The organism is Niallia yueguangensis, from assembly GCF_052663115.1.
Genome location: NZ_JBQTCX010000009.1, coordinates 1 through 115343 on the forward strand (window position 1 = coordinate 1; position 115343 = coordinate 115343).

Genomic DNA, 115343 nt, shown 5'->3' on the forward strand with positions numbered 1-115343 from the left:
ATTTTCTTTACCAAATGCCTGCAGCCCTTCCCATGCAGATTGGTTAAAAGATTTATCATCTATACCACCAAGATCTGTAACCATTGCAGCTTTAAATGCATCTTTATTAGATGAACCTTCATTATTATCTTTTTTACCACAAGCCCCTAAAACAGTCCCAGCAGCAAGTACTAGAGACAGCGCTAAACCTAATTTACGCTTTTTCAAGGTTTGTACCCCCTAATATTGTTTTTGTTTGTCCTAGTGAGAATGACATTACGATAGTTTTCCCGAATTTTCAGAATAAACGCGTTTTCTTAATACTTGAAAACTAAACTTATCTGCCCTAAAGTAATTAACCGAATAAAGAATTGGTTCATCATTTTCGTCATAATGCATTTGCTTTAATACGAGCAATGCCGTCTCTGGTTCACATTGTAGAATAGGAGAAATTTTTTCATGGTAACCAAGTGGTTCGATTTCAGCAACAGCGTATGTAATATGTATTTGCATGTCAGATTCTAGTAGCTGAAAAATCGACTCATTATCATAAGATATATGTTCAGGCAAAATCTTATACGGCAGTTTGTCCAAACAATAAACTACCGGTTCGCCATTTGATGTACGAACCCTTTCAATTACTAGAAGTTCTTCCTCTCCAGAACAAGAAAAACGACGAATATCCTCTTCAGTAGAACATTGAGTATTTGAGCTTAAAAAAATGGTACCTGGATTCATGCCAGCATGTCGTATCATATTCGTTACACTACTTAATTGTTCAATGCCCGATTTAAACATTGGCTTACTATTTACAAATGTGCCAACACCGTGTCTTCGGATAATGACATTTTCTTCTTCTAATGTTCGTAAAGCCTCTCGTAACGTGGCTCTGCTTACACCTAAAGTTTTTGCAAGTTCGAATTCAGACGGGAATTTTTCTTTTTCTTTGTAGATCCCCTGTTCAATATCAGTTTTTAATCGATCAACTACTTGCAAATATAAGTGTCGTGTATCGGACTTGATAACCATACGAGCTCCTCCAAACATTTTCTAAGACATCAGACCTCTGATGTTCAATCATTCCTACTAATCGAAAATACTATAACACTTTTTATACAATAAATAAATAGAGTTTGCCGAATTTAGTCTAAAAAACAGAAACAAACAGGAATTTTGTAAAAATGACAAAACTACTTGTTTATTTCTGTTCTTTTTCCAGATGTCGCACTTCTATATTTTCCCTCTATTTAGTGAGGAATTATATCTTTTTATTAGTATAACCTATTTCGGTAGTCGTAATAACTGTTTTATAAATTCATTTCTTCTGATGCTTTTGGTACAAGCACGGTTCTTGGTTTACTCCCTTCATACGGACCAACAACCCCTCTTGCTTCCATTTCATCAATTAACCTTGCTGCCCTTGTATATCCAATACGGAATCGTCTTTGCAGCATGCTGACAGAGGCGGTTTGCATTTCTACAATTAAATCAACTGCTTCTGCGTATAATTCATCTTCCACTTCCCCGGTTTTTTCTGCAACTTCATCGGGAATCATTTCTTCCTGATATTGAGCCTTTTGTTGAGCGATAACAAAATCTACTACTTCTTCCACTTCTTCATCTGATAAAAAGGCTCCTTGCACCCTAACTGGTTTGCTTGCACCATATGGGAAAAACAGCATGTCCCCTCTACCAAGAAGCTTTTCTGCCCCTCCCATATCTAAAATCGTTCTAGAATCTGTTTGGGAGCTCACAGCAAAGGCTATCCTTGAAGGAATATTTGCTTTAATTACACCGGTAATGACATCAACAGACGGTCTTTGTGTCGCAATAATCAAATGAATACCGGCAGCACGCGCCATCTGTGCAAGTCTAGTAATAGCATCTTCCACTTCTGAAGAAGCAACCATCATTAAATCAGCAAGCTCATCCACAATAACAACAATGTATGGTAGGAGCGGCTGTTTTTCCTGTTCCTCTGCATTATATCGATTAATATAATCATTATATCCTTCAATATTTCTTGTTCCAGTATGAGAAAATAACTCATATCGCCGTTCCATTTCACTAACTACCTTTTTAAGCGCTTGTGACGCTTTTTTAGGATTGGTTACGACTGGCGCTAATAAATGGGGGATGCCGTTATATACGTTCAATTCTACCATTTTCGGATCAATCATCATCATTTTTACTTCATGAGGCTTCGCCCTCATTAAAATGCTTGTAATAATGCCATTAATACAAACACTTTTCCCGCTTCCAGTAGCACCTGCGACGAGCAAATGAGGCATTTTATTTAATTCTGCTGAGACGGCATTTCCAGTAATATCCCGGCCAAATGCAATCATCAGCTTCGAATCTGCTTTTTCATTTTTGCTCCCTTCTAGTACTTCTCTTAACGAAACAACTGCTACCTCTGAGTTTGGAACTTCTATCCCAATTGCTGATTTTCCAGGTATTGGCGCTTCGATTCTAATATCTTTTGCTGCCAATGCCAACGCTAAATCATCACTTAAATTTACAATTTTACTTACTTTCACGCCAACATCCGGATGCACTTCGTATTTGGTAACAGCTGGTCCGAGATGAACTTCTGTTACTCTTGCTTTCACACCAAAGCTTTGAAAAGTGCGTTCTAACTTTGCTGCATTGGCATGTATTAGCTCATATTCCCCACTTTGATCAGTTTTTCGAGGCAGCTTTAAAAGTTTAAGTGGAGGCAATTCATAATCTACATTTTCTATTTCTGTAAAAGTGATTGGCTCGACCGTTTCTTCTTCTTCCACCTTGTCCGTTTGCTCGTCTTCTGTTCTAACCTGATCTGGATATGCATTTTCAGCAAATGTTGAAATAATTGGTTCTGGTATGTATGTTTCCTCTTGCTGATCTCTAGGAGGATTAACAATTAATGTAGTTTCCTGCTGCTGTTGTTCTCGACTTTCTCTTTCTTGTTCTTTTTTTGCTTGTTTTTCCTCTTTTTTCGCTTGTCTTTTTTCTTTAGATGCTTCTTTCCATTCTTTTATATCGTCCAAAAAAGCATTCCATTGATCTACCATAAATGTCCAAATCGCAAGCATCATTTTTCTAAATGCACCGCTTATTGTTTTCCCCGTTAACAGCATGACACCAATCATAATGACAATAAAACTGATAATCTTTGTACCCGCTGTATCAAATAGATAATGAAACAAGGCAAAAAGTACTGCCCCTATCATGCCGCCGCCAAGATCTGTTGTACTGGATTCTCCATTCACTTCCATCCAAAAAAGCTCCCATGTATTATAAATAACACTAGGATTTTTAAACCTTCCTTGACTAGACAGCAATTGAAAAAGAGTAACATGGCTTAATAAAAGAATAGAACTTATAATTAAATAAATTCCATTTAATTTCGTAGCAAAAAGAAATGGCTTTTCCCTCTTCCACATTAAATAACCACCATATACAATGAGGCCAAGTAAACATAACATATACCATTCACCTGTAAAAAAACGGAAAAATAAAACCATCGTCTTTCCAACAGCTCCAAGCTGTAAAATGGATATACATGCAAGCGTGATGATGATTAATGCCCCTAGTTCATACTTTAAGGTTGTTTTTAGTTGTTTTTTTTGTCGTGTTCTTCGTCTTTTCCTTTTAACCATTTTATCACCTAACGCTTTATAATTTTCGCTTTCCAATCAAAAGCTTTTCATCCAACCTATTTAAAAATAATTTCGAAATATTTTTAAACAAGGAGAGCAGCCTGATAAATGGGCTGCTCTTTTGAAGTTACTATATTATATCATAGATTGGAAAAATACAGATTATATTATGGTTATTTTTGCTCCTGGCTGAACAGGACCATGTAAATAATGATTTGGATCTGTACTTAATATCCGCAGTACTTCGTATTCATTTAATTCGTTTTTTTCTACTAATAAAGAAATTCCGTTATAATCAATGATACGCTGTTTTTTGTAACTATCTTGGCTGATTGGAAACAACAGTTCTTGTGGGGTCATTGTATACATAATCATTGTACCATTCCTTCATTCTCTTCTTTATTCAAATCAATCAATTCGTTTAATTTCGTCATTGCTTCCCCAACTCCACCAACACTATCAATCAATCCTGACGTAACAGCATCCATGCCAATTACATTTGTCCCAATATCTCTAGTTAAGTTGCCTTTTGCAAACATTAAATCTTTAAACTCTTCTTCGCCAATTTTACTATGTTTCGTTACAAATTTTACGACTCTTTCTTGCATCTTGTCCAAATATTCAAATGTTTGCGGTACGCCAATAACAAGTCCTGTTAACCGAATAGGATGAATAGTCATCGTGGCTGTTTCCGCAATAAAGGAATAATCGCAGGATACGGCAATCGGAACACCGATGGAATGTCCTCCTCCTAAAACTAATGACACAGTTGGTTTTGATAACGATGCCAGCATTTCCGAAATAGCAAGTCCTGCCTCGACATCTCCTCCCACGGTATTGAGAATGACAAGCACCCCTTCAATTTTCGGATTTTGTTCAATCGCCACTATTTGCGGAATGAGATGTTCATATTTTGTTGTTTTATTTTGTGGAGGCAGTTGAAGATGTCCTTCAATTTGTCCTACAATCGTTAAACAATGGATTTTTGAATCTTGTGATAATTGCGGAACATTCGTTTGCCCCAACGCTTGAATTTTTTCTATTAAACCAGATGGCTTATCTTCTTTCGGTTGTTGTTCTTCTGTATTATGTGGATCATTATATTCTGTCATCAGTCAAATCCCCCTTAAATAACATCCTAATACAGGTAGTATGAATCTAGAGAAGGAATTTCATGCGGAACATTTAAGAAAAGCGCAAGCGACTTGATCAGCTCTGAAGAAAAATGTTCACATGACTCAAAAAGTGCTTTTTACTTTTGGATATTTTCTCAACGTTTGTTGCTTTTTACGTAAATAAATGGGAGAAGAAGTACTCAGCAGACTGAATACACGTAGACTCCTGTGGGAATGCGAGAAAGACGAGACCCCACAGGAGCGTATGCGACGAGGAGGCTCGACGCTCGCCCACGGAAAGCGAAGTGTATTCAGGCTGCGAGTTTAAAAGCAACAATCTATACGAAAACAGCCTTACTTTTAGAGGCAAAGGGTTATTTTTCACAAGAACTGGCTGCTTGTGCTAGACAATAAAAAGATTACATGCTAAAAAACCAACCGATACTTTATTGATCAGTTGGTTTATGCTTTTTTATCAGCTTTTTTCTACTTTTTTCATTGTCTTTACTTCCATAATAATCGGAAGAATCATTGGTCGGCGCTTTGTTTTTTCATATAAAAATTGATTGAGCATATCACGAATATCTTGTTTAATGCCCGTCCAATCAAAACTATCTTTATTGATGCTTTTTTCCACGATATCTTTTACACGGTCAGAAGCTTCTTCTAATAATTTTTCTGACTCCCTTACGTAAACAAAACCTCGTGTAATAATTTCTGGACCTGCAGATATTTTTCTTTCCGCCTTATTTAACGTAACAACAACAGTTAAAATACCGTCTTGAGAAAGTAATTTGCGATCCCTTAACACAATATTTCCAACATCGCCAATGCCGCTGCCATCGATTAATACATTGCCAGTAGGAATCTTGCCGCCTACACGCAGTTTTCCATCTTTCATTTCAATAAATTCGCCGTGCTCTGGTATGTGTATATTTTCTGAAGAAATACCACACTCTTCAGCAAGTTTTGCATGTGCTTTTAAAACACGATATTCACCGTGAATCGGCAAAAAGAATTTTGGTTTCATCATATTAATCATAAACTTTAATTCTTCTTGACTTGCATGATTGGAACTGTTGAATGTTTTATTGCCTGATAACACAGTTGCTCCAGCACGATATAACGTATCAATTGTTTTATAAACAAATACTTCGCTTCCAAGCAATGTGCTAGTAGAAAATAATACGGTATCTCCTTTGCCAATTAATACTTGTTTATGATTTTTCTTTGCCATTTTTTGCAGCGCTTCTACTGGCTCGCCTTTTGTTCCAGTTGTTAAAATAACTAATTCATTTGCAGGATACTCTTGCATTTCATTAATAGAAATAATGCTGTTTTCTTCTACTAATAAATAATTATATTTTAACGCTATGTTTAAAATACGCTGCAAATTTTTCCCCATTACGGCAACTTTGCGATTTGATCTTGCTGCAGCATCAAAAATATGTTGAATTCTATTTAAATCAGTAGCAAAACAAGCGGCAATAATTCGTCCTTTTGTACGCAAAAAAGAATGAATAAGCTCTTGTGTTACCGTTGCATCTGACGTAGAATACCCTGGTTTATCTGCATCTGTACTGTCAGATAATAAACATAACACACCTTTATCGCCAATTTGAGCCATTTTACCATACTCTGCTTTGTATAACTCTCCTGCAGTTTGATCAAATTTAAAATCTCCCGTATGGACGATTGCTCCTTCAGAAGTTTGAATAACAATCGCAATGCTATCAGGAATACTATGATTGGTTTTAAAGAAAGAAACTGTTGCAGAAGAGAAATCAAGAATGGATTCTGACGTGATAATTTCAAATCGTGCTTGACCTTTGAAGTCTTGTTCCTTCATTTTTTCTTTTGCAAGCTCTGCTGTTAAACGAGTCGTATAAACTGGTACATCAAGGTCTCTTAAAATATACGACAATCCGCCAATATGGTCTTCATGTCCATGTGTTAAGAAAATCCCTTTTACTCTTTCCTCATTTTGTTTTAAATAAGTAATATCTGGTACAACGATGTCGATTCCAAGCATTTCATTTTGTGGATACATTAAGCCAGCGTCAATTACAAATATGTCTTCATCCACTTCGACTACAAACATATTTTTCCCGTTCTCCCCTACTCCTCCGAGGGCGACCAGCTTTATCTTTTCATTTTTCTTCACTTTTTGTTTCCTCCTATGTTGAGTTAGGCCGACCATTGATCAGTTATGACTATTATACTTTAAGTTAGAAAAAGTTTACAACAATTTAATATATTCCTTTATACTAAAACAGAATATATCCAATATAAGGAAAAAATTTCTTTGTTTTTTTCATTTTGATTCATCAAAATAAATGGTTATTCAACACAAAAAAGGTGCCTACTTAGTTTGAAACTCCTTTTGCTTGTGAAGAAACATAACTAGCAGGGCACCTTTTTTATTATTTTGGCTGTTTTCGTATAGATTGTTGCTTTTAAACCCGCAGACTGAATACACTTCGTCCGTTTAGCGAGCGACGAGCCTCCTCGTCGCATACGCTGAGGCCACTGAAAAAGTGAATACTATAAAATATAGGTAGTGACAATCCAAGCAACGAAGAGGTTTTCGTTTGGTTTTCCGAGGCTTACCAAAATGATAGTCGTTTTCAAACTCTCTATACCATTTTTACCCTAATAAATTTAAGTGTTTCACCTATAATTATATCTAATAAAACACTTTTTCAGTGCCGTCGCATACGCTCCTGTGGGGTCTCGTCTTTCTCGCATTCCCACAGGAGTCTACGTGTATTCATTCTGCTGTGTACTTCTTCTCCCATTTTTTATGTAAAAAACAACAAACTTTGAGAAAACTGCCTTTATTTTTTAAATTTAAAAATAGAAATAAAAATTAATATGGCTAAAACAATTAAACATGCAATAATGCTAATCCGGTTTGCATCATTTAGTACAAATGTAATACAAATAACACTTAATGCTACAGCAGTCAACGCTGTTATATAAGGAAATCCCCAAATTTGAAAACTTGGCTTAACTGGATAAGAATTTCTCAGCTTTATTTGTGCTATACAGATGCTGATCCAAACTAATGATACAATAAATCCTGGAAACGCCATTAATAAGGTAAATACTTGATTTTGTGCAATTAATGCAATAATTGAACCTAGCAGCAAGACAATGGATGTCACGATTAAACTATAGATCGGCACACCATTTTTCGAAACTTTGGCAAAAGCTTTAGGAGCTTCTCCTTCAGCTGCTAATGAATACATCATTCTTGTACATCCGTATATGCCAGAGTTTGCCGCTGAAAGCACCGCAATAATCAAGATAAAATTTATGACATGATCTGCTCCTTGAATTCCTGTCATCGATAATACTTGAACAAAGGGACTGGATTGGTCGCTTAATTCATTCCAAGGAATCAGACCGCAAATAACCAAAATGGGTACCGTATAAAATAAAACGATTCGGAAAATAAAGCTTTTAATCACCTTTGGAAGAACACGCTCTGCGTCTTTGGTTTCTGTTACAGTAACACCGATTAATTCAGAACCACCATATGAAAACATCACAATAAGCAAGGCAGCAAAAATAGATGTCCATCCATTTGGAAAAAAGCCGCCGTGGTTGATAAAGTTGTCTACATAGTTGGTTTGTCCGCTTGGAATAATGCCAAAAAGAATACAAGCACCTAATATAATAAAAAGAATAATCATACCAATTTTAATACCAGCAAACCAAAATTCAAATTCTCCATAATTCTTTACATTCAACATATTTACGCCGATCAATAGCACTGTACAGCCTAAACTTAGCAGCCATAAAGGGATAGACGGAAGCCAGTACTGCAAGAAACTTCCAGCAACAACAACCTCAATGATGCAAACAACAAGCCACATAATACAATACAGCCACCCGATAATAAACGACATTCTTTTTCCAAAAGCCTTTTGAATAAAGCCCTTCATATTTGTATTTGGATAAACCATTGCCATCTCTGCAATCGCTGCCATTACAACAAGCAGCAATAACCCTGCAAACACATATGCAGCCACAACACCGGGTCCTGCAAGTGAAACGGTTTCTGCACTTCCTTTAAATATCCCTGTACCAATTGCACCGCCCATAGCCATTAAACTAATATGTCTTGGCAGTAATTTCTTTTGTAACGTATGAGTAGTTGCCATTTTTTCCTCCATGATATGAAATTCTGTATTCATTTTTTTTACACATAGAAAAGAACGATTAATATGTCGTAAAATATATATAATACGTTTTTTATGATAAAGGAATACTCTTGGATAAACAAGATTTTTTTGTCAGGAAAACTAACAGCACACCATTAAGAAAAGCGCAGGCGCCTTGCTCAGCCCCGAAGAAAAATGTTCTCTTGACTCAAAAAGTATTTTTTACTTTTAGAGGCAAGAGGTTATCTTTCACAGGGGCTAGGCGCCGAAGCTAGACACTAAACTACGTTCGAAATTTTATACTTTCTTATCTTTCAAAAAAAACCTAAATAACGGCTATCCGTTATTTAGGTTTTTCGTTATAGAACTATTTATTGTGCTTTTGCAGATGGTTGATAATCGCTTGAATTTTCTTCACGTTCAATGCTGATTGTTCCATCCAGTACACCTTTTGCACGTTCTTTATCAAGCAGTTTTTCCCAGTTTGCGATAAAGAATGTAGCTACTGCATAACCGATGATATTTACTGTTGTACGATAATTCCCCATAAAACGGTCAGGAGCTAACATTAATGCCACCGCAGCAATTGGAATGTTACCTGTCGCTGCAGCTGTTGCCGATAACGCAACAAAAGCGGAACCTGGAATACCGGCCATCCCTTTAGAAGTTAGCAATAGTACACCAAGCATTAATAACTGATCTCCGTAAGTTAAATCAACTCCAGTTGCCTGCGCTAAAAACACAAGCGCAATCGATAAATAAATGGAAGCGCCGTCCAGATTAAAAGAATACCCAGTAGGAACCACTAGTCCAACAACGGCTTTGTTACAGCCTGCTTGTTCAAATTTATTCATTAACTGCGGCATAACCGCTTCAGTAGATCCAGTTGCAAAAGAAAGCATAATTTCTTCACTAATATATTTAATTAATTTCCATAAACTTAAACCTAAGAATATTCTAAAAATAATTGCTAATACAACAACAAATGCTAAACATGCTACCGTCATAGCGACGAAAAGTTTTCCGAAAGATGCTAAAGTGTTCAGTCCATATTGACTTACTGCAAAAGCCATCGCACTGAATGTTGCAAGAACCGTCAGCTGCATAATATAGCCCATAATTTTGAAAAGAACTTTATTGACATTTTCCAACACATTAATGAGCAATTCAGAAGTACGTCCGCCAATATGCACTACTGCAAATCCAAATAAACAAGAGATTAACAAAACTTGAAGCATAGAATTATTCGCAAACGCGCCAACAGCACTATCAGGGATCATATTAAGGAAAAAATCACCTTCGCTCGGCAATTGTGAACCACCTGTTTTTGCTTCTACATCACTTGTGCTTAGTGTAGATGGATCAATGTTTAACCCTGCACCAGGATTCATTAAATTCGCAACAACCATTCCGATAATTAAAGCAAAAGTGGTGACAATCTCAAAATATAAAATCGTTTTCCCACCAATTTTACCAACCGTTTTTATATTGCCTACATTTGCAATCCCAACAACAACAACACCAAAAATAAGCGGTGCGATGATCATTTTGATCAGCTTAATAAAGCCATCTCCAATCGGTTTTACAGCAGTCCCAAAAGCAGGCCATAAATAACCAACTAAAATCCCAGCTACAATCGCCACCATAATTTGAAGCAACATGCCTTTGTAAAATGGTTTCTTTGCTTTTAACATACCTTCATTTTTCATCACCATTCTCCCCTTTTTCTCTTTAATACTAGAAAAAATTAATACGTTATCTTTTTTAACATCATAACGTAAAATATAAGAACATGTCATTGTTAACTTTTACTAAAATAACGAAAAGAAGCTAGTCAAATTAACTAAAAAATAAGGAGATTTTCTGAATATTAAAATGACTTTTTTTAGGAAATGTTCGTTTTCAACAATTTTCCCACACAAAAAAACCAACTATTATGTAAAATAGTTGGTTTTTTGTGTGTATTCTTATAAGTACATGTTCTAAAAGGTAACAAATTAGAAGCTAACGAAGAGAACTCCCAGCTTTAGTTTGGTGCCTTTTTGAACATCCTCTATAAGAAGGAAGCTAGTTTTGTACGCTCATCCTCTGTTAACGGCACTAATGGCAATCTTACCGATCCTACATCCATACCTTTTAATTGAAGAGCTGTTTTTACTGGCACAGGGTTTGGTGCCATAAACAACTCATTCATAAGTGGAAGTAATTGTTGATGAAGTTTTGCCGCTTTTTCTATACTTCCATCAAGATATGCTGCGATCATTTCTTGCATTTCATTTCCTATTACATGGGAAGCAACCGAAATAATTCCATTTCCTCCAATAGACAATAGTGGCAATGTTAAGCTGTCATCACCGCTGTATACGAAGAAGTCATCCGCTGTTTCTGCAATAATTTTCGTCATAGCATTTAAATCGCCGCTAGCCTCTTTTACTGCAACAATATTGTCGACCTTTGATAAACGAATAATAGTTTCTGGTTCAATATTGACGACAGAACGTCCTGGAATATTATACATTAAAACTGGAAGTGTTGTACTTTCAGCGACAGCTTTAATATGCTGGTATATTCCTTCTTGATTTGGCTTGTTATAGTATGGGCCTACTACCATAACAGCGTCTACGCCAATTTGTTCTGCTTGTTTCGTTAACTCGATGGAATCATAGGTGTTATTACTACCTGTTCCTGCAATTACTGGCACTCTCTTTTCCACTACTGCTACCACATGTTTAAACAACGCAATCTTTTCTTGTTTAGACAATGTTGGAGATTCACCTGTTGTACCTGCTACTACAATTGAATCTGTTCCATTCTCTAACAAATGATTAATTAACTGTGTAGTTTTCGGAAAATCAATATGTCCCTTTGCATCAAATGGTGTGATCATGGCCGTTGATACCCTACCAAATAAACCCATCGTTCCACTCCTATTCTCATTTTCAATCTAGTTGTTGTGTTTTATTGTAACGTTTCTTTTTCTAATTCAAATGCAGCGTGTAAAACATTTACTGCTTTTTTTAAATCCTCCTGCTTTACAAGTACCCAAATGGTCGTATGACTATCAGCAGATTGTAGAATGCGAATTCCTTGTTTCGACAATGCCGTGACAATTTTAAAGGTTATCCCTGGGACTCCAGCCATACCAGCACCAACAACGGAAACCTTTGCACATTCTTTTTCTACAACTGGTTCATAGCCCATTTGATCTAGTACAGAAATTGCTTTTGTGGTCATTTCATCTGTTACTGTATACACAACACTGTTAGGAGATATATTGATAAAATCAACGCTAATTTCTTCATTAGCCATCGCTTTAAATACATGTTCTTGCAAATCATACTGTTCCTTTTTTGCAAATACCTTTAATTGTGTTACAGGTGCCACATGAGCTATCCCTGTCACCGGTCTTTCTTTAATATCACTTCCCATTTTATCTGAAGCGATTGATGTAACAAGTGTTCCAAGCCCCTTAGAATAAGTTGATCGTATTCGGATAGGAACTTTCGCTTGCATAGCAATTTCAACAGCTCTAGGATGAATGACTTTCGCCCCTTGATATGCCATATTGCAAACTTCTGTATAGGTTACAACAGTTAACGGCCTTGCATTTTCAGCAATACGAGGATCTGCAGTCATAATACCTTCGACATCTGTAAAAATATCTATTACTTTCGCATGTAAGGCAGCTCCTAATGCGGCAGCGGATGTATCGCTTCCGCCTCTACCTAAAGTAGTCGTATCTCCATTAGGAGCAGCTCCTTGAAATCCTGCAACTACAACAACATCATTTGTTTCCAATTCTTTTTGAACACGAGAACAATCCATTTCGATAATTCTTGCTTGATTATAATCGCCATTCGTTAAAAAACCAGCTTGTGCCCCTGTTAATGCAGTAGCCTTGATGTTGTTTTCTATTAATAATTGAGTAAAAACTACACTGGAGATAATTTCCCCACAAGATAAAAGTAAATCGTTTTCCCTTTTGCTTAGTTTGTTATCTGCTCCTCCAACAAGAGATAACAACGTATCGGTTGCATAAGGTTCGCCTTTACGCCCCATTGCTGAAACGACCACTACCACTTTATACCCTTGTGACAATGCATCTTGAATATGTTCTTTTGCCTGTTCTCTGGACTTTAAATCTCGCACCGATGTTCCGCCGAACTTTTGAACCATTATTTTCATCTCAAACACCTCTATACACTTTATCAAGTGCTTTCTATGAGGGTTCTTCTAATCTAGACAGAATCCCAAATAAACGAATACGCTATTCAATATTCATTTAGTAAGAACCTGCCCTTGGCTGTATAGACCCTCTTCTTCTTTTCATATAAATAGTTTAGACTGTTTCTTCTTAAGGAAGTAAAACATTCTTATAGAAAAAACAATCCATCTATTTATATTTTAAGCAGAGAGTACCAATTTGTTGCTACTTTCCTTGGTGCTTTTTTTAAAAGATAAGAAAGCATAAGTTTTCTGAAGTCTGATGGGTGTCTAGCTCCAGCTCCCTATCGACTTCAACGCTTCCCTCACCTCGTCTACGATAAGTCAACATCGAATCGCTACGCTCTTCGTGTTTCCTTTATCTCACTGTAAGGTACACAATCTAAAACCGCCACGTCCTGTGGCAACGATTGTGTGATCCACATCCTGTGGAACTCACCTTTTTCTGTCGATGAGCAAGGGCGCTTGCGCTTTTCTTATTTTACAATTCCTAATTTCACTAAACTTTCAGCGATTTGAACAGAATTCCACGCAGCACCCTTTAATAAGTTATCAGAAACGATCCACATATGGAAACCATTCTCAGCATCTAAGTCTTTTCGGATGCGACCTACAAAAACATCATTTAAGCCAACACAATCTGCAGGCATTGGATAAATTTGATTTTCAGGTTCATCTTGTAAAACAACTCCTGGTGCTGCTGATAATAAATCTTTAATTTCTGAAACCGTAACATTTTCATCTTTTAATTCCACATATACAGATTCAGAGTGACCAGTTGCTACAGGTATACGTACACATGTTGCAGCTACTTTTAGCTCACCGTCATGCATAATTTTTTTTGTTTCATTAATCATTTTCATTTCTTCATAAGTAAAGCCATTGTCAGTAAAAACATCAATTTGTGGAACCGCATTAAAAGCAATTTGATAATGCTTTTTATCACTTTTTACTGGTAAAATTTTCGGCTCAAAGCTTTCCTTATTAATGATTGCCTGTGTTTGAGTGTTCAGCTCTTCAACTGCAGCAGCACCCGAACCAGAAACTGCTTGATAAGTAGAAACTAATACTTTTGAAAGGCCATATTTTTCTTTAAGCGGCTGTAGTGCCACAACCATTTGAATGGTAGAACAGTTTGGATTGGCAATAATTCCATTATGTTTAAATAAGTCTTCTTCATTTACTTCAGGAACTACTAATGGTACATTTTCATCCATACGGAAAGCGCTTGTGTTATCTACTACAATTGCTCCATGTTCCACTGCATGTGGTGCCAACTCTTTCGAAACGCTTCCACCTGCACTAAATAATGCGATATCTATTCCTTTAAAACTTTCTGGCTTCGCTTCTTGTACTGTGACTTCCTTACCTTTATAAGTAACCTTTGTCCCAGCTGAACGCTTAGAAGACAAAAGAGTTAATGTCGAAATTGGAAAATCTCTGCTTTCTAATGTTTTGATCATTTGTTGACCTACTGCTCCAGTTGCTCCTACTACTGCTACGTTAAATCCTTTTTTTTGCTCCATTTTAATAAGGCTCCCCTTCCAGGTGAAAAATTCTCTATATGATATAATATGACGGCGACATACTCGCCGCCATCATGAATATTATATATTTTAACATATTCAAGCCATAAGAACAGAACCTTTTTTTCTGAAACATCCAAAAAAGTGAGAAAAACCAGAAATCAAATGTTACAATTTTTTCGTTAATGTAGCTTCAGAGCTGTGCGATTCCGCTTTTCTTTGATCCAGCTCCAACGCCTAGCCCCTGTGAAAAATAACCTCATGCCTCTAAAAGTAAAAAAACACTTTTTGAGTCATGTGAACATTTTTCTTTGGGGCTGATCAAGGCGATTCCGCTTTTCTTATTAATCTTGAAATTTTTCAATAATAACAGGTTGGATTTGTTTGCTATCTAATGCATATTCAATTGTTTCTGAGAGCATCGACATTCTTGCTACCATCGAATTAGGTTTTTTAATTGGATCATCTTGGCCAAACGGAATAAAATAAATATTTTTTGTAGCCATTAACCGCATTAAGTTTACACCATTTAATCCAAGTGCATCATTAGTTGAAATCCCCAACACAACAGGTTTTTGATTGCGTAACGTTGCTTTTGCTGCCATCAACACTGCATTGTCTGTCATCGCATTTGCAAATTTACTCATGCTGTTTCCAGTTAAAGGTGCAATCACCATACAATCTAATGGGATTTTTGGTCCAAGCGGCTCTGCTTTTACGATTGTATCAATTGTCGCATTTCCTGTTATTTCTTCCACTTTGCTAATCCACTCTAACCCTTTTCCAAAACGAGTATCTGTGTTTTGCACATTTCCCGTTACAACTGGGACGACATCTGCTCCCAAGCCGACTAATTCCTCAATTTGTGGAAATACTTCTGCATACGTACAATGTGATGCAGAAATGCCAAACCCAATTCTTTTCTCTTTTAAGCTCATTCTGCCTACTCCTTTCCCTTTTGTAGCTCCTCTTGTATTAATTGCGAAAGTACTTCTGCAAGGATGTTTCCAGCTGTTTTAGGGGCAACTATACCAGGTAAACTAGGTGCTAAAAGAGCCTTCACGCCTCTTTTTTCTGCATAGTGAAAATCCGTTCCCCCTGGCTTTGAGGCAAGGTCGATAATCAACGTATTTAATGGCATTTTTTCAATAACAGAGGAGGTCACCACTAAATGTGGAATAGTGTTGATACACATATCAATATTTCCAACAGCTTCTTCTAAGTTCTCTAATAGCACAGGAGTTAATCCCATTTCAAAGATTCTTGCCAAATGATCACTTTGGTTCGCAGCTACAGCTACCTTCACTTTAGCACCTAGTGCATGAAACGTTCTGGCAACACTCATTCCTACACGTCCAAGTCCTAAAACGATCAGATTGGAACCATGAATGGTTGTATCTGTATGCTGTATTGCCATCATGATCGTACCCTCGACTGTTGGAATAGAATTAAGAATAGCTACATCGTCTCGATTAAATAACTGTACTAATGAGCGGTTTGCATTTGCTGTGATGCTATTTAAATATTGATTGGTAATGCCGGAATAAACGATGCAATGGGCTGGAGTTTTTTGTAACATTTTCTCTGTTAAAAAAACCTCTTCATTCGAAAAAATCGTATCTACCTGTCCGTCAAGGTCTGTTCCTTTTACAGGCAGAATAATAGCATCCACATTTGAAAAATCTACGCTTTCGATCTTTTCTTTCGTAGCACCAGTAAAGGCATGATCTAGTTGTTCAAAACCAATTAAAGAAAGTAATGCATGTTGCTCTGTTAATTTCCTTACAATTTCAAGCTGTCTCGCATCACCGCCGATAACAGCGACATTCACCCCTGTCAGCATCAATCATTTCACCTTCTTTTTATAAAAATCCACTAAAAATATGTGTTCAAAAAGGGAACAAATGAGAAGCTGGCCAACGAAGAGATTCGCCGCTTATCATTTAGTGACTTTTTGAATATTCTCTAATAACTAATTATTCATTACTTCAACATCTTATGTGATAACAGCCCTTTCGGTGAGTTGCTTTCGTTAATTTGCGGAAAAAACATAAAGGAATTTACTTTAAGGAAGGTAAAAGAGAGGATCTACTAAAACTAATCACTTTGAAAATCACCAAAGGAGGATAAAATTAGCGGGTAGAAAAATTCCCTTCTAATGGTCATTTTTTCTACATATTACATACGATTTTAACTATTATTTCGCATAATCATTTGGAGCGGAATTTCATTATGGATATGGGAAGAGTATCCAAAGGGGGATTAAAATGAAGATTAAACAAAAAAAGAGAGCTTCATAAGAATAGAAAAGCAATAAGCCAACTGTTATCATACCTTTAATTGCTTTTTCTCTTATGAAAAACTCTCATTCGTTTTTTTCAGGAATATCGATGATGATCATATCGTTTCCAATTTTTTTTATATGAGACCAGGGCACTCTTAATTCGCTGCCACTTCTTTTCAGACCAAACCATTTTAATGAAGGAATTAACAACGTTTTTATTTGTCCATCTTTTTCATTAATTTCTAAATCTGTTTGTCCTAAAACACCTAATCTAGCTGCATTTTTAACATCAACAATTTCTTTTCCACTAAGTTCACTTAATCTCATTGTTTTGTCTCCTTCTATAACATTCTTCATTTATCCTATTATTCGGAGCAGTTTTTTAGACTAGCTAGCAGTAGAATTTTTGTTGTTTTTAATTACTTGCTACTGTATAGATTTTGGCAGAATACCGTCTGGACTGATAAGAGAGACAGAAAACGTATCATTAAAAATTTGCTGCGCCATTTTATTAACAGCTTCTATTGAAACTTGATCAATCTGATTAACCATTTCGTCTAATGAACGATGTTTTCCTAACATCAATTCATTTTTCCCATTACGGCTCATTCGACTGTTCGTACTTTCAAGACTTAACATTAAACTTCCTTTTAATTGCTCTTTACTATTGATTAATTCTTTTGTTGTAATTCCATCTCTCTTTAAGTTTTCTAATGTTGTTTGTATAGTTTCATATAAATCATCTAATTGCTTTGCACCAGTACCGCCATAAATAGTAACAATTCCACTATCCTGAAATCCAGAATGATAAGAGAAAATGGAATAAGCAAGCCCTTTTTGTTCCCTTACGTCTTGAAACAGTCTGCTGCTCATACTTCCGCCTAAAATATTATTTAAAGTAATTAGGCTGTACATATCTTCATGACCAACTTTTAACCCTTCATATCCTAAACAAAGATGTGCTTGTTCTGTCTCTTTTTTTCTTGAAAGCTTGCTTACATGGAACTTCGGTTTATTGATTAAAAGTTCACTTTTTCCAGCTTCATAATGACCAAAATACTTTTCTACTTCCATTATAAAGGATTCAGATATATTGCCAGCAATAGAGATAACTACATTTTCAGGCGTATAATGCTCATGCATATACTGTCTTAATGTATCTCCATTAAAGGTTGCCAATGTTTTTTCAGTTCCTAAGATCGGATAACCTAATGGATGTCTTTCAAACACTGCTTGACTTAACAGATCATGAACGATATCGTCAGGTGTATCATCATACATTTTTATTTCTTCATACACAACATTTTTTTCTTTATTTAACTCTCCTTCTTCAAATATTGAGTTAAAAAACATATCTGCAAGCACTTCTAACGCAATATTACAGTGAGTGTCCAACACTTTCGCATAATAACAAGTATATTCTTTTGAAGTAAACGCATTTACTTGACCACCGATACTGTCAAAAGATTCTGCGATTTCTCTAGCATTTTTTGTTTTTGTTCCTTTAAATAACATATGCTCTAAAAAATGAGAAACACCATTATTTTTTTCATCCTCATTACGAGACCCTGTTCCAATCCATACACCAATTGCAACTGAACGAACGGTCGGTATATTTTCTAATACAATTCGAACTCCATTTTGGCAAGTATATCTCTTTATCATGAAGGTTCCTCCTGTTCTATTTGCCAATTATATAAGCTTATGCGATTGCTAGTATATCTTATTCCTATTATTTTTACCAATGTTTGGTTCGAAATGCCAATGTACACTAGTTGCTGCTGGCTGATTAAGAGCGCTACTAGTGTTTCCTGTACGCTGTAGATGGACAGTATCTAATTCGAGAAAACCACATTCTGCTAGGATGAAAAATAACTGCTATCACTGTATCTTATTTGGCAACTACTACATTTCTTTCTTCACTTAACATTTCAGATACGGTGTTAATTTCTAAACCTTTTGCTTGTATTTGTACGATTAAACTTTCTAATGCACTTGCTGTTGATGCGGTTGGATGCATTAAAATCATGGCCCCATTATGCACTTTTCCGACCACTCGATGGATCAACACATTTGGTGCTGGTTTTTGCCAATCGATCGTATCAATCGACCACATAAGCGTTCCTAATTTGTAATTATTCGCTATTTTGACTGTTTCCATATTATAACTTCCACTTGGTGGAGCAAACCAGGTTACTGCCTTACCAGTTGTTGCCTCTATCACTTCATTTGTTTTCGTAATTTCCTCTTTTATTTGCTCAGAACTGATTTTGCTCATATCAGGATGGGTATAAGAATGATTTCCGACTTCATTTCCTGCTTCCACGATCATTTTTGCTAAGTCAGGATTTTTCTGCGTCCATCTTCCTTCTAAAAAAAAGCTCGCTTTCACATGATGTTTTTTTAATATTGCTAACATATCCGGCAAATATTCATTTCCCCATGCAACATTAATAATAAAGCATACCATTTGTTTATTTGGATTTCCTTTGTAAATTGGGGATGGGGGCAAATCCTTTAAATGAACGGATGGTCTTATTTGTTTAAATACAAGGTTTTTTTTATTAAATTTTCCGGAATCTTTCATTTTATGATAAGATGCATCTACATTTACCTCTAATCCGTTTATACCTGGGATTGCTTTCCACACTGGGTCTAGTTTTGCATCCTCTGGTTCGATGCGAAAATCATCCGCTTTCTTGCTAATTTCTTCATATAGTTCATTTTTATTCGCACCAACTAGTACACTGTTACTTTTTAAACTAGCTACATATGTATTTGACAAAGGATTATTTACAATGATCCAAGAAACTAGTAATAAACCTATTAAAGGAATCGCTTTTTTCATACGTTCTCCCCCCTTTTTACATAATTATGTGCAAAAAGGACAAGGTAGAACGAAATTGAGGATTTACTGCCCGTCTCAGTATAGAAACTAGCTTGATTTCCCCTCAAAACATTGTATGTATGGAAAGAAGGATAAGTAATGGCAGACTCTAAAATAAATAAAGGCCGGGGCTCTGTCCCCATTTTCACAAAAAAGGGTGACTCTTATAGAAAGAATTTGTTCTACAGCAAGTTGCTGTAGTAATACAAGCTTCTTTAGAGTCATCCCTTTATTTCTTCATTTTTACATTATTTTTTTGCATCTTCCGCTTGTTCTTTTTGTTCACGTAAAACCGCTTTACGGGAAAGATTCACTCTGCCTTGTTTATCTATTTCTGTTACTTTTACCAGTATTTCATCACCAAGTGCAAGAACATCTTCAACTTTTCCTACTCTCTCTTCTGCTAGCTCAGAAATGTGTACAAGTCCGTCTTTGCCATTAAAGATTTCAACAAATGCACCGAATTTCTCAATTCTTTTTACTTTCCCAAGATACATTTGTCCTACAACTACTTCACGTACAATATCTTCAATGATTTGTTTCGCTTTTTTATTCATTTCATCATCTACAGATGAAATAAATACTGTTCCATCTTGTTCAATGTCAATTTTTACACCAGTTTCTTCAATAATTTTATTGATTTGTTTTCCGCTTGGTCCAATAACATCACGGATTTTATCAGGGTTAATTGACATCATTAATATTTTTGGTGCATAAGAAGACAATTCTTCTCTTGGTGTATTAATTGTTTTTAACATGGAATCTAAAATTTGCATGCGACCTATTTTAGCTTGTTGTAACGCTTCTTCGAGAATTTGTCTCGATAATCCTTCAATTTTAATATCCATTTGAAGAGCTGTTACACCTTTTTCTGTTCCTGCAACTTTAAAGTCCATATCGCCAAGGTGATCTTCCATTCCTTGAATATCTGTTAAAATACTATAGTATTCTCCAGATTTAATTAATCCCATTGCAATACCAGCAACAGGTGCTTTAATTGGAACCCCAGCATCCATCATCGCAAGTGTACTAGCACAAATACTAGCTTGTGAAGTAGATCCATTTGATTCTAACACTTCTGATACAAGACGAATCGTATATGGAAAATCTTTTTCAGAAGGAATAATTGGTTCTAACGCTCTTTCCCCAAGTGCGCCATGCCCTATTTCACGACGTCCTGGTCCACGCATTGGTCCTGTTTCTCCAACACTAAAGTTTGGAAAATTATAATGATGCATAAAACGTTTTTCTTCTTCTACACCAAGACCATCTAATATTTGAACATCACCTAATGCACCTAATGTACATATGCTCAACGCTTGCGTTTGACCACGAGTAAACAGACCTGATCCGTGTGTACGAGGCAATAAGTCTACTTCAGAGGAAAGTGGACGAATTTCTTCTAAACCACGTCCATCTGGTCTTACTTTATCTTCGGTAATAAGACGACGCACTTCATTTTTCACTAATTTATCCAATATTTGTTTTACTTGTTTTAACTCTTCCTCGTTTACTTCTTCTGCTTCATATTTTTCGATAACAGCATTTTTCACTTCTTTAATAGCAGCTTCTCTTGCGTGTTTTTCTTGCACTCTGATTGCATCTAGCATATCTTTTTCACATAACGCACGCACATCTGCTTCAATATCTGCATTCAGTTCATATAATTGAACTTCCATTTTCTCTTTGCCGATTTCTTCAACCACTTTTTCTTGGAAGGCAATTAATCGTTTAATTTCATCATGACCAAACATAATTGCTTCAAGCATTACTTCTTCAGGAACTTCGTCCGCTCCTGCTTCTACCATGTTAATCGCATCTTTTGTTCCAGCAACAGCTAAGTTGATATCACTTTTTTCCGCTTGCTCTACAGTTGGGTTAATGACAAATTCGCCACCAATTCGGCCTACAAAAACACCTGCAATTGGTCCGCCAAAAGGAATGTCTGATACGGATAGTGCTAAGGAAGATCCAAACATTGCCGCCATTTCTGTTGAACAATCTTGATCCACACTCATTACTAAGCTTACTACTTGTACTTCATTACGGAAACCGTCTGCGAATAGTGGGCGAATTGGTCTGTCAATTAAACGGCTTGCTAGAATAGCTCTTTCACTTGGTCTTCCTTCCCGTTTAATAAAGCCTCCTGGTATTTTCCCTACTGCATACAAACGCTCTTCGTAGTTAACTGTCAACGGGAAAAAATCTAAATTTTTCGGTTCTTTTGACGCAGTCGCAGTACTTAAAACAGCTGTATCACCGTACCTAACTAAAACTGCACCGTTTGCTTGTTTTGCTAATTGTCCTATCTCGACTGTAAGCTTCCTTCCAGCCCAGTCAATGGAATACACATGTTTCTCTTGTCCCATTCATAAACCCCTCTCTACTTTTTTCACTTGTTAGAGGTTTTGGTCTTATATAAAGTACTACCTAAACCTACTTAATTATGTTTCTAATTGTGACTTGCGCTTTTCTTTGTCTAGCTCCACCGCCTAGCCCTGAAGAAAAATAACCCTTCGCCTCTAAAAGTAAAAAGCACTTTTTGAGGCAAATGAACATTTTTCTTCAGGGCTAAACAAGGCGCTTGCGCTTTTCTTATAGTATACACATTTTGTGTTACTTAAAAACTAATTGCTATGTAATCTTTAAGTTATTTATCCTATATAAGGTTATTGTTATAGATTTATTGATAATTTTCCAGCACAATAAAAAAGCGGGAACAAGTATCCCGCTTTTTTAAACTATCTACGTAAACCAAGTTTGTTAATTAAAACACGGTAACGTTGAACGTCTTTATTACGTAGGTAAGTTAAAAGATTACGACGTTTACCTACCATTTTTAAAAGACCACGACGTGAGTGATGATCTTTTTTATGTGTACGTAAATGATCATTCAAATTGTTAATTGACTCCGTAAGGACAGCGATTTGAACTTCTGGAGATCCAGTATCGTTCTCATGCGTTTTGTACTCATTGATAAGTTCGTTTTTACGTTCTTGAGTGATTGCCATCCTGTTTCACCTCCTATATCCTATTACACTAATCCCCGTTTACCGAGCAAAACGTTGGTGATTCGATTTGCCAAGCAAAGGTTGTTTTTAGTACGTTTATAAGAATAACCTTTTTTTTAAAAAAAAGCAAGAAAATCCATTATACTTTTTTCGTAAATTAATAAATCTTCCTTTTTTTATAAAAGTGCCTATTTTATATTTTGCAAATCATATTCCTGTTAGTTTTTTTCGAAATATTCGATTGCTGTTTGTTTATCTTTTTCTATTTGGCTAACTAATTCTGCGATGCCATTGAATTTCTTTTCGCTTCTTATACGGAAGTGCCACTCCAGCTCGACTTTTTCACCATATATATCTTGATTAAACTGAAAGATATGTACTTCTACAGATTGAGTTGTTTTGTCTGGATGAAAGGTTGGTTTTGTCCCAACATTACACACTCCATTATACCAGCATTCATCCACCTTTATTCTCACCGCATATACTCCTTGTGGAGGCAGCAATAATACATTTTCACTGTCTATATTAGCAGTTGGAAACCCAATTGTCCTGCCCCGTTTATCTCCGTGAATAACGTATCCTTCGACCGTATAGTATCTTCCAAGCAAAGAAGGAATATATTCCATGTCGCCTTTTAATATATAGGAACGAATCAATGTAGAACTTACTTTTTCCCCATGGAAAGTTTCTTTATTTATAATAGTCGTTTGAAAACGCCCTCTTCCATGCTTTCTTAACGTTTCAGCTGTCCCTTCTGCCAATTTACCATATGTATAATCAAATCCAGCCACAACATGAACCACATTTAACCGTATTAAAAACTGATCGACAAAATCTTGAGGAAGAAGATTAGCAAACTCTTTTGTAAATGTAATAATAAATAAGTAGTCCATTCCGAGTTTTTTAATCTGTGCAACCTTTGTTTCATAGGATGAAATATGATCAACACGCCTAGAGTCATTCCCTAATACTACTGATGGATGTGGGTCAAATGTTAATACGCCACTTTTACATCCTTTTTTATCTGCGATTGCTTTCGCTTCTCCAATTACTTTCTGATGTCCTAAATGAACTCCATCAAAATAACCTAATGCCATAACTAATGGAGGAAAATTCTTATCGTTTAAATATTCAGCGTAATTCATTCTCACAACTTCCACTACATGACTCACCTTTTTCTAGCTATAAATAATTTTTATTTAGGATAATATTTTTTGTCCTTATTCTAGTACTTTTAATATTTTATTTGGTTTTATTTTTCCTGGTTTTGTCGGATGGTGGACATAAATTGCCAACGCTTCCCCTGATGTTGATTCCATTACAATTGGTTCCTCTATTGCAAGTAAAGAGGACGGGGTATCCAGTACACTTCCATTACGAACCTTCATTGCTAATGTATCATTTATTTGATATTTCGGCAAATAAGATACTGCGCCTTCTATCGGCAGCAAACTTCCTTGCAATGATCCGTCTGCCATTTTTTCTTCTATTTCAGCAAAGGTTAAACAATCTGTTTTTGTCATCGTCGCTGATCTTGTCCTAATTAGATCAGACATATGTGCTGGAAGTCCAAGTTTTTCGCCAATCATAACCGCAAGTGTTCGTATATACGTTCCTTTACTGCAATCAACCGTAAAACGGAAAGAAACTTGATCTCCTTTCAAGTTATCCCAATCTTCTAATAAGCGCAAGGAATAAATCGTCACTTCTCTTGTCGGCCTGTCCACTTCAATCCCTTTTCTTGCATATTCATATAAACGTTTTCCATTTACTTTTACGGCTGAGTACATTGGAGGCGTTTGTTTAATAACACCAGTAAGCGATTGAAAAACTCCTTCGACCATTTCTCTTGTAATCGTTTCTGTCACCTTTTGTTGCTGAACGATTTCACCAGAACTGTCTTCTGTTGTTGTGGAGTATCCTAATGTTACTTCTCCTTCATACGTTTTTCCTGCATCCGTTATATATTCTGCAACTTTTGTAGCTCTTCCTAAACAAATAGGAAGTACACCTGTTACATCCGGATCAAGCGTGCCAGTATGTCCAATTCGTTTCATACGAAGTATTTTCCGCAGCTTAAAAACACAATCATGTGATGTCATTCCTTTTGGTTTCCATAAAGGTAAAATCCCTTCCATTTTTATCACTCCTTTTTTATGTAAATAGGTTCTTTTATATTTTTTATCATACTTTTCACTTACAAACTCACATGGAGACAGATTCTAACTTAATCAAGGCAAAGTGAGCGAAGCGGATCTTTACTAATAGGAGTAAACCGCAACATACGGAGCACCATCTTTAGTGTTTTCCATAGGCTGTTTTCTCAAAGTTTGTTGTTTTTTACATAAAAAAACATTTGAAAAAGTGTTTCTTAGCAGCCTGAATACACGTAGACTCCTGTGGGAATGCGAGAAAGACGAGACCCCACAGGAGCGTATGCGACGAGGAGGCTCGACGCTCGCTAAACGGACGAAGTGTATTCAGGGTGCGAGTTTAAAAGCAACCATCTATACGAAAACAGCCTTTCCATATAAAAAGGGTGGCACCTCATATGTCATTCCCTTTTTCAATACGAAAAGAAGAGATATCCCTTCCTTTATTACTGATTTTTGGGAGTTTGACATAAAATGGAGCCACCCTCTTCTATCATCACATTACTTTTCTTCTGAATGATCGTCTTTTGCAATTTGATGAAGCAATGTGTCGATTCGATTTCCGTAATCAATCGATTCATCAAACTCAAAAGAAATTTCAGGAGTTTTGCGCAAGCGAATTCTCTGACCTATTTCAGAACGAATAAATCCTTTTGCTTTTGCAAGGCCTTTTAACGTATTTTCACGCTGTTCTTTATCTCCTAAAATGGAGATATAAACCGTTGCCTGTTGAAGATCTCCTGTAACATGTACATCTGTCACCGTTACGAACCCAATGCGAGGATCTTTAATCTTACGACTAATAATCTCACCAAGTTCTTTTTTCATTTGTTCTCCAACACGATTTGGTCTAAGGCTCATCTTATTTCACCTCATTTTATTAAAGCCATTCTACATCAGTGATTGTTCTCTCTATTTCTGGAAACGAGTCAATAAATGTCAATGCATGCTGTAATTCAACTTCCACCGATTTTTGTGCAGAAGCAACTGCTGCAATTGCTATTTTCGTTCGCTGCCATGTATTTTGAAAGTCAACTTCTGATACAGAAATATTATATTTTTGTTTTAAGCGGGTTGTCACTCTTTGAAGGACAGCCCGCTTCTCTTTTAATGAATGTGCATCATAAATGATACATTCAAAGGTCATTAGACCAACAATCATTTACGCTCAATTTCTTCCATGATATATGCTTCGATGATGTCGCCTTCTTTCACATCATTAAAGTTCTTAATCGTTATTCCACATTCGTATCCTTGACTTACTTCTTTAGCATCGTCTTTAAAACGTTTTAGTGCATCAATTTCGCCTTCGAAAATAACAACACCATCACGGATTAAGCGTATACCACTGTCTCTTGTAATTTTACCGTCAGTTACATAAGATCCAGCAATTGTACCAATTTTTGATACTTTAAATGTTTGACGAATTTCTGCTTGACCGATAATTTTTTCTTGGAATTCTGGATCAAGCATTCCTTTCATCGCTGATTCAATTTCTTCAATTACTTTATAAATAATGCGGTGTAAGCGTACATCTACTTCTTCTGCATCCGCAGCTCTTTTTGCATTTACATCAGGGCGGACGTTAAAGCCGATAACAATGGCGTTAGATGCAGCTGCTAGGGTAATATCTGATTCATTAATAGCACCAACTGCTGTATGAATAATTTTAACATTTACCCCTTCCACTTCAATTTTATAAAGTGCTGCAGCAAGAGCTTCCGCAGAACCTTGAACATCTGCTTTCAACACAATATTAAGGTCTTTCATTTCGCCTTGTTTCATGTGTTCAAATAAATTATCTAAACTGATTCTTGTTTTTTCAGATCTTTGCGCTTGAATTGCCTGTGAAGAACGTGCTTCCCCAATTTGTCTTGCTGTTTTTTCATCTTTAAATACAACAAAACGATCTCCTGCTTGTGGCACATCATTTAATCCAGTAATTTCAACAGGTGTTGATGGACCAACACTTTTTACTCGACGGCCTAAATCATTCACCATCGCACGAACACGACCAAATGTGTTTCCAACTACAATCGGATCCCCAATATTTAATGTTCCGTTTTGTACTAGAAGTGTTGCTACAGAACCTTTACCTTTATCAAGCTCTGCTTCAATAACTGTACCAACAGCATTTCGGTTCGGATTTGCTTTATATTCTTCTACTTCACTAACAAGTAAAATCATTTCAAGCAATGTATCAATTCCTTCACCTGAAAGTGCGGAAAGTGGAACGAAAATCGTATCTCCGCCCCATGCTTCTGGAACTAAACCATGCTCCGTTAATTCTTGCATTACACGATCTGGATTAGCAGTCGGTTTATCCATTTTATTTACTGCAACAATAATTGGAACTTCGGCAGCTTTTGCATGGTTAATTGCTTCAACAGTTTGCGGCATTACTCCATCATCTGCTGCTACAACTAAAATCGTGATATCCGTTATTTTCGCACCGCGCGCACGCATCGTAGTAAATGCAGCATGTCCTGGTGTATCTAAAAACGTGATCTTTTTCCCGTTTTCTTCAATTTGGTATGCACCAATATGCTGTGTAATCCCTCCTGCTTCACCAGCAGTTACTTTTGTATTACGAATGCTGTCAAGCAATGTTGTTTTCCCATGGTCAACATGTCCCATAATGGTAACAACAGAAGGACGCTCTACTAACTCTGCCTCTTCATCATCTTCAAAGTAAACTTCCAAGTCAGTTGTGTCAATTTTAATTTCTTCTTCTACTTCTACTCCGTAATCACTTGCAATTAACTCAATAGAATCTTTATCTAAATCTTGATTAATCGTTGCCATTACACCTAGTAAAAATAATTTTTTAATGATTTCAGACGGTTCACGATGTAATTTTTTTGCTAGCTCACCAACCGTTAAAGATTCACTAAAAGTAATTTTTTCTGGAAGCTCTTTTTCTTTTTTAGGAGCTGGTGGTGCTGCAGGAGTTTGATTTTGTTTCCCCTTGCGGTTGTTATTGCTGTTTTTATTATTATTGCGATTATTATTTTTTGTTTTATTAAATGGTTTATTTTCTTTAGTATTCTTCACAGAGTTGTTTAATTTCCCCTTTTCTACCATTACATCACTTTCTTCTTCATATCTATCTGCAATATTTTTAGAAGAAATATTTTGCGCTGGCTTATTTTGAGCATTATTTGTATTTTTATTATATTTATTATCCAATTTTTTTATTGCATCCTCTTCCAGTGTTGTCATATGATTAGAAACTTCAACGTTCATATCTTTTAATGTAGTAATTACATCTTTACTTGATAGGTTAAACTTTTTAGCGTATTCATAAACGCGCATTTTACTCATCATTTCACCCCCGCTAGAATTAATCGAGCAGCGTTAAAAGTTTTTTTGCAAATCCATTATCCAAAACAGCGACAACTACACGTGCCTCTTTGCCAATTGCTTGACCTAAAAGCTCCCTGTTTGGAACCGTTTTGACCGGCACGTGATAGAAATTACTCTTATCTATAATTTTTTTTGCCGTGTTTTCTGACGCATCTTCTGATAAAATAATAAGTTTTGCATTTCCGCTTCTAATTTCCTTAACGGTTAGTTCCTCACCAGAGGTAATTTTCCGTGCTCGATTTGCTAAGCCAAGTAATGACATCCATTTATCACCATTCATTTGGATTGTCTATTCTCCTTACCTATGATATCCAGCAACTCCTCGTATACGGTATCATCGATTGTTATTCCAAGTTGACTGGAAAGGATATTTTTTTTCTTGGCTAAAAGTACTGCGTCTTTATCCATTGAAAGATATGCTCCGCGGCCGGATTTCTTTCCTGTTAAATCTACAGAAACCTGTCCTTCCTTCGAGCGAACGATGCGAACTAGTTCTTTTTTAGGTTTCATTTCACCGGTAGCAACACATTTACGCATTGGAACTTTTTTCGGTTTGTTCACACACATTCACCTCAATCAATCTTGATCTTCATTATTTAAATGGAATTCTTCTTCATCCATTTCATCATCAAAAGTCAAAAGAGATTCTTCTGTTGGATAAATTCCTGCTTCTCTTGCTTCTGATTCTGATTTAATATCAATCTTCCAACCAGTTAATTTTGCAGCGAGGCGTGCATTTTGACCTCTTTTTCCAATTGCTAGGGATAATTGATAATCCGGCACGATAACAGTCGTTGCTTTCTCTTCCTCGTTTACCATTACTTCTAATACTTTTGATGGACTAAGTGCATTCGCAACAAAGACAGTTGGATCTTGGGACCATTTAACAATATCAATTTTTTCCCCTTTTAATTCATTCACAATGGTTTGAACACGTGTTCCTTTTGGTCCAACACATGAACCTACTGGATCCACTTCTTCATTATCTGAATGAACAGAGATTTTCGATCTGTCGCCTGCTTCACGAGCAACTGATTTAATCTCAACCGTTCCATCAAAAATTTCAGGAACTTCCATTTCAAATAATCGTTTCAAAAGGCCTGGATGTGTTCTAGAAACAAAGATTTGTGGACCTTTTGTTGTTTTTTCCACTTTTGTTATAAATACTTTAATGCGATCATGAGGTTTGTAATATTCATTTGGCATTTGTTCATTAGTTGGTAAAATAGCTTCGATTTTACCTAAGCTTACATAAATAAACTTGCTGTCTTGTCGTTGAACAATTCCTGTCATAATATCTTCTTCACGATCAATAAATTCAGAATAAATAATTCCTCTTTCTGCTTCGCGAACTCGTTGTGTAACGACTTGTTTCGCAGTTTGAGCGGCAATACGCCCAAAATCTTTTGGTGTAACTTCTAACTCTACTATATCTTCTACTTCGTAATTCGGATTGATTTTTTGTGCATCTTCTAATGAAATTTCAAGACGTGGATCAAAAACTTCGTCCACTACTTCTTTGCGAGCAAACACTCGCATCGTTCCAGATCCTAAATTTAAATCAATTCGAACATTTTGCGCTTGATTAAAGTTGCGGCGATATGCCGATACAAGGGCTGCTTCAATCGCATCGATGATGACATCACGAGAAATCCCTTTTTCTTTTTCAAGCAATACAAGAGCATCAACTAATTCACTGCTCATGAGATTGTATCCCCCTTTAATCTCTAAAAAATATGAAGTGAAATACTATGATCATCCTTAAATAAGTTGATAAACATCTTCTTTTCCATTTTCTCAACTTATTTACTTTCTAGTGGATAGACACAGCCACTTTAATACAATTTACGAAAAAGTTACAGCCAAACGAGCTTTTGCAACTTTATCATACGGAATTTGCACCGTTTTCTTTCTCGTTTTTACTTTGATCTCTATAGATAAACTCACTCCATCAAAGCTTAAAAGAGTTCCTTCAAACGCCTTTTCATTATCAATCGGTTCGTATGTTTTTACCAAAACATTTTTCCCAATCGCTTTTTCAAAATCTTTGTCTTTTTTCAGTGGTCTTTCTGCTCCTGGTGAGGATACTTCAAGAAAATAGTTTTCAGTAATCGGATCTACTTCATCCAGCTTTTCACTCAACTTTTCACTAACGGCTGCACATTCATCTATATCAACACCAGTATCTTTATCAATATACACGCGCAAAAACCAGTTAGGACCTTCTTTTACATACTCAATATCCACTAACTCTAATTGTAGATCTTCTAGGATTGGATGTACCATTTCTTCTACTAATGCAGTTACTTTGCTCAACTTTTTCCCTCCTTAAGCAAGGAACATATAATCCTTTCGGTAAGTAAGCAACCTAATGAATAGGAAGCAAAATCAAACATATGTAGAATTGTTGCTAACAAATGATGCTTGTTTTCCTATCCACTCCTCATGCTGCCTGTTAGGTAAGAAAAGCGCAAGTGCCTTGCTAAGCCCCGAAGAAAAATGTTTTCATGACTCAAAAAGTATTTTTTTACTTTTAGAGACAAGGTTATCTTTCACAGGGGCTGGGCGCTGGAGCCAGACATTCGTCTAAATTGAAAATTTTTATACTTTCTTACCTTATAAAAAAGACATACACAATACGAAAGAGTGGGTTTCCCCACTCTCTTTTTGCGAAAGTTATCCTTAGTATTTCCAAATAAACTATACCATATCCAATTATTTTATGCAAATGAAAGTGCGTTGTTACAAGGTTTCCCGGCTTTTTCCACCGTAAAAAAACCTAAGAATTCTAAAATAAGGACAGCTGGTTTTGATCTGGCATCCCACCTAAGCACCCGTGGTTATCAAGATACTCCATAATAGTCTTAGACACTTTTCCACGCTGCTGCAAATCTTCTTTCGATAAAAATTCTCCGTCTTTTCTAGAACGGACAATATTTAACGCCGCATTAGTACCTAAGCCTGGAATACTATTAAATGGCGGAATTAACGTATTGCCCTCAATAATAAATTCAGTTGCACTCGATTTATATAAATCAACCTTTGTAAACGAAAATCCTCGTTCTACCATTTCATAAGCAAGTTCCATAACCGTTAATAAGTTCTTCTCTTTTGTAGAAGCATCGAGCCCTTTGCCGCTGATTTCATCAATTACTGCTTTAATGCTTTGAGACCCTTTTACCATCGCATCTACATCAAAATCTTCCGCACGAACAGTAAAATATGCAGCATAATAAAGCAATGGATGATGCACTTTAAAATAAGCAATACGCACTGCCATAAGAACATACGCTGCAGCATGCGCCTTGGGAAACATGTATTTTATCTTTTTACATGAATCTATATACCACTCAGGCACTTCGTTTTTGCGCATTTCTTCTTCCATATCATCAGATAAACCTTTTCCTTTACGCACGCTTTCCATAATTTTAAAAGCAAAAGAAGGTTCTAACCCTTGATAGATTAAATACACCATAATATCATCACGACAGCCAATAACTTCACTTAAGTTGCATATATTATTATGAATCAGTTCTTGTGCATTGCCTAACCAAACATCCGTTCCGTGGGACAGACCGGAGATTTGCACCAATTCAGAAAAAGTTGTCGGTTTCGTATCTTCTAACATTTGACGTACAAATTTTGTTCCGAATTCCGGTATACCCAAAGTACCTGTTTTACAATTAATTTGTTCCACAGTAACACCAAGCGACTCTGTTCCGCTGAAAATTTTCATTACTTCTGGATCATCAGTTGGAATGGTTTTTGGATCAATCCCGCTAAGATCCTGCAGCATTCTAATTACAGTCGGATCATCATGTCCTAGAATATCTAATTTTAATACGTTATCATGGATGGAATGGAAATCAAAATGAGTTGTTTTCCATTCTGAGTTTCGATCGTCTGCCGGAAACTGAATTGGCGTGAAATCATAAACATCCATATAATCAGGAATAACGATAATTCCACCTGGATGCTGTCCTGTTGTTCTTTTTACCCCAGTACAGCCCGATGCCAAACGATCGATTTCAGCACCTCTTATTTGTAAATTATTATCCTGCTGATACGCTTTTACATACCCGTATGCCGTTTTATCTGCAACCGTTCCAATCGTACCAGCACGGTATACATACTCTTCACCAAATAACACTTTTGTATAATTATGAGCATTCGGTTGGTATTCTCCGGAAAAATATGACAATAGGTAAGCCTTTGACGTTATCTTCAGCTTTTCCCCTGCCCCACACCGTACGTGACCCTTTCAGTGTCATACGGCGCTCCATCGTCTTTCCATTTACGATAAATTAAACAACTAACGCTTGGAATCCTACAACCTTGCGTAGTTTATACAGTTTCTTTAATGATTTGGCGTCTAATGTAGAGACATGATAATTTCCTAGAACATTGAAGTATTCATTATTTCTTAGCTTTTAGAACCATTAAGTCAGCCAACTAATCACCTCCAAAAAGGTTTTCGTTTCTATTTAGTCATACGAGAATACTGACTTGTGTAGGATTTGTATCGTAAAAGACGACTCAAGCCCTTCCCTCAGAATTGTTTTTCCCTTAAACCTATTCGATATATTCGGTTGTCATCGGCAATTCCTACAAATGGTACTACGGCTTTACTGCCACTTCAATAAATCTTCATTATACTCAGATGAGCTTTTTGAAGAACGACTTTCAAACGATGTGTAATCACCTTAAGTCTCCGAAGCTTCCCACGTTCCATTAACTCTATCTATTCATTACTTCCGTAGGTTTCCTCTAAACTCCGTCTAGCTTGATAGCTCCTATAAAACTATATGGACTTTCATAACCTAACGTTTACTTATCCACACTAGAATATCCAATTAGGACCCCTAAGCATTTCTACTTAGTGACATTCACGAAGAGTCAGTCGAGGATTCGTCCAGATAACTCTAACCATTCTAACCATAGAAGTCTTATAGACACCCGGCCTATCATTTACAACCCTACTCGGTCTTTCCTCACCATTATGTGCTAGGGTAAACTTCAGCCGACTTTAGCGGGCTCCAAACAATTTCAGCTATTTACATTGCATCCATTGCTTGCCGCAGTTTCAGTGAGTGTGTTTCAAGGCGTTACTCAATCATTCCACACTTCAAGTTAACAGTTCTCCTAGTATTAAACTAGTGGCTAATCTTTTCAATTAGCAACGTGGCGCACTCAAATCAATATCCGGTACCTTATCCCCTTTAAATCCTAAGAATGTTTCAAAGGGGATATCGTGTCCATCTTTTTTGTAGCGTATTCCGCAATTTGGACAGTCTTTATCGGGCAAATCAAATCCTGAACCGACAGAGCCGTCATTAAAAAATTCAGACTGTTTGCATTCAGTGCAGACATAATGCGGCGGCAGTGGATTTACCTCCGTTATTTCTGTCATTGTTGCAACAAAGGAAGAACCAACGGAACCACGGGAACCAACAAGATAACCGTCATCAAGTGATTTTTTTACGAGTTTATGTGAGATTAAATAAATAACAGCAAACCCGTGGCCGATAATGCTTTTTAATTCTTTTTCCAGTCTTGCTTCTACAATTTCCGGAAGGTTTTCTCCATAGATTTTCCGAGCCATCCCGTAGCTCATCTCACGCATTTCTTCATCTGCGCCTTCAATTTTCGGTGTATACAAATCATCTTTGATCGGCTTAATAACATCAATCATATCAGCAATTTTATTCGTGTTTGTGACGACTATTTCTTTTGCTTTGTCTTCTCCTAGAAAGCGGAAGCAGTCGAGCATTTCGTTTGTTGTCCGAAAATGAACATCCGGAAGTTTATGTCTGTTAAGCGGATTGGCTCCACCTTGTGACCCTACTAAAATTTCTCGATAAATTTTATCATTTGGATTAACATAATGAACATTTCCTGTCGCTGCAACCGGTATTTCTAATTTTTCGCCTAATTGAACAATATTCGTGATAATTTCTTCTAATGCTTTATTATCCTGAACAAGTTCCATTTCAATTAAATGGGCATAAACTTCTTTCGGCATCACTTCTATATAATCATAAAATGGGGCAATGTCTTCTACTTCCTCCGGCGCTTTTTGCATCATCGCTTCAAAGACTTCCCCTTTATCGCATGCAGAGCCAATTAACAGTCCTTCACGATATTTTTGCAGAACAGACCTTGGAATTCGTGGTACACGATAAAAATAGTTAATATGGGCAATCGATACTAATTTAAAAAGATTTTTTAAGCCCGTTTCATTTTGAGCAAGCACAGTACAATGATAAGGACGTGCCCGTTGATAGGAGTTTCCCTGCCCCATATTATCATTTAATTGATTATGATTCGTAATCCCTTTTTCTTCCGCATCTTTTAACATTTTTAATACTAAATAACCAGTTGCTTCTGCATCATATATCGCACGGTGATGCTGTGTGAGTTCAATATCAAATTTTTTCGCCAATGTATTTAAGCGGTGATTCTTTAATTCTGGATACAAAAATCTCCCTAACTCTAATGTATCTATTACTGGATTGGTTGATTTCGCCATTCCTGCTTTTTGGTAGCCTACATTAATAAATCCCACATCAAAGGATGCGTTATGGGCAACAAGAATGCTGTCTCCTGTCCATTCAGCAAACTTGCGAAGCACAATATCAATTTCTGGAGCATCCTGTACCATATCATCGGTAATGCCAGTTAAATTTATCGTTGTTGCAGATAAGCGGTGATGTGGGTTGGCAAATGATTCAAACCGATCAATAATTTCGCCATTATGAATTTTTACTGCTGCAAGTTCAATAATCGTATTATAAACAGCTGAAAGACCGGTTGTTTCGACGTCGAAAACAACATATGTTGCATCCTGCAAAGGAATGTTCTGCTCATTGTAGGCAATTGGAACTCCATCATCTACTAAATTAATTTCCACACCATACAATATTTTTATATCATTTTTTTTCCCAGCGCCAAATGCTTCGGGAAAACTTTGGGCAACAGCATGATCTGTGATGGCAATTGCTTTATGACCCCATTTCTTCGCTTGTGCGACAAGGTTGCCAACAGAAGATACTGCATCCATTTGGCTCATCGGTGTATGCAGATGCAATTCCACCCTTTTTTCCTCATCTTTAGATGTATCTTGTCTTTCAATCGCTCTAATCTCATTTAAGTCATTGCCGATCATCACTAAATCACGAACAAATGTGTCATTTTGAATACTGCCGCGAGCTCTTAGCCACATTCCCTTTTTAACCAATTGGAAAAGGGCAGCATCTTCTTTGTCCCGAGAAAACATTTTTACTAAGATAGAGCTTGTATAATCCGTGATTTTAAAGGTTAATAGCGTTCTTCCACTGCGCAGCTCTTTTGTTTCAGCATGGAATACATATCCTTCGACCGTAATCCGTCTTTCCTCATCAATAATTTCCTCAATCTTGCGATAGTCGCTGTCATCTTTAATGGTCAGCCCGATTGTAAGCGGCCCTGCTGGAATATTTCCATCATTTGCTTCTTTTTCAGCTTCCATTTTCTGAATATCAAGAAGTGCTTGTTTGCCTCTTTCCTGGTCTTCTAATTGCTTCGCTTGTAAAAATTGTTCATATTCAGCATTGGAAGCCTCTTGTTGAATTTCTGTTTCTAAAACAAAAGGAGGAAAACCGAAATACTGATACGAATCGGTAATCATTTGTGCATATTTTCTTTTTATCGCAATTCCTTCCATATCATTACGAACAGAAATCGTTAATTTATTTCCTTGTATTTTAGGAAACTGTTCACTTAATAATTTTATAAGTGGAGGAGATATTCCTTGCATTTGTTCAATACAAGCATACCAATAATCGTTTATCAGCATATCTGTTGCCAATGCATGTTGAACATTTATTGAAAAGGTGACGGTGGCAATATGGGAAAAACTGCTGATCAGTTTTTTTGTAAAAAGTTGATACACTTGAAATGGAAGAATGTTGTCAAATAGAAAATGAAAATGCCATTTTTTCGCACGTTTTTCAATCACAATTTTGTCTATCTTCGCATGATGAAAATGGGAAACGATTTGGTCATCTGTTAATTGAAGCTGCTGCAGCAATAGTTGAAACCTATCGATTTTCCCTTGTATATCGCTCATTTTCCCTCTCCTTTCATACTCATTTTTCACTTATCTTCACTGCTCCTAATAGGAAGCAGCATAGAAATAATTATAGCATATTACCCTATGAATCTTGTTTACACATTTAAAACACAAAACTCTACTTTACCATACTATAAGTGACTGCACTACTGCCATTTATTAACAGCAAGCTTTCTTCATTTCTATCTTGACAGAAGGCTGTTTCGTATAGATTGTTGCTTTTAAACTCGCAGCCCGAATACACTTCGTCCGTTTAGCGAGCGTCGAGACTCCTCGTCGCATACGCTCTGCTTAAGTCTCGTCTTTCTCGCATTCCCACAGGAGTCTACGTGTATTCAGTCTGCTGAGTACTTCTTCTCTCATTTTTTTACGTAAAAAACAACAAACTTTGAGAAAACAGCCTGACAGAAAAAAGGGTGATGCGATATTGATATGGCATCACCCTTTTTATTTTATTGGTTTAATAGATTCGAAATTGTCTCAAGTAATTCGTTTTCATGTACTTCTAGCACTTCGCCAGTACTTCTCACTTTTACTTCTACAATACCTTCTGAAGCTTTTTTCCCTACTGTAACTCTGACAGGAAGTCCCATTAAATCCGAATCAGCAAATTTAACACCTGGTCGTTCTGTACGGTCGTCTAATAATACATCCAAACCATTTGCTTTCAGTTGTTGATATAATTTATCTGCTAATGTATTTTGAGCAGCGTCCTTTGTATTAACAGGTATTACATGAACATCAAATGGCGCCATATGAGTTGGCCACACAATCCCTTTATCATCATTAAACTGTTCGACGATAGCTGCCATCGTTCTGGAAACACCGATTCCATAGCAGCCCATAATAATTGGCTGTGTACGTCCATTCTCATCTAAATACGTAGCACCCATCGCTTCACTGTAACGTGTTCCTAATTTGAAAACATGGCCAACTTCAATTCCTTTTGCAAAAGCAATTGTTCCTTTTCCGTCTGGTGATATATCTCCTTCTTGAATAAAGCGAAGATCCGCATATTGACTGACAGAAAAATCACGATCAGGATTCACATTCGTATAATGGAAATCCTCTTCGTTTGCACCACATACACCGTTCACAATAGATTTTACTGCATGATCTGCAATTATTTCTACATCTTGTACGCCAATCGGTCCAAGTGAACCAACACTGCAGCCTAATATATTTACCGTTTGTGATGCATCCGCTAACTCTACAACATCTGCATCTAATAAGTTTTTCACTTTAATGTCGTTTACTTCATGATCTCCTCGAACTAAAACTAATACATATTTATCATCTACTTTAAATAATAAAGACTTAATGCATTGATCAGCAGTAGTATTTAAAAAAGAAGAAACTTGATCGATTGTTTTTTGATTTTCCGTTTTTACTTTTTCTAAATCATTAAGTGGCTTGTCCGCTTTTTCATAAGTTGTAACAACTGAAGCCATTTCGATATTTGCTGCATAATTAGATTCTGTTGAATATGCAATTGTGTCTTCGCCAATATCTGATAATACCATAAATTCATGTGTATCTTTTCCGCCTATTGCTCCGCTGTCAGCAATCACTGCACGATAGTTTAAACCACAGCGTTCGAACACATTGCAATATGCTTGGAATATTGCATCATACGCTTCTCCTAAGCTTTCATGTGAGGAATGGAATGAATAAGCATCCTTCATAATAAATTCACGACCGCGCAATATTCCAAATCTTGGTCTTTTTTCATCCCTGAATTTTGTTTGGATTTGGTAAAGGGTTAATGGCAATCGTTTATATGACTTTACTTCATCACGCACTAAACTTGTAATGACTTCCTCATGTGTTGGACCTAATGCAAACTCGCGGCCATGTCGGTCGTTTATACGCATTAATTCTGGCCCGTATGTATACCATCTTCCAGATTCTTGCCATAGTTCTGCTTGCTGCATGGCAGGCATTAATAGTTCAACTCCACCAGCTGCATCCATTTCTTCTCTAATAATTTGTTCAATTTTTTTAATTACCTTATTTGCTAATGGCAAATAAGAATATATGCCACTTGCGTTTTGGCGAATATAGCCAGCACGCAAAAGTAGCTGATGACTTTTTATTTCTGCATCTGCAGGCACTTCTCTTAAAGTTGGTATTAACATTTTACTTTGCTTCATGTATTTACACCTCAATATAAAATGGTTTTCTTTATTATCGGAAAATGACCAACTAAAAGTGAGGGATACTCTGTCCCCCACTTTTTTATCGTTTCCTTTTTACTTCCCTATTTCAAGAAAAATCGTTGTATATCATTCCATGTTACAACAATCATTAATAACATCAATAGTGCGAAACCTACAAAATGAACGATTCCTTCTTTATGACGATCAATTGGTTTTCCTCGAACTGCTTCAATTGCAAAAAACATCAATCTGCCTCCATCCAGTGCTGGAAACGGAAGCAAGTTCATAATTCCGAGGTTAATACTTAAAATACCTGCCCACTTCATTAAATAATAAATACCTGATTGGGCAACTGTATCCGTTGATTTGTATATTCCTACTGGTCCAGATAGAGCATCAATAGAAAATTGTCCTGTTACTAACTTACCAACAGCACCAATAATTTCTTTCGTCCAAACATACGTTTCCACTGCGCCATATTTTACTGCTTTAAGGGGAGATTTCTCCGTTGGACTATACACACCAATTAAGCCGATTGTTTTCCCCTCTTCTGTTTTTGTTGCTTTTGGAGTAATATCCATATTCAGTTCTTTCCCATTTCGAAATAATGCAAATTGCAAATCTTCACCTGGGCTTTTCTGAATAATTTTCACTACTTCTTTCCAACTAGAAACAGATTCTCCATCAATACTAACAATTGTATCTCCTTGTTTTAAACCAGCGTTATGGGCCACTCCATTTTCAATTAAATTACCTAATTTAGGTTCGTTTGAAGGAATCCCTTGAATCAAAGCGATTAATACAAAGATAACAAATGCTAAAACAAAGTTCATTAACGGACCAGCAACAATTGCTAATGTTCTTTGTCCTAGTGTTTTACTTGCAAACTGACGATCTATTGGTGCTATTTGTGATTCAATGCCGTTTTCCACGATAACAGCATTTCTTTTAATAGGAAAAACAACCATATTTTCATTTATATCGTCTTCAGCATATCCTTTTATAAATAGCTCCTGTTCTAAATCAGCTTCTTCCACATTTACAACACGGGCATTCGGATATTTTTCTTTCTGATTAATAATAATTTTGGAAACATGCTCATCCTTGTCGAATAACAAAGCAATTCGATGTCCCGCTTTTATATCAACCATTTCTGGATCTTCACCAGCCATTCGTACAAATCCTCCAAGAGGCAATAGACGAATGGTATACGTGGTTTCTCCTTTTTTTTGTGAAAAAATTTTCGGACCAAACCCTATTGCAAACTCACGGCAAAGAATGCCTGCTCTTTTCGCAAAAACAAAATGGCCTAACTCGTGAAAAAAGACTAATGCACCAAAGATAATAATAAACGCCACTACTGTATTCAAAATATAACCACCTTTTTATAGAAGTGTGCTTACTCGTTTTCTTGTTTCTAAATCTACCTCTTGTATGACAGCAAGACTCGGGTTTGCTATATTTTGATGCTTGCTTATTGCTTTTTCAATCAGCTCTTCGATTTGCAAAAAGCTAATTTCACCTGCTAAAAATTTCGCTACAGCTATTTCATTTGCTGCATTTAAAACGGTTGGCACTGTTCCGCCAAGCCTTCCTGCTTCATAGGCAAACGCAAGACATCGGAATCGTTCTAAGTCCATCGTTTGAAAATGAAGCTTCCCTATACTTGCTAAATCCAATCTTTGAGCTGTTCGTAATGGCAATCGATCAGGAAAGGTTAATGCATATTGAATCGGCACCCGCATATCTGGAGAACCAAGCTGTGCCATCACACTGCTGTCATGGAATTCTACCATAGAATGTATCATGCTTTCTTTATGAAGCAACACATCAATTTTATCGTATGGAAGAGAAAATAGCCAATGCGCTTCTATTACTTCCAGACCTTTATTCATCATCGTAGCAGAATCGATTGTTATTTTTGCCCCCATCGACCAATTTGGATGCTTTAGTGCATCTTCCAGCGTAACATGCTTTAAATCAGCTCTTGTTAAATCACGAAAGCTGCCTCCAGAAGCAGTTACAATCAAGCGCTCTATATTTTTTTCGTTTTCTCCTTGCAAACATTGATAAATAGCAGAATGTTCACTGTCTACAGGTAAAATTGCAACATTATTTTTTTTCGCAGCATCCATTACTAAATGTCCTGCCGTTACTAATGTTTCTTTATTGGCAATCGCAATCTTCTTTTTTGCTTCAATCGCCTGCAATGTCGGCAGAAGTCCTACACTTCCTAATACAGCGTTTACCAGTATATCCGCTTTGTGATAAACAGAAACCTCAACTAAGCCTTCTTGTCCATATGTAAAAGAAATACGAGGAAATGCTTGTTTTAGCATATCACAATCTTTTTTATCGGCAACAGAAACAAGAGACGGTTGAAATTCTGTAATAATTTTTTTCGTCAACTCGATATTTTTACCTGAGGAAAATGCAACAAGCTGAAAGTGTTCTGGATTAGTTTTTATGACATCCAGCGTTTGTGTCCCAATAGATCCTGTTGCACCTAATAAACTAATATACTTCACTACCTCACTCCTACTATGTATACTTCTAAAAAATGTGATTATTCTTGTTTACTATTTAAAGAAGAAATAGTTAAATCAATGAGAAAGCATCAAAGATAAAAAATAGTAATGGCCAAACAAATAATAAACTATCAAAACGATCTAATATTCCACCATGTCCAGGCAATAGCTTCCCTGAATCTTTGACTTCATAATGTCTTTTTAATGCAGACTCCACTAAATCTCCAATTTGTCCAAAAGCAGATAAGATAATCGTTATAAACGCTATTATATACCATTCTATGTAACCAAAAGCACTAAATAGAACAGAAACGACAACGGCGCAAACGATTCCTCCAATTGCACCTTCAACCGTTTTGTTGGGACTGATTTCTGGCCATAATTTCCTTCTTCCAAATGCTCGTCCTATAAAATAGGCGCCTGAATCTGTTGCCCATATCATAAATAGTGAATAAAAGAGAATCCATAAGTCTGCCTCTCGCACTTCCACAAAAAAGTGTAAACCTACGCCCATATAAAGTACAGATAAAATAGAATAGGCAGCATCATCAATTGAAAATTGATTTTTAGAAGCAACCACATATGTTAAATAAAGAAGTACCGTAAATAATCCAATCTCCGTTTTAGATAAAAAAATGTCCTCCAAGAAACGATGATACTCTTTTGGTAAAATAAAGATCCAAACTACTAATAAAGAAAGTAATCCTGGAAAGGAGAAAAGGCGGATCTTTCGCATTCTTAATAATTCAAACAAACCAACTGCTGACATTAAGAATGTAAACAGCACTAACGGCAATCCACCAATAAAAACAAAAGGAAGAAATAAGCCTGCTGCTATTATCGCTGTTATAATTCTCTGTTTCATATTACATTCACAACCCTTATTAGACTCCTCCAAAACGTCTTTGTCTGTTTTGGAATACTTCAATAGCTTCAACTAAATGTTCTTCACTAAAATCAGGCCACAATACATCTGTAAACCATAATTCAGCATACGCAAGCTGCCACATCATAAAGTTACTGATTCTAATTTCCCCGCTAGTACGGATAAGTAAATCAGGATCAGATAGATCTGATGTCATTAAATAGGATGAAAACAACTCTGGTGTTATCTCTTTTCCATCTATCTTCTTTTCTTGACAATCGTTTACTATATTTTTCACCGCTTCAACAATTTCTAATCTGCTTCCATAATTCAAGGCGAAGTTTAAAATAAGCCCTGTATTGTTTTTCGTCTTTTCCACCGCATTTTCTAAAGCTTTCAGCGTATGCTGGGGTAATTGTTCGGTGTAGCCTATCGATGTTACACGAACATTTTTTTCTATTAACTCAGGCAGAAACGTACCGAGAAATTGTTCAGGCAATGACATAATATAATCGACTTCTTTTTTTGGTCTTTTCCAGTTTTCCGTTGAAAAAGCATAAAGGGTTAATACCTTTATTCCTAATTCATCCGCCAATTTTGTTATTCTTTTTACACATTTCATTCCTTCATGGTGACCAGCCACTCTTGGCAGTTTTCTTTTTTTTGCCCAACGGCCATTTCCATCCATAATAATAGCAACATGTTCTGGCATCGTTTGTTGCTTCAGGAAAGTAATCCGTTCTTGGAGATTAGAAGAAACAACTCTCTTCTTCCAAAACGTTAGCTTATTCCACATAAAATAGCTCCTCCAAAGTAAATCCTCTCTTTTTCTTGCTTTTATTTGCTATTGCATATTTCTCCTCTAAAAGCGGATGTTCAAAAAGTCACCAAATGAAAGGTTCGAATCTCTTTGTTGACCTGCTTCTATTTTATTACCTTTTTGAACACACACTAAAATAGAAGTTTCCCTTTCTATCTTAAAGGAAACGGAATCGCTTAAGCAACTATCAGTTTATTTTTACATCATAATAGCTAAAAAACCCCCTAAAATTAGAGGGTTTAGACGATTGACAAACACTCACTTTTTTGGAACCTTTTCTCCAAAAGGAAACACCAAAGGCTGCACACCTAAAAGATATCCATTTTCCGTCAGCCTACATTTACAAATGCCATAACCAGCAGTTTTGGCTGTCAAAAAATGTTTCTCCTTCCTCAGGTGCTCATTACCATCAAATAACTTAAGCTCCTCACAAAGATTCGTGTGGTGATCCGTCAATCGCTTTCAAACAAAATGAAAAGGTTAACACATCTTACACTTCTAATATTTCTTTTTCTTTTTCTTTTGTAAGAGCATCTACTTTGCTGATAAATTCATCCGTTAATTTTTGAATATCATCATTATAGCCACGAAGAGCATCCTCCGTAATTTCTCCATTTTTTTCTAATTTTTTCAAATCATCATTACCATCACGGCGAATGTTACGGATTGCTACTTTTGCTTCTTCTGATTCTTTTTTTACATTTTTCACTAATTCTTTACGGCGTTCCTCTGTTAACATTGGAATAGATAATCGGATCACACTTCCATCGTTGGACGGGTTTAAACCAATATCTGATTTTAAAATCGCTTTTTCGATTTCGCCTAATACCGATTTATCATATGGTTGAATAACAAGAAGTCTTGCTTCTGGTACACTAATACCAGCCAATTGATTGACAGGAGTTGGTGCTCCGTAATAGTCAACTGAAATTCTGTCTAAAAGTGAAGCGTTAGCGCGTCCTGCACGAATGCTTGCTAATTCACGAGAATAGCTTTGAATTGCCTTATTCATTTTTTCTTTTGTTTGAGAAATAACTTGTGTCGCCATTATTTTTTCCCCCTTACTAAAGTTCCGATTGTTTCACCCATTACCGCTTTTTTAATATTACCATTTTCCATAATAGAAAATACAATTAATGGGATATCATTATCCATACATAATGAGGAAGCCGTTGAATCCATTACCGCGAGTCCATCTTTAATTACATCAAAATAAGTTAATTGATCAAATTTCACCGCTGTTTTATCTATTCTTGGATCAGCAGAGTATACTCCATCTACATTGTTTTTCGCCATTAAAATAACTTCTGCTTCAATTTCCGCAGCGCGAAGTGCAGCTGTAGTATCAGTAGAGAAATAAGGATTTCCTGTTCCAGCTGCAAAAATCACAACACGCTTTTTCTCTAAATGGCGAATTGCACGTCTTCTGATATAAGGTTCTGCAACTTGTCTCATTTCAATAGAAGTTTGTACACGTGTTTCAATTCCTAGTTGTTCTAAGCTATCTTGAAGTGCTAAAGAGTTCATTACTGTCGCAAGCATTCCCATGTAATCGGCATTAGCACGGTCCATTCCCATTTCTTCTCCGATTTTACCACGCCAAATATTGCCACCACCGACAACAACAGCAGCTTCTACACCTAGCTCAGCAACTTCTTTCACTTGTTTAGCTACATTTTTTATTACAGCTGGATTAATTCCGAATCCAGCCTCCCCTGCTAATGCTTCCCCACTTAATTTAAGAACAACACGTTTATATTTTGGATTACTCATGGAAACCTCCGCCTGATTTAAAATATCTTGAAAGCGAAAAGCGCAGGCGCCTTGTAAGCCCTGAAGAAAAGTGTTCTCTTGGCTCAAAAAGTGCTTTTTATTTTTAGAGCCAAGAGGTTATTTTTCACAGAGGCTAGGCGTCGGAGCTAGACACTCATCTATGTTGAAAAATGTGATACTCCCTCTTTAAAAATAGGGAACACAATTGTGTTCCCTATAGAAAGCTTTTATAAAAAATGTTACTTACTTTTTGTTTACTTGGTTCATTACTTCTTCTGCGAAGTTATCTTCACGTTTTTCAATTCCTTCTCCTACTTCATAACGAACGAATTCACGTAAAGTTGCACCTTTTGATTCAACGAATTGACGTACTTTTTGATCAGGGTTTTTAACGAAAGTTTGATCAAGTACACAAACATCTTCAAAATATTTACTTAAACGGCCTTCTACCATTTTAGCAACGATTTTTTCTGGTTTTCCTTCATTTAATGCTTGCTGCGTTAATACTTCTTTCTCATGTGCCACTTCTTCTGCAGAAACTTGATCACGAGAAACGTATTTTGGGTTTAATGCAGCGATATGCATAGCAACATCTTTTGCAGGAGCTTCTTCAGTTGTTCCTTCAAGAACAGTTAACACACCAATGCGTCCACCCATATGAAGGTATGCACCAAATGCATCATTATCTGTTTTTGTTTTGATTTCAAAACGACGAAGAGATAATTTTTCTCCAATTTTAGCAATTGCAGCATTGATATGTGCTTCAACAGTTGTACCTTCAGTGAAGTTTTGTGTAAGTGCTTCTTCCACAGATGCTGGTTTGTTTTGTAGTAAGTGCGCAGCAAGTTCTTTTACTAAAACTTGGAATCCTTCGTTTTTCGCAACGAAATCTGTTTCAGAGTTCACTTCAAGAATAATTGCTTCGTTTCCTTCTACAGAGATATAAGTAGAACCTTCAGCAGCAACGCGGTCAGCTTTTTTAGCTGCGCTTGCAATTCCTTTTTCACGTAAAAAGTCAATCGCTTTATCGATATCACCATTAGTTTCTGTTAGTGCCTTTTTGCAATCCATCATTCCAGCACCAGTTTTTTCACGTAGTTCTTTAACCATTTGAGCTGTAACAGCCATAGTAGTTAGCCTCCTTGTATGATTATGTACTATTTTTTTAACCAATTATTTTTAATTTAGAGGATATTCAAAAAGTCACCAAATTAAAGCCTCTAATCTCTTCGTTGGCTTACTTCTAATTTGTTACCTTTTTGAACTCACACTTTTAAGCACTATTCTTTAAAAAAAGGTGATAAGAGGGATGCCCTTTATCACCTTTTTTACAAGTCCCTAAACTTGGTGCCTAGTTTACACTAGGTTTTCTTTTCATAAAACTACTTGTATTTCTATTAAGCAGTTGTTACTTCTTCACCTTGTTTAGCTTCTAAAATAGCATCTGCCATTTTTGCAGTTAATAATTTTACAGCACGGATTGCGTCATCATTCGCAGGAATAACAACATCAATTTCGTCTGGATCACAGTTTGTATCAACAATACCAACAATCGGAATATTTAATTTATGAGCTTCCGCAACAGCAATGCGCTCTTTGCGTGGGTCAACAATAAATAAGCAATCTGGAATTTTTTTCATATCTTTAATTCCGCCTAAGAACTTTTCTAAACGCTCAAGCTCTTTTTTCAATTGAACTACTTCTTTTTTCGGAAGTACTTCAAAAGTACCGTCTTCAGACATTCTTTCAATGTCTTTTAAACGTGCGATACGTTTTTGAATTGTTTCAAAGTTTGTTAAAGTTCCACCTAACCAACGTTGGTTTACAAAGTATTGACCAGAACGGATTGCTTCTTCTTTAACTGAATCTTGTGCTTGCTTTTTTGTTCCTACGAAAAGAATAGTTCCGCCGTTACCAGCAACTTCTTTTACATAGTTATAAGCTTCCTCAACCTTTTTAACTGTTTTTTGAAGGTCGATGATGTAAATGCCGTTACGCTCTGTAAAAATGAATTTTTTCATTTTTGGGTTCCAACGGCGAGTTTGGTGACCAAAATGTACACCAGCCTCAAGTAATTGTTTCATTGAAATAACTGACATGTTTGTTCCTCCTAATGGTTTTGATTTCCTCCGCTTTTTTCATTTTTAATCAAAACTGTATTGATACAGCACCATTGATTAAATCCAAAAGCGTGTGTATTAACACCATTTGTTAATATAGCATATGTATAGTAGACAATCAAGTTATTCTTCATCTTTTTGTCTAAATTTCAATAATAATTCTATTTCAGTTTTCCCTTTATTTAATATTTTTGCAATTTCATCCGTTTTTTTCCCTTGGTCCTTTAGATCTATTACCTTTTCAAAAAATGATTTTTCTTTTGTTTCTTCCTTTTCTAAAGGTAAAATTAACTCTAATAATTCGTCTGCATTCTCTTTTTCTGCCTGCTGCATATCAACTGTTTTTTGATAAACATTTGCTGCTTGTTTTTTTGATAAACGTATTTTTTTTACAGCATTCTCTTTTTCTAAAAAATCTGCATGAAGCTCTTCTATTTCTTCCTCTTCTTTTTTCGGTGCTTCTTGTCTATTTTTTTCTACCGTTACTATCTTTTGAAGAAACAGCTCGTTTTCTTCTTTCATTTCTACAATAAAAGCAGCAATAATATTTTCTACTTCTTCCACGGACTGTTTTTGTTGTTTTTCAAGCATAACAAATCGATTTTGTCTTACATACAGAAGTGCAATGAATAAAAAAGCCAAAATATTAAATATAAAACTTAAAATTAATAAAAATGTAATCAAAACTATCCCTCAATCCACTGTAATCGATCATCACGTACATCCATTCCAATTACATTACCTTTTCTAATGATTGTCTTAATTTAAAAATTGCCTTTGAATGTATTTGAGAAATTCTTGATGTCGATAAGTTCATTACTTGTCCTATTTCCGTTAATGTCAATTCTTCTTTGTAAAATAAGCTGATAACTAGCTGCTCTTTATCATTTAATAATGAAATCATACTTGCCATTTCTTGAATCAATTCATCCTTCAATAGTTTCTCTTCCGGAATGATCGTTTTATCGTCTCGAATAACGAAGGAAGGTCCTTCTTTATCCTCTTGGTCATTTAGTTGTTCATCAATAGAAAGCACATTAGCAAAAAAATGTTCGTTCATCGTTGAATAGACTTCTTCTGGAGTAAGCGCTAATTCATGAGCTATTTCCTGAACCGTTACATTTCTCATTTTTTGTTGTTCAAGCCGTTCGATTGCTGCTTCTATTTTTTTAGACTTCTCTCTAGTGCCTCTTGATAGCCAATCTTCTTTTCTTAAACCATCGATAATACTTCCTCTTATTCGAAAAGATGCATATGTATCAAATTTCAAATCTCTTTTCGGATCAAATCTTTCTAATGCATCATACAATCCTATCAAACCTAAACTATATAATTCTTCTCTTGAAACACTTTTTGGGAGTCCAACAGATATTCTTTGTACATGAAAACTTACTAATGGTATATATTTTTTTATTAATCGATTGCCAGCATTTTTATCACGTGAAGCAATCCACATACCCCATGCATTTTTGTCCTCTGTTGTTGAATCATTTACCATGATTTTTCCTCCTAAAAACTACATTTCATTTGAACGATTTAGCTTTTCCATTTTAAAAGATGAAGAAGTATTTTTCCGCTTCTATTTATATTCCAAACTAATCTTTGTACAAAACATTTATATACTTGTTTAAATTTTATCAAAAGATTAGAAATTAGACTTTATTCATCATGATTTTTTTGAAAAATAGGACAAAAAACCCATATAAAAAAGATGTTTCCATTATTTGGAGCTCCATCACTTCCTTAATGCCTTAAATAAGTAAGATGCAAAAAATAGGCGATAGAACTACAATTTTTAGTTTGGAACATCCTTTGTTATTTTCTATTTTATTCATTTTTTATATAATCTGTGTACCTTTATTCACTGTCCGAATCGTTAATTCGGTAGTTTCTGGATTAAATTCAATTGTTCTTCCACTATTGCCACCAACATCTTCTCCACAAATCTGAATATTTAAGATTTGCAATTCTTTTTTTACTGCCTCAACATTTCTTGGTCCAATTCTCATAATATCACTTGAACCTGAAAACTGAAACATTTGGGCCCCGCCAGCAATTTTCGCCTTTAATGAAGCCTTTTTTGCACCCAACAATTCTAAATTTTTAACCAAGGCAATAATCGCCGTGTCAGCAAATTTCGCCAAATTTAACGGCTGCGATTTTGATAAAGAAGAATCAGGAAGCATAATATGGGCCAACCCTGCGATCCCTTTGAATTGATCATATAAAACAACCCCAACACAAGATCCTAAACCTGATGTTCGTATCATTTGCGGAATGCGTACAGTATTCATGTCAGCTATGCCAACTTTAACAACTGTTTCTTGTTCAATCATCTACTGTCACTCCCAATGCTCCAAACAAAATAGTAAACGATTCCGGATCTGGCAGCAAGAAAAAATGACCTTTGACACTTTTAGATAAAGAATCTTCTTCTTCATTTAAGGCAGTATTAATAACAATCGCATAATCACTGACTTGAGATAACTCTATCAAACCATAACTGATAATTGCACCTACCATATCAATTGCAAGCGATGGTACAGACGGATACAAAGATAAATTAGTAAAATCGGATAATGAGGATAAATAGGAGCCTGATAGAATATTACCAAGCTCCTGAAGTGCAGATAAAGCTAATTCATCATAAGGTGGCTTATCTAGCTGTAAAGAAGCATCCCCAATTAAATCTTTAATAAAGCTGGTTGCTTGTTCAATCGGAAGCATAAAAAACATGCTTCCAGGTGCATCCCCTTCAATTCTTAAAAAAACCCCTGCTACGATATTTTCTGCTCCACCTGCCATATCCATCATTTCATCAAACGAAACAATACGAACATTCGGTACCTTCATATCAATTTTTTTATTTAATAATTTTGAAAGGGAAGTTGCAGCGTTTCCTGCACCAATATTCCCTATTTCCCTTAAAACGTCCAAGTGTAATGAACCAATTTTATCCGTAAATGCCATTATTTATCCTTCACTTCTTGTATATTTTTTTAATTCTTCTCGATCAAAAACTTTTTCTAAATTCACAAGTATAAGCAGCCTTTTGTCTAACTTTACGACACCGCTAATATAGTCCACTTCTGTTCCGCCCACCACTTCTGGTGCTGGTTCAAATGTTGCGGTATCTACATCGACTACATCATTTGCATTGTCTACAATAACTCCAACCTCTATATCAGCTAACGCAATAATAATAATACGCGTACGCTCAGTATATTCTTTTTCCTCTAAATCAAACCGTTTTCTTAAATCAATCAGTGGTGTTACAACACCGCGAAGATTGATAACGCCTTTAACAAAAGGAGCTATATTAGGAATTCGGGTAATATGCATAATTTTTTCAATCGAGCGCACTTGATTTACTGGGATTGCATATTCTTTTCCTTTTAATTCAAAAATAATTAATTTCACTTCCGTTGAAACAGATTCTACCATTCTCCTTCATTCCTCTCTATCAAGTTAGTTAACTGTCTAGCTCCATTGCACAGGATGTACTTATATGCAGGTAATGCTACAGGCTCGAAGGATGCGTGCCAATCGACTTTGTCACAGGACATGGGTACTTAGTCAACCAGCACCTAGCCCCTGTGAAAGATAGCCTCTTGTCTCTAAAAGTAAAGCTGTTTTCTCAAAGTTTGTTGTTTTTCACGTAATAAAATGGAAGAAGAAGTACTCAGCAGACTGAATACACGTAGACTCCTGTGGGAATGCGAGAAAGACGGACCCCACAGGAGCGTATGTGACGAGGAGGCTCGACGCTCGCCCACGGAAAACGAAGTGTATTCAGGCTGCGCGTTTAAAAGCAACAATCTATAGGAAAACAGCCAAAAGTAAAAGCACTTTTTAATACAAGAGAACATTTTTCTTCGGGGCTGTACAAGGCGCTTCCGCTTTTCTATTTCTAGCTCCAGCGCCTAGCCCCTGTGAAAGATAGCCTCTTGGCTCTAAAAGTAAAAAGCACTTTTTGAGCCAAGAGAACATTTTTCTTCGGGGCTGTACAAGGCGCTTCCGCTTTTCTATTTAATCAGTGCATTACAGTCGACAATTAAAGCAACTTGCCCGTCACCTAATATAGTAGCACCTGAGATAGCAAAGGCATTGGATAGATAGCCACCAAGTGATTTTAAGACAATCTCCTGCTGCCCAATAAACGAATCAACAACCAATCCTGCTAGCTTATCTCCTTTTCGAACAATGATGACTGAATAAAACTCATCTTCGTCTCTTGTTAAAGGAACTTCAAATATTTCCTTTAAAAATAATAGAGGCACTACTTTTCCACGAAAATCAATAACCGTTTGATTATGTGCCTGCAGAACATCTTTTTTATGAACAATAGCTGTTTCGATAATAGAAGATAACGGAATTGCATATTTTTCCTCTTGTATTTCTACTAACATGACAGAAATAATAGAAAGAGTTAGCGGCAATTGTATAGAAAACAATGAACCTTTTCCTTCTTGAGATTCTATTGTAATGCTTCCTCCGAGGGATTCTATTGTGCTCTTGACAACGTCTAATCCAACCCCTCGACCAGAGATATCAGATATTTTATCAGCTGTTGAAAAACCTGATGCTAAAATCAGTTCTGCAATTTGCGAGTCTGTTAAAATACTTGCTGTCTCTTGCGTAATCAACCCTTTATTTAACGCTCTCTCTAACACTTTCTTTTTATTAATGCCTGCTCCATCATCCTCAAGCTCAATAAAAACATGGTTACCGCTATGGTATGCTCTTAATACAACGGTTCCTTCTTCTCTTTTATTATTCGCTCTTCGTTCTTCTGGTGTTTCAACCCCATGATCGATTGCGTTTCTAATTAAATGAACAAGGGGATCACCAATTTCGTCAATGACGGAACGATCCAATTCTGTTTCTGCACCAATTATTTCCAAGTTTATTTTTTTGTTTAAGTCTCTTGCTAGTTGACGAACCATACGTGGAAAACGATTAAAAACAGTTTCTACCGGAACCATTCTCATATTTAGAATAATGTTTTGCAAATCACCTGTTACTCTAGACATTCTTTCTACTGTTTCATGTAGTTCTTGGTCATTCAAATCTTGAGAAATTTGTTCTAATCTACCTCTATCAATCACTAATTCTTCAAAAAGATTCATTAAAATATCTAATCGTTCAATATTTACACGAATTGTTTTACTAGTTTGTTTCGCAACTGTTCCTGTTCCTTGCTTTACTTCTTCTTTTTCTGGCTCTGCTTGATTTACAATTGCATCGATTTCCTCTTTATCTTTAGACGCCTTTTCTTCTTGAATGCCTTTTGTTTCAGGTGCCGCAAGTTCATAGGTAGAAAAAGCTGATACTTCCACCTCTTCTACTTCCGATACATTCATAATTTTTGTTTTTATGATGTTTTCCTCTTCTTTAGAAATAAAGGTAACGATAAAGTGATAGTCAAATTTTTCTTCTTCTAATTCTTCTACAGGAGGATTGGACTTAATGACTTCACCTAAAGTCTCAAGTACTCCAAAAATCATATATACTCTTGCTGCCTTCAGCACACAGTCCTGTTTTAAACGGATATTGATTTCATATGTATAAAACCCTTGTTCAGAAGATTGTTGTAAAATGGTTAATTCAAATTCATCATAGTTTGAAGTCGGTTGTTTTTTTTCTGCAACAGCAACAGCAACTTCTTCCTTCACCACATTTTGGGTTTCAATCATCCCGTTCTTTTCAATTGCAATTAATTTTGTTACAACTGCTTCCACATTCTTTTTGCCATCCCCACCACTGGCAATAGATTCTACCATTGCTTCTAAATCATCAACTGCTAAGAAGATAACATCTAATATTTCAGGCGAAAAAGTGATCTTTTGATTTCGTATAGCATCCAGAACATTTTCCATTTCATGGGTTAGACTTGCTAAGTCTTCATATCCCATTGTCGCAGACATCCCTTTTAACGTATGTGCAGAACGAAATATTTCATTGACAATTTGAATATTTCCCGGATTTTTTTCTAATTCTAGTAAATGTTCATTACAAGCCTGTAAATGTTCTTTGCTTTCCTCTATAAAAACCTCTAAATATTGATTCATTTCCAATTGCTTCACACCCCTTGGCGTTATACATATTTCATTATCGTTTTTGCAATGTTTTCTACATTTTGAACTTCATTAATACAGGTTGTTGCAATGGCTGCTTTTGGCATTCCAAAAACAATCGAAGTTTCTTCTGATTCAGCAATTGCTGTAATTTCACCAGCGTTTACTAATGCCAATAATCCATTTTTACCATCTGAACCCATTCCAGTCATAATTACCGCTATTTTTGGGTAATGATGTATTAAACTGACAGAGTGAAACAATACATCGACGGATGGACGATGACCATTAACTGGTTCAGATTGATCTAAATGAATGGCAATCTTCCCTCCAATTATTTTGACTTTTAAATGAAATCCTCCTGGAGCAATATAAGCAACACCCTTTTGAATTAGTTCTCCATTTTCTGCTTCTTTAACCGTTATAGTGCATAAAGAGTCTAATCGATTTGCAAGCGATTTTGTAAAATTCGGCGGCATATGCTGTACAATTAAAATCGCTGCATTAATATCCTTTGGCAGTTTTGTCAAAACATGCTGAAGTGCTTTGGGCCCACCAGTGGATGTACCTATTAACAGAAGTTTTTCTTCTTTTTTATTCAAATGGTTAGGCAAAATAGACTTTTGATTCATCTTATGTTCTTTACTTAGTTCTATTTTACTATATTCAGTTTGCGGAATAATAGTACTTTTTCCGTTTGCAGATATGTTTAATAACGTTTTAAGCTTTACACTACTTGCGGAGACTACTTTTTCTACTAATTCTTGTTTTACTTTATATAAATCTAGTGATATTGATCCAGAGGGCTTACCAATAAAATCAATTGCCCCCATTTGTATGGCACGGACTGTATCATCTGCTCCTTCTTTTGTTGTACTCGATAACATAATAACAGGAACTGGATTTTCTTCCATAATCCGCTTCAATGCACTCAATCCATCAAGCACTGGCATTTCTACATCCAATGTGACAACATCAGGTTGCAATTCTTTCATTTTTTGTATACCATCTTCGCCATTTCTTGCTGTGCCAACAACTGTAATACGAGAATCCTCAGAGAGAAAATCAGCAATAAGTTTACGCATAAATGCAGAATCATCCACTATTAAAACTTTTATTTTCTCCATGTAAACGCACTACCTTTCAAACAGAAACCTCTTTAATTTTGTCACAAAATGTGTTTTATTTTTTTGTGCAGGTTCTGAAAACTGTTGTTTACAATATCTATCGGTTAATTCGAACAAAGCTTTAGCAGCTGTTGATTTTTCATTAAAAATAATAAAGGGGATTTGTTTTCTAACTGCTTGCATAACTTGGTGGTCATCGGGAATTATTCCTAAACTTATTACATCTTTTCCTAAAAATTGTTTTAAAACGTTTTTTAGCTTTTGAAATGTTTCTCTTCCATCAAGCGAAGTGATTGTACGATTTACAACTAAATAAAAAGGAAGATCCTGATTATGAATATGGATAAACTTCATTGCTGCATATGCGTCTGTAATGGATGTTGGTTCCGGTGTAGTAACCACAATTACTTCATCTACAGATAGGATAAAAGATAAAGAATCATTGTTGATGCCTGCGCCCATATCAAATAGGACATAATCATATTGATTAAGAAAACTAGTAAAATCGTAAAAAAAGCGATCCATCTTCTGCTGTCCCATTTGGACAAAATTTGATAAACCTGATCCACCTGCTATATAATGAATTCCTTTTGGTCCTACCATTATCATTTCAGAAAAAGATACTTTATTTTCAAAATAATCCACAATCGTAAAATTTGATTGTGTTCCCATTAAAATATCAATATTCCCCATGCCTATATCCATATCAATTAACAATACCGAATATCCTTTTTTTATCAATGACAGGGAAAAATTAACAGAAACATTTGATTTACCAACTCCTCCCTTACCACTTACTACAGCAAGAGTTTTTTGATGATTAGCCCGATGAAAATTTTGAATTCTTTCTCGTAAAATTGCAGCTTGATCTGTCATTGTTAATCAACCCCAATTATTCTTTTTACAATATCCTTTGGGTTAGCTAAAAGCATGTCATCAGGAACATTTTGACCTGTTGTTAAATAGGCAACCCCCTTTTGATATTTAACAATCAAATTAATCATACTGCCATATGAGGATGTTTCATCCATTTTAGTGAAGATAAAATGATCAATATCAATCGTTGAAAATTGTTGATATATATCTTCCATATCCTCTTGTTTAGCTGTTAAAGACAATACTAACAATGTTTCCATCTCTCTCTTATAATCGACCACTTTTTTTAAATCTTCAACGTATTGTTGATTCCGAAAATTCCTTCCGGCTGTATCAATTAAAATTACATCACATGATTCTAGTTTTTTGGCTGCCAATTCAAAATCCTCTAAGCTATAGCAAACTTCTAATGGAACATTTAAAATATTGGCATATGTTTTTAATTGTTCAATGGCTGCAATCCGGTAAGTATCTGTCGTAATAAATCCAATTTTTTTTTGATGCTTTAACATAAAATTTGCAGCCATTTTAGCTAATGTTGTTGTCTTCCCTACTCCTGTAGGACCAACCACATTAATAAATTTTTTGGATAAAGATAATTCTCCAAATAAATTTGGAGAAATTTCATTATATAAATACTCTTCTGCCCAGCTTTTTACATCATGAATGGATTTGTCCGCACCTTCTAAATACCATCTTTCTACAATCTTTTTTGTTATCTTTGTTTGAAGCTGTTGATCCACATGTTGTTTTTCAAAACATGTAATTACTGTTTGCACAGGTAACGGCAAGGCCACTTGACTGATTGTATCTTTTTGTCTGATTTCTTGAACGGCATCATTTAACTGTTCTAGCTGCTTTACTACTTCGTTTGTTGAAAAATCCGCATCAGCAGAAAGCAAGTTTTTTTCTTTCCCAGCATTTTCATCTAATTTTTGTGGGAGTATGTTTATTTTTTTCTTTTTAACAGGTATTGTTTCTACATTCGCTCCAGGATCAATTGCCGCAAGTACTTCGATATTTCTTTTTTTGAAGAAACCTAAAAATCCACCTGTATGAATTACTTTCGAATGTAAGATAATTGCATCGTTTCCTAATTCAGCACGAACTTTTTTCATGGCTTCAGGCATGCTTTGCGCTGTATATTTTTTTATTTTCAATCAATATTCACCACCCCTACACTTTGTACTTCAACATTTGCTTCTAATTCGTTATACGATAATATAGGAACTTGCGGGAAGTAACGCTCTGTTAATTGTCTAACGTACATTCTCACAGCTGGGGAGCATAATACAATTGGTATTTGTTCCATTATCGATAACTGTTCTACTTGGGACGCTACACTTTCTAATACTAATTGAGACATGCTTGGGTCAATCGTTAAATAATTTCCATGCTCAGTTTGTTGAATATTATCTGCAATCAATTTCTCCACTTTTCCTGATAACGTAACCACTTTTAACGACTCACCATTTACCGAGTACTGATTTGTTATTTGACGGGCTAATGCCTGCCTAACATACTCTGCCAACAAATCCGTATCACTTGATACTTTTCCGAAATCGGCTAAAGTTTCAAAAATAATCGGCAAGTTGCGAATCGAAATATTTTCTTTTAATAATTTTGCTAATACTTTTTGAATATCTCCAATAGATAAAGGATTTGGTGTAACTTCTTCTACTAAAATAGGATACGTTTCTTTTAAATGATCGACTAATTGTTTTGTTTCTTGTCTTCCTAATAATTCATGTGCATTTGCTTTTATCACTTCAGTAATATGAGTCGAAACAACGGATGGAGGATCCACGACCGTATAACCAAAGATTTCTGCTTGTTCTTTTGTATTTTCCGTAATCCATTTAGCTGGCAACCCAAAAGACGGCTCTACTGTATCTATTCCTTCAATAGAATCATCTTCCATTCCAGGACTCATCGCTAAATAATGATCCAACAGCAACTCGCCTCTTGCCATTTCATTTCCTTTCATTTTCAAGCGATATTCATTTGGTTGAAGTTGAATATTGTCCCTTATTCTTACAACTGGAATAACGAGGCCTAATTCTATTGCCAACTGTCTTCTAATCATTACAACACGATCTAATAAATCTCCACCTTGGTTAGCATCAGCAAGTGGAATTAATCCGTATCCAAATTCAAATTCGATAGGATCTACATTTAAAAGCGTAACAACACTTTCAGGACTTTTTAATTCATCCGTTTGTAATTCTTCTTCCATATCTTTCATTTGCTCCATATCTTGTTTTGGTACTTTCGATAAAGTAAATCCACCAAAAACAAGGAGGCCGGCAATCGGAATCGTTAATATATCATCAATTGGTGTAACTAAACCTAAAAGAAAAATCGTCCCTGCTGCAATATACAGCATTTTTGGATAGGCTAATAGCTGCTTTGTTATATCTGCCCCTAAATTTCCATCGGATGCTGCCCTTGTTACGATAATACCAGTTGCAGTAGATATAAGAAGAGCTGGTATTTGACTGACAATACCATCCCCGACGGACATCAACGAAAAATTATTTGCTGCATCGCCAATGGACATACCTAACTGAGTCATGCCAATAATGATACCGAAAATTAAATTAATTAATACAATAATAATTCCAGCAATCGCATCGCCCTTTACAAACTTGCTTGCTCCGTCCATTGAACCGTAGAAATCAGCTTCTCTGCTTACTTTTTCACGGCGGGCTTTCGCTTCGTGTTCTGAAATGATTCCAGCGTTTAAATCTGCATCAATACTCATCTGCTTTCCAGGCATTGCATCTAATGTAAACCTTGCTGCAACTTCGGATACACGCTCTGATCCTTTTGTAATAACAATAAATTGAATAATTACTAAAATAAAAAAGACGACTAAACCTACTACAATATTTCCACCAACCACAAATGTCCCAAAAGTGTGGACAACGCCACCTGCGTCGCCAGTCGATAAAATCGATCTAGTAGTAGATACATTTAAACCTAGGCGAAATAAGGTCATTAATAATAATATGGATGGAAAAATAGAAAATTCTAATGGCTCACGCATACTCATTGTTAATAAAAGGATTAATAATGCCAAGGTAATATTTATTAATATGAAAAAGCTTAACATCCATGTTGGAAAAGGAATAATCAGCATGGCAATAATTAAAATTACACTAAATAATACGGTAAGATCTCTACCAGACATATGTTTCGCTCCTTACTAAATCAAAACATTTAAATCAAATTTTTTGTTAATACTATCTACTTCTCATCTCAAACAAATAACAACAAAAATCATGATTTAATGTAACTTTTCGTTTCTTGTCCGATAGACAAAAGCAAGAATTTCAGCCACAGCTTTAAAAAATTCTTCGGGCACTACATCGCCTACCTCTATTTCACTATATAAAGCTCTTGCAAGCGGTCGATTTTCAACCATCACTACATCATTTTCTTTTGCTATAAATTTTATTTTTTGAGCGACAAAGTCAATCCCTTTTGCTACTACATAGGGAGCATCGTATTTATCTTCTTCATATTTTAATGCGATAGCATAATGTGTAGGATTGGTAATCACAACATCTGCATTTGGAACATCCTGCATCATTCGACGCATAGCCATTTCTCTTTGCCGCTGCTTGATTTTGGATTTAATGAGAGGGTCCCCCTCAATATTTTTGTGCTCATCTTTAATATCTTGTTTTGACATTTTAATATTTTTTTCAAAATCATATCGCTGGTATAAATAATCAAGCAACGATAATAATAACAATGCACCAGATCCATATAGACCCATTTGAATCGTTAGTTGAGCTAATGTTATTAAGGAAGTATAGACAGATTTATATGATAAGACCAACAGCTCACTAAACTGTAACCATAAAATAGAAAAGGTTACAACTCCAATAACGCTTATCTTAAGTATAGATTTTAACAGCTCTATAATAGAACGTAAGGAAAAAATACGCTTAAATCCAGATATTGGATTAATTTTTTCTAATTTAAACTGAATCGCTTCTGTTGAAAATAACACACCGACTTGCATATAATTGGCAATTAAACCTGCCACGATGGCCGCTATTAATATCGGGCTTACTATGAAAGCTATTTCTTTCAAAATCTGCAAAAAAATATGCTGTAAATTTTGCTCTGTCAGATCCAATAACATAAACTCTTGAAAGGAATGCTTCATTATTGCAATAAATCCTTTGAGCATATAGCTGCCTGTAAAATGAAGAACTGCAAACACCACAAGCAGTACAATAGCTGTGTTAACATCCTGACTTTTTGCAACCTGTCCTTTTTTTCGTGTGTCCTGCCTTTTTTTCGGAGTTGCTTTTTCTGTTTTTTCTCCAGCAAAATACTGTAAGTTTAAGGATAAATATTTCATCTTACGAACCACCTATTATGTTCATCATTTCCCTCATGACTGTCAGCATGGTGGAAAACAACTTAGAAACTGAAGCCATTAATACACCCATAACAATCATCATAATAATCAATCCAGCAATGATTTTAACCGGTACACCAACAACAAATATATTTAATTGTGGAACTGTTCTAGCAACTATTCCTAATCCAATGTCCACTAAAAAAATACTCGCTACAACAGGGATGGACATCTGAAATGCGATGGTAAACATAAGTGCGAATGATTTTATGATAAAAGCAATTAAATTTTCATCGCCAAATGCTATCCATACCTGGTTAAGGGGTATAAATTGATAGCTGTAAAACACGCCATCCAACAACAAATGATGACCATTAACAGATAATAAAAAAAATAAGGCGATCGTATATAAATATTGACCAGTAAGAGGGCTTTGAGCACCTGTTTGCGGGTCGATTACATTAGCAATCGCAAAACCCATTTGAAAATCAATTAATCCTCCAGCAGTCTGGACAGCGGAAAATAACATATACGCTAAAAATCCGATCAATAAACCGATAAGCGCTTCCTTTATAATAAGCAAATAGTATATACCATCAATCGAAATGGACGGTGGATCCATATTAATAAACATAATAATAGAAAGAAAAAAACCTAAACCTATTTTATGAGATGAAGGAATGGTCCGATAAGAAAATAAAGGAAGCATAAGAAAAAAAGATGTTACACGTACAAATATTAATAAATATGCCGGAAATTTTGGTAAAAATTCAATCATTATATTAACCAATAAACCTTGTTAGATTAGAAAAGATATTTGCTGTATAGGAAAGCATATGACTAAGCATCCATGAGCCAAAAAAAATCAGCCCTAAAAGTACGGCTACTATTTTAGGTACAAATGCCAACGTTTGTTCTTGGATTTGAGTCGTCGCCTGAAAAATACTAACCACTAATCCGACTACTAAAGCAATGATTAGTAATGGTCCACTAACAACCATAACGGTTAGTATCCCGTTTTCTGCTATTGAAATTACCATTTCGGAAGACATGTTTTTTCACCTACTTAAAAGCTTTCTAATAAAGATTTAACAACTAAATACCATCCATCAACGAGGACAAATAATAATATTTTAAATGGCAAAGAAATCATAACGGGAGGAAGCATCATCATCCCCATTGACATTAAAATACTCGCTACCACCATGTCTATTACTAAAAAAGGGATAAAGATCATAAATCCGATTTGGAACGCCGTTTTTAACTCACTAATAGCAAAAGCAGGAATCAATGTTGTCAGAGGGATATCCTGAACTGACTTAGGTTCTTCTGCATTTGAATATTTAAGAAAAAGTTCCAAATCTTTTTGCCTTGTATGTTTGCTCATAAACTCCTTAAATGGAATGGCTGCATGATCATACGCTTGTTCTAACGTTATTTTTTCATTAAATAACGGAGTCAACGCTTTCTCATTCACTTCTTGAAAGGTAGGTGCCATGATAAAAAAAGTTAAAAACAAGGATAATCCGATAATTACTTGGTTAGGTGGCATTTGTTGTGTTGCAAGCGCTGTTCTGACAAAGGAAAGAACAATAACAATTCTAGTAAAACAAGTCATTAATATTAAGATGCTTGGTGCTAAAGAAAGGACGGTCAACAATAATAACAGCTGTACCGAAGTGGAAACATTTTCAGGAGAACTGTTATTAAAAAACTGTATAAACTCATTCATTTTTTTCTGGCCCTTTCTTATCTATTTCTTTTAACATTTCTTTGCGTCCTATTGATATTTCTTGTAATTGCTTTTTTAAATGCACGGCAAATGAATCCTGCTTTTTTTCTTTCGCAGGCTGCATTTTTACAGCATGCATTACCTTTGTCACAATATCGCTTGGCTGTGTTAACTGATCCATTTTACGATTATACGATTCTACTATTTCCTTATATTCGGATTCGTCTTCAATCTCTTTAATTAATTGTATACTTTCTCCAACTCCGACAATTAACAACCTTTTCCCAATTTTTACAATTTGAATCGATCGATTAGCTCCTAACGTTGTACCGCCTATATTCTCTATTAATTGTGAACTTTTATACACATGATTTCGTTTATTAATAAACTTCAAAATACTATATATAAGTGCAATAACAAATACCGTAGCGACAATCATTTTTACAAAATCAAAAAAAGTTAATCCTACACCGGTTGATACCTTGTTTATTTCCTCTTTTTTGTCAGGCTGCTCCGGCTTGTTCTTTGTATCATTTTTTGACTTTTCGAACATACTATGAACACTGTTATCAAGTTGCTCTGCATAGGCTTGATGACCCAAGCCTAGCAGAGCAATGATAAATAGTGAACTTGTTAAAAAAAACTTTAATTTATTCACTAATGGCACCCTCTAATTTATGAAATTAACCTAATGTTTTACCGATGGCTTCTAATACTCGATCTGCTTGAAACGGTTTTACGATAAAATCCTTTGCCCCTGCTTGGATAGCATCAATAACCATCGCTTGCTGTCCCATCGCAGAACACATGATAACCTTAGCGTTTGGATTAATTTTTTTAATCTCTTTTAATGCTGTGATGCCATCCATTTCAGGCATCGTAATATCCATCGTTACTAAATCAGGTTGACTTTCCTTATATTTCTCGATTGCTTGTGCCCCATCTGCTGCTTCTCCAACTACTTCATAGCCGTTTTTTGATAAAATGTCTTTAATCATCATTCTCATAAATGCTGCGTCATCTACTATTAAAATCTTTTGTGCCATTAATCTCTACCCCCATATAATGATATTATTTTAACTTATTTAATCGATCGCTTTGACTGACAATATCGGTTACTCTTACACCGAAGTTTTCGTCAATAACAACCACTTCTCCTTGGGCAACAAGTCGATTATTAACAAGAATATCGACTGGCTCTCCTGCGAGTTTATCAAGTTCAATAATAGAACCTGATGAAAGCTCTAAAATTTCTTTCACTGAACGTTTTGTTCTACCCAATTCAACCGTCACTTGCAATGGAATATCCAACAACATATTTAAATTTTTTGTTTCTGGTTCTGTTGGAGTAAATGGTTCAAAATTAGAAAATACAGCTGGCTGCACATTCGCTTGTTGGCTGCCAAAAGAAGAATTTGAGCCAAAATGCTGCGGTTGAGCCTGTTGATTCGATTCATCTTTATGATTACTTTCCCGATAATTAGCATCCATCATTGGTTGCTGGTTCGGTACTATTGGCTCATTACCAGAATTATAGTCTACTTCAGGCGTGTTGAACACTTCTTCTGAACTATTATTTGCATTTATTAATCCATCTACTAAACTCTTAGCAAATGGCAATTGCAATAATTGCATTATTTTACTGTCAATTAAGGTTCCAATCTTTAATCTAAAGGATACTTTTACAAAGATATCGTCACTCGGTATTCTATCTGTTCCTTCTCCATGCATTAAATCAAGAAGATCAATGGACGGCGGTGAAATATCTACCTTTTTGCTAAAAATAGTGGACATAGAGGTAGCAGCAGAACCCATCATTTGGTTCATCGCTTCCTGTACAGCACTAAGTTGGATTTCATCCATCATTTCAGAAGCATTAGACCCATCTCCACCTAACATTAAATCCGCAATGATGCTGGCATCCGATTGTTTTATCACTAATAAATTCATACCGGAAAACCCTTCTGTGTAATTGACACGAATTGCAACGTATGGATTTGGAAATTCATCAGGAAGCCTATCTCTAATCACGACCCCAACATTTGGTGTCGTGATGTCCACTTTCTGATTTAATAAAGTCGACAGTGCTGTTGCAGAACTTCCAAATGAAATATTTCCAATTTCTCCTAATGCGTCTTGTTCGATAGAAGATAAATAATCTTCCACCGTTAACTCTTCTTGTGGTTCAGAAGGATTATCACCTCTTAACAATGCATCAATTTCATCTTGTGAAAGCATATCTTTACTTACCATCCTCATTCCCCCTTTCTAAAGTCCCTAATATTTGGACAGCAACTTTTTTATTTACTTTTCCAGGCTGACCGATAAATTTAGGAATATCACCAACTTTAATTAGCAAGGGCTGATCGATCGATTGATTCATTTCAATCACATCACCAATATCTAACATTAAAAAATCTTGAATAGAAATATCCGATGTACCTAGTTCAGCTACTACTGGAACAATAGACTGTTCAATGTTTTTCTCTATCTGACGGGTTATTCCCGGCTCTGGTTCTTTTTTTTCTGTCTGCATCCAGTAATGACCTGACAGCTTTGGTAATATCGGTTCTAACACTACATGTGGTATACATAAATTAATCATACCACTTATATCACCGATTGTAGTATTTAATGAAATAACAACGACTGTTTCATTTGGTGAAACCATTTGTAAAAATTGCGGATTCACTTCAAATTCTGATAATGCCGCTTCGATTTCCACCAATTCTTCCCATGCTTCTCGCAAGTGGTCAAATGCATTTTCAAATGTATTGGACATGATTTTTGATTCTATTTCGGTTAAATTTTCGACTTTATTAATACTCGTTCCCCTGCCGCCCATCATTCGATCCATCATGGCATAGGCAATATTAGGATTCACTTCCATTAATATTCTTCCATCAAGTGGAGGTACTTCAAAAACGTTTAAAATCGTCATTTTCGGAATAGACCGTATAAATTCCTCATATGGAATTTGATCTGCAGAAGTAACTGAAATTTGGACATATGTTCTTAATTGCGCCGAAAAGAAAGTAGTCAATAACCGCGCAAAATTCTCATGAATACGTGTTAAGCTTCGTATTTGATCTTTCGAAAATCGTAAGGCGCGTTTAAAGTCATAAACTTTCACCTTTTTTTCTAACTGTTCTTTTTTTAATTCATCTGCATCCATTTCTCCTGAAGATAATGCAGATAATAGTGCATCTATTTCATTTTGGGACAAAACATCTCCTGACAATAAAACCTCACCTCCGTCATCGTTATCCCATTATATTTTATTGAAGGAGAGAATTGGTAATATATACTTGAACGATTTTCCCTTCTTGCATCAGTCCATTTATTTTATCTTTTAAATCATTCTCTAAATCTATTTGCCCCTTTTTCCCTTTTAACTGATCATTCGTTTTTTCTGAAAGCTCTTGAATGATAATATTTTGCACTTGAAAATTTCTTTTTTCTAACTCTTCTTTTGCTTTTTTACTATCTGTTTGAATTTTAAACGATATTTTAATAAAATTATCACTTGCTAAATTGGTGGTGATTTCAGGAACATCTACCGACGCCTCAATCACTTCATCAATTGTTGGTTCCTTCTTCTTTTGATCTCCAGCAAATTTTGTTAAATAGATAAATGCACCTGTCCCAACGATTGCGATAGCAAGGAGCAAAACGAGCATGATCATTACAACTTTATTATTCTTCATTACAGTTCTCTCCTATATTCGGTAATCCGAAAAGGTTAACAGTTTGATAATAATCTTTTACTAATTCCACTATTTGTTGTTCACTTTCTTTTACAACGTATTTATTTCCATTCGCTAATGTAATAGTAGTATCTGGAAACGATTCAATTGATTCAATAAACAGGGCGTTTAGTTTAAATTTTTTTCCATTTAATCGAGTTACACTTATCACTGTTATGTATTCAGAAACTAAAGTTTTGAGTTACCTTAGTCTCTGATCCTCCTTCTATTATCGTTTCAAGTTAACTAGTTCTTGCAAGATTTCATCAGATGTTGTAATTATTTTTGTATTGGACTGGAAACCTCTTTGTGCAACAATCATGTCGGTAAATTCATCTGAAAGTTCTACATTTGACATTTCTAAAAATCCGCTGTTAATGGATCCTGTTCCATCTTGTCCAGAAGTTACTAATCCTCGATTAACAGCAGGATCTCCAGAAAGAGCTCCTGAGTTATTGGAAGCTTGGAACGTATTTGCTCCTGCTTTTGTTAAACCTTCTGGATTCGCAGGTTTTGCAAGCAGAATTTGACCAGCTTCTTGCGTATTCCCACCAGCATCGATATATGTAATTAAACCATTTGCACCAATGCTGAAACTTTGGGCAGTACTAGGAATTTTTGTTCCACCAACTACATTATTATTTCTATAGTTAGGAGTACCATCAGCATTTTCACTCAAAATACCATTTTCAACCTGCAATAACATTCCATTTGTACTAACAATATTTCTATCTGCATCTAAATAAAAATTTCCTGTTCTTGTATAATTATCAGTTGTATCTCCAGGAGCTTGCAAAACAAAATAGCCATCACCCGAAACAGCCAAATCAAGTGTTCTTCCAGTTGTTTGCATACTACCTTGAGTATGTAAAGTATCAATCGAAGCCATTTGAGCACCTAATCCAATTTGTTTCGCATTAATACCACCAGTAGTTGTACCGTCTGGTGCTGTTGCACCTGCTGAGGTTTGACTGATTAGGTCGCTAAAAGTCGTTCTTCCTTTCTTAAATCCATAAGTATTTACATTGGAAATATTGTTACCAATCACATCAAGTTTTGTTTGAAAGTTTTTCATCCCACTAATTCCAGAATATAATGAACGTAACATTTATTTTTTCTCCTTTCAGATTAGCTGCTTCTATCACTCCACAGCTCTCGGCCCCCTTTTAGGTCCAGCCATATTTTTAATTCAGTACAATCGTGCCATTAATATTGGTGAATATTTGTTGTGATGCTTCTTCCCGATCCATTGCGGTAATTACGGTATTGTTTTTTGCACTTACTATCAGTGCTGCATTATTTAGTAAAACAAGTGATTCTTTGACACCCATTTGTTTTGCTTGTTTTACTTTTGCTTCTATTTGTTCCCATTTCGTTTCATCTATCACAATCCCTCTTTGTTGTAAGCGTTGATTTGCATGCTTGCTGATGTTCAGCTTATCAACCGAGCTGATTGACTGCTGCAAATGGGCTGAAAAGGATGCTGAATGATTGCCTTTTGCTTTAATCGCATTTATGCCATTAGCGATGACTGCTTGTGATTTATAGGTAGGATAAATTTGTTTATCCATAAAAATCACTTCCTATTCAATTTTTATCATTTTATTAGAAGTGATTTGACTGTTAGTATCATCGTTTAAGGTAAAATAAATCACACCATTTTTTAAGGAAACAGACTTCACTTCATTGCTTTGTTCGTTTTTGTTATCATCCAAATAAGTCACCATTTTACCAATCATCTGGCTTGCTTCTACAAGATTATTATCATTATCATTCATACTAGAGATATTTTCAGATGAAAGTTTCGAGCCATCTTCTAACGTAAATTCTGCTGTATTATCTTTATAGGATACTGATATCACCTTGCCTGCTCCAGAAGTGGTTACTTCATTCCCTGAATCATCTGTTTCTGCTTTATGCCAATTTACTTCTTTGCCGACAAATTGACTATACGAAATAAGATTGGACTGCTTTTGAAGATTAATAAAATTATTCATCGTTGTATTCATATTGGTCATTTGTTCCAAAGATGAAAAAGTAGCCATTTGCGCAATAAAATCTTTGTCTTCCATTGGATTAGCTGGATCTTGATGCTGCAATTGCGTTATTAATATTTTTAAAAAGTCATCTTTCCCTAAGTTTGAATTACCAGTTTTAGCAGTGTTTTTCTGATAATTCGATAGATACAAAGAAGAATCAATCGTATTAGCCATCTTTTCACTTCCTATTTTAACTCTCTATATTCAGAAGTTCTTCTAAAAAAGATTTCTTCTGTTTATTTTGTTCTTGATGTGATGATTGCTCTTGTTTTTGCTGTTGCTGCTGTTGTTGATGTGATTGCTGGTCTCGATTCATTTTTTCCTGTTGTCCAGGTGGAGTGTATGCAATTTCCACTTTATCAATAACTAAATTTTGCAAACTTAATCCATGCTTCAGACTTGTTAGGTGAGAGTCTAGCACTTCTTTTGCTTCCGGTGTAGCTGTTAAAATTTTTGCTAGTATTGTGCCTTCTTTTTGATATACTTCAATTTTAATAGATCCTAAATGTTCAGGAGCTAGTCTTAATGTAAACTTTTGACTGTCACCATTTCTTATATAGGACGCATTTGAAAAAATCTTATTTAACTGCTCTTCCAATTGATTAGATGAAACGGGGTTGCCGTTTGCATTTAAAATTTGTAAAGGCTGCTGCTTTGTTGGATAAGACGTTTGCAATTGTCCAATTGAAATAGATGTTTTTGTATCTGCTTCGATTTTTTCTGCATTGGGTTCAAGATGAATCGTAGATGCAGATATTGTCGATTCTTGTTTCTTTAATGACTCTACCATTAATGGGTTGATCATTTTTGGATACATCACAATTGGTTTTTCTGCTGTTTTATTTGTTGTATTTAGTTTCTCGATAATGCTGGAAGCGAGTGATTGTATTTTCATGATAGGACTAGATGAATCTGTTCCTTTTTCAAAAAAACCATCCTTGTTATTCACTTGGCTAGTTACGTGCTTCATTTGTTTATCAGCAGGAAGTAGAACCGGCTGAATATAAGATGGATATCCTATATTAGCCAAGCCTAAATTTCTTGTCTCATTGTTGCTGTTTCCGTTAATTAGCGCTTGTGGGATTTGTTGCATTTTTTCTATACTTTCGGGTTGTGTGATGCTTAATTCCTCGTTTCCAGGTTGTTGAATCTGGACTTCTTCCATCACACTTTTTATATATTCAATCAACTTAGTAACAGTCATTGAATTAAGTAAATTTTGAGACTTCTCCTCGGCATTTACTTGTTGTTTACTGCTTAATTCTGTTTTATCCGGTTGCTTTGAAATTTCTACTATACCGTTTTTCAGCATATATTCCATTAACCCAGCAATGGTCAATGAATCAAACAGATTTTTTTGTTTTTCTTCTGTATTTACTGGTTGTTTACTACTAAATTCGATTTTTTCTGTTTGTTGCATTGGAATTTCTTCTGCACCATTTTTCAGCATATAGTTCACTAGCTCAGCAATGGTCAATGAATCTAATAGATTATTTTGTTTTTCCTCAGTGCTTTCTCTATGTAAGTTTTTTATGTCAACAATTGCTGATTCCTTTATCACATCATTCATTCCAGTTAGTTTAAGATCATCACTTACTAAACTTGATGATTGTAAAGGTTGGACATCCTTTTGAACCATATTCTTTTCTATGTTGTCAAAACCAGAATTTAGAGGATTCCTATTAATAGTCCATTTTTTTTCTGTAATGCTGCTGTTTGATATCTTCTCTTGCTCAGCCATACTTGTCTGATTTATTAAATTCTCAACTAAATTCGTTAATGCTTCGACTATTTCTGAAATTTCATCTTCCTTATTTAAAGTAGAAGTTTCTTTTTCAGCCATTTGCAAGATTTTTATCGTGTTCACCAATTCAGGGAAGTCTGTATCCGTAAACATATCCTCACTTGTTTGTTCAAAATGAAAAGTGCTTAAAAATTGATAAAGCTTCTGCTCTACTTCGGTATATACATTTTCTAGCAGTTGATTTAACTGTGTGGCTGATTGATCCATTCCTTTTGATTCAGAATCGTCATTCACATTAGTTAACAAATGTTGTATTATATCTTCATCTTGCTGGATATCGCTTTCTTTTTGATTAACAGATAAATTTGCATCAATTAATAAGCTATTTTCACTTGTTAACACTTGCAATAACGCATGTAAACTAGCTTTCTTTTCTTCATCTGCATGTAAAATATCGTTGCTTTCGGTTAATTCTGGTCCTTTTGTTTGATTCAATGTGTTAAGCAGCAACTGAAACTTGTTACTATTAACTGATGATTGTCCAAAAACAACGCCAGAATTATTTGGCGATAACACTTTATAGTCGAGGCCAAGTTGCACCTTTTCACCTCCTTTCACATAACAGGATTTTTTTAACCAATGATCTAATTATTTAAATTTGCCTCTGTAGTTGATCCATTGTTTGCTTCTGTATTATTTTGAGCACTTGTTTTTGATAAAAGTTCTGTATATTGAGATGCTTTTTGTGGATCCATTTTCTCTAAAATTGGTGCAAGCGTTGCAGGTTTAAGTGCTGCTAATATTTTCAACCCTTCCTGCTCATTCATCTTAGCAAGAATAGCTGCTGAACTTTTTGCTGACATTGTTTCATATGTTTTGACAATTTCATTAAATGCTTGTTCTGTTTGTTCCTGATCCTTTTGCAGTGCTTCCATCTTATTTTGCAATTTTTCTTTATCCAACTGCAGCGTTCCTACTTGCTTCATCTTGTTATCTAACTCAGATTGAAGCTTAGAGATTTCTTTATTTTGATCAGATAGCTTGTTTTCCAATTCGTGAATTTTTTTACTCTGATCGATTGCCTTTTCTTCACTTGACGCTTTTTCTGAACTTAAAAAAGGAAGATTATTTGCCAGCTCTTTTCCTTTTTCCAAAACGTCTGCTCCCGAATAAATCATTAATAATAATAAAACAACGATGGCAAACACTGTCGGAATAACAAATACTAATAAAAACCGTTGAAAAAAATTAAATGTTTTCTTTTTTTCTTCTACTAAATTCTCCATTTAGCCACCTAACTTTCCTGGCTGCATATATTGTTGCAAAGAAATATCATCCATTTGTTTTGCTTCTAACGCTTTTGCAAATTGATTAAATTCCCTAACATCCTTCTCTTTCATTTTGGAAAACTTTTTCACTTCTATATTTTTTTCCATTAGTTTTTCTTGGTAGAAATTCATTGAGTTTCTAGCATTTACAACCATTTTTTGACTATGATCAATCAGTTTAACTAAATTAACAACAAATTGCTGATGATGCCTTATTTCTTGTACAGAAAGTCCGTTTTTAAGCTTTGTTGCTTGGTATTCTTCAAGATTTTCTTTTTTCTTTAACAGTTCATAAAGCTTTTCGGCAGCATCCTCAAATCGTTTAACTGCTTGATTATAAGTAGCACGAACCTCGTCTTTTTCTCGTTCTTTCATCGTTAAAATTTTTTCAAATTTAAATGTATAGCTCATAACATTAATCCCCTGCTCCTACTAATGATAATAACAAGTGAAACGTTTCCTCCATTGAGACTTTTTCATCTGTAGTTTGCTTAATATAAGATAAAATAGTGGGATATAATTTAATAGCTGTGTCAATTTCTTTAGAAGATCCCTTTTTGTATGCACCAATATTGATTAAGTCTTCCGAATTCATGTACGTGCTTAATAAATCCCTTAATCTTTCTGCTGCACGAATATGTTCTTTTGAAACAATATGATTCATTACCCTGCTGATGCTTTTCAGTACATTTACAGCAGGATATTGGCCTTTATTTGCTAACTCCCTATCCATTACAATGTGACCGTCTAATATCCCTCGAACTGTATCTGCAATCGGTTCATTCATGTCATCTCCATCTACAAGAACGGTATAAAATGCGGTAATGCTTCCCTTTTCATTTGTCCCCGTGCGTTCTAATAGCTTTGGCAGTATCGCAAATACGGAGGGAGTATATCCTTTTGTTGTCGGGGGTTCACCAACTGCTAGTCCTACTTCCCGCTGTGCCATCGCAACCCGTGTAACAGAATCCATCATCAACATTACGTTCAAGCCTTTATCTCGAAAATATTCTGCTATTGCGGTAGCTGTATAAGCACCTTTAATTCTCATTAAGGCCGGTTGATCAGAAGTTGCTACTACGACAATGGACCTTTTTAACCCTTCTGGACCTAAATCACGTTCAATAAATTCCCGAACTTCTCTACCTCGTTCCCCTATTAGGGCTATTACATTAAGATCAGCTTTTGTATTTCTTGCTATCATACCGAGCAATGTGCTTTTTCCGACACCACTTCCCGCAAAAATACCTAAACGCTGTCCTGTACCCACAGTAAGCAATCCATCTATTAAACGAATTCCTACTTCCATAGGATTAGAAATAGGCGGTCTTTTTAACGGATTCGGAGGTTCTTGATCTATTGGTACTTGCTTTAGTCCATTGGGAAGAGCAGAGCCATCTAATGGATTTCCTAATGAATCGACAACCGTACCGACTAGTCCAGCCCCTACCTTTATTTGTAATGGTTCAGATGTCCCTTCTACGAAGCATCCCGGAGAAATATCATGAAGGGTTGTATAAGGCATTAACATAATATTTTCTTCTTTGAAGCCAACAACTTCTGCTTTAATTACCCGTTTGTTTTTTGTACCAATATGAATAAGACATACATCCCCTATTGAACTTTCTGGCCCTTGTGATTCAATCATTAAACCAACTACTTTTTTTACTCTTCCATATCGTTTTAAAGAATCGATTGTATCAATTTCGGAAAGAAGTTCTTCCGCTTTCATTCCTTATTCACTCTCCAATATATCAAGCAGTTTTTGTTTAATTAGCTGTAACTGTGTATCGATATTGGCGTCAATTCTTCCATTTGCGGTTTCTATCATACAGCCATTTTCTGATACATTTTCATTTGGAAAAACAAAAAGATTAGGCTGTATGGGAAATATGTTTAACAACTCTTCCTTTTCAGATAAGATATATTCAAACTGACTTGGATGAACATGTAATTGAATTTCTTTTTGTGCTTGTGTCTCTTGCAACACTTTTTTCACTAGATGTAAAAAATACTCATTGTCCGTTGAAATACTTTCGTTAATTATTTTTTCGGCAACTTTTATTCCAAGCTGCAAAATCGTTTTTTCAGCAGACTGCATATAGGATTGATAATCATTTTTCGAAGCCTCTACTACGTCTTGCGCACTTTGAATATGTTGACGAAATTCATCATACCCTATATTTCTGCCCTCTTCTAATCCCGCGTTATATCCTATTGTTTTCGCTTCTTCTATAAGTAGTTTTTTCTCTGTATCCCAGTTTTGTTTTTCAAAAACAAACTGTTCTTTTTGTTTGTCTATTTGTTCCTTTGCCTTTTGAAGAATTAAATTGGCTTCCTGAGCTGCTTCTTCTAACATTTTTTGATGTCCAGGATGTAATTCATTCTCTGCATTTTCAAGCGAATGAAGATATTTTATTGAAATAATCTTTTCATTGGATGAATGTTGGCCTGCCCATTTTGACTTAATTAATCTAGACAATAATATCATCTCCTCCGCCACGTGCGACTACAATTTCACCGGCATCCTCTAGGCGACGAATAATTGCTACAATCCTTGATTGTGCTTCTTCTACATCTTTTAGTCTTACTGGACCCATAAATTCCATTTCATCTTTAAAAGATTCCACCATTCTTGTTGACATATTGCTATAAACAATTTCTTTTACTTCATCACCAGAAACCTTTAATGCAAGCATAAGATCTTCATTTTCACAATCTCGAATAATTCGTTGAATGGCTCGGTTATCTAATGTCACAATATCCTCAAATACGAACATTCTCTTCTTAATTTCTTCTGCTAATTCTGGATCTTGGATTTCTAAGGCATCTAGTATTGTCCGTTCTGTTGCTCTGTCTACGCCATTTAATACCTCTACAACCGCTTCAATGCCACCCGTTTGTGTATAGTCTTGCGTAACTGTACTTGATAATTTTCTTTCTAATACTTGTTCCACTTCGTTAATTATTTCCGGAGATGTACTATCCATTACTGCTATTCTTTTTGCAATATCTGCTTGCATTTCTTGCGGTAGTTCTGACAGTATTTGCCCTGCTTGTGTTGGATCTAAATACGATAATATTAACGAGATCGTTTGTGGATGCTCATTTTGAATAAAATTTAATATTTGGCTAGGATCCGCTTTTCTTGCAAAATCAAAAGGTCTTACTTGTAAGGAGGATGTTAATCGATTTAAAATAACCGACGCTTGTTCTGTTCCAAGCGCTTTTTCCAGCACTGTTTTCGCATAGCCTATCCCGCCTTGTGAAATATAATCTTGCGCAAGGGCTATATTGTGAAACTCTTCTAAAACTTCCTCTTTTGAAGTGCTTTCCACTTTTTTAACCCCAGATATTTCTAATGACAGTTTTTCTATTTCTTCTTCACTTAAATGTTTATATACGGAAGCAGCAACGTCTGGACCTAACGATATAAGAAGAATCGCTGCTTTTTGCTTCCCTGTTAGTTCACTTGCATCTCGTCTTGCCATTTATTGACTCTCCTTAGTCTTCTGTTATCCATGTTCGAAGAAGTTTGGCAAAGTCTTCTGGTTTTTCTTTTGCCATTTTTTCTAATTGTTTTCTTCTAACCGCTCCGTCTGACTCTTTTTCTTCATTTACATCAGGAATGGAAACGGGCTGAATAATTTCTTCTATTTCTTCAGATACTGCTTTATTTTTACGATTTCTTAGCATGAAGAAAATTAATAGCGCAATGATGGCTAACAATCCTCCCCCAATTGCATAAATCCACCAAGGGATTCCTGCTGCAGGGGGTGTGGTAGCTACTGCTTTCCCATTAAATTCCTGTACAGATACAGCGATTTTATTTTGAAGGTCCTCATCAGTTAATTGTCCGTTCGTAGCAGATTTATCGATTGTTGTTCTTACAATTGTACCTAGTATATTTGTTATATCATCGATCCGCTCTTGTGGAAGTGATGAGGCATCATTAGCATCTGGCGGTTCTACCATCACTTGAATTCCGACATCTCGTATTTTATAAGGACTTTCTACTATTTGTCTTTTTATGCGGTTCACTTCATTGTTTACCGTCTCTTCTACTTTTTCATAATCACCATTACCTGTACCATTTTCCGTATTATACGTGGTTGTATCTGTATTTTGTTCTGTTTGTGGAACACCTTCAGCAGCATTTTCGCCAGTGTATGTTTCTGTAATTTTTTGTGCACTGACGGCAATGCCTTTCATATTTTCTACATCAACAGGTGTTACTTCATTTACTTCTCGGTTTTCTTTTGTAAAATCAATGTCTGCAGACACAGAAACCAATACTTTATCTTGACCCATTAAGGTTCCTAACATCGTCTGCACTTGCCTTTGAATATCTCTTTCTATTTGTTTTTTGACATTATTTTGTGTCGAAAATGTATCTGTTGCATTATTTGTTGCATTATTTAAATCAAAATACTCAAAGTTTTGGTTGGTAATGACGATATTATCTGTAGGAAGGTTAGGAACACTTTTCGAGACGAGTGTATATAAACCTTTGATTTGACTTTCGGAGAAGTCATATCCTGCTTTTGTATTTAATACGATAGAAGCTGAAGCTTCTCCCTTATTATCTGAAACAAAAACCCCTTCTTTCGGCAAAGTGATGACAACATTCGCATCATTGATCCCGTCAATTCCCTTTATTAAATTGGCAATCTCAGTTTGCATTGCGTCTAATTTTAAAACATTAAATTCGTTGTCTGTCATGCCAAAGCTTGCATTTTGACTAAAAAAGGAATAGTCAATACTTCCAGATTTCGGAATACCTTCAGCAGCAAGTTCTACTTTCAATGTATCAACTGCTTCTTCTGGTACACTGATTGTTTTTCCGCCTTCAGAAATTTCCGAGGTGATACCTCTTGCGTCTAGATTTTCTTTAATTGCTCCCGTTTCAGAAGGTGATAGATTACTATATAAAGGAACTAACTTTTCTCTAGAAAAAAAATAAGCGGACACAGCTATAATAATTACTAGTAAAAAGACAGCGCTAATGAGCATTATTTTTTGATTTTTGGAACGATTAAGCCAATAATCCTTCATAGGATTAAAAAACTTTTGCAAATTCTCTTTCATTCTTTTCCCCCGGTTACTGTTGATAAGGCGAAACTTCCAGGCCTTTCACACACGGACAGTTGCCTCTCAAATCTTAAGTTGGTAGACTCTGACCGATATGCGTGGGTAAATAACGGAATAACCAATTTAATGATTAAACCGTCATTCTCATCATTTCTTGATAAGCTTCAACTGCTTTATTCCGAATTTCGATTGTTGCTTGCAGAGTAATGCTTGCCTTTTGTGAAGTAATCATTACTTGAGATAAGTCTACGTTTTCACCATTAGCTAACTTATTCGTCAAAGCATCTGATTCATTTTGCGCTTTGTTTACTGAATGAAGGGAGTCTTTTAAAAAAGAGGCAAAACTTTTTTGTGGTTCTGTCGTGCTTTCTTTAGCCGAATTTGTGTTTGTTAATGGCAGTGCTGTTGATACTGCTGAAAAATGAATGGTCATATAATCCCCTCCTCTATTTACCGATTTCCAATGTTTTCATCATCATACTTTTAGATGAATTAAGTACTGTAACATTTGCTTCATATGATCTAGAAGCACTCATTAAATCAACCATTTCCCGTAGAGGATCCACATTGGGCATTTCAACATATCCATCTTCATTCGCATCTGGATTTTCCGGGTCATATACTAACTCAAATGGCGTTTCATCCTCCACAATTCGTGAAACTTTTACTCCGTTCCCTGCGTTTGCACGATTATTTGCTGCTGCCTGCAAATAAGATGCAAAGGACCCTTTCTCTTCTTGTGCTTGCAATACAACCGACTTCCTTCTGTATGGCTCCCATTCTCCATTTACTATTCTCCCTCTAGTACTTTCTGCATTAGCCATATTAGAGGATATAACATCCATTCTCAACCTTTGTGCTGTTAATGCGGAAGCGGTGGTGTTTATGCTATGAAACATAGACATATTACTTTCCTCCTCTAATAACAGTTTCGAGGGAATTAAATTTCCCGTTCATTCTTTCAATTAAAGCGTTGTAATAAATTTGATTTGTAGCCAAATCGGTCATTTCTTTATCAACATCGACACTATTTCCACTGTTATTGTATGTAACGTTCTTTTTTGCAGCAATTTTAGGAGCAGAATTATTGTATGTAAAATCCATATGTTTTGGATCTGTTTTATTTGCTTCTAATGCTTTTGTTAATGATTGCTTAAAAGTAACTTCTTTTGATTTGAAATTTGGCGTATCAACGTTCGCTATATTTTGAGCAATCACTTTTTGTTTTGTATTCGAATAATTTATTGCGTTTTCTAAACTCGTTATCGTATTAGAAAAAAGTTTCATGGCACACCTCAATAAATGGTAATTAATCATAAATTTTCTGTAGAATCATGCAAGTAAATGACGAAAATAAAACATGATGACTATAATTGTAATGAATTTGAAATAATATGTCTACGGACAAAAGGAAATTTTTAATAATTCAATAGTCCTATTTTAACACGTATACGAAAAGATTATCAAAAACAATTCAATATCTTATCTTAATATTTACAAAAAAAAAATACTAAATTCATAGTATATTAGCACTATACAAAATAGTATTTTAAAAAATTCATGATAATTTTTGTAATAAAAATGAAAAGAACTAGAAAAATATCGAAATTTGCTGAAAAAATGCTAAATGGAGGGGTTTGTTTTACGAAGATAATACATCATTTAAGAGGTTCTTTACATGATTTGAAAATTAGGTGCAGCATAAATAATAAACAAGGATAATCTTTTATTTAGGTTTCTCTTCCGCTTTACTTGCCAAGTAGTGTTAGCAACTTACATCATTTTTTATTTGAAAGAAAACCTAGTTTAAAGACATCCTTGTTGATTGCTGTACTATTTTATAGAAGAAACCAAATAAAAATAAAAGCTTTTATCAGACTTTCATGGATAAAATAATATTAATTTGCTTTAAGTTTCTCTAATTCTAATAGGAATTTTCCATTAAGTACTTTTATATACGTACCTTTCATTCCAAGTGAACGAGATTCAATGACACCAGCACTTTCTAATTTACGTAAAGCGTTTACGATAACCGATCTTGTAATCCCGACTCGATCTGCAATTTTAGAAGCTACTAATAATCCTTCATTCCCGTTTAATTCTTCAAAAATATGCTCAATAGCTTCTAATTCACTATATGACAATGAACTGATAGCCATTTGTACAACCGCTTTACTTCTAGCTTCTTCTTCAATTTCTTCTGCTTTTTCACGCAGGATTTCCATACCTACTACGGTTGCACCATATTCAGCCAAGATTAAATCATCATCATGGAATTGTTCTTTAAGACGCGCTAAGATTAAAGTACCTAATCTTTCTCCACCACCGATAATAGGAACAATTGTAGTTAACCCTTTTTGGAATAATTCCTTATTTTCAACGGGAAATGCGGTATATTCACTTTCTACATCTAAATTGCTGGATGTTGCTTGAATATTAAATAAGCTTTTTGTATATTCTTCCGGAAATTGACGATCTTCTAGCATTTTTTTCATACGATCATTTTCAATTTGTTGGTTTACAGCAAAACCTAAAAGTTTCCCTCTTCTGCTAACAACAAATATATTCGCTTCAATGACTTCACATAAAGTTTCTGCCATTTCTTTAAAGTTCACAGGTTTTCCTGCTGCTTTTTGCAGCATTGCATTAATTTTTCTTGTTTTTGATAATAAATCCATTCTTTTTTCCTCCTATTAACTAAAACCAAATCTGTAAATTTTGTTTCCTTCTATATCATATCATGCTTGTCTATTGCAAATTTTAGGAGATTACCCTATTTAGGGAAGTAAGACACCTTCCTCAAGATTCTGACGAAACAACAAAGGGGGGAAACTTCCCGTAAAGAATTGATTGGTTGTACTAACACCCCACTGTTTGCAGCTTCATCTTATTACCTTCTTCAGTCGTACATTATAAAATAAACTGGCTTAAATCCTTATTTCTTGATATAGCACCAAGTTTTTCTTCCACGTACTGCGGTGTTATCGCAATTTTGTCCATAGTTATTTCTGGCGCCTCAAATGATAAATCCTCGAGTAATTTTTCAAGTATAGTATGCAATCTTCTTGCTCCTATATTATCTGTATTCTGATTTACTTCGTACGCTACTTCTGCAATTTTATGAATAGCATCGTCAGAAAATTCTATTTCTATACCTTCCGTTAATAAAAGAGCTTGATATTGCTTAATCAGTGCATTATCTGGCTCTACAAGTATACGATAGAAATCTTCAACTGTTAATTTTGTAAGTTCAACACGAATTGGAAAACGTCCTTGAAGCTCCGGGATTAAATCAGATGGTTTTGAAATATGAAAAGCACCTGCCGCAATAAACAAAACATGATCGGTTTTTACAGATCCGTATTTTGTAACAACCGTTGATCCTTCTACAACTGGCAGAATATCTCTTTGTACCCCTTCTCTTGAAACATCTGCAGAAGAGCCACCATTGCTTTTACTAGCAATCTTATCGATTTCATCTATAAAAATAATACCCATTTGTTCTGCTCGCTGTACACCTTCTTGCGTAACTTCATCCATATCAATCAGTTTCTGTGCCTCTTCATTTGTTAATACAATTCGTGCTTCACGAACAGTTAACTTCCTTTTTTTCTTTTTCTTAGGCATAAAATTACTTAATGCATCTTGCATATTCATGCCCATTTGCTCCATTCCAGATCCTTGGAGCATATCAAACATGGAAGGTTGCTGCTCTTCCATTTCGACTGTTACTTGTTCATTCTCCAATTCTCCTAGTGCAAGCTTTTCTTTTATTATTTTCCTTTTTTCATATTTATTCGTTTCTTCCACTGAAGGTTCTTCTGCTTCTACTTCCGTATTTCCACCGCCAAAAAGCATTTCAAGTGGATTTTTGTAATTTGATTGTTTTTTTGATGAGGATGGCACTAATAAGTCGACTATTCGATTATTTGCTGCTATTTCTGCTCTTTCTTTTACTTGAAGCATCTTCTCTTCTTTTACAAGTCGGACCGATGTTTCAACAAGGTCTCTCACCATTGATTCTACATCTCTGCCTACATACCCGACTTCTGTAAATTTAGTTGCTTCTACCTTAACAAATGGCGCACTGACAATTTTGGCTATACGTCTTGCAATTTCCGTTTTACCAACACCGGTTGGACCCATCATAAGAATATTTTTTGGACTGATTTCATCCCTTAGCTTTTCATCTAATAAACTGCGGCGAAAACGATTTCTTAATGCTACTGCCACTGCTTTTTTAGCATCTTTTTGTCCAACAATATATTGATCGAGACGTTCCACAATTTGACGAGGTGTTAAGCTTGCTTTATTTTGCATTAAATAAATCCTCCCCCTATAATTCTTCCACAATAATATTATTGTTTGTATATACGCAAATCTCCCCAGCAATTTCCAATGCAGCTTTTGCAATTTCATAGGCGGATAACTGTTCGCCTGAATATTTCTTTAAAGCCCTTCCAGCAGATAACGCATAGTTTCCACCAGAACCAATTGCCAAAATACCGTCATCGGGTTCAATCACTTCTCCAGTACCCGATACTAACAATAAATCTGTTTCGTTCATTACAATTAGCATCGCTTCCAGCTTGCGTAAAAATTTATCATTTCTCCAAAGTTTCGCCAGCTCAACTGCTGCTCTTTGTAAATTCCCATTAAACTCTTCCAGTTTACCCTCAAATAGTTCAAATAGTGTAAAGGCATCAGCAACTGATCCGGCAAAGCCTGCAATTACCTTTCCGTTAAAAAGCTTTCGAACTTTTTTCGCTGTATGTTTCATGACAACAGCGTTTCCGAAAGTTACTTGACCATCACCTGACATGGCGCATTTCCCTTTATGATGAACAGCAAAAATTGTTGTTGCATGAAATTGTGGTAATTCAGCCATCTATACTTTCTCCTTTAACAATTTGGACTATGCCCTTGGATGATAGGACATGTATGTTTTCTTTAAATACTCATTTGTTACATGTGTATATATTTGAGTAGACGATAAATCTGCATGACCTAATAGTTCTTGAACAGTTCTCATGTCAGCCCCGTTTGCTAATAAATGGGTTGCAAATGAATGTCTAAGTTTATGAGGATGAATTTTCCCTTGTGCTGATGAAGCATGCATCATTTTGCTTAAAATATCCCGGACGCCTCCTGCAGTTAAAGGGCCCCCTCTATAGTTTACAAATAAAAAGGAATGTTGATTACTGTTTTTCCCCATCAACTTTGTTCTTCCATCTCTTATGTAAGATTCTAAAGCGGTATGTGCAAAGCTGCCAAATGGAACGTACCTCTCCTTTTTTCCCTTTCCCTTCACTAAGACGGTAGAAATACTAAAATCAATATCTTTTAACTCGATTTTCGTACATTCACCAACTCGAATGCCCGTAGCATATAACAATTCAAGGAGTGCCTTATTTCTATTTCCTAAAGGAGTTGAAGAGTCACATGATAAAAATAGCTGCTGCAACTCTTCTTCATAAAAAAAATCCGGCAATCTTTTTTCTAACTTCGGTATCGTTATGGTTGAAAAAGGATTTGCAGCCACTAGTTTTTCTCTTACTAAAAACCTGTAAAAGCTGCGTAGACTAGATATTTTCCGGGCAATAGATTTTCTTGCTAACTTTGCATGAAATAAGTCCGTTAAAAATATTCTTACATCAGAGGACTGAACGTCCTCTAGTTTATTTATTAGTTGTTTGGACATAAAAAGCAAGAACTGATTTATATCGTCTTGATAATATTCAATCGTATATGGTGAACAGTTTTTTTCAATTTGTAAATATTCAACAAATCGCTGTAATGAAGTGTGTGTGTTCAAATCCAATGTATCACCTCACAGACGGCTTTATTATATTAACATACTTTGTATACGCAATCAATTAATTTACATAGTCTTCACAAAGTTCTGAATTGTCTCTAATGCTCTGTTAGCGTGTTGTTCATATCTTTCTTTTTTCCCTTTTATTCTAATAGGCAACGCTGGAAAAAGTCCAAAATTAGCATTCATTGGTTGAAAATTCTTTGCATTTGTAGTTGTAATATACTTCGCCATGCTTCCAATTGCCGTTTCATCTGGAAAAACAATTAGATCTTCTCCGTTTACAAACTTTGCTGCATTAATTCCAGCAACAAGGCCACTAGCTGCTGATTCTACATATCCTTCTACTCCCGTCATTTGACCAGCAAAAAATAAATCGCTTCGATTTTTAAACTGATAAGTTGCTTCTAATACCTTTGGAGAATTAATAAAGGTGTTGCGATGCATTACTCCATATCTTATAATTTCTGCATTTTCAAGCCCTGGAATTAATTGAAGCACTTCTTTTTGAGCTCCCCATTTTAAATGAGTTTGAAATCCAACAATATTATACAATGTTCCTGCAGCATCGTCTTGGCGAAGTTGCACAACAGCAAATGGACGTTTTCCAGTGCGTGGGTCTTCCAAACCAACTGGCTTCATCGGACCAAACAGCATTGTTTTTTTCCCTCTACCAGCCATTACTTCAATCGGCATACAGCCTTCAAAATAGACTTCTTTTTCAAATTCTTTTAAAGGAACTGTCTCTGCAGAAACAAGTGCTTCATGAAAACGTTCAAACTCTTCTTCAGTCATAGGACAATTTAAATAAGCAGCTTCTCCTTTATCATAGCGGGATTTTAAATAAACTTTATTTAAATCTATGCTGTCTTTTTCGATAATAGGTGCAGCAGCATCATAAAAGTATAAATATTCTTCTCCTGTTAAGTCTTTTAAACTTTTAGACAAAGCTTCACTTGTTAAAGGACCTGTCGCTATCACTGTAGGGCCCTCTGGAATCTCGGTTACTTCTTCATGAAAAACGGTAACATTCGGATGATTTTTCACTTTTTCCGTTACTCTTCCTGCGAATTCATGTCGATCAACAGCTAATGCTCCTCCGGCAGGAACTGCACATAAATCGGCAGATTCAATAATAATGGAATCTAAATTTCTCATTTCTTCTTTTAATACACCAACCGCATTTGTTAAGGCGTTTCCTCTTAAAGAGTTGCTGCAAACAAGTTCAGCAAATTTATCGGTATGATGTGCAGGAGTTTGTTTAACTGGTCTCATTTCATATAAATGTACCTTAATTCCCCTTTTTGCTATTTGCCATGCAGCCTCACTTCCCGCGAGTCCTGCCCCAATTACATTTACGTGTTTGTTTGTTTCTTGCATGTATAGTCCTCCAACTTATTATCATTATTTCATTTTTTATAAGAAAAGCGCAGGCGCCTTGCTCAGCCCCGAAGAAAAATGTTCATTTGACTCGAAAAGTGCTTTTTACTTTTAGAGGCAAATGGTTATTTTTCACAGGGGCTAGGCACTGGCCGGCTAATTACGCCACATCCTGTGGCAACGCCGGCACTTGTACGTCCTGTACGTCGGAGCTAGACGCTCACCTAAGTTGAAAAATGTTTTTCTTTCTTATTTTATAAAATGATATATTCTCTAGCATTTTACACTATGAATAGCTGTAATTAAAGTTTCTACTATTTTTATTTTGTTTTTACTAACTTTTATCCTGTTAGACAACAATTTATTCCATAGAAAAAAGTGAGCAATTGATGCTCACTTAGGATGTAGAAAAAGTAATAATTGCAGAAACGTCAGGCTAAATGAAAACGTTTGTCTATCGCGGAACGACCCTTTTTGAGGAACAGCGGCCAACAGGAAGTTGGTCAGAACGACGTTGTCACAGGACGTGACGTACTTAGTCGTTCATCCTTCTTTACCGGGTAATGAGCACCGCAAAAAACGGGAAGTGACGAAGAGAGCGAACGTTTTTCAACAGCCTGAGTGAGCAAATGATGCTCACTCTCTTAACTTTGAGGTTCCTCTTTATAATCACAGCTAACACATTGAACTTGTATCCCTTTTTTCAGCTTTTTCTCCACGAGCATGCCTTCACATTTTGGGCATGGACGTTGTATTGGTTTATCCCATGAAATAAATTCACATCCAGGATAACGGTCACATCCATAAAATATGCGACGCTTTTTACTTTTTCTTTCAATGATGTTCCCTTCATGGCATGAAGGGCATTTAACACCTATCTCTTTTACTATCGGTTTCGTATTTCGACAATCAGGAAAATTACTGCATGCCATAAATTTACCATATCGGCCCATTTTAAAGACCATAGGACTTCCACATAAATCACAGTCTTCTCCAGCAGGTTCATCTTTAATTTCCACTGATTGCATTTCTTTTTCAGCTTTTTCTAAATTTTGTTCAAAAACTTGATAAAAATCATCAATTATTTTTACCCAATTCACTTTTCCAGTCTCAATATTATCCAAATCATGTTCCATATTAGCTGTAAATTCAACATTTAATATCTCAGGGAAAAATTCTAAGATTAATTCTAATACTATTTCTCCCAGCTCTGTCGGAATAAATCGTTTATTTTCCAATGCTACATATCCACGCTTTTGGATCGTATCTAATGTTGGTGCAAAAGTCGATGGACGGCCAATTCCTAACTCTTCCAATGTTTTGACAAGTCTTGCCTCTGTGTATCGAGGAGGCGGCTGTGTAAAATGTTGCTTCGGATCGAAGTCTTTATTTATTACTTCATCTCCTTCTTTCAAATCAGGGAGCAGTCGATCCTTTTCCTCTACGCCATCATCGGTTCCTTCCACATATACTTTCATAAAACCGGGAAACTTCACTTTTGAGCCTGTAGCCCGAAATAGCACCTCACCATTTTGTAAATCAACACTCATTGTGTCCATAATGGCAGGAGCCATTTGACTTGCGATAAATCTTTCCCATATGAGTTTATACAACCGAAGCTGGTCTCTTGATAAATGTTCTTTTAGCATGCTCGGTTCTCTTGTTGTACTTGTTGGCCGAACGGCTTCATGGGCATCTTGAACATTTGCATTTTTCTTTTCTTTGCCTTTATCCCCTTTTGTATATTCACTGCCGTAATTTTTTGTAATATACTCGAAGGCTTCTCCTTGAGCAACTTCGGATATTCTAGTCGAGTCCGTTCTCATATAGGTAATTAATCCGACTGTTCCTTCTTTTCCTAAATCAATTCCTTCATAAAGCTGCTGTGCAAGCATCATTGTTTTTTTCGCTCTAAAATTTAATTTACGGGCAGCCTCTTGTTGAAGAGAGGAGGTGGTAAACGGAACTGCAGGATTTCTTTTTCGTTCTCTTTTTGTCACTTTTTCTATGGTAAATTTATTTCCATTGATTAACGCCTTTACTTCTTGTACTTCTTTTTCTGATTTCAGTTCTACTTTTTTTCCATTAATTCCATAAAACGCAGCATCAAAGCTTGTTTTTCCTTTAAGAAAACTGCCTTCAATTGTCCAATATTCCTCTGGAATAAATTGTTTAATTTCATGTTCACGATCAATAATTAGTCTTACCGCTACAGATTGTACTCTCCCAGCACTTAATCCTTTTTTGACTTTCTTCCATAATAACGGACTAATATTATACCCAACTAAACGGTCAAGAACCCTTCTGGCTTGCTGTGAATCTACTAAATCCATGTTTATTGGCCGAGGATGTTTAAAGGACTCTTTAATCGCGTCTTTTGTAATTTCATTAAATACGACGCGGCAGTCTGACTCGATATCCACATTCAAGCTTTTTGCCAAATGCCAAGCAATCGCTTCCCCTTCTCTGTCAGGGTCAGCTGCTAAGTATATTTTTTTAGCTTTTTTAGCAGCGGTCTTTAAATCTTTTAAAATCGGGCCCTTACCACGAATCGTTATGTATTTCGGTTCGTATTGTTTTTCTATATCAACACCCATTTGGCTTCTTGGTAAATCCCGAATATGGCCCATAGATGCTTTTACTTTATATTTTTTTCCTAAATAACGTTCAATCGTTTTTGCCTTTGCAGGAGACTCCACGATTACAAGAAAATCTGACATTAACTGTCCTCCTTAGAGGGATTATAAATATTCACTATTATTGTATACTATGTTTCCATTTGTCAAATATTACGATAATCAGTAAACGTTTTCAACTGTTTTATTCCCATTTGTTTTTTAGTTTTTCATTTTTTATCTGTTGAAAAAATGTATAACAGATTTCAAAAAATAGCAACCTTTTTTTGTTTTTCCTTTTAAAAAAGGATAAAATTTCACTCTTTTAATACAAAAAGTTGACACAAAAGAAAAGCGTAAGCGCCTTAAACAACCCTGAAGAAAAATGTTCATTTGACTCAAAAAGTGTTTTTTACTTTTAGAGGCAAAGGGTTATTTTTCACAAGGGCTAGGCGCTGAAGCTAGACACAATAGAATAATCCCTTATTTTTCCCAATGTTTATATCGTATCATTTCCTTCTTGTAAAAGAAATACTATTAATTTCCTTTTTCTTATCAAAAATTCCATTCTTCTAAAATATCATTTGCAGTTATAACTGGTTTTGCGCCTGCCTTTATTAATTCATTTGTTCCTATTGAAAAAGGACTTAAAATACTTCCTGGAACAGCAAATACATCTCTTCCTTCGTTAAGAGCATAATTCGCCGTTATTAAGGAGCCGCTTTTTCTTTTCGCTTCAATGATTAATGTACCATTACATAAGCCACTAATAATCCGATTTCTCATTGGGAACTGCCATCTATTTGGTTTAGTTAACGGAGGATATTCTGATATTACAAGGTGTTTTTTCATCATCTCGCTTGCAAGCAGTATATTTTCTTTTGGATAGATATGAAACAACCCTCCAGCTATAACCGCTATTGTTTTCCCACCATTTGCAATCGTTAACTTATGTGCTAAAGCATCAACACCTGTCGCTAGACCACTTACAATCGTAATATTATCTTTTATCAACTCTGGAATTATTTTTTCCATTACTTTCTGACTGTAATTGGTAGCAAGGCGCGATCCGACGATTGCCAGTTTTTTTTCTACATTTAATAAAGATAAATCTCCTTTTGCATAAAGTACCCATGGAGGTTGATAGATTTCTTTTAATATCTTTGGATAACGGGAATCAAAATAAGTAATGGCAGTTATTCCGTTAGGGGCATATTGGCTGATTTGTTCATGAATAAAAGGGGAGTGAAAATCTTCAATGAATTCTTTTTTCCATTGTAAAGAACTTGAGGGGAATTCTCGAGAAGCATTTATTGTTTGAAGATCAGGATCTGTTTTTAATAGGAAGAAAATACTTTTCCAGCTAATTCCTCTACAGTGATCAAGCAAAATTAATTTTTCGTTTAATTTCTCCAATAAACTTACCTTCCTTCCTAGAATTTGCACAATATATAATAGAAGGAATTTGTAAAGTATACAAAAAAATGAATAAACATAAGAAAATAATAAGGAATTATACGTATTATTATAATCGCTTCCGTCCAAATTTAATAGATATTTTATTTTGATAACGATTCGTTTTTACTATTTTACTATTTTACTATTATTCTTTTATACTATAAAATTCCGCCTCTTTTCTTAGGGGTGTTCTCATTTAATAGGGGAACCTCCTTACACTATTTATTCTCCCCATATTCTTTATCCAGTTTATAAATAAAAGCAAAAACTTCAGCAACTGCTTGATATAAATCCTCTGGTATTTGGTCATGAAAATTCAGCTTTGCTAATAGTTCCACTAAGGAAGGATCTTCTTGGATGGGCACTCCATTTTCTTTTGCTCTTTCGATAATCGATTCGGCAACCATTCCTTTTCCTTTTGCTAATACTGTCGGGGCATCTAGATTTTGTGCATAACGTAATGCAACTGCTTCCTTTCGCTTCCATTTTCCACTTTCTTTCATATTTTTACATCTACTCCTTGATAGAAATTTTTATAGGAATTTTCAATATCCAAAAAGGATAATCCGTTTTTTATGTTGGTTTCCTTTTTAGAAAAGGGCTTGCTGTTAACATTTAATAATATGTAATCGGCTTGTTTCATCTTTTCCTTTAATGTATTTGTATATGCTGCTGCAAGTGATTGAATGATGGGATGATTATTCCAAATGGTAATATTCATTACCCTGTTTTGAATTTGCATATCAATGGCTGTTTCTTTTAAATGTTCTAAATCTAAATAAAACATAATCCGGCAATAATCACTATCTATCTTGCCATCTTTCGTTTTTTTACCATTATATTGCACCGTTACATCCTTTGTATGGTTTGCAAACGATATTGGCAGTTGCATTACAGCTTGAATTATTGGTCCAACTTCTCGCGATAATAGCTGCAAACCTGTTATTTTATCTACTAGCTGATTGGCTATTTCATTCGTTGAAACAGGAATATCTGTTTTTAACAATTCGAGTAAAAGTGGTTTTAACTTTTTTGTTTCTACTTCCGTATTATTTGTTTCATTTAATCGAAAAAACTGTTCTGACTCATAGGAAAAACCGATACTGTGCAACATTTTCATTATTTGTTGCTTTATTTGCTTACTATCATCTTCAGACGTAAATACCCCTGTCATTATATTTGCTACCACTTGTTCTAATGGCTTATTTTTAATCGAATGTATGTTTAATTCGCTGTTTAAAGCATTGATTAAATCGGAAAATGATTGTCCAGACTGTACTTGTAATAAACTAGAAAATACTGTATTTGTAAGCGGTAGCTCTTGTTGTACCATTTGCTTGATTACTGCAATTTCTGATGAAGTATCGTTGCTTTTCGTTAACCAGTTGCTTGCCTTTTGAAGAATCTCTTTTGTTAATGGCAGTTGATCGGTAAGAAAAGAAGCAACTAATGCTCTATTTTCTTTCGTGTCAGGAAGAGATTGCTGCCTTAACAATGTTGTGATATTGTTTTTATCCATTTGCACTGTTTCGTTCAAAGGAGATAATACTTTTAATTCGAGCTTTTCTTGTCCTTGTTGAACTTGAAACCAATAATTTGCTTCAACAGAAAGAGGAATGGATAAATGGGCATATAGCTTCTGTTGACCAACTTGCACTTCCGCGATTTGATTTGGAAATAATTTCATTATTTTCCCATACATAATTTGACCTGGTCTTAATGGCAATGGTTGAGACCAGAGGTTATTTTCTTGTTTAAACAGCTTTTGAATAAAACTAGTAGAGTAACTCATACTCCCCTCCTTATTTCGACATTTCTTTAACTGGTGAAAAGCTTTTGCGATGATAGCTTGTTATTCCTTCCTTTTGCAACGCTTCTAAATGTTCCTTCGTACCGTAGCCCATATTTTTGGCAAATTGATAAGCTGGAAATTGTTTATCGAGCTCTTTCATCATTCTATCTCTTGTTACTTTTGCAATAATACTTGCTGCCGCAATAGAACAACTTTTACTGTCTCCTTTAATAATTGATTGACTTGGGTACGGTGTTGTTAAGGTAATCGCGTCTATTAATAAATAATCCGGTCTTATCGTTAAATCATTGATCGCTTGCAACATTGCTTTTTTTGTTGCTTGATAAATATTTATTCGATCAATTTCTTCAGCATGGATCATTCCGATTCCTATCGAAATGGCTTCTTGTTGAATTTTTTCAAAAAATTCTTCTCTTTTCTTTTCAGAAAGTTTTTTCGAATCATCTAATCCTGGTAAATAAAATGTTGCTGGAAGAATGACTGCAGCTGTTACAACCGGTCCTGCTAATGGTCCTCTGCCTACCTCATCTATTCCGGCTATGTAAGAATATCCTTGATTTTTGAGTTGGTTTTCGTATGTATTTAATGCTAAAAAGCGTTGATGAAGTTCCATTTCCTTTTCTCGCTTTTTCTGCCATGCTTTAAAAAGACTTTGTACCCCTTTTCTATCGTCATTTTTTATCTCTTCGATAAAAGGATCGTTACTATCTGTTATATTTTCTAGTTTTATTTTTATTTCTTTTGTTGTTGCTATTTTCAATTCCCGCACTCCACTTTCCTTTAATATCGGCAGCTTCTATTTATGATAAAGCTTTTCTTTTCATTGTAACCGTAACAGACAAAAAAGAGGATCATGAACATACTAATCAAGATCCTCCTACTGTTAGTCATTTTCTGTTTGAGACGCTTCCATATCTCCCGCATTTTCAAATGTGAGAGAACCTAGTTTTTCTCCTCTTATTTCTCTAATGACTAATTCTGTTACTTTATCATAGTCAACAATCGCTCCACCTGTTAAACAGCCACGTACTTGTCCAATTTTATCAAACAGCTCGACAATATCTTCCGGTATTTCTTCCATCTGAAATCTTTCTTTTAATCTGTTAGGATACTCTTTTTCTAAAAATCTTAATCCATACACAGCTACATCTTGTAAATTTAATATAGTATCTTTAATGGCACCCGTTAATGCAAGCTTTAAGCCTACTTCCTGATCTTCGAATTTAGGCCATAAAATCCCTGGCGTATCTAAAAGCTCCAGCTCCTTGCCTACTTTAATCCATTGCTGTGCTTTTGTTACCCCTGGGGTATTGCCTGTTTTCGCAATATTTTTTTTAGCTAAACGGTTAATCAATGTTGATTTTCCTGCATTAGGAATCCCAACGATCATCGCACGAATCGCTCGGGGCCGAACTCCTTTTGCCCGCATTCGCTCAAATTTTTCTGCCAATACTTCTTTTGCAAGTGCAGTAATTTCTTTCATTCCAACACCAGCTTGAGAGTTAATGGCAAGGGCTCTTATCCCTTTGCTTTGGAAATAATGAATCCATTCTTTTGTTTTCTCTTTGTCTGCCATATCCGCTTTATTTAGCAGCACTAATCTTGGTTTATGCTGAATAATTTCATCAATCATCGGATTTCGTGATGACTGTGGAATTCGAGCATCCACTAATTCGAAAATAATATCTACAAGCTTTAATTTTTCTGTTACCTGTCTTCTTGCTTTCGCCATATGTCCAGGAAACCATTGAATAGTCAATATAATCACCTCTATTACTGAAACAAGTTTACTTAATTATGCGTATATCGGTTACCGGCCAGTAAATAACACTAGTATTTCCTAATACTTTTTCAAAGGAAATGGTGCCGATATGTCTGCTGTCTTTACTGTCTCGTCTATTGTCTCCCATAACAAACAGTTCTCCTTCAGGCACGGTTTTATGGCCGGTTTTTTCTTCTAATGTAAACGATTCTGTTAATGGACCATCAATCACCTGTTTTTTATATTCATCTAAATATGGCTCTTTATATGCTTTCCCATTGACATACAACGTATCATTTTTGTATTCAATTGTATCACCAGGCAAGCCAATTACTCGTTTAATATAATCCTTTCCTTCTGGCGCATGAAAGACTACAATATCAAAGCGTTTCGGACTGCTGATTTTGTAATTTAATTTATTTACAATCATTCTGTCTTGATCATGAAGCGTCGGCATCATTGACTCTCCATCTACAACAATTGGGGCAAATAGAAAATAGCGGATTACAAATGCTAATAATACGGCAATTATGATCGCTTTACCCCATTCTAATGCTTCATTTTTCTTTTTCTTTGCCATTACGTTCACCATTCCTTGTTATTCATATCAAAGAAGTTATTGCTCTTCTAAGTCTTATCTAACTATTTAGCACAGTAAATCTTTCATTTCCTGCCTATATGTTAAGCTAGTTTCTTCTTCTCTTTTATTGTAATCGAAACAAGAGGACGAAGTAAAATTTCAGATGATGAGTATGTACATATTAATATACTAACAAAATTAGCAAGTATCTATGCGGTTACAATTAAAAAAGCTGTTTTCGAATAGAATGTGCTTTTAAACTCGCAGCCTGAAGACACTTCGCTTTCCATGGGCGAGCGTCGAGCCTCCTCGTCGCATACGCTCCTGTGGGGTCTCGTCTTTCTCGCATTCCCACAGGAGTCTTCGCGTATTCAGTCTGCTGAGTACTTCTTTCCCCATTTTTTCACGTGAAAAACAACAAACTTTGAGAAAACAGCCATTAAAAAAGAGCTTGTTACTAGAACAAGCTCTTTTTTGGTAACAATTATCGAATTTCTTTAATACGAGCTTTTTTACCACGTAGGTTACGTAAGTAGTAAAGTTTAGCACGGCGAACTTTACCGCGACGAATAACTTCAAGCTTCGCAATTTTTGGTGTATGAACTGGGAAAGTACGTTCAACGCCTACTCCGTAAGAAACTTTACGTACTGTAAAAGTTTCGCTAATTCCACCACCACGACGCTTAATCACAACACCTTCATATACCTGAATACGCTCACGAGTACCCTCAACAACTTTCACGTGTACACGTACAGTGTCACCAGGACGGAACGCAGGAAGATCTGCACGAAGTTGTTCTTTTGTGATTTCTTCAATTAATTTTTGCATCGTTTTCAACTCCTTCCAACAGACGCTCTTGCACTCATAAGAGAACTCTTGCAGCGGAACATCGTTTTAAGACTTTTGCCGAGAAATATCGGATTAAGTCACAAGTGTTATCTTAACATAAAAAGAATGGAACAGCAATATCTAATCATGGCTTTTCTTGATTTCTTCTATTAGTTTTTTTTGTTGTTCTGTTAATGGATAATTTTCTAGTAAATCAGGTCGCCTTTCGATGGTTCTTCTAAGAGATTCCTTTTCTCTCCATTCATCAATATGTGCGTGATTTCCCGATAATAAAGTGGCTGGAACTTTCATTCCTCTAAAATCTGCTGGACGGGTGTAATGGGGGTGTTCAAGCAAGCCTGTACTAAAAGAATCATTAACATGTGAGGCTTCCTTGCCCAAAACTCCTGGCAGCAGGCGAACTACACTATCAATTACTACCATGGCCCCAAGTTCTCCACCAGTTAACACGTAATCACCAATCGAAATTTCATCTGTTACTAAATGTTCTCTTATTCTCTCATCATAGCCTTCATAATGGCCGCAAATAAAAATTAAATGGTCTTCTTGAGCAAGCTCTTCTGCTTTTTTTTGCGAATACCTTTCACCTTGCGGGCACATTAATATTACACGGGGAGAAGCACCGCTTGCTTCTTTTAAATCTTGAACAGCATCAAATATTGGCTGAGGCTTTAAAACCATGCCAGCGCCTCCACCGTACGGATAATCATCTACTGCTTGATGTTTATTGTCAGAAAACGACCGAAAGTTTACGACATTATACGTAACCTTTTCTGCTTCCTTCGCCTTTTTTAATATGGAACTATTAAATATGCCTTCAAACATTTCTGGAAAAAGGGATAGAACATCTACTTTCATTAAGACAACAGCCCTTCCATCGGCTCAATAATCACTAACTTTTCTTTCACATCGACTTTCATGACTACTTCTTCAATATAAGGGATAAGCAGTTCTTTTTTATTTTTTCCTTTTATTACCCAAACATCATTTGCACCTGGTGTGAGAATTTCTGTAATCGTACCAAGTTCTTCTCCCTCTACTGTTTCCACGGTACAGCCGATTATTTCGTGGAAGTAGTATTCATTCTCGGAAAGTTCGCCTAAAAAACTTTCTGGAACTTTTAATAATCCACCTTTCATAAACTCGACATTATTAACATTATCATACCCTTCAAATGTTAATAAATTAAAGTTTTTATGAACTCGATGGCTTTTTATTGTTAATTCCATTGGTACTGATTTATCAGTTTGAAAAAAATAAATAGTATTGCCTACTTTATATCTTTCATCTGGAAAGTCTGTGCGTGAAATAACGCGAACTTCCCCTTTAATTCCATGTGTATTCACGATTTTTCCTACGTTAAACCATTTTTCCATTTCTTCACCTCTACCTTATTTCTTCTACTACCCCATCTTTTACTATGATTGTTTTAGAAGAAATAGCATCGTGCCAAACGTCGCCTTCGTTTATTTCCACTAATGCTGTAACTTCTTGTTCTTTTAGCTCACTGCCCAATGGTAGTATATGTATTTGATCGATTAGAAACTCTATGTCTTTCTGTTTTTCCAATCTTTTTTTCATTTCACTGTTATAGTAGCTTTTTATTTTGTTTGTTGACAACTGTTGATTTCGTGATTGTTTTTTCTCTTCAAAACGGAGCTGCTGACATTCTTTCTCTAATTGCACTAATGTTTGTTTATATTTTTCCAACAAATTTTCTTTCGTTGATTCCGTTAGAACTTGCTTTACAATTACAGTCTGGAGTATTTGCATTTACTTCCTCCTGAAAGATTTGTAATTAAGAACATAAGCGCAGGCGCCTTGTTCAGCCCCGAAGAAAAATGTTCTCTTGACTCAAAAAGTGTTTTTTACTTTTAGAGGCAAGAGGTTATCTTTCACAGGGGCTAGGCGCTGGAGCTAGATGCTGACTAAGCCCTTAAGTTATCCACAACTTCATTTCGTTTATAATTTCCTAGAAGATTAGAAAAAGAGAAGGGTTTCCCCTCCTCCTTTATTCTACTTGCTAATCTCAACAATTAGTTTCTTCTGTTGTAATGATCCTGCTGCATAAACAACCGTTCGAATTGCTTTCGCAACCCGCCCTTGCTTCCCAATTACTTTTCCCATGTCAAGCTTGTTGACCGAAAGCAAGTAAATGATTCGATTATCCTCTTCCGTAACCTGTACTAGAACATCATCTGGAAAATCAACAAGGGGCTTAACAATCGTTTCTATAAGCTCTTTCATTTTCCAGAACGGATTACTTACCGTTTTTGATATTGTGGAATTTTTCCATAATACCTTGGTTAGAGAAAAGGTTACGAACTGTATCAGATGGTTTTGCACCATTTTGTAACCATTGTAATGCTTTTTCTTCGTTGATGTCCACGATAGCAGGCTCTGCTACTGGATTGTAAGTTCCTACTGTTTCAATGAAACGTCCATCACGTGGTGAACGAGAATCTGCTACTACGATACGATAAAAAGGAGATTTTTTTGCTCCCATACGTTTTAAACGAATTTTTACTGCCATTTAAAATTGCACCTCCGAATAGTTTCACACAAGATAGTATATTATCAATTGTTTGCGAGTTTGTAAAGTGTTTTTTCTTGTCAGACTTTACATTCTGATCAATTTCATTCATTCTTGTGGTTTTTCCTGTTTAAAATGGATTAAAAGGTAATTTAAAGCCACCTTTTTTCTTTCCTTTTTGACCCATATTGGTCATTTGTTTCATCATTTTTTTCATATCATCAAATTGCTTTAACAGCCTGTTTACTTCAGGTACCGTTCTGCCGCTTCCTTTTGCAATACGCTTCCGTCTGTTTGCGTTGATGATTTCTGGTTGTTCCTTTTCTTTCTTTGTCATGGATCGAATAATTGCTTCTACATGGGCAATTTGTTTTTCGTCTACTTGCAAATTATTTAAGCCTTTTATTTTATTTGCTCCAGGCATCATTTTTAATAATTCATCAAGTGGACCCATGTTTCGTACTTGGCCTAATTGATCAAGAAAATCATCTAATGTGAAGGAAGCATTTTTCATTTTCTTTTCAAGCTCTTTTGCTTTTTCTTCATCCACATTTAACTGAGCCTTTTCAATTAAGCTTAAAACATCGCCCATTCCAAGAATTCGGGAAGCCATGCGTTCTGGATGAAATGGCTCTAAAGCGTCCATTTTTTCTCCGAGACCGACAAACTTTATCGGTGTTTTTGTAACAGAGCGAATAGAAAGGGCTGCTCCCCCTCGGGTATCACCATCAAGTTTTGTTAAAACAACCCCTGTTAACCCAAGCTGCTCATTAAAGCTGCCTGCAACATTAACAGCGTCTTGTCCTGTCATTGCATCTACAACTAAGAAAATTTCATCAGGTTTTGACAGTTCTTTAATTTGCTTTAATTCATCCATTAAAGATTCATCTACATGTAGACGGCCTGCTGTATCAATTAATACATAGTCATGATGGTCTTCTTTTGCTTTTGCAATCGCTTGTTTGGCAATTTCCACTGGGCTTACTTGATCGCCAAGAGAAAACACGGGAAAATCAAGCTGTTTTCCTAATGTCTCCAACTGTTTAATAGCAGCTGGTCGATAAATATCTGCCGCAACAAGGAGTGGATTTCGATTGTATTTTTTCCGCAGCAAATTAGCGAGTTTACCAGTAGTAGTGGTTTTACCGGCACCTTGCAGCCCAACCATCATAATAACTGTTGGCGGGCGGTTGGAAACAGCAATTTTACTTTGCTCTCCACCCATTAATTCTGTCAACTCTTCTTTTACTACTTTAATAACTTGTTGCCCAGGAGTTAAACTTTTTAGCACTTCCTGTCCAACTGCACGTTCACTAACTTTTTTCACAAATTCTTTTACGACTTTAAAGTTAACGTCCGCTTCCAGTAATGCAAGGCGGACTTCACGCATCATTTCTTTTACATCCGCTTCATTTACTTTCCCTTTGCCACGGATTTTCTGAATCGTATTCTGCAGTCGGTCAGCTAAACCTTCAAATGCCATTATGCCGCCTCCTTAATCTAAATTCTCCAGCTCTAATATTGCTTTCTGCAACGCTGAAACCGAAGGAGTATCGTTTTTTAACAACTCTTTCATTTGCGCAAAAAGTACAGTACGCTCTTGAAACTTCTGAAGGAGTAATAATTTTTGCTCATATTCTTCAAGCATTGCTTCTGTACGTTTTATATTATCATACACTGCTTGACGACTTACATCATATTCGTCTGCAATTTCACCAAGAGAATAGTCATCCAAATAATAAAGAGACATATAGCTTCGTTGCTTCGGTGTCAACAACGACTGATAGAAATCGAAAAGATAATTCATTCGTGTTGTTTTTTCAAGCATCGAACATACCTCCGTGTTAAGTCAAAAGCCTTTACATCAATTATTTTACACAGTACATCTTAACATGTCAAGATTTTATCTTTACAAGACGCAGTTTTGTTCATTCATCATTTTTGATTTTTTCGTTTCATTTCTAATAGTTGCTGCAAATGATCTCCTCTATCGGAAGCGTTTTCGGCTTTCTTCTTTGTTTGTTTTTTCCTTTCCTTTTTCTTTTTGTATATTTTTGGCTCACCCATCATTACCACTTGTCTTTCACTTGTTTGCTTTTGCGAAAATTCTTTATTGTGTATTGGTGTTGTTTTTTGCTCGTTGTCCTTTTTAAATGTAAAGGAAGGGAAGTTTATTATTTTTAATCCAAAGCGGCGAATTGCTATTTCAATGAATAAAAGCAAAAATGCGATCATAATCAACCAGGAAGCAATCTCTTGTTTCTTGCTGCTTTTGTCTTGAAGCGGTCGAAAAGATTCTGCCTCTTTTGTCAGTATTTTTCCATTCGAAATCGCTAACAGCTCTTTAAGTTTCTTTTCATCGCTTCCTTTTACTAAATATTCTTTCGAGTAAGGAATAGAGAACCCTGATTGATAAAGAGATACGCTGCCATCTTCTTCTGTTTGTTTAATATTAATAAAATATAATCCAGGATCTTCGTCAAGATTGACTTCATATTTGCCTGGGGCTGTCATTTTTGTATTAATATCAAGCTTTTCCCCTTTTTGTGAAACAATCGAAACTTCTACCGGGAGTGTCGATAAATTATCCGAGTTTATCGATAATATATGTTGATTTTCCCGTTTATCTACAGATAAAGAATACGGCTCTGAATCGTATTGAGGCAACGTTTCTGTTACCATTTTATTTACAAAGCTTCCCCATTTTGACCAGCGGGACCAATCGCCGTTCCAACTGCCGTTTAGATCAGATGTGAACGCCATTGTCTTTCCAAGGCCGTATTGCCATTGTGCTAAAATCGGATCTTTTTTTTCGCTTAAAACAGGGATTTGTGCTTGTCCTTTTGGTGTGGTCGCTATATATGCATTCATTTTTGGAACCCCATCTTGAAAAAGACTAGACCAATTATATCCTTGTTGGATTATCGGATAAAACGGCTTATTTTCAATATAGGTCCTCGCAGCCATCACCGTTTCTCTTGATAAAATAGATGGAATAACACTAGAGTCTTGAACTGAATAAAAACGCCCTGAGCCTACTTCAGCAAGTTCTTCCAGCAGTCCAATATCCGCGTCCATCCCCAATGCAACAGTTGATAAAGTGATGTTATTTTTTTTCCCGCCTTCTAATAAGGCATTATAATCATTATTTGTAGCAGACTGTCCATCTGTTAGTAAAATAATATGCTTCCGTTTCACATCCAATTCTTCCATCTGTTCATATGCTGTTGCTAATGGTGCGTATATTTCTGTTCCTCCTTCAGAAGCAACAGAACGGATTTTTTTAATAACCGCGGACTTTTTTTTAAGCGGCTTCGGTTCGACAATCACCCATGGTTGGTCATCAAAAGCAATAAACCCAAATGTATCACTGTCTTTTAACAGCTCAACCGATCTCGCAGCTGCTTCTTTTGCCAATGTCAGTTTATTGCCTTGCATACTTCCAGAACGGTCTAATACGATGATTAAACCTAATGACGGCATTTCTTTTTTTCCTTTAATATCCATATCAACAGGCAGCAGTTTTTCAATTGGTGTTTTAAAGTAGCCGCCTAGCCCAAAACTCTCTTCTCCACCTGTCATTAAAAAACCTGTACCAAAATCCTTTACACTTTTTTCAATTAAAGCCATTTGTTTCTCTGATATAGAAGTGGCAGGTACATTGTTAAAAATAATCGATTGATAGGAAAGGTAGCCAGTTAATGAGGTTGGAAGTTTTACAGGCGATAAAATATCCACATCATATCCAGATGATTGCAAAATATTTTTCACATATTCATCCTCAGTATTTTGGACAATCAGCACTTTAGGTGTTGTTTTAATCGTTGTTACCGCTTGGAATTTATTGTTTTCCGTATAAGCATCATTTTCCACTTCCAATTCTGCTCGGTACGTAACAAGTCCCGTTTGATTGACCTTCATGTTGATCGGAAATACATTTTGTCCTTCTTTTACATCGATGTCTTTCGTGACAACTTTTTCGTTATTAGCATATAAATGAAGTTTCCCACTTTTAGCAACATTACTGTCCACGGTTACATGTAAAGAAGCTTGTTCCCCTTTATATAAAGTAGGAGGAAGATCAATGCCACTTATCGCCATATCTTCATAGTTTTCTGATTGCAAAAAATAAGCATCTAATTCAATAGCTTGATTTTTTAATAGTGACACAACCTCTTTTGCCTTGCCTGTCGTTTCATTCCCATCTGTTAGCAACACTAGTCTTCCACCATTATTTTGTACGATGCTGGAAGCTAATGATAAAGCAGCTTGTATATTCGTCTGATCTTGTCCCACTTCTTCACTTAATTTAGTAATTCGCAGTTCGTCTTTGCCCATCATTTGTTCGACAACCGGTTTCTTCCCAAAGGAGATAATGCTGTATTCATCATCTGGATTTTTTTTGTTGATGCTTTTTTCCACCCAGCTAAGCTCGGTATCTGCTGACCCTTTTACACTGGCAGATCTGTCTAGCAAAAATACGACAGGGACATTTTTCTGCGGTATAACTAGCTGTGGAACGGTTAAAGCGAAAATGAGCAACGTAAATAAGCAGGAACGAAGAACGATGATACAATATCCTTCTTTTTTATTGGCACGATTTTTCATTTGTTTTATCGATAAAAACAGAATGATGCTAACTGGCAAAAACAAAAAAAACAGGAAAGGGTATTTAAATTCTACTAGCACGTCGATACACCTCCCATTCGATAATAAGAAGAACGAATGTCAGTAAAGCAAACCAATACCATACTGTATTTTGCTGTACAGCCACTTTCTTCGCTGTGTTTTGGACAGTCTGATCATTAATTGAAAATGATTTTTCTGATTGAATATTTTTTTCCCGATCATCTAAATTTACGGAAAAGTAAAAAACGGCATTACCGGATGTAAGTTGATATACACCTGGATATTTAGGTGCCTGAAAACTTTCTTCGTCAGGACGATAGGACGAAATCACTTCATCTTTTTCATTAAATATTTCCCATTCCTTTATATTAGCATTTAAATTCAGCGATTTTTCTTCTAATGGCTGAAAATCACCAATATAATTGGACTGTGCTGATAGCCATTGATAACTATTATACAAAAATACTGGGAAGCTTGGATGCAGAGGCCAGTCACTGTCTTGAATAGAAAAATTGATATAAATAACCGGCTGTCCATTTATTTTTCCTTTTTGAATAAGGGGAATATCTCCACTTTTCAGGATCGTCTCCAAGTTTTTGTCTTTATTTATATAGGCTTCTTTTATATAGACATCTTTCATATCGACATGGGTAAATAAGGTGTCCTCTTCTAGTTTCAACTCTTCTTTTAACGCCACTTTATTTTTCGATTCATAAAAAAAGATAAGCGGCTGTGACATGTTTTTCCCTACAGAAGAACCATTAAATAAATAAATGCCATCCTTTTTCTTCATAATGTCCGCTTGTTTCTCCATTTGCACAACTTGTAAACCGATTGTAGAAAAACCTTTTAACAAAAAGGCATTTACCGCATCTGGTGCATAAATAGAGGATAAAACACTCGTAAAAATAGCCGTTTGTTTATTATCGATTGTATATTGATCTTCGATATTTATTTTTGCTTCATAATAAGCTTTTTTTGGCAGTGATTCCATCGTAATGATTTTTTGTTCGTTTGGAAGAAGGGTAATCGTTTTCTCCCATACTACCGCTCCTGCACTGACCACTTGAAACGGTACTGTTTCTTTTTGGTTGTTTTGATTTTTAACCATTGCTATCCCGGCTATTCTTTCGTTTTTCTTCGCAACGCCAAAAGATAAGATAGAAAGATTAGAATCCGTTGCATTTCCAACGTTATGGACCTCTGTATAAAAGTTTCGCAAATGTTGTGCCACTGTTTCGTTTGTAACAGCATCTGAAAAGATATGAATGGCACTTTTTCCTTCCACAGCAAGCGATGCTGCCATCTGTGTTGCTTTATCGAAATTGTCATGTGCATACGTTATATCCAAATGATTGATGACGTTGATTATTTTTTTCTGGTCTGTTTCATTATTTACCATAATATTCGGCTGATCATTTACATCTATTAGTGTGACCGATTGATTATTGTTTAAATGATGAACCATCTCAATCGCTTCCTTTTTGCTAGCTTCGAGTTTATTTTGTTGATTTGGCTTACTTGCCATGGAAGCGGAAGTATCAAATAAAAAAATGATTTGCTCTCCCTTTAATCCTTCCTTCCATGTAACAGGCTGCACCAATGCGAATAACAGCAATAATAAGCATAGGAGATGCAGCCAAAACAGCAGATTATTTTGCCATTTATGAAGCCAAGAAGACGCTTTTATTTCATTTACAACTTCTGTCCACAGTAAATTAGAGGGAATCATTTGTTTTGTATATTGCTTGCGAAAAAAATAAAAGAGGATAAACGCAGCAATAAAAATCGTAAAGAAAAAATAGAGCGGATAAACAAATTGCATGCTGAGCTTCCTCCTTATTTTATATAGCCATGTGCACTAAAATCCCGCAGCAGGATGGTTTGAATATCTTTAGCATCAGTTACCAATATGTAATGCACCCCAAATTTTGCACAAAGTGAAGCTAATTCTTTATTATGTTCCGTTACTCTTTTTTTGTATAAGTTTAAAATATGTTGATTCATGCTTACATTTACAGTCGATTGATCTTCGCTGTCTAATAGCTCTATATCACCATGATAAGCAGGAGTTATTTCTGCTTCACTTAACAGTTGAATAAACCAAACATTATAGTGACCAGTGTTTACGCGTTGAAAAAATTCGCTCCATTTTTCAATCGGTTCTAATCCATCTGTAATGAAAATAGTAAGTTGTTGTTTTTTAGCCATCGCATTTCGTGCTGATTCAATAAAACTTGCCGTAGCACTTTCCTCTTGTATATCCATTATTTCATAAAAGGTTCTTTTGCTATGCACGGCCCCTTTTTTGTAAAAGGAGCTTTGAGGAGAAGACAGGGTCGAAAAAAATAAACGATCTTCGTTAGCTAACGTTATAAAACTTAAGCTTGCTGCCAACTGTTTTGCCAGCTCCCATTTTGAGGCGATCGCTTTCATCGACAATGTTGCATCTAAAAAAATGCTGATCAGCACTTCCTTCTCATCCATAAATCGTTTTATATACGCTTTATTGGTGCGGCCATACACATTCCAGTCAATTTGCCTTATATCATCACCCGGCTGATATTTCTTATAATCGGAAAATTCCAAAGAGGATCCGATTGCAGATGACTTTCTTCTGCCGTTTTGCATCCCTCTTTTTTTGTTTTGCAGCTGCAAACTTTTTCTTTGCAGTCTGCTTAATAATTGTTGATAATTGTTCATCTGCTTTTTCCTGCATGCAAACTGATTATGTTTTGCAATATATCCTCGATTACGTCATCAGTAGAAATTCCGGCAATCTCTCCTTCAAAGTTCAAAAGGATGCGATGTCTTAAAACTGGAACTGCTGCATAACGGATATCTGCTAAAGAAACATGTAAGCGACCCAAAGATAGTGCTCTTGCTTTTGCCATTAAAACCATACTTTGCAAGCCTCGAGGTCCGCTGCCATATTGAATGTATTTTTTACCTAATTCAGTTGCATCTTCTGAGTCAGGATGTGTGGCAGAAAGAATCGCAACTGCAATATTTAGCATGTGGTCTGCAAACAAAACCTGTTTTGCTAATCTTTGAAGGGTAAGCACTTGTTCCAGATTGGCCATTCTTTTTAAAGGTACTTGTTCCATATTGGTCGTTTTTAAGATAATTTCTTTCAACTCTGCTTTTGTCGGATATTTCACTTCCAGTTTACATAAAAACCGATCAAGTTGTGCTTCTGGCAATGGGTACGTACCTTCCATATCAATTGGGTTTTGTGTCGCTAAAACAAAAAAAGGAGGGTCTAACTTTTTCGTATTCCCCATGATCGTAACGGTTTTTTCTGCCATCGCCTCAAGTAAGGCACTTTGTGTTTTCGGAGTTGCACGATTTATTTCATCTGCTAATACAATATGATTAAATAATGGTCCTTCATGAAACTGAAACTGCTGTTTTCCCGTTTCATCAGGCTGCAATAGCATCGTTCCTGTAATATCCGCAGGCATTAAATCAGGCGTAAATTGAATTCTTGCAAAGCTTAGATCAAGCACTTCCGAAATAGTCCGGATAAGCATTGTTTTCCCTAAGCCAGGCAGCCCTTCTAATAATACATGTCCACCCGCAATAATACTCCATAATACTTCATCAATCATTTTGTCTTGCCCTACGATAAATTGTTTAATTTCCAACTTGATATTTTCTATTAACGCTTGTGCTTGCTTATAATCTTGTTCTACCATCTCTTTTTCTATCATACTATCCCTACTTTTCATTTGGATTAATGGTGCTAAAATAATTTTTTACTATTCCTTCAAGATCAGACGGGAGCTTATATCTGTCTGTACTTTCGCGATAGGATTGCTCATAATCAGCATACACTTGGTCATATGGCTGCACATTTCCTTTTAACACTGGACCATTCCCTTCAGATAATTCCCCTTGTTTCCCATTGCCTAATACTCCTGTATCTGTTTCTTGATTTTGTTTCCCTTTCACTTTATCCGGAATCGACAACAATTCTCTTGATCCAGTTCCAAAACTAGCACCTGAGCCGCCTGCACCGATTCCTGAACCTGAACCACTAGCCGATCCACTCCCGTTTCCGTTTCCATTTCCATTTCCATTGCCTGACCCGTTGCCACTTCCTGAACCATTTCCATTGCCAGAACCTTTCCCGTTTTCTGAGCCATTTCCATTATTCCCATTTGGATTAGATGGATTATTTCTTCCGGCTCCATTATTGGCGTTCGGATTCGTGTTGTTTTGTGCAGTTTGATTCGTGTTGGACGATGGATTTGTATTGGCTGCCGTGTTTGTATTTGTGTTCGGAGTAGTAATTCCGTTTGCGGTACTTTGCTGCTGCAAATAATGGTTCAAACTAGCTAGTTCATTTTGCGCGGAAGCTAATTCCTGAAGCTTGCTTTCTGACTGCAGCATATCTTCCATTTGCTTCATCATTTGTTTAAGCTGTTCTTCTGTTAGTTTCCGATCATACCCGGACAGTTGATTTAAGGCATTTTTCTGCTCTGCCGTTAATGATTTATACTGCCTGTTCGCGTCTTTCCATTCTTTTTCTAGAAGTTTTGCATTTTTTTGGGCAAGCGCTTCTGCCAAAGAATTTAAGCCGCTATCTTTGAGCTGTTTTTCTGTGTTTTCTAGTGCGGTTTTTTTATTAATTTCTTTATTGCTTTTTAATTGGAGCTTTTTCGTTTCCTTTTCAATCGAATGCAAGGCTTTTTTTACGGTATCTGATTTATTTAACTCTTTATCGATTTTTTTTAACGTATCAGCAATGTTTTTATTTGGTTCTTTTGTGATTTTTTTATCTAGCTCTTTTTTCGTTTTTGCAATTACTTTTATTTCTTTTTCCTTTTCCTTTCCAAATTGAAAGGCAGACGACGGGAATTGCAGTAAAACAGCATAGGAAGCAAAACACAAAAAAGCAAGGATCATTAATTTTGGATAAAAGTAATTCTTTTTTCTTTGAAAAACTTGAAACTGCTTTATTTTCATTTCCTGCAATGCTTGCTGCACTACTACTTGTTCCTTTGCACCATTACTATGCAAATAATGAAAGGCAGTGATCGCATAATCTTCCGCTACATACTCATTAAATAAAGCAACAGCTTGTTTGCTAGTAGGATATTTCATCCATAAGCGAATGATAAAAACAAGGAGAATAACGCCACAGCATGCAAAAATGTACCAGTAAATAAACGGAATAACGAATATATTTGCTAAAAGATAACCGAATAAGAGGACACCTCCTGCTTCTAAAAGCAGGAAGTGCAGTTCTTTTGCTAATAATTCCATCAATAACGAACGTTTTATCGGTTTTAATAAAGATAAAAATTGCTTTTCATTATCCATTTTCATTCCTCACTTTATTATCCCTTTTTCATATTCGGTCTAAGTTTACGGATGCTAATCGTAAGCGATGCAATGATTATGACTGAATAAGAAATAACATACGCTACCCACATCGGAAAATCTATCCCTGATTGCCCCTTTATTTCAGCAAGCAGCTCTGGTTGAAACATTCCGCCTAAAATAACACCTGGATTTAACATCGCGATAAAATAAAAATACGGAGAATCAACTTGATGTCCTTGGGCATTTATCATCGCCAGCTGATACAATATTAAAGCTATTACAGCAGTTCCACCTGCAAGAAACAGAACAGAACTGTAAGTGGTTACCATCGAAACAATCGTTTTTCTTATTAAAGTAGAAAATAGGACGCCTAAACTCCCGATGGCAATCATCGTAAACAAAAAGAACATAAATGTATAAAAAATTTGTGTAGGAGAAACGCCTCCATATAAAAACACCAAACTATACAAAGGCAAACTAGCAAATAATAAGAGAACTAAATAAGAAAGGGAAGACAATAGTTTTCCTATCACAATTCCGATGCTGCTTTGTGTTGTCGTAAGAAGTATATTTAACGTTTGCCTTTCCCTTTCACTGCTAATAACTCCCCCTGTTAACCCTGGAGTAATAAACAATATCAGGCATAGTTGGATAAAAGAAAATAACATAAACATATCACGGCTGTTTTCAGGTTTAAAAAACCCATTTGTATTCGAAAGCATTCCTATATACATATAACCGATTAAAAGAATGCTTAGTGCAAGCAAATAAAAGAGCAAGCCAAGAAAGCTCTTTCCTGAACGAAACCGTAATTTAATCTCTTTATTTAACACAGGATTCATAAAAAAGGACTTCAAGAAAATTCAACCTCCTTTGTTATTTCCATAAAGATATCTTCTAAATTCGTTTCCGCTTGAGAAAAACTAACGATAGGAATATCTAGTAACATTGCCTTTTTTAGGAGCTGCATTTGCTCTTCGTCACTGCCTTTATATAAAAATTGAACGGTTTTATTGTCGCCAATACGTTCTACTTTAGATACTTGAAAATTTTCTTCTAAAAAATGTATCGTTTTTTCGACATCTAACGTGATGACCGTAATTAGTTTTTCACTTTGAAGCTGCTGTTGAATATCAGAAACTGCTCCTTGTGCTACCATGACGCCTTGATCTAAAATCCCGATCACATCACACATTTCCGCTAATTCAGGCAGTATATGAGAAGAAATCATAATCGTTTTTCCCATCTTTTTTAACTCTTTTAATATTTCTCTCATTTCAACACGAGCTCTAGGATCTAATCCGGATGCAGGTTCATCCAAAATAAGAACGGCTGGATCATGAATAAGACTGCGTGCTAAACAAAGACGCTGCTTCATTCCTCTTGAAAGTAAATCAACATATTCTCCTCTTTTATGAGATAAATTCACTAATTCTAACAGCTGAGGGATTAATTTTTGACGCTCTACCGCACTGATGCCATAGCTTGCTCCATAAAAATCCAAATATTCCTCTGCTTTTAATTGATCATATACACCAAAAAAATCCGGCATATATCCAAGTTGTTTGCGTACTTCTTTTGGCTCCTCGATAATGTTAAAGCCATTTATATAGGCAGTGCCAGAAGTTGGGGCCAATAAGGTAGACAACATAGAAAATGTCGTTGATTTGCCTGCTCCATTTTGTCCAACAAAACCAAATACTGTTCCTTTGTCTATCGTTAAATTTAAAGGGTGCAACGCAGTAAACTTTCCGTAATTTTTGGAAAGATCATGAATCTCTATCATTCTTTTACCTCTCCTTTTAGCTTAATAGGCGGCATTGATACGTAAGGATCTCCACTCGACATCTTTTTAATCCGAATCATAATCGAACCTTTAACTGATATATACTGACCAACTTTCTCTTTATTCGCAATAAACGAACCGTTTATGCCTTCATATTTTTTTGTTTCGTTATTATAAATCGTAAATTCAGCTCCTGCTGCTCTTTGCCCTTGAATGTCCAATGACTGAAAAGACATTTTATTCAGATCAAAAGAATTCGGAACTTGGAGATTATATGCGTATTCACCCGTTTCTACCAATAAATCATGGATAACTGATTTGCTATATATCGCACCTTTCATAATGGTAATTTTTTTATCAAGGTTTTGCTCTGTAAAAGTAAATTTGCCTGAAAAATGATTACCCAATGAAATAGGTTGCATAATGATGCTTGTTTTGTTCTTTTTCACCTGATCATCTACTAGATTAACAGAGATAATTTCATCCTCTGTTATCCCATAAATAATCGGTTTACTTCCTTCGTTCATTTCTATCCATTGATTTTGTGCAACAGCATTTTCAAGTACTTTCGCACGAAATTCCGTTAAATCTTTACCTTTATAGCTTCCAAGATAATATCCATGAGAATTTTGATCAATTGGTGCAGAAAAGTATGGTTCATTTTTTGCTGCATTAATATTTTTTGTTTCTCCTGCTTTTAAACTGCCGATTTTAATTTTGTCTTTTCCAGACCAAATATAAACAGCGGAAAAATTATACGGGAAATTATTTTTAATCGTTCCTGTTATTGTTTTTTCTGCACTATTTAAGTTTGGTTCAAATCCGCCTTTTAATTGCTTTATAGCGTTTCCAACCATTGTTCGATTAGACCAATATTCAACATCAGTAAAATGTATTTCACTCATTTGTCGTTTTTCTGTTGTTACCGATTCTTTTTTATAGTTGGAATAACCTGCAAAAGGAATTGGCGTATATTCAGAACTTTTAAAGTCAAGCGTATAATCTCCAGCATTTTTACTTAATAAAGTGGTAGCATAATATCCTGTTAAATAATTATTTTCATATTTAAACATCCCCATTTCATTAAATTGAGAAGATTTAATGCGATCCTTTGCTCCAACGATAAACAAACCTGCTGACAGCAAAATAGCAATACTAGGTATAATCCACCAAGCATATTCTCTTTTATCTTTTTTCTTTAAAACAAAATACAGCACTGGAACAACCACAATCAAATAACTAAGCAAAATGCCAATGATCAACAAAATTGAAAAGTTCGAGCTTTTAAAATACTCATTTGATTCAAAAAAAGAATAGTATAAATCACTCCAAAAACCACTTGAGTATTGCTGACTATTTAACGTTTGCGTATTTTGCGAAAACAACAACTGTTCAAACCAATTGGCATACATATCCGAAGTCAGCAAATTAGGATCATGAAGTGAAAAAGCAGTTTGGATGATCAAGCCATTTCCAACCTTTTTTTTCGCAATAATTGGTGTATTTTTACTTTTGGAAATCACTTCACTTCCATCAGTAAGGGTTGTTTCATATGAAGAAATAGAAAAATCTTTTACATTTCCATTGTTGCCACTATGTATAGCAGTGCTTGAAATAGTCGTTTCTTTGCTGGCTTTTAATGGCAGCAAAGAATGAAGATCACCATAATCTTGTTCACTATTAGGCTTACTGCCCGTAATCAATATTCCGCCTTTTACTATCCAATCATGTATAGACTTTTGCTGTAATTCACTTAATTCTGACAGAGAAAAGTCGTCAGCTAATAAGTAATTAATCGCTTCTAAACCAATGGAGCTGTCTGGCATCTTTTCTTTTGTCAGTTCTACGGTTTTAACAGAATTACTGGGCAAATCCCGCAAGCTTTTGTATTGATCGTATTGTTCACTTAAAATTCCGAGTGTATAGTCTGTAATAAAATTCGCTTTTATATTTTTTACACCAGTAAAACTCGCTTGGACACCGTCCTGCCAATTCCCTTTATACAATCGGATCGCATTGTTGCTATTTTCTGTATTTAAACCAGAAAGAGAAATGGTATAAGTTTTTTGACTATTGGCAGGTACATCAATTGCTAATACTTTGCTTCCTCCCATCTCATATGATGGAGAATTCGGTAATAATAAATCCCCTTTAAACGCTTTTCCCGTATTTTCAACTGTAATTGTAAGCGGGTAGCCTTTTCCTTCTCCTATTTTTCCGTCAAAACCTGCTTCTGTCGTAATTTTTAAATCACTTGCTATTTTTTTTGCAAAAGCCTCTCTTTCTGTAACGGAAAATAATAACCAAATTAACACTAAAACGATGATTGCCTTTTTTGAGGTCTTCAACATTCATCCTCCATTCCATATAATAATCGGTAAATTTTTTTCAACCACTTAATAAACGATCGTAAGTGTCGATTCCCCTACACTTTTTTTCATTTTTTTGTAGATTTTTTTATTAACTGGTATTTTTACACTCTGTTTAACCTTATTGTAAATAATCATAATATTCAACTAAAAAAAGGAATTTATATAGAATAGATTTTTTGTATCGAAATGAGCATACTAAAAAAGCTGATTACATTTTGTAATCAGCTTTTTCTTTATTCTTCGGCTTCTTCCACTAAATTAGAAAATAAACCGTACACATATTTTTCTGGATCAAATGGTTGTAAATCGTCCATCTTTTCTCCTAAACCAACTAATTTAACAGGAATATTTAATTCATTGCGGATAGCTAAAACGATGCCGCCTTTTGCTGTCCCATCTAATTTCGTTAACACAATTCCACTAACATTAGTTGCCTCTTTAAATGTTTTTGCCTGCACTAACGCATTTTGTCCCGTTGTTGCATCCAATACTAATAGTACCTCATGGGGTGCTCCTGGAATTTCTCTCTCAATCACTTTTTTCACTTTTGCCAATTCATTCATTAAATTCACTTTATTTTGCAAGCGGCCGGCCGTATCACATAAAAGAATATCTGCATTACGAGACTTCGCAGCATGCACGGCATCATACATTACCGCGGCAGGATCAGATCCTGCTACTTGCTTTATTACGTCAACGCCTACACGTTCTCCCCAAACTTCCAGCTGCTCAATTGCTCCAGCTCGGAATGTATCTCCTGCAGCTAATAATACCTTTTTTCCTTCTGACTGATAATAATGAGCTAATTTTCCAATGGTAGTCGTTTTCCCAACGCCATTAACGCCAACAAAAAGAATAACGGTCAATCCATTCTCTTGCACATTTATTGTCGAAGAAGAATCATCTCCATTTTCATAAATTGCAATTAGCTTCTCAGAAATAACGGCCTGTACTTCTTTTGGATCTTGAATATTTCTTCGTTTTACTTCTTTTTTTAATTCATCAATTAACTCCATAACGGTGTCAAATCCAACATCGGCACCAATTAAAATTTCTTCCAACTCTTCGAAGAAATCTTCATCGACTTTTCGATATCGTGAAACAAGATCATTTACTTTTTCTGAAAAATTATTTCTTGTTTTAGACAATCCTTCTTTAAACTTTTCTGATACCGCAGTTGTTTGCTGGGTCATTTTTTCTTTTAATTTTTTAAAAAAGCTCATATATTTCCCTTCTTTCATTAGAGAAGCGCAGGCGCTGGAGCTAGACACTCATCTAAGTTAAAAATTTTATACTTCTTATCTTTTGGCTCTGTTAAACTTGCCTGTTGTTGATTTCCGTTCCAGGCGTTCGCTTTCCGCGGGCGGTCCGGGAGCCTCCTCGGCGCTGTGCGCCTGTGGGGTCTCCCTCTGACTCGCTTTTCCCGCAGGAGTCTCACGCCTTCCACTCCAATCAACATAGTGCCAAAATCAACAATTAGCTTTATTAACATAGCCAATCATTTAAGAACTGCGTAAGCCGCCTTGTTTGATTAATTAGCTACAAGGCTGTCCATTTCGCTTAACTTTACCGATACTAATTTGGAAACACCAGATTCCTGCATGGTGACACCATAAAGAACATCTGCTCCTTCCATTGTGCCTTTTCGATGGGTGATAACAATGAACTGGGTTTCACTGCTATATGATTTTAAGTACGAACTGAATCGAAATACATTCGCTTCATCTAATGCCGCTTCTACTTCATCTAAAATACAAAATGGCACCGGGCGCACCTTTAAAATCGAAAATAATAGGGCAATGGCTGTTAATGCTCTTTCACCGCCAGATAAAAGCCCAAGGTTTTGCAGTTTCTTCCCAGGGGGCTGTGCCACAATTTCAACTCCAGTATTTAATAGATCATCAGGATTCGTTAAGCGTAAATCTGCACGTCCTCCACCAAATAACGCTTGAAAGACCGGTTCGAAATGAGTCTTTATTCCTGTAAATGTTTGTTCAAATCTTTTTTTCATTTCAGTGTCCATTTCATCAATCACTTGGAATAAAGTATCTTTGGCATTTTCTAAATCTGTTTTTTGCTCGATTAAAAAGTTATAACGCTCTGAAATTCGTTCATACTCTTCAATCGCTCCTAAATTGACCGTGCCCATTTCTTCAATTGCCAATTTTATTAGCTTTACTTGTTTGCGTGCGTCTTCCACTTGTATCGTCATTGGATACTCTGCTTTTGCTCCTTCAAATGTCATCATATATTCTTCCTGAAGGTTTGAAAGTCTTGTGTCAAGCTCCACGTCTGTCCGGTTCAGCCTGATTTCTTCATCATTTAATGCTTGAACCATTCCGCGATGAATCCGGCGATGTTCCTTAATATCCAGCTCTAAATCTTCTTCTGTCATTTGTAGTTGCAGACGTTCTTCCCGTCTTTGCGAAATAAGCTTCGTTGTTTCCTTTTTTTCTTTTAGCTTTTGTGCCGCTTCATTCTCTAAATATTCTTCTCCCGAATGGCTTGATGTCATCTCGGATGAAAGCAGCTCTAAATCTTCTTTTACATTCGTCCAGTTTTCTTCCTTCTCTTTTAATTCTATTGTTAGTATGGAAAGCTTTTCTTCCGCATGGGTTAACTGCTGTTTTTTGCTTGCATATTGAACGCGCAATTCTCCCATTTCATGGACAACCGTTTCTTTCGATAAGCTTTGTTTATTTTTTTTATCTGTTAAAACTGTTATGTCATGATCCAAGTCCGATATCTTTTGCTTTTGTGTTTCTAATGATTGTTTTAACTCCTGTTGTCTGTTTTGCAATGTTTGATTTTCTTGAACAAAATCAGCTTTATTACGATCATACAAAGATAATTTTTCATTCATTGTTCTTTCTTCGAACTCTATTTCTTTTAAATTATCTTTACATAATTGCAATTGAAAACGAAGATCCTCTGCATGGTCTTGAATTTTTTCTAAACTGGATGCCTCTGTATGCAACGTGCCTTTCCCTTTTTTTAGTTGATCCTCTAATTTAAGGGATGTTTTTTCCATTTCAAAAATCTTCGCCTTTAAATCTTCTAACTCCCCTTTACGTGTTAGAATCGACGCAGTCTTTTGTTTTATGGCACCACCTGTCATGGAACCGCCTGGATTGACAATTTCCCCTTCTAACGTTACAAAGCGGGATCGATAGTTCAAAAGCTTTGCCATCTCATTGGCACCTTTTAAATCTTTTGTAATAATAACATTCCCTAATAAATTGTGCATAATATCATGGTAGGGAGAATCATAACGAATAAGATTTGCTGCAATGCCAATAAAAGCAGGGTGATTTTGAATAAGTCGAAGCTGGGAATCAGCTAATGTTTTCCCTTTAATAACATTCATTGGCAAAAAAGTTGCCCGTCCAAATGCATGCTTCTTTAAATAAGCAATAGCCTCGCGTCCATTTTGTTCTGTTTCGACAACAAGATGCTGCATGCTTCCACCAAGAGCAATTTCCATGCTTACACTGTATTTTTTTGGGACATGCATTAATTCAGCAACCGCTCCATGAATGCCATTTAACGACTTTCCTCTTGCTTTTAATACTTCTTTTACACCTTGGAAAAAACCGGCATAATCATCTTCTAAATCCTCTAGCATTTCTTTACGCGACTTTGCCTGCTGAATAAATTGATACGACTGATACAGCGACTTTTCCAATTTTTGCAGTTTGTTTACCAAATCCTCAACTGCTGCTTGTTTCACTGCCAACGATTCATTAATCGTTTCAAGTTCATCGGCAAGCTGAGTTGATTTCTGGATCATTTCCTGCTTTTTTTCAAGTATTTGTTGTCTTTCATTTGTATGTTTTGCATTATCCGCTTCCAGCTGCGTTGTTCGTCGATCTTGATTTTCTAACTGTTGATTTATATAGTTTATTTCATTATTTGCCGCAGCCTGCTCATTTAATAGCTCTATATAATCACTTTTTAACGTTTCAATCTTTTCTTCTAAATTTTCATTTAACAGCTGCAAATCTTGTTCATTTTTCTTTAAACACGCCTCTATCTGTTGTGCTTCTGATTGCAGCTGTTTAACTGCCTGTTGCTGCTTGCTTATTTCAACTGTTACATCCTTTATTCTTGCTTCTAGCTCTTGTTTATTTTTTTCCAACTGCTCTCGGTTCTGGGCAGCATTTTTTTTTCTTTCTTTTAAAACTTCTTTTTTTCCTTCTAATTTCTCCAACTCTTCACTTACTGCTAGCAGTACTTGCTGAAGATTGTCTATTGATTCATCTAATGCAGAAAGATAGTTTTTCGTTTCTTCCATCTTTGCTTCTTTTCCTTGTAAAAGGGAAGATAGCTTTAATTCTTCTGCTTTATAATTGGTTACCTGTTTAGAGATTTGTTCGTATTTTTTATGAGCTTCCTCAATATCATAAACCATTAATGCTACTTCAATTTGTTCTAGGTTTTCTTTTTGCTCTAAATAGTCTTTTGCTATCGAGCTTTGAATTTTTAATGGTTCTACTTGCCCTTCTAATTCAAAAAGAATATCATGGACACGATTTAAATTTTCTTGTGTTTCAACAAGTTTGCTTTCGGCCTTCTTTTTTCTTGTTTTATATTTTAATACACCTGCCGCTTCTTCAAAAATGGATCGGCGTTCTTCTGCTTTACTGTTTAAGATTTCTTCCACTTTCCCTTGACTGATAATGGAAAACGCTTCTCTTCCTAAACCAGAATCCATAAATAAATCGATAATATCTTTTAATCGGCAATTTTGTTTATTAATAAGGAATTCACTTTCTCCTGAACGATAAACTCTTCTTGTTACACTCACTTCATGAAAATCCAGCGGCAGAAAATTATCGTCGTTTTCTAATGTTAAAGTAACCTCTGCAAAGTTTACAGCATTTCTTGTATCACTTCCTGCAAAAATAACATCCTCCATTTTACTGCCACGAAGAGATTTAGCTGATTGTTCCCCTAGAACCCAGCGAATCGCATCGGTTATGTTACTTTTTCCACTCCCGTTCGGACCGACTACTGCTGTTACTCCTGGGACAAAATCGACAGAAATTCGATCTGCAAAAGATTTAAATCCAATCACATCTAACCGTTTTAAAAACATCTTCCTCACCCCCGGTTCTTCTATATGAGGTTATTCAAAAAGTCCGGGAAGCCTAACCGTCGAATCTATACATTACTTCCGCACCTCGACCTTTTCCGCTTTTATTATCCCCCTTTTTGAACACTCACTAATTGTTTTTTCCTGATGTTTTGTATGGTGAATAAGAATTACTGTTGTTTATCTTTCTCTGTTCTATATGTTTGCATATTGTTTGCTACATTTGTTTTAATAGGACTTTCCGTTTTTAGCATCGACAAAGCCATTTGAGCAGCGTGTTGTTCTGCTTCTTTTTTGGAACGTCCACTCCCTGTACCCAGTTCTTTACTGTTTAAGAACACTTGAGAAACAAATTCTCTATTATGTGCTGGCCCCTTTTCTGATAGTATTCGGTATTCTAACGTTCCAAAAGCGTCTCTTTGTATATATTCTTGCAGCTGGCTTTTAAAATCCATCACATGAGAAAAAGCACCGGCATTTATTTTCGGAAATATTACTTTTTCTAGAAAATTTACAACTACCTCAATTCCTTGATCTAAATAAAGGGAACCAATAAATGCTTCAAAAACATCAGCAAGTAAAGCAGGTCTTGTTCTGCCTCCGGTCATTTCTTCCCCTTTTCCTAACAGCACAAAACTGCCAAATGATAATTCGTTTGCAAAGGTAACGAGAGAAGGTTCACATACAATAGCCGCTCGTAATTTCGTTAATTCTCCTTCGCTCATCATTGGATATTTTTTAAAAAGGAATTGTGAAACAGTCAGTTCTAACACTGCATCCCCTAGAAATTCAAGTCTTTCGTTATCTTCATGCGGCTTTCTACGATGCTCATTCACATATGATGAATGGGTAAAAGCTTGTTTTAACAGTTTTTCATTATTAAATGGAATACCAATTTGTTGTTGTAACTCTTTTATTTTTTTATCGTTTGGACGAATCATTCTTTTTTCTTTTCCGTTGCCTCGCATTTTGCCTCCACCTTAGCCCTAAGTTTACATATCCATTTTAAGTTTAAGTAAAATAGATAAAAAACGCAAAGAAACTTGGAAAGTTTTTTCTTTCCAAGTGTCTACCATCTCTCTGACAAAGGATACATATCCCTTTTGCGACAGTCTCAACACTACACTGAAAGCTCCGCTATAAACGGAGCTCTCAGGCTGTCGACAAACGCTCGCTTTCTTCGTTGTTCGCCTTACTCAGATGCTCATTACCAAACCACGGTAATTCCGCTCCTCCTAAGGCTTCACGCCTCGAAAGACAAACGTTTTCAATCAGCCTGAAGTTCCTGCAAAAATGAGTCTGTCAATACTCTTAAAGCTCCGCTATAAACGGAGCTTTAAAGTTTGCGACTTATCGATTACTTATGTAATTAACAGCATCACCTACTGTAGCAATCTTTTCAGCGTCGTCGTCAGAGATCTCCATATCGAACTCATCTTCTAATTCCATAACAAGTTCTACTACATCTAGAGAGTCTGCACCTAAATCATCTTTAAATGAAGCCTCAAGTGTTACTTCTGATTCTTCTACACCAAGACGATCAACAACGATTTTTGTTACACGTTCTAATACATCTGCCATTTTCTTTTCACCTCCTCTCAAATGCATTATAGAGTATTTTACTCAAATAATAAATGCTCTTTTTTACCGTTTACTTAAAAATAATAAGAAAAGTGTAGGCACCTTGCTAAGCCCCGAAGAAAAATGTTCATTTGACTCGAAAGTGTTTTTTACATTTAGAGGCATAGGGTTATTTTTCACAGGGGCTAGGTGCTGAAGCTAGACATCCATCAAACTTCAAAAATTATGCATTCTTATCTTCTAAAATACTCTTTTATCTGCATGCTTACATATACATACCACCATCTATATGCAATGTCTGGCCAGTCATATAACTGCTTTCATCAGATGCTAAGAAAACAACTGCATTAGCAATATCCTCCGGCTTTCCGAATGCTCCTAATGGAATTTGGCTTAGCATGGCTTCTTTTACATCATCTGTTAATTTATCTGTCATATCAGTTGTAATAAATCCTGGTGCAATCGCATTAACGGTAATATTTCTTTGTGCCAGCTCTTTTGCAGTTGTTTTTGTAAAGCCAATTACACCTGCTTTAGCGGCAACATAGTTTGCTTGACCAGGATTGCCTGTCACACCAACTATCGATGTGATATTAATAATACGACCTTTTCTTTGCTTCATCATCGGGCGTGTAACAGCTTTTGTGCAAAGAAATACGCCTTTCAGATTCGTATTAATAACATCATCCCATTCTGATTCCTTCATACGCATTAATAAATTATCTTTTGTGATGCCAGCATTATTCACTAAAATATCAATCGCGCCAAAAGCATCCAGCGTTTGTTTGATCATATCTGCTACTGCATCACCATTTGATACATCACATTGAATAGCAATAGCTTCTCTGCCTAAGTTTTTTATTTCTTGAACG

General features: G+C 35.7%; 102 protein-coding genes and 2 pseudogenes (1 of these 104 running past the window's edge). All 104 read right to left on the reverse strand.

Annotated features, from left to right (window positions below):
• Positions 1–207 (reverse strand): BMP family ABC transporter substrate-binding protein (locus ACTYA4_RS09965; RefSeq protein ID WP_443481348.1); only part of this gene is annotated, 207 nt, incomplete at its 3' end.
• Positions 208–255: 48 nt separating this feature from the next.
• Positions 256–1008 carry a GntR family transcriptional regulator gene (locus tag ACTYA4_RS09970; protein WP_443481349.1) on the reverse strand — a complete coding sequence of 251 codons (753 nt, stop codon included), beginning with the start codon at positions 1006–1008 and terminating at the stop codon, positions 256–258.
• Positions 1009–1286: 278 nt separating this feature from the next.
• The gene (locus ACTYA4_RS09975; protein ID WP_443481508.1) at positions 1287–3623 is read right to left on the reverse strand and encodes a DNA translocase FtsK; all 2337 of its coding nucleotides are present in this window, start codon (positions 3621–3623) and stop codon (positions 1287–1289) included.
• 162 nt (positions 3624–3785) lie between these two features.
• Positions 3786–3998 (reverse strand): YlzJ-like family protein, encoded by a 213-nt coding sequence (locus ACTYA4_RS09980; RefSeq protein ID WP_443481350.1) that lies wholly within the window; start codon positions 3996–3998, stop codon positions 3786–3788.
• Entirely contained in the window at positions 3995–4735 is a 741-nt protein-coding gene (locus tag ACTYA4_RS09985; protein WP_443481351.1) for a ClpP family protease, read from the reverse strand. The genes ACTYA4_RS09980 and ACTYA4_RS09985 overlap by 4 nt, the downstream gene beginning before the upstream one ends.
• Positions 4736–5213: 478 nt before the next feature.
• Positions 5214–6938, reverse strand: a complete 1725-nt coding sequence (locus ACTYA4_RS09990; RefSeq protein ID WP_443481352.1) for a ribonuclease J — start codon at positions 6936–6938, stop codon at positions 5214–5216.
• Positions 6939–7575: 637 nt separating this feature from the next.
• Positions 7576–8907, reverse strand: coding sequence for an amino acid permease (locus tag ACTYA4_RS09995; RefSeq protein WP_443481353.1), 1332 nt, complete (start codon positions 8905–8907; stop codon positions 7576–7578).
• A 371-nt stretch (positions 8908–9278) separates the two neighbouring features.
• The gene (locus tag ACTYA4_RS10000) at positions 9279–10616 is read right to left on the reverse strand and encodes a cation:dicarboxylate symporter family transporter (RefSeq protein ID WP_443481354.1); all 1338 of its coding nucleotides are present in this window, start codon (positions 10614–10616) and stop codon (positions 9279–9281) included.
• 344 nt (positions 10617–10960) lie between these two features.
• Positions 10961–11824 (reverse strand): 4-hydroxy-tetrahydrodipicolinate synthase, encoded by an 864-nt coding sequence (gene dapA / locus ACTYA4_RS10005; RefSeq protein ID WP_443481355.1) that lies wholly within the window; start codon positions 11822–11824, stop codon positions 10961–10963.
• Positions 11825–11865: 41 nt separating this feature from the next.
• Complete coding sequence (gene dapG / locus ACTYA4_RS10010) at positions 11866–13092, reverse strand: aspartate kinase (protein ID WP_443481356.1); 1227 nt, start codon at positions 13090–13092, stop codon at positions 11866–11868.
• 515 nt (positions 13093–13607) lie between these two features.
• Positions 13608–14657: an aspartate-semialdehyde dehydrogenase gene (gene asd / locus ACTYA4_RS10015; protein ID WP_443481357.1), complete on the reverse strand. Its 1050-nt coding sequence runs from the start codon at positions 14655–14657 to the stop codon at positions 13608–13610.
• A 344-nt stretch (positions 14658–15001) separates the two neighbouring features.
• Positions 15002–15595 (reverse strand): dipicolinate synthase subunit B, encoded by a 594-nt coding sequence (gene dpaB / locus ACTYA4_RS10020; protein ID WP_443481358.1) that lies wholly within the window; start codon positions 15593–15595, stop codon positions 15002–15004.
• Between the two features lie 5 nt (positions 15596–15600).
• Positions 15601–16500: a dipicolinic acid synthetase subunit A gene (dpaA, locus tag ACTYA4_RS10025; protein WP_443481359.1), complete on the reverse strand. Its 900-nt coding sequence runs from the start codon at positions 16498–16500 to the stop codon at positions 15601–15603.
• Positions 16501–17022: 522 nt separating this feature from the next.
• Positions 17023–17268, reverse strand: a complete 246-nt coding sequence (locus tag ACTYA4_RS10030) for a YlmC/YmxH family sporulation protein (RefSeq protein ID WP_443481360.1) — start codon at positions 17266–17268, stop codon at positions 17023–17025.
• Positions 17269–17367: 99 nt separating this feature from the next.
• Positions 17368–18606 carry a M16 family metallopeptidase gene (locus tag ACTYA4_RS10035; protein WP_443481361.1) on the reverse strand — a complete coding sequence of 413 codons (1239 nt, stop codon included), beginning with the start codon at positions 18604–18606 and terminating at the stop codon, positions 17368–17370.
• A gap of 226 nt (positions 18607–18832) precedes the next feature.
• Complete coding sequence (locus tag ACTYA4_RS10040; RefSeq protein WP_443481362.1) at positions 18833–19789, reverse strand: polysaccharide deacetylase family protein; 957 nt, start codon at positions 19787–19789, stop codon at positions 18833–18835.
• Positions 19790–20076: 287 nt separating this feature from the next.
• The gene (gene pnp, locus ACTYA4_RS10045) at positions 20077–22197 is read right to left on the reverse strand and encodes a polyribonucleotide nucleotidyltransferase (RefSeq protein WP_443481363.1); all 2121 of its coding nucleotides are present in this window, start codon (positions 22195–22197) and stop codon (positions 20077–20079) included.
• 372 nt (positions 22198–22569) lie between these two features.
• A complete protein-coding gene (rpsO, locus tag ACTYA4_RS10050) occupies positions 22570–22839 on the reverse strand; it encodes a 30S ribosomal protein S15 (protein ID WP_443481364.1) in 270 nt (89 codons plus the stop codon).
• Between the two features lie 218 nt (positions 22840–23057).
• The gene (gene ribF / locus ACTYA4_RS10055) at positions 23058–23999 is read right to left on the reverse strand and encodes a bifunctional riboflavin kinase/FAD synthetase (RefSeq protein ID WP_443481365.1); all 942 of its coding nucleotides are present in this window, start codon (positions 23997–23999) and stop codon (positions 23058–23060) included.
• A gap of 60 nt (positions 24000–24059) precedes the next feature.
• The gene (gene truB, locus ACTYA4_RS10060; protein ID WP_443481366.1) at positions 24060–24977 is read right to left on the reverse strand and encodes a tRNA pseudouridine(55) synthase TruB; all 918 of its coding nucleotides are present in this window, start codon (positions 24975–24977) and stop codon (positions 24060–24062) included.
• A gap of 516 nt (positions 24978–25493) precedes the next feature.
• Positions 25494–25853, reverse strand: a complete 360-nt coding sequence (gene rbfA, locus ACTYA4_RS10065; RefSeq protein ID WP_443481367.1) for a 30S ribosome-binding factor RbfA — start codon at positions 25851–25853, stop codon at positions 25494–25496.
• A gap of 19 nt (positions 25854–25872) precedes the next feature.
• Positions 25873–26154, reverse strand: a complete 282-nt coding sequence (locus ACTYA4_RS10070) for a DUF503 domain-containing protein (RefSeq protein WP_443481368.1) — start codon at positions 26152–26154, stop codon at positions 25873–25875.
• Entirely contained in the window at positions 26151–28316 is a 2166-nt protein-coding gene (infB, locus tag ACTYA4_RS10075; protein WP_443481369.1) for a translation initiation factor IF-2, read from the reverse strand. Before infB ends, ACTYA4_RS10070 begins: the two co-directional genes overlap by 4 nt.
• Before the next feature lie 19 nt (positions 28317–28335).
• Positions 28336–28638: a YlxQ family RNA-binding protein gene (locus ACTYA4_RS10080; RefSeq protein WP_443481370.1), complete on the reverse strand. Its 303-nt coding sequence runs from the start codon at positions 28636–28638 to the stop codon at positions 28336–28338.
• On the reverse strand, positions 28635–28919 hold the full coding sequence (gene rnpM, locus ACTYA4_RS10085) for an RNase P modulator RnpM (RefSeq protein ID WP_443481371.1): 285 nt from the start codon (positions 28917–28919) through the stop codon (positions 28635–28637). Before rnpM ends, ACTYA4_RS10080 begins: the two co-directional genes overlap by 4 nt.
• 15 nt (positions 28920–28934) lie before the next feature.
• Positions 28935–30062 (reverse strand): transcription termination factor NusA, encoded by a 1128-nt coding sequence (nusA, locus tag ACTYA4_RS10090; protein WP_443481372.1) that lies wholly within the window; start codon positions 30060–30062, stop codon positions 28935–28937.
• A gap of 141 nt (positions 30063–30203) precedes the next feature.
• Entirely contained in the window at positions 30204–30674 is a 471-nt protein-coding gene (gene rimP, locus ACTYA4_RS10095; RefSeq protein WP_443481373.1) for a ribosome maturation factor RimP, read from the reverse strand.
• 472 nt (positions 30675–31146) lie between these two features.
• Positions 31147–32550, reverse strand: a pseudogene (locus ACTYA4_RS10100) (PolC-type DNA polymerase III); the annotation flags it as partial.
• A gap of 996 nt (positions 32551–33546) precedes the next feature.
• A pseudogene (locus ACTYA4_RS10105) lies at positions 33547–36465 on the reverse strand (PolC-type DNA polymerase III); the annotation flags it as partial.
• Between the two features lie 455 nt (positions 36466–36920).
• The gene (locus ACTYA4_RS10110; RefSeq protein ID WP_443481374.1) at positions 36921–38621 is read right to left on the reverse strand and encodes a proline--tRNA ligase; all 1701 of its coding nucleotides are present in this window, start codon (positions 38619–38621) and stop codon (positions 36921–36923) included.
• 107 nt (positions 38622–38728) lie between these two features.
• Positions 38729–39997, reverse strand: coding sequence for an RIP metalloprotease RseP (rseP, locus tag ACTYA4_RS10115; RefSeq protein WP_443481375.1), 1269 nt, complete (start codon positions 39995–39997; stop codon positions 38729–38731).
• 15 nt (positions 39998–40012) lie between these two features.
• Complete coding sequence (locus ACTYA4_RS10120; RefSeq protein ID WP_443481376.1) at positions 40013–41155, reverse strand: 1-deoxy-D-xylulose-5-phosphate reductoisomerase; 1143 nt, start codon at positions 41153–41155, stop codon at positions 40013–40015.
• 70 nt (positions 41156–41225) lie between these two features.
• Positions 41226–42020, reverse strand: a complete 795-nt coding sequence (locus tag ACTYA4_RS10125; RefSeq protein ID WP_443481377.1) for a phosphatidate cytidylyltransferase — start codon at positions 42018–42020, stop codon at positions 41226–41228.
• A gap of 19 nt (positions 42021–42039) precedes the next feature.
• The gene (gene uppS, locus ACTYA4_RS10130) at positions 42040–42816 is read right to left on the reverse strand and encodes an undecaprenyl pyrophosphate synthase (RefSeq protein WP_443481378.1); all 777 of its coding nucleotides are present in this window, start codon (positions 42814–42816) and stop codon (positions 42040–42042) included.
• Between the two features lie 514 nt (positions 42817–43330).
• A complete protein-coding gene (gene frr / locus ACTYA4_RS10135) occupies positions 43331–43888 on the reverse strand; it encodes a ribosome recycling factor (protein WP_443481379.1) in 558 nt (185 codons plus the stop codon).
• Positions 43888–44613 (reverse strand): UMP kinase, encoded by a 726-nt coding sequence (gene pyrH, locus ACTYA4_RS10140; protein WP_443481380.1) that lies wholly within the window; start codon positions 44611–44613, stop codon positions 43888–43890. Before pyrH ends, frr begins: the two co-directional genes overlap by 1 nt.
• Positions 44614–44856: 243 nt before the next feature.
• Complete coding sequence (gene tsf, locus ACTYA4_RS10145) at positions 44857–45741, reverse strand: translation elongation factor Ts (RefSeq protein WP_443481381.1); 885 nt, start codon at positions 45739–45741, stop codon at positions 44857–44859.
• 269 nt (positions 45742–46010) lie between these two features.
• Positions 46011–46712, reverse strand: coding sequence for a 30S ribosomal protein S2 (rpsB, locus tag ACTYA4_RS10150; protein ID WP_443481382.1), 702 nt, complete (start codon positions 46710–46712; stop codon positions 46011–46013).
• Positions 46713–46856: 144 nt separating this feature from the next.
• Positions 46857–47417 (reverse strand): hypothetical protein, encoded by a 561-nt coding sequence (locus ACTYA4_RS10155; protein ID WP_443481383.1) that lies wholly within the window; start codon positions 47415–47417, stop codon positions 46857–46859.
• Positions 47418–47466: 49 nt separating this feature from the next.
• Positions 47467–48231 carry a FliA/WhiG family RNA polymerase sigma factor gene (locus ACTYA4_RS10160; protein WP_443481384.1) on the reverse strand — a complete coding sequence of 255 codons (765 nt, stop codon included), beginning with the start codon at positions 48229–48231 and terminating at the stop codon, positions 47467–47469.
• 340 nt (positions 48232–48571) lie between these two features.
• A complete protein-coding gene (locus ACTYA4_RS10165) occupies positions 48572–49069 on the reverse strand; it encodes a chemotaxis protein CheD (protein ID WP_443481385.1) in 498 nt (165 codons plus the stop codon).
• Entirely contained in the window at positions 49062–49703 is a 642-nt protein-coding gene (locus ACTYA4_RS10170; RefSeq protein WP_443481386.1) for a chemotaxis protein CheC, read from the reverse strand. Before ACTYA4_RS10170 ends, ACTYA4_RS10165 begins: the two co-directional genes overlap by 8 nt.
• 3 nt (positions 49704–49706) lie before the next feature.
• Complete coding sequence (locus ACTYA4_RS10175; protein WP_443481387.1) at positions 49707–50177, reverse strand: chemotaxis protein CheW; 471 nt, start codon at positions 50175–50177, stop codon at positions 49707–49709.
• A 581-nt stretch (positions 50178–50758) separates the two neighbouring features.
• Complete coding sequence (locus ACTYA4_RS10180; RefSeq protein ID WP_443481388.1) at positions 50759–52810, reverse strand: chemotaxis protein CheA; 2052 nt, start codon at positions 52808–52810, stop codon at positions 50759–50761.
• A 20-nt stretch (positions 52811–52830) separates the two neighbouring features.
• Positions 52831–53937: a protein-glutamate methylesterase/protein-glutamine glutaminase gene (locus ACTYA4_RS10185; protein WP_443481389.1), complete on the reverse strand. Its 1107-nt coding sequence runs from the start codon at positions 53935–53937 to the stop codon at positions 52831–52833.
• Positions 53938–53946: 9 nt separating this feature from the next.
• The gene (locus ACTYA4_RS10190; RefSeq protein WP_443481390.1) at positions 53947–54813 is read right to left on the reverse strand and encodes a MinD/ParA family protein; all 867 of its coding nucleotides are present in this window, start codon (positions 54811–54813) and stop codon (positions 53947–53949) included.
• A gap of 2 nt (positions 54814–54815) precedes the next feature.
• Positions 54816–55973, reverse strand: coding sequence for a flagellar biosynthesis GTPase FlhF (gene flhF / locus ACTYA4_RS10195; RefSeq protein ID WP_443481391.1), 1158 nt, complete (start codon positions 55971–55973; stop codon positions 54816–54818).
• Complete coding sequence (gene flhA / locus ACTYA4_RS10200; protein WP_443481392.1) at positions 55970–58006, reverse strand: flagellar biosynthesis protein FlhA; 2037 nt, start codon at positions 58004–58006, stop codon at positions 55970–55972. The genes flhF and flhA overlap by 4 nt, the downstream gene beginning before the upstream one ends.
• A gap of 96 nt (positions 58007–58102) precedes the next feature.
• On the reverse strand, positions 58103–59191 hold the full coding sequence (gene flhB, locus ACTYA4_RS10205) for a flagellar biosynthesis protein FlhB (RefSeq protein ID WP_443481393.1): 1089 nt from the start codon (positions 59189–59191) through the stop codon (positions 58103–58105).
• Between the two features lies 1 nt (position 59192).
• A complete protein-coding gene (gene fliR / locus ACTYA4_RS10210) occupies positions 59193–59969 on the reverse strand; it encodes a flagellar biosynthetic protein FliR (protein WP_443481394.1) in 777 nt (258 codons plus the stop codon).
• Between the two features lie 4 nt (positions 59970–59973).
• Positions 59974–60243 (reverse strand): flagellar biosynthesis protein FliQ, encoded by a 270-nt coding sequence (gene fliQ / locus ACTYA4_RS10215; RefSeq protein ID WP_443481395.1) that lies wholly within the window; start codon positions 60241–60243, stop codon positions 59974–59976.
• Positions 60244–60257: 14 nt separating this feature from the next.
• The gene (gene fliP, locus ACTYA4_RS10220; protein WP_443481396.1) at positions 60258–60923 is read right to left on the reverse strand and encodes a flagellar type III secretion system pore protein FliP; all 666 of its coding nucleotides are present in this window, start codon (positions 60921–60923) and stop codon (positions 60258–60260) included.
• Positions 60916–61581: a flagellar biosynthetic protein FliO gene (locus ACTYA4_RS10225; RefSeq protein ID WP_443481397.1), complete on the reverse strand. Its 666-nt coding sequence runs from the start codon at positions 61579–61581 to the stop codon at positions 60916–60918. Before ACTYA4_RS10225 ends, fliP begins: the two co-directional genes overlap by 8 nt.
• Before the next feature lie 25 nt (positions 61582–61606).
• Positions 61607–61969, reverse strand: a complete 363-nt coding sequence (locus ACTYA4_RS10230) for a response regulator (protein WP_443481398.1) — start codon at positions 61967–61969, stop codon at positions 61607–61609.
• A 25-nt stretch (positions 61970–61994) separates the two neighbouring features.
• Positions 61995–63176 (reverse strand): flagellar motor switch phosphatase FliY, encoded by a 1182-nt coding sequence (gene fliY / locus ACTYA4_RS10235; protein ID WP_443481399.1) that lies wholly within the window; start codon positions 63174–63176, stop codon positions 61995–61997.
• On the reverse strand, positions 63166–64164 hold the full coding sequence (fliM, locus tag ACTYA4_RS10240; RefSeq protein WP_443481400.1) for a flagellar motor switch protein FliM: 999 nt from the start codon (positions 64162–64164) through the stop codon (positions 63166–63168). The genes fliY and fliM overlap by 11 nt, the downstream gene beginning before the upstream one ends.
• Positions 64165–64201: 37 nt before the next feature.
• A complete protein-coding gene (fliL, locus tag ACTYA4_RS10245) occupies positions 64202–64630 on the reverse strand; it encodes a flagellar basal body-associated protein FliL (protein ID WP_443481401.1) in 429 nt (142 codons plus the stop codon).
• Complete coding sequence (locus ACTYA4_RS10250; protein ID WP_443481402.1) at positions 64620–64841, reverse strand: flagellar FlbD family protein; 222 nt, start codon at positions 64839–64841, stop codon at positions 64620–64622. Before ACTYA4_RS10250 ends, fliL begins: the two co-directional genes overlap by 11 nt.
• A gap of 57 nt (positions 64842–64898) precedes the next feature.
• Positions 64899–65777 carry a flagellar basal body rod protein FlgG gene (gene flgG / locus ACTYA4_RS10255; RefSeq protein ID WP_443481403.1) on the reverse strand — a complete coding sequence of 293 codons (879 nt, stop codon included), beginning with the start codon at positions 65775–65777 and terminating at the stop codon, positions 64899–64901.
• Positions 65778–65853: 76 nt separating this feature from the next.
• A complete protein-coding gene (locus tag ACTYA4_RS10260) occupies positions 65854–66240 on the reverse strand; it encodes a TIGR02530 family flagellar biosynthesis protein (protein ID WP_443481404.1) in 387 nt (128 codons plus the stop codon).
• A gap of 12 nt (positions 66241–66252) precedes the next feature.
• Entirely contained in the window at positions 66253–66882 is a 630-nt protein-coding gene (gene flgD, locus ACTYA4_RS10265; RefSeq protein ID WP_443481405.1) for a flagellar hook assembly protein FlgD, read from the reverse strand.
• A 16-nt stretch (positions 66883–66898) separates the two neighbouring features.
• A complete protein-coding gene (locus tag ACTYA4_RS10270; RefSeq protein WP_443481406.1) occupies positions 66899–69052 on the reverse strand; it encodes a flagellar hook-length control protein FliK in 2154 nt (717 codons plus the stop codon).
• Positions 69053–69096: 44 nt separating this feature from the next.
• On the reverse strand, positions 69097–69738 hold the full coding sequence (locus ACTYA4_RS10275) for a MotE family protein (protein ID WP_443481407.1): 642 nt from the start codon (positions 69736–69738) through the stop codon (positions 69097–69099).
• Entirely contained in the window at positions 69739–70191 is a 453-nt protein-coding gene (gene fliJ, locus ACTYA4_RS10280; protein WP_443481408.1) for a flagellar export protein FliJ, read from the reverse strand.
• A gap of 4 nt (positions 70192–70195) precedes the next feature.
• Complete coding sequence (gene fliI, locus ACTYA4_RS10285) at positions 70196–71512, reverse strand: flagellar protein export ATPase FliI (RefSeq protein WP_443481409.1); 1317 nt, start codon at positions 71510–71512, stop codon at positions 70196–70198.
• A gap of 3 nt (positions 71513–71515) precedes the next feature.
• Positions 71516–72262, reverse strand: a complete 747-nt coding sequence (fliH, locus tag ACTYA4_RS10290) for a flagellar assembly protein FliH (protein ID WP_443481410.1) — start codon at positions 72260–72262, stop codon at positions 71516–71518.
• On the reverse strand, positions 72255–73271 hold the full coding sequence (gene fliG / locus ACTYA4_RS10295; protein ID WP_443481411.1) for a flagellar motor switch protein FliG: 1017 nt from the start codon (positions 73269–73271) through the stop codon (positions 72255–72257). The genes fliH and fliG overlap by 8 nt, the downstream gene beginning before the upstream one ends.
• A 13-nt stretch (positions 73272–73284) precedes the next feature.
• Positions 73285–74868, reverse strand: coding sequence for a flagellar basal-body MS-ring/collar protein FliF (fliF, locus tag ACTYA4_RS10300; RefSeq protein WP_443481412.1), 1584 nt, complete (start codon positions 74866–74868; stop codon positions 73285–73287).
• A 133-nt stretch (positions 74869–75001) separates the two neighbouring features.
• Entirely contained in the window at positions 75002–75304 is a 303-nt protein-coding gene (gene fliE / locus ACTYA4_RS10305) for a flagellar hook-basal body complex protein FliE (RefSeq protein WP_443481413.1), read from the reverse strand.
• A gap of 13 nt (positions 75305–75317) precedes the next feature.
• Entirely contained in the window at positions 75318–75776 is a 459-nt protein-coding gene (flgC, locus tag ACTYA4_RS10310; protein ID WP_443481414.1) for a flagellar basal body rod protein FlgC, read from the reverse strand.
• Position 75777: 1 nt separating this feature from the next.
• A complete protein-coding gene (flgB, locus tag ACTYA4_RS10315; RefSeq protein ID WP_443481415.1) occupies positions 75778–76158 on the reverse strand; it encodes a flagellar basal body rod protein FlgB in 381 nt (126 codons plus the stop codon).
• A 611-nt stretch (positions 76159–76769) separates the two neighbouring features.
• The gene (codY, locus tag ACTYA4_RS10320) at positions 76770–77549 is read right to left on the reverse strand and encodes a GTP-sensing pleiotropic transcriptional regulator CodY (protein ID WP_443481416.1); all 780 of its coding nucleotides are present in this window, start codon (positions 77547–77549) and stop codon (positions 76770–76772) included.
• A gap of 232 nt (positions 77550–77781) precedes the next feature.
• A complete protein-coding gene (gene hslU / locus ACTYA4_RS10325) occupies positions 77782–79191 on the reverse strand; it encodes an ATP-dependent protease ATPase subunit HslU (RefSeq protein ID WP_443481417.1) in 1410 nt (469 codons plus the stop codon).
• A gap of 16 nt (positions 79192–79207) precedes the next feature.
• Entirely contained in the window at positions 79208–79759 is a 552-nt protein-coding gene (gene hslV / locus ACTYA4_RS10330) for an ATP-dependent protease subunit HslV (RefSeq protein ID WP_443481418.1), read from the reverse strand.
• Positions 79760–79786: 27 nt separating this feature from the next.
• Positions 79787–80692, reverse strand: coding sequence for a tyrosine recombinase XerC (xerC, locus tag ACTYA4_RS10335; RefSeq protein ID WP_443481419.1), 906 nt, complete (start codon positions 80690–80692; stop codon positions 79787–79789).
• Between the two features lie 60 nt (positions 80693–80752).
• Complete coding sequence (gene trmFO / locus ACTYA4_RS10340; RefSeq protein WP_443481420.1) at positions 80753–82066, reverse strand: FADH(2)-oxidizing methylenetetrahydrofolate--tRNA-(uracil(54)-C(5))-methyltransferase TrmFO; 1314 nt, start codon at positions 82064–82066, stop codon at positions 80753–80755.
• Positions 82067–82710: 644 nt separating this feature from the next.
• Positions 82711–84786, reverse strand: coding sequence for a type I DNA topoisomerase (topA, locus tag ACTYA4_RS10345; protein WP_443481421.1), 2076 nt, complete (start codon positions 84784–84786; stop codon positions 82711–82713).
• A gap of 450 nt (positions 84787–85236) precedes the next feature.
• Positions 85237–86097, reverse strand: coding sequence for a DNA-processing protein DprA (dprA, locus tag ACTYA4_RS10350; protein WP_443481422.1), 861 nt, complete (start codon positions 86095–86097; stop codon positions 85237–85239).
• A gap of 260 nt (positions 86098–86357) precedes the next feature.
• Entirely contained in the window at positions 86358–86642 is a 285-nt protein-coding gene (locus ACTYA4_RS10355) for an EscU/YscU/HrcU family type III secretion system export apparatus switch protein (protein ID WP_443481423.1), read from the reverse strand.
• A complete protein-coding gene (locus ACTYA4_RS10360) occupies positions 86639–87931 on the reverse strand; it encodes a hypothetical protein (RefSeq protein ID WP_443481424.1) in 1293 nt (430 codons plus the stop codon). Before ACTYA4_RS10360 ends, ACTYA4_RS10355 begins: the two co-directional genes overlap by 4 nt.
• 10 nt (positions 87932–87941) lie before the next feature.
• Positions 87942–88712: a ribonuclease HII gene (gene rnhB / locus ACTYA4_RS10365; protein WP_443481425.1), complete on the reverse strand. Its 771-nt coding sequence runs from the start codon at positions 88710–88712 to the stop codon at positions 87942–87944.
• A 123-nt stretch (positions 88713–88835) separates the two neighbouring features.
• Complete coding sequence (gene ylqF / locus ACTYA4_RS10370) at positions 88836–89711, reverse strand: ribosome biogenesis GTPase YlqF (RefSeq protein WP_443481426.1); 876 nt, start codon at positions 89709–89711, stop codon at positions 88836–88838.
• 28 nt (positions 89712–89739) lie between these two features.
• A complete protein-coding gene (gene lepB, locus ACTYA4_RS10375) occupies positions 89740–90294 on the reverse strand; it encodes a signal peptidase I (RefSeq protein ID WP_443481427.1) in 555 nt (184 codons plus the stop codon).
• 484 nt (positions 90295–90778) lie between these two features.
• Positions 90779–91123 (reverse strand): 50S ribosomal protein L19, encoded by a 345-nt coding sequence (rplS, locus tag ACTYA4_RS10380; protein WP_141431197.1) that lies wholly within the window; start codon positions 91121–91123, stop codon positions 90779–90781.
• A gap of 141 nt (positions 91124–91264) precedes the next feature.
• Positions 91265–92002 (reverse strand): tRNA (guanosine(37)-N1)-methyltransferase TrmD, encoded by a 738-nt coding sequence (gene trmD / locus ACTYA4_RS10385; protein ID WP_443481428.1) that lies wholly within the window; start codon positions 92000–92002, stop codon positions 91265–91267.
• Complete coding sequence (gene rimM, locus ACTYA4_RS10390; protein WP_443481429.1) at positions 92002–92520, reverse strand: ribosome maturation factor RimM; 519 nt, start codon at positions 92518–92520, stop codon at positions 92002–92004. The genes trmD and rimM overlap by 1 nt, the downstream gene beginning before the upstream one ends.
• 10 nt (positions 92521–92530) lie before the next feature.
• On the reverse strand, positions 92531–92917 hold the full coding sequence (locus ACTYA4_RS10395; protein WP_443481430.1) for a YlqD family protein: 387 nt from the start codon (positions 92915–92917) through the stop codon (positions 92531–92533).
• 243 nt (positions 92918–93160) lie between these two features.
• Positions 93161–93391 carry a KH domain-containing protein gene (locus ACTYA4_RS10400; RefSeq protein ID WP_443481431.1) on the reverse strand — a complete coding sequence of 77 codons (231 nt, stop codon included), beginning with the start codon at positions 93389–93391 and terminating at the stop codon, positions 93161–93163.
• Between the two features lie 13 nt (positions 93392–93404).
• A complete protein-coding gene (gene rpsP, locus ACTYA4_RS10405) occupies positions 93405–93677 on the reverse strand; it encodes a 30S ribosomal protein S16 (RefSeq protein WP_443481432.1) in 273 nt (90 codons plus the stop codon).
• A 130-nt stretch (positions 93678–93807) separates the two neighbouring features.
• The gene (gene ffh, locus ACTYA4_RS10410; RefSeq protein ID WP_443481433.1) at positions 93808–95160 is read right to left on the reverse strand and encodes a signal recognition particle protein; all 1353 of its coding nucleotides are present in this window, start codon (positions 95158–95160) and stop codon (positions 93808–93810) included.
• A gap of 12 nt (positions 95161–95172) precedes the next feature.
• The gene (locus ACTYA4_RS10415) at positions 95173–95505 is read right to left on the reverse strand and encodes a putative DNA-binding protein (RefSeq protein ID WP_443481434.1); all 333 of its coding nucleotides are present in this window, start codon (positions 95503–95505) and stop codon (positions 95173–95175) included.
• Between the two features lie 107 nt (positions 95506–95612).
• Positions 95613–98366: a VWA domain-containing protein gene (locus ACTYA4_RS10420; protein ID WP_443481435.1), complete on the reverse strand. Its 2754-nt coding sequence runs from the start codon at positions 98364–98366 to the stop codon at positions 95613–95615.
• Entirely contained in the window at positions 98350–100131 is a 1782-nt protein-coding gene (locus ACTYA4_RS10425; RefSeq protein WP_443481436.1) for a vWA domain-containing protein, read from the reverse strand. The genes ACTYA4_RS10420 and ACTYA4_RS10425 overlap by 17 nt, the downstream gene beginning before the upstream one ends.
• A gap of 14 nt (positions 100132–100145) precedes the next feature.
• Complete coding sequence (locus ACTYA4_RS10430; protein WP_443481437.1) at positions 100146–101009, reverse strand: DUF58 domain-containing protein; 864 nt, start codon at positions 101007–101009, stop codon at positions 100146–100148.
• Positions 101006–102019: an AAA family ATPase gene (locus ACTYA4_RS10435; protein WP_443481438.1), complete on the reverse strand. Its 1014-nt coding sequence runs from the start codon at positions 102017–102019 to the stop codon at positions 101006–101008. The genes ACTYA4_RS10430 and ACTYA4_RS10435 overlap by 4 nt, the downstream gene beginning before the upstream one ends.
• Positions 102020–102026: 7 nt before the next feature.
• Positions 102027–103634 (reverse strand): DUF8809 domain-containing protein, encoded by a 1608-nt coding sequence (locus ACTYA4_RS10440; protein ID WP_443481439.1) that lies wholly within the window; start codon positions 103632–103634, stop codon positions 102027–102029.
• Between the two features lie 17 nt (positions 103635–103651).
• Positions 103652–104494 (reverse strand): ABC transporter permease, encoded by an 843-nt coding sequence (locus ACTYA4_RS10445; RefSeq protein WP_443481440.1) that lies wholly within the window; start codon positions 104492–104494, stop codon positions 103652–103654.
• On the reverse strand, positions 104491–105423 hold the full coding sequence (locus tag ACTYA4_RS10450) for an ABC transporter ATP-binding protein (protein WP_443481441.1): 933 nt from the start codon (positions 105421–105423) through the stop codon (positions 104491–104493). The genes ACTYA4_RS10445 and ACTYA4_RS10450 overlap by 4 nt, the downstream gene beginning before the upstream one ends.
• The gene (locus ACTYA4_RS10455) at positions 105420–107774 is read right to left on the reverse strand and encodes a DUF8725 domain-containing protein (protein WP_443481442.1); all 2355 of its coding nucleotides are present in this window, start codon (positions 107772–107774) and stop codon (positions 105420–105422) included. Before ACTYA4_RS10455 ends, ACTYA4_RS10450 begins: the two co-directional genes overlap by 4 nt.
• 254 nt (positions 107775–108028) lie before the next feature.
• Positions 108029–109018 carry a signal recognition particle-docking protein FtsY gene (gene ftsY / locus ACTYA4_RS10460; protein WP_443481443.1) on the reverse strand — a complete coding sequence of 330 codons (990 nt, stop codon included), beginning with the start codon at positions 109016–109018 and terminating at the stop codon, positions 108029–108031.
• A gap of 308 nt (positions 109019–109326) precedes the next feature.
• Positions 109327–112893: a chromosome segregation protein SMC gene (gene smc, locus ACTYA4_RS10465; protein WP_443481444.1), complete on the reverse strand. Its 3567-nt coding sequence runs from the start codon at positions 112891–112893 to the stop codon at positions 109327–109329.
• Between the two features lie 167 nt (positions 112894–113060).
• Positions 113061–113858, reverse strand: a complete 798-nt coding sequence (rnc, locus tag ACTYA4_RS10470) for a ribonuclease III (RefSeq protein ID WP_443481445.1) — start codon at positions 113856–113858, stop codon at positions 113061–113063.
• Between the two features lie 382 nt (positions 113859–114240).
• Positions 114241–114471, reverse strand: coding sequence for an acyl carrier protein (locus ACTYA4_RS10475; protein WP_101175522.1), 231 nt, complete (start codon positions 114469–114471; stop codon positions 114241–114243).
• 265 nt (positions 114472–114736) lie between these two features.
• Positions 114737–115343, reverse strand: the 3' portion of a protein-coding gene (gene fabG / locus ACTYA4_RS10480; RefSeq protein ID WP_443481446.1) for a 3-oxoacyl-[acyl-carrier-protein] reductase. 137 nt of this gene lie beyond the right edge of the window; only the last 607 of its 744 coding nucleotides appear in the window; its start codon lies beyond the right edge, outside the window; it ends in the stop codon at positions 114737–114739.

Bases quoted from the DNA above. Each gene is read 5' to 3' on its own strand.
- ACTYA4_RS10355 (WP_443481423.1), bottom strand. From the start codon at position 86,642: ATGAAAGAAAGTGGAAAATGGAAGCGAAAGGAAGCAGTTGCATTACGT.
- ACTYA4_RS10070 (WP_443481368.1), bottom strand. From the start codon at position 26,154: ATGATTGTTGGTCTAATGACCTTTGAATGTATCATTTATGATGCACAT.
- ACTYA4_RS10170 (WP_443481386.1), bottom strand. From the start codon at position 49,703: ATGGCATTTACGGATAAAATTGGTTCATTACACTTGGACGTTTTAAGG.
- rpsB (WP_443481382.1), bottom strand. From the start codon at position 46,712: ATGTCAGTTATTTCAATGAAACAATTACTTGAGGCTGGTGTACATTTT.
- ACTYA4_RS10260 (WP_443481404.1), bottom strand. From the start codon at position 66,240: ATGGATAAACAAATTTATCCTACCTATAAATCACAAGCAGTCATCGCT.
- ACTYA4_RS10275 (WP_443481407.1), bottom strand. From the start codon at position 69,738: ATGGAGAATTTAGTAGAAGAAAAAAAGAAAACATTTAATTTTTTTCAA.
- ACTYA4_RS10185 (WP_443481389.1), bottom strand. From the start codon at position 53,937: ATGGAGAAAATAAAAGTTTTAATAGTGGATGATTCTGCATTTATGCGT.
- tsf (WP_443481381.1), bottom strand. From the start codon at position 45,741: ATGGCTGTTACAGCTCAAATGGTTAAAGAACTACGTGAAAAAACTGGT.
- fliE (WP_443481413.1), bottom strand. From the start codon at position 75,304: ATGACCATTCATTTTTCAGCAGTATCAACAGCACTGCCATTAACAAAC.
- ACTYA4_RS10040 (WP_443481362.1), bottom strand. From the start codon at position 19,789: ATGAAAAAAGCGATTCCTTTAATAGGTTTATTACTAGTTTCTTGGATC.
- ACTYA4_RS09975 (WP_443481508.1), bottom strand. From the start codon at position 3,623: ATGGTTAAAAGGAAAAGACGAAGAACACGACAAAAAAAACAACTAAAA.
- fliI (WP_443481409.1), bottom strand. From the start codon at position 71,512: ATGAAAGCGGAAGAACTTCTTTCCGAAATTGATACAATCGATTCTTTA.
- flgC (WP_443481414.1), bottom strand. From the start codon at position 75,776: ATGTCTATGTTTCATAGCATAAACACCACCGCTTCCGCATTAACAGCA.
- ACTYA4_RS10440 (WP_443481439.1), bottom strand. From the start codon at position 103,634: ATGGATAATGAAAAGCAATTTTTATCTTTATTAAAACCGATAAAACGT.
- nusA (WP_443481372.1), bottom strand. From the start codon at position 30,062: ATGAGCAGTGAATTAGTTGATGCTCTTGTATTGCTTGAAAAAGAAAAA.
- smc (WP_443481444.1), bottom strand. From the start codon at position 112,893: ATGTTTTTAAAACGGTTAGATGTGATTGGATTTAAATCTTTTGCAGAT.
- dpaA (WP_443481359.1), bottom strand. From the start codon at position 16,500: ATGCTGACAGGGGTGAATGTCGCTGTTATCGGCGGTGATGCGAGACAG.
- ACTYA4_RS09980 (WP_443481350.1), bottom strand. From the start codon at position 3,998: ATGATTATGTATACAATGACCCCACAAGAACTGTTGTTTCCAATCAGC.
- rnc (WP_443481445.1), bottom strand. From the start codon at position 113,858: ATGCGAGGCAACGGAAAAGAAAAAAGAATGATTCGTCCAAACGATAAA.
- infB (WP_443481369.1), bottom strand. From the start codon at position 28,316: ATGAGTAAAATGCGCGTTTATGAATACGCTAAAAAGTTTAACCTATCA.
- fliF (WP_443481412.1), bottom strand. From the start codon at position 74,868: ATGAAAGAGAATTTGCAAAAGTTTTTTAATCCTATGAAGGATTATTGG.
- dpaB (WP_443481358.1), bottom strand. From the start codon at position 15,595: ATGAGCTTAAAAGAGAAAAGAATTGGGTTTGGCATTTCTGCATCACAT.
- ACTYA4_RS09990 (WP_443481352.1), bottom strand. From the start codon at position 6,938: ATGGTCGGCCTAACTCAACATAGGAGGAAACAAAAAGTGAAGAAAAAT.
- ACTYA4_RS10415 (WP_443481434.1), bottom strand. From the start codon at position 95,505: ATGCTTGAAAAAACAACACGAATGAATTATCTTTTCGATTTCTATCAG.
- ACTYA4_RS10450 (WP_443481441.1), bottom strand. From the start codon at position 105,423: ATGATAGAGATTCATGATCTTTCCAAAAATTACGGAAAGTTTACTGCG.
- ACTYA4_RS10475 (WP_101175522.1), bottom strand. From the start codon at position 114,471: ATGGCAGATGTATTAGAACGTGTAACAAAAATCGTTGTTGATCGTCTT.
- ACTYA4_RS10035 (WP_443481361.1), bottom strand. From the start codon at position 18,606: ATGATAAAGAGATATACTTGCCAAAATGGAGTTCGAATTGTATTAGAA.
- fliY (WP_443481399.1), bottom strand. From the start codon at position 63,176: ATGGTAAGTAAAGATATGCTTTCACAAGATGAAATTGATGCATTGTTA.
- ACTYA4_RS10425 (WP_443481436.1), bottom strand. From the start codon at position 100,131: ATGCAATTTGTTTATCCGCTCTATTTTTTCTTTACGATTTTTATTGCT.
- flgG (WP_443481403.1), bottom strand. From the start codon at position 65,777: ATGTTACGTTCATTATATTCTGGAATTAGTGGGATGAAAAACTTTCAA.
- asd (WP_443481357.1), bottom strand. From the start codon at position 14,657: ATGGAGCAAAAAAAAGGATTTAACGTAGCAGTAGTAGGAGCAACTGGA.
- hslU (WP_443481417.1), bottom strand. From the start codon at position 79,191: ATGCAAAATAAAGCAAGCTTAACACCTCGTCAAATTGTGGAACGTCTC.
- rpsO (WP_443481364.1), bottom strand. From the start codon at position 22,839: ATGGCAATCACTCAAGAACGTAAAAACGAACTTATCAATGAGTACAAA.
- dapA (WP_443481355.1), bottom strand. From the start codon at position 11,824: ATGGGTTTATTTGGTAGGGTATCAACGGCCATGATCACACCATTTGAT.
- truB (WP_443481366.1), bottom strand. From the start codon at position 24,977: ATGGAAGGGATTTTACCTTTATGGAAACCAAAAGGAATGACATCACAT.
- rpsP (WP_443481432.1), bottom strand. From the start codon at position 93,677: ATGGCAGTAAAAATTCGTTTAAAACGTATGGGAGCAAAAAAATCTCCT.
- ACTYA4_RS10360 (WP_443481424.1), bottom strand. From the start codon at position 87,931: ATGAGTTACTCTACTAGTTTTATTCAAAAGCTGTTTAAACAAGAAAAT.
- pnp (WP_443481363.1), bottom strand. From the start codon at position 22,197: ATGGGACAAGAGAAACATGTGTATTCCATTGACTGGGCTGGAAGGAAG.
- ACTYA4_RS10395 (WP_443481430.1), bottom strand. From the start codon at position 92,917: ATGCAAATACTCCAGACTGTAATTGTAAAGCAAGTTCTAACGGAATCA.
- trmFO (WP_443481420.1), bottom strand. From the start codon at position 82,066: ATGCAAGAAACAAACAAACACGTAAATGTAATTGGGGCAGGACTCGCG.
- ftsY (WP_443481443.1), bottom strand. From the start codon at position 109,018: ATGAGCTTTTTTAAAAAATTAAAAGAAAAAATGACCCAGCAAACAACT.
- ACTYA4_RS09995 (WP_443481353.1), bottom strand. From the start codon at position 8,907: ATGGCAACTACTCATACGTTACAAAAGAAATTACTGCCAAGACATATT.
- ACTYA4_RS10230 (WP_443481398.1), bottom strand. From the start codon at position 61,969: ATGGCACAAAAGATTTTAATAGTAGATGACGCAGCATTTATGAGAATG.
- ACTYA4_RS10400 (WP_443481431.1), bottom strand. From the start codon at position 93,391: ATGAAAGAGCTTATAGAAACGATTGTTAAGCCCCTTGTTGATTTTCCA.
- ACTYA4_RS09970 (WP_443481349.1), bottom strand. From the start codon at position 1,008: ATGGTTATCAAGTCCGATACACGACACTTATATTTGCAAGTAGTTGAT.
- frr (WP_443481379.1), bottom strand. From the start codon at position 43,888: ATGGCGACACAAGTTATTTCTCAAACAAAAGAAAAAATGAATAAGGCA.
- ACTYA4_RS09985 (WP_443481351.1), bottom strand. From the start codon at position 4,735: ATGACAGAATATAATGATCCACATAATACAGAAGAACAACAACCGAAA.
- ACTYA4_RS10435 (WP_443481438.1), bottom strand. From the start codon at position 102,019: ATGATAGAAAAAGAGATGGTAGAACAAGATTATAAGCAAGCACAAGCG.
- ACTYA4_RS10030 (WP_443481360.1), bottom strand. From the start codon at position 17,268: ATGAGATTAAGTGAACTTAGTGGAAAAGAAATTGTTGATGTTAAAAAT.
- lepB (WP_443481427.1), bottom strand. From the start codon at position 90,294: ATGGCAAAGAAAAAGAAAAATGAAGCATTAGAATGGGGTAAAGCGATC.
- fliJ (WP_443481408.1), bottom strand. From the start codon at position 70,191: ATGAGCTATACATTTAAATTTGAAAAAATTTTAACGATGAAAGAACGA.
- ACTYA4_RS10190 (WP_443481390.1), bottom strand. From the start codon at position 54,813: ATGACAGATCAAGCTGCAATTTTACGAGAAAGAATTCAAAATTTTCAT.
- rplS (WP_141431197.1), bottom strand. From the start codon at position 91,123: ATGCAAAAATTAATTGAAGAAATCACAAAAGAACAACTTCGTGCAGAT.
- ACTYA4_RS10160 (WP_443481384.1), bottom strand. From the start codon at position 48,231: ATGGTAAATGATTCAACAACAGAGGACAAAAATGCATGGGGTATGTGG.
- fliL (WP_443481401.1), bottom strand. From the start codon at position 64,630: ATGAAGAATAATAAAGTTGTAATGATCATGCTCGTTTTGCTCCTTGCT.
- pyrH (WP_443481380.1), bottom strand. From the start codon at position 44,613: ATGAGTAATCCAAAATATAAACGTGTTGTTCTTAAATTAAGTGGGGAA.
- ACTYA4_RS10455 (WP_443481442.1), bottom strand. From the start codon at position 107,774: ATGTTGAAGACCTCAAAAAAGGCAATCATCGTTTTAGTGTTAATTTGG.
- flhA (WP_443481392.1), bottom strand. From the start codon at position 58,006: ATGTCTGGTAGAGATCTTACCGTATTATTTAGTGTAATTTTAATTATT.
- flgD (WP_443481405.1), bottom strand. From the start codon at position 66,882: ATGGCTAATACGATTGATTCTTCTTTGTATCTATCGAATTATCAGAAA.
- codY (WP_443481416.1), bottom strand. From the start codon at position 77,549: ATGGATTTATTATCAAAAACAAGAAAAATTAATGCAATGCTGCAAAAA.
- ACTYA4_RS10175 (WP_443481387.1), bottom strand. From the start codon at position 50,177: ATGGTAGAATCTGTTTCAACGGAAGTGAAATTAATTATTTTTGAATTA.
- flgB (WP_443481415.1), bottom strand. From the start codon at position 76,158: ATGAAACTTTTTTCTAATACGATAACGAGTTTAGAAAACGCAATAAAT.
- ACTYA4_RS10430 (WP_443481437.1), bottom strand. From the start codon at position 101,009: ATGAACAATTATCAACAATTATTAAGCAGACTGCAAAGAAAAAGTTTG.
- uppS (WP_443481378.1), bottom strand. From the start codon at position 42,816: ATGTGGAATAAGCTAACGTTTTGGAAGAAGAGAGTTGTTTCTTCTAAT.
- hslV (WP_443481418.1), bottom strand. From the start codon at position 79,759: ATGGCTGAATTACCACAATTTCATGCAACAACAATTTTTGCTGTTCAT.
- dapG (WP_443481356.1), bottom strand. From the start codon at position 13,092: ATGAAAATAATGGTTCAAAAGTTCGGCGGAACATCGGTGCGAGATTTA.
- fliR (WP_443481394.1), bottom strand. From the start codon at position 59,969: ATGATTGAATTTTTACCAAAATTTCCGGCATATTTATTAATATTTGTA.
- ACTYA4_RS10125 (WP_443481377.1), bottom strand. From the start codon at position 42,020: ATGAAACAGAGAATTATAACAGCGATAATAGCAGCAGGCTTATTTCTT.
- ACTYA4_RS10165 (WP_443481385.1), bottom strand. From the start codon at position 49,069: ATGATTGAACAAGAAACAGTTGTTAAAGTTGGCATAGCTGACATGAAT.
- topA (WP_443481421.1), bottom strand. From the start codon at position 84,786: ATGTCAGATTTTCTTGTAATCGTGGAGTCTCCTGCAAAGGCAAAAACG.
- fliG (WP_443481411.1), bottom strand. From the start codon at position 73,271: ATGGCAAGACGAGATGCAAGTGAACTAACAGGGAAGCAAAAAGCAGCG.
- rbfA (WP_443481367.1), bottom strand. From the start codon at position 25,853: ATGAGCCTTAGACCAAATCGTGTTGGAGAACAAATGAAAAAAGAACTT.
- flhB (WP_443481393.1), bottom strand. From the start codon at position 59,191: ATGAAATATTTATCCTTAAACTTACAGTATTTTGCTGGAGAAAAAACA.
- fliQ (WP_443481395.1), bottom strand. From the start codon at position 60,243: ATGTCTTCCGAAATGGTAATTTCAATAGCAGAAAACGGGATACTAACC.
- ACTYA4_RS10000 (WP_443481354.1), bottom strand. From the start codon at position 10,616: ATGAAAAATGAAGGTATGTTAAAAGCAAAGAAACCATTTTACAAAGGC.
- fliP (WP_443481396.1), bottom strand. From the start codon at position 60,923: ATGAATGAGTTTATACAGTTTTTTAATAACAGTTCTCCTGAAAATGTT.
- trmD (WP_443481428.1), bottom strand. From the start codon at position 92,002: ATGAAAGTAGATGTTCTATCCCTTTTTCCAGAAATGTTTGAAGGCATA.
- rimM (WP_443481429.1), bottom strand. From the start codon at position 92,520: ATGGAAAAATGGTTTAACGTAGGAAAAATCGTGAATACACATGGAATT.
- ACTYA4_RS10110 (WP_443481374.1), bottom strand. From the start codon at position 38,621: ATGAAGCAAAGTAAAATGTTAATACCAACTTTAAGAGAAGTGCCTGCA.
- ffh (WP_443481433.1), bottom strand. From the start codon at position 95,160: ATGGCATTTGAAGGTTTAGCTGACCGACTGCAGAATACGATTCAGAAA.
- ACTYA4_RS10080 (WP_443481370.1), bottom strand. From the start codon at position 28,638: ATGAATGGTGATAAATGGATGTCATTACTTGGCTTAGCAAATCGAGCA.